A 111,945-nucleotide genomic window follows, 5' to 3' on the forward strand; every position below is an offset into this window, starting at 1 on the left:
AGAAGAAGTCCTGGAAGCCGTCGCCGTGCAGCTTCCGAAGCCTCAGCTCCAGGCTCATCTGCCACTGCAGGCGCTGGTGTGGGGTCATCCAGTCGGACATGTGCGCCCTGGTGTTGGGAAACATCCCATTGAAGGACGGTCGACCGGCCGCTGCAACGGCTCCAGCGACCACCCGCGCCTACGGGCCGATCGTCGTAGGGTATGGACCGGGGAAGGAAAGGGCGACCCGCCCTCTTTCCCCGGTCGCTCGCCACGGCTTCGGCTTTCGGTCCGCGGCCGTGGCCCCGACGCAACGCGCGGCTTCATCGTGATGCCGAGGCATCCTGTGCCGCAGCAGGGGGATCGTAGCGGTCCTTGAACCGGTCGTGGTTGGCCAAGGCAGCCGGACGGTAGGATCCCGAGCCCGCGCATTGGGCGACCCAGGGAAGGTCGAAGCGTTCGGCCACGGTCCGGTGGACCGGCGCGTCATGGGCGATCGTCCGGACTTTCGTCGCCCAGGTCCATGAGCCCGAGAACCGGCGCAGTAGCCTTGGCACCGACCGCTCCATGGTATCGTGCATGCTGGCGATCTCGCAATGCTGCACGCCGTCGGCGGCCGGGAAGAGATGCAACCTGGGGTTGCCGGTCGCGTCCCCCGAGCCCTTCAGGCCGTCAACCGCGAGGCCATCCGGGATTCGCGTGGCCTCCTCGATCATCCACCCTAAGGCAATGTCGGACAGGCGGGATTCGGCCTCCGAATAGCTGCCGCCGATGTCCGAATGGTTGCCGGCGAACCAGAGCTGGACGAGCCGGGTCGGTCCCTCGGGATGGACCTGCGCCCCATCCTGGATGCCGCCCCAGGCCACGCGATCGAAATCTTCGCGGGTCTCGTCGATGGCGTTCGCCGACCTGGCGTAGCGGACGAAGCGGCTGAGCAGCCGGTCGAAGTTCTCGCCCTTCCACTCGGCCATGTGGGTGTGGACGTCCCCGGGGTTCGGGAAGTCGCGGATTGTCTTCGTGCGTGACGTGCGGTCGCGGTGCCAGAGCCATATGCCACCGAGGGCCACGAGGAGGGTCAGGATCCAGCCGAACGAAGGCCGGAAATGCGCGCCGAAGCCGGCGTGGACCAACCCGGCGACGATGGCCGCCGGGATCAGGCCGAGCAGGGCGAATCCGAGGGTGGCACCGACGGTGAGGCCGGCTTGGATCGCGAAGCGGCGGAAGCCTCTGGCCCCCAGGGCCGCCACGGTGTCGAACACTCCGATGAAGTAAGGTGCAGCGTTCGAGCGTTCCGGCTCCCCGTCCTCGTGGTTCGATCCGTATCTTTCCCGGAAGCGATGGGCGAGTTCGTTGCGTTCGGCTTCAAATTTCGCGCGCTCGTGCCCGGCTCCGTGTTCCAGGACGGTCTCGACCGCTTCCTGAGCGATGTCTCGGGTCGCCTTACGGAAGCGAGGAAGCGGTCCCGCGGCGCCTTTCGTCGGGATCCCGCAGAGCATCAGCAGGTTCGCGACGCAGCGGACCGTGTAGGCGCCCCGGCTGAAGCCGATCAGGAAGATGCGATCGCCGGGCCGGTGGTGGTTGATGATGAATTCGTAGCAGTCGGCAATGTTCGTGGTGATGCCGCGCCCGGTGACCGAGGCCAGGAGCTTCTGGACGAACCGGACCGGCGCGGTCATGGCCGTAGCGCCGATGTCGGTTCCCAATCCCGCGTCGTAGAAGGCGACCTGAGCGGCAGGGTCGATGGCGTTCTCTGGGCCGCTGCGACAGACCCGATACATCTTGTAGACGTTGCTGATACGCTGCTCGGGCCGGACGCCGCCGTCCTGTCCCGTTCCGTCCGAGAAGACGACGATGTTCTTGGGCATCCGCCCTTCCGGGTCCTGAGAGGTCACCGACCGCTCCGTCCTATCGAGGATGGAGGTCGTCCGGACCTGGCACCCCTGCTTCGTCCAGGCCCCTTTGGAGATCGGAACGGCTATGTTCGACGTTCGTTCCCCGGTCTCCAGGCCGAACGGATCGCGCGAGGAACGCCCTCAGACCGAGGGCGTGGCTACCTCGCTCTTCGGGCGGATGACCTTCCGAACCCTCCTCAGCGTGCCCGCGAGCATTGCAGACGACCCGTGTGCGTCCGACGCTGAAGTCGGCGGCCTGGTGGATGTGCCCATGGATCCAGAGGTCGGGACCTTGCTCGACCAGCAGGTCCTTCAGCTCTTAGCCGTAGCACTAAGCGAGATGGGCGTGCCGGTTCGTCAGGCTGTCCGGATGCGGGGCGTGATGCGAGACGACGACCGTCGGCCCGTGGTGGGGCCGCGCGAGATCGGCATCGAGGAACGCCCGTGTGGCCCGATGCATCAGAAGGATGTCGGAGAGCTCGATGCGATCGCGCGAGCGAGGCCCCGTCCGGATATGCCGGTAATCGACCATGCCATCGCGCCCTTGCGCTGAGCGGAAGGCATGCGTCAGCCCGAAAGAGCCCAGCAGGAAGTCAGTCCAGAGGATGCCCCCAGGAACCGGGTGCCGCCGGTGACGATGGAGTCGTCCATGAGAAGGTGGATGCCGTGCCGGACCGCGACGTCCCTTCCCCGGGACAGCTGGTCGGCCAGGGTGTAGCACTCTTCGAAACGCGTTCACCGGCTTTTTCGCCCGGTCGAAGAGCGGCCGGAGATCTGGATGTCTTCTGTGCCGGGCGATGGGCCGCTGGCGGGCCTTTGGCCTTCCGGATGATCCGGTGACTCTGTCCGGACCGGGCCCCGCCGAAGGAGTCGAGTCACTCAGCGCGATCTTCACCAAGGTCGACCTCGGCAAGTATCTCGGTCTAACCTTCGAAGGCGCAGGGATCGTCGCGAACGCGCATGCTCATTCCGGCACGGCGGTCGGATGCGACCTCGGCGTACCGACGTGAGCATCGGTTGAGTGCGCGGGGCAGTGCTCGATCATCCGCGCCCTCATTGCCGAGACGCGCGAATGCCGAGAACGCGAATGATCCAGTATGCGAACACGGCCGATCCGAGCGCCAGCAGCAGCACGACGAGCGAGCCGTTCTCGTTGTCGGCCAAAGGCAGCCCTTTGGTGTTGATCCCGAAGAAGCCGGTGATGAGCGTCGGAGGTAGGAACAGCGCCGTGAGCACCGACAGCGTGTAGAGTTGGCGGTTAGACTGCTCGGCCACACGAGCCGAGAGCTCCTCCTGCAGGAGCCGACTCCGCTCGGCGTTCAGGGTCATGTCGCGGTCGAGAGCGTCGAGGCGCTGCGCGAGGCGTGCCGCCGCCGTGATGGCTTCGGGCGGCAGATCCTGGGCGGCCCCGTCGTCCTCCAGGCGGTGGAACACGGTCCGCAGACCGAGAAGCTGACGGTGGAGGCGCACCGCATCGCGCCGGACCGGGCCCAAGCGCTTGCAGTCGCCCCGGACGGGTTCGTCGAGCATATGGTCCTCAATGCCGTCGAGCTCGTCCGAAAGCCTCGCGCCGGACGTGGCGATGGCGGCTATGACGTAGCCGATCAACGTCTCCAACAAGAGCACCGGAGAAGTGATGCGCGCGCCGTCCGCCGCTGCCATTCGCGTCGCTTCCGGACTCTCCACAGGTCGGTGTCCCCCGCTGACGAGGGCGCGCGGACCCAACACGAAGTGCAAGCGACCGCTGACGTCGTCCTGTTCGTCGCCATCCGCGAGGCGGCCGAGGTCCGCCACGACCCCGCCGACATGGCTGCCTTCGATCGTGACGCGTTGGTGGTTGTCGGGTCCGAAGGCAGCGGCGGCCAATCCTTGCGGACCGAGACGACCCTCCCTCATGGGCGCGTCGAGGTTCGCCGCACCCAGGTCGAAGTGCAACCAGAGGAACCCTTCGCCGAAGGCACCGAGATCCGGGAAGTCGATGCCCGTCTCGACGATGTGCCCGCAGCCGCGCTCGTCGAATCGCATTGCCCAAAGCAGGGCGGCCGGCCGGTCTTGTCCTGGAACGATCGCGGCCGACGACGTGGACGACATCGTTCGTGTTCGGACCGCTGACGGCATGAGTGCACCTCCTGAAAGGCGGGGGCGGCGGCGGCTCCCTACGCCGCCTCGATCCGGCCGTGGATGACGAGGCCCGGCAGGTCTCCTCCGATGCCACAGGCGGCGAGGCCGGGGGCGCCGCACCCGTGCGCGCTGGGCAGCCCGTCGTGGCGGCGACAAACTTCGGCCGCCCCGGGCGGCTTCTCGCGACCGGCCGCGGGGCCCCCCGGGCGGTTCCGCTCGCCTTCGAAGCGGGCGATACGGTCTTGCCCATCGTGGATCGTCGATCGCACAACGCGTCGCAGGCCTACTTACGCCCGCCCGTCCGAGGCATGGGTTTCGATCCGACCGAGGACGATGCGCGGTTTGTTCGTGAGGTCTTCGCGCTTGTTAGGCGCGCACAGCGTCCGGCGGTACGTCGAGAGAGCGAGGAGGCGTGAACAAATCGCGGACACAGCGTCGGGTCGCGCACGGGAACCGACCCAGATGACGAGAGAACGGCACTTCAAGTACCGGTGAAGACGCTGCTTTTCCGTCAGGAATGTAGACCGCGCGCACTGCCGAGGGTTCGCCTGCTCCGGCGTCGGGTCAACCGGTACCGGTAGCCTAGTGCGAATCTCATCGGCACAGCGAAAAAATACGCGATTTGTTCGGTCACGTCGCTGGTGCGTTTGTATCCTTGCCCCAAAGAGTGAGGTCTTTCGCGCACGTGTGCTAACGACCCACCAACTGTCCTGGCCTGTACGATATGACGGGGCTGCTATCGTTTGAGCGGCGGGTAGCCGTTTACATAGATCCAATCGGTCGCTTGCGCCGGGACATGGCAACCCTGGCATTCCGATTTGTAATCCACGGTGGTTGTCTTCGCGGGATTTCCTGCGTCGAACCACGACCAGCCCCAACCGTCACCCCAAAGTTTGTCGCCTGAATGCGTGTCGCGACCGTCGCGTACCATCAAAAACCACCCCTTCAGCTTCTCGGCATGGCTTACCGTACCGGTCGTCATTGGCTCTGTCGCCGCTTCGTAAACTTCCTTCACGAGGATCGCACCGTCGGGAAAGTGTCCGTCCTTGCGATACGCGGCTACGGTGCCCGGCGACGCATAGACAGTATGGAGCTGTTCTGCTCCCTGCCCCTTCGGAGCTGCCACAGACCACGATCCTAGATATTGATATTTCGCTTGGTAATCGGCCGGAATATGGCTGAGTGGATTACCGTCGGCCGTTTTGTTTATGATCGCATCTTCCGCGCGCGTCGAAGCAATCCATCCTCCCAGGCCCGACGCAACTACAACGGAGATGGCGAGAAGTCCTAAGATTCGCATATTGTTTTCCTCAATACCCAAGCGACCGGATCACGATCGAAGGACGATTTAGAACGCGAAGTGATACAGGCCTCGACCTTACCTCGTGTTCAGCTTGCTATCTCATGCGGCGAGCGGGAACACGGACCTGAGGACTTCGGTCACGGCGATATTGGAAGAGCGCAAATGCACTGGGTGTTCGGTCGCCGACATGCCGGAGCCCCGGATTTGCTGTCAAATCCATGCTCTTCGATCTACCGAAGCGAACTTCAAAGATACGAAATCCCGATACTCGAGAGAAGGAAAGCAGGATGAATTGTAGGTAAGGACGTTTCTACCGGTTTGCACAATCGACCGACCCGAGGATCTGGCGTCGCGTTCGACTCGCGGAGCGACACCCGCATGCAGATCGTCGTTGAATCGATACGGGCCACTGCAGCGATTTCTTCTGAAGTCGCAGGCTCATCGACGCGACATCCGCCTATCCGCATTTCACCCTCCATAGGCAAATTTAAAACGCGGAATTCTGAAACCGGCGACGTAAGAGACGATGTATCGCTCCGGCGAGCGCGGAGTCCAATGCGTTCAGTCTATCGACATCATTCTTCGTAGTTATAGTTTTCACGCATGTGGCATGGTCCGAAAAATTCCGCTTCGTGATTGTGACGGCTCCAAGCTTATCGCGATGCGGAGTATCTAAGACACCGCAGCGCGAACCGCAGGAGCGGGCAAGAGCCGGTCCTGAGCGCCGTCAGGGCGAAGCTCGAACCTGTAGGACTGAGCGCAGAGTACGCAAACAAGCTAGAACAGGCCGGGAACGCGTACGAGGCTTTAGACGAGGACTTCAGGATGGTGGCTATCGCCAGCGCTCCATCCCCGTCCTGAAGGGCAAGGCCCTAAGCGCAGTCTGTTGATAGAGCCTCCTCGCCCCAGAAGGACGAGGATTCCTGCGGCTCACGCCGCAAGTTCCTGTTTCATTGGGGCCGCACTCCGGACTGAGCCCGGCGCGTCTAAACACCCCTCAACAGGCGATCGCCGGGCATCAGACCCGGCCCTGACCGCGTGCCCCGCGGCCAGGATGTTCTGTGACGCGTTCGCGTCGCGGTCGTGCGTGACGCCGCAGGCGTCGCACGTCCATGTCCGGACAGGGAGCGCCCGCTTCGGACCGACGGCGCCACAACACGAGCACGCGCGCGTGCTCGGGAAGAAGCGGTCGATCGCGACCAAGTCGCGTCCGTACCTCTGCCTCAACCGAGAGCGGGACATCTGGCTGCGGCCCGTCGAGCATCCCAACGGCAATATCGCCGATAGCTTCGGTGACGACCGCCGCTGCGTCGATCTGCTTCTCGCAGCCCTCAAGCGGGTAGGCGTCACGCCGAAGTTATTGCCGATGCGCGGCGGCACGGACGGGTCGGCACTCTCCGCACGCGGTTTGCCCACCCCGAATTTCTTCACCGGCGGCCGAGCTTCCACTCGCGCTACGAGTGCCTGCAGATCCTGGCCTTCGAGAAAGCCCACGCCGTGGCACGGGCGATCTGCAGGCTGGCCGCGCAGGACACGCGATCGTGACGAGGTTCGGTCGCGCTCCAAGCCGGCGTGGCAAGTTCGAGCCCGATGTTGTCATTTAGAGGGCTCGGAGGACACCTCCGAGGCACAAGGCGAGGGATCGACTGGATGGCTCGGCCCAAGCGTCAATGCGACGGGTCCATCGCTGCGCCAGGATTTCCCGGCCTGCGCTCCCGATTGTTGACGCCCTGACCCCGCAACTGCCCGAGACTCGCGACGGTCCTCCGGCGAATGTTCGGGCTGCGGTGTCTCCCAGGAACCCGCCTCGCTCCCATTCGGCTGTGGCGGAGAAATCAGGCTGGGTCATCGACCCCGAATGCCGAAGAACCGTAGCATGTCGCGTGGGGAACACGGCTCCCACGTCCGCCTCGAGAGGGCAGTCGGATTGGACGCGATCCCGTACATCGGATGCGGGACTTGTCCGAAGCCGCGATAGACAGGAGCCAGCCGGTCGAACTCGGACTTTTGGGTCCAAAAATTGGACTTTCGGAACTTGACCCTTGGCCTCCCACAGCAGACGATCGCTAAGCATCGCACAGTACAGCGGAGGGTGGCGGGAGGGCACCGAGTTGGAACTCCATCAGGTCCGCTACTTCCTCGCGTTGGCGCAGTCGCTCAACTTCACTCGTGCGGCGGAGCAGTGCAGCGTCACGCAACCTGCTTTGACGAAGGCGATCCAGAAGCTCGAACAGGAACTCGGTGGCGAGTTGCTCTACCGGGAGCGGCAGCTGACCCAGCTGACCGATCTGGGCAAGCTGCTGCTGCCGATGTTCGAGACGACACTCTCGGCGGCTGAGTCCATTCGGCTGCAGGCCGACGACTTCCGCCACAAGACGGTGGCCCCGCTCAAGATCGGGCTCGCGCCCTGCATTTCCGCGTCGCTGGTGGCGACGCCGCTCCTGCAGATCGCCGAGACCATGCCCGGTCTGCAGGTCGAGTTGGAGGTGGCGTCTCCCAAGCAGCTGATCGAGATGCTGCTGGAGGGGCACGTCAACGCCGCGATCTGCGCCGACGACGTCGAGAGCCTGCCGGACCGGATTGATTTCTGGCGCCTGTTCGAGGAGCGTTTTACGGTCCTCGTCGGGCGGCAGGGGCCTCTCTCTGGCGACGGCCCAATACCGGGCGAGGCGTTGACCGAGGCCGTCTGGCTGGAGCAGATCGGCTGCGAGACGGCGCGGCGGTTCTGGGCGGAGCGGCTGACCAGCCCCGATCGGCTCCGGGTGGGCCATCGCAGCCGGCATCTCGACCATCTGCAGCAGCTGGTCAAGGCCGGTCTCGGCGTGATGCTGGCGCCCGAGCACATGCCGTACATCTCGGACCTGACTAGGCGCGTGATCGGGGGGGACGAGTTTCGCCGGGAGATCCGCCTGCTGGTGATGTCGGGCCGCAGATACTTGCCCGCCCTCGGCGCGTTCGTCCGACTCGCGCGCACAAGAGACTGGCGCGCCGATTTCGATCCCGCGTTTCCAGACGAACGGGCCGCGACTCTGAGCCCCGGTCAGCCCATGCGTCACATGACCACCACCTCGAATAACTTCAGTCCTAAGCCGACGGTTTTGGATACTGATCCAGATGTGATAAAATGAACTCTATATCCGCTCGGATTGTATAATCCTCGTTGATGTATGCGGCTGTGATGACGCCGGACGGATCGATGACGTATGTGGCTGGGACAGGCAACATCCAAGTCTGTGTGCCGTGACGCTTCGGGAGGCTGATCCCGCGTTCGATTAGCCGAATTTGCGTCGACTGTGGTACGTAATACAGCACGCCGAAACTCAACGATAATCCATAGTCAAGATCGCAGAGAAGCGTCAAACTAAGTCTCTCTTGCTTCAGAAGTTGCCGTGGGTATTCGGCGATTTCGGGAGAGACCGCCACCACACTGGCTGCCCGCGCAACGAAATCTGGCAGGGCGTGATCCAATGCCTCAAGTTCCGACACGCAGAACTCACACCAAGACCCTCGATAGAAACTCAAGACAAGCGGGCCGTGCTTCAGAAGTTCATGCGCCGAGACGAATTTCCCGTATGCGTCTGGTAAGATAAAATTCGGAGCGCGATCGCCGACTTTCAACGCGTTGTCGATGATTCCCGCCTTCTTCGTCCACTGCAAAGACTCTTCATACAACTCAAGTTGTCGCCGTCCAAATAATCCGAGCTGGCCGGATCGAATTTCGCGAAGTGATTTCCTTTGCATTGACGTCTCGACCTGCGATCCCATGGCCAATCCTTCGTTAGCCGGCATTCTTCAGCTCACTTGGCGAAGATCATTCCCCTATCATAAGCAATTGAGAATCAAGTGATTTTGTCTATCGGAACCAACCATTCGTCAGGGCGATCCGGCGCGATACTCGACCTAAGAGTATTCGTGCGGGGTGGTTGGTTCACCGAGCGCATTCTCGATTCGACTCTTCGGCTTTGACGATGGGCATTGCGGAGGCATGTCGCTATAATTGTAGTCCATTCTCCACTTGTAGGAACGAGACAAAAAATGGTCCCGTCTTCAGTCGGTGAGAAATGACTTCTGGGAATGATTAGATGGCAGCGCCCACGGAGATACAGTCAAGCTTCAGAGCGTGTGGCGCGACAGTATGACTTCTTCTGTGATCCGACGACTCGTGGCGGTCGAGATCGGCAAACTCGCCTTTCTGCATCGTGCGCCGCCTCATCCCGCGCATGTCCCGTCATCGGAACGGGGCTATCGTGGCGTCTAATCCTTCATCCGTCCACCGTGGGCGACGCCGCGCCCAACACCTGCCGGTCGGCTCGCGGTATCACGCACTGCATGGCACTCGCTCAACTCGACTTTAGTGCAGCGCGATCGTGTCTCTACCTTCAGGGAGAGGATCTGGGGGTGCTGGTGGAGCCAGCTGGAAACCTCGAAATACGAACCTGACGGCGGCCTTGTGGAAGTCTGCGACAGTGACGTCCCCCATCGCTTTCGAGCCAGTGGCAGGTCGTGTCCCAGGCGGTGGTGTAGCTGAGGGGTGGTCATCGGCGGTTGCCGGGTAGGGTCGGGTTGCGACGACCAACCCCGAACCCGAGAGACCCCCGATGACCGACGAGATCATGGCCCTGCGCGGGCTGATGGAGAAGAGTGCCGACGCCGATCTGCTGCGCGAGATGATCGGTTTTGCAGCCGAGCGATTGATGGAGCTGGAGGTGGGCGGCCTGACCGGCGCGGCCCACGGCGAGAAGAGCGCCGGGCGACTGGTCCAGCGCAACGGCTACCGTGACCGAGACTGGCAGACGCGGGCCGGCACGGTCGAACTACGCATCCCGAAGCTGCGCAAGGGCTCGTACTTCCCCGGCTTCCTGGAGCCGCGCCGGATGGCCGAGAAAGCGCTGACGGCGGTGATCCAGGAGGCCTACATCCAGGGCATCTCGACCCGCTCCGTGGATGATCTGGTCCAAGCCATGGGCGGCACGGGCGTGTCGAAGAGCCAGGTCTCGCGCCTGTGCCAGGAGATCGACGAACGGGTCGGCGCGTTCCTCGACCGACCCATCGAAGGTGAGTGGCCGTATCTCTGGATCGACGCCACCTACGTGAAGGTCAGGAGCGAGGGCCGCATCATCTCGGTCGCCGTCATCGTGGCGGTGGGCGTGAACAACGACGGCCGGCGCGAGGTGTTGGGCATGGACGTCGGGCCCTCAGAAGCCGAGACGTTCTGGACCGCCTTCCTGCGCAAGCTCGCCCGGCGCGGTTTGCGAGGGGTCAAGCTGGTGATCTCGGATGCGCACGAGGGCATCAAGGCCTCGGTGGTCAAGGTGATGAACGCGACCTGGCAGCGTTGCCGGGTTCACTTCATGCGCAACGTGCTCGCCCATGCCGGCCGCAGCGGGCGGCGCGTCGTGTCGGCCTTCATCGCCACCGCCTTCGCCCAGGATGATGCCGAGGCGGCCCGTCAGCAATGGCGGCGGGTGGCCGACCAGCTCCGCCCCAAGGTGCCCAAGCTCGCCGCCCTGATGGACGCTGCCGAGCCCGACGTGCTGGCCTATATGGGCTTCCCAGCCGCCCACCGGGTCAAGCTGCACTCGACCAATCCGTTGGAGCGCCTGAACGGCGAGATCAAGCGCCGGACCGAGGTGGTCGGCATCTTCCCCAACGAGGCTGCCATCACCCGCCTCGTCGGCGCGATCCTGCTCGAACAGAATGACGAATGGGCCGTCCAGCGGTCGCGCTACATGACCCTGGAAAGCATCGCCCCGATCGGCGATGATCCCCTCGTCAGCCTGCCCACCCTGGCAGCCTGATCGTCCCGGCCCAAGCCGGTGATCGCAGTGGCCCTCATCGAGCTACACCACGCCCAGGGACACGACCCAGTGGTCGGCACCAAGTCGCCTTCTGCCAAGCCGAGTTTGTACTCGAGCTGGCACACGTTCGCGAACTGCCGGAACACTGCTTCCTGCTCTGGTAGGGGGATGAATTCGAATCTGTATCCGCCTGCAACGGTCACGATTTGTTCTGGCCACGGACCGGGAATCGCGTCAACTATTCAAGCTGCACAGCCGCGCAGCCTCCCCGGCCTGAAGACCAAGGCTTCAAGAGTTTCCAATGAAGGCTGAGAAGGCGACGCCTTCCGTCGGAAGAACGAAACGGGGAGCGGCGCCCAATTTCTCGTCTGAGGCCGAGCGATCGCAACGCCACCGAGCGGATGTTCGATCGCCCCCGGGACGTCTGATGTATCTTCACACGCCAAGACCATCCACCTACAAACGACTTTGCCCTCACCGTCTTGGCCTGATGGGGCGTCCGAAACTCCACCACGCGCTCGCGTGCCGCCTCCTGCCGGAGACGCGCGAGCACGAGCAGTTCCTCGATCGGCGCAGGCCCTGGTCGCGTGAATGGACGGCCGTAACTAGCAGAACGTCCGCACGGCGAGACTAGCCTTGAAGAACGACACTATCCCTGATTACGCGCTCCGCGCCATGTTCTTTCCATACCCGAGATGGCATATTGGCGCCCTTCCGGACTGGAGCTTGTCGCGTCACGATTTCAGCGAGGAGCTGTAGACGGAGGGTACCTTTGCAGTCCGCAGAACGAGAAGTGGCTCGGCGCCCCCTGCAGCGAAATATAGAGGGCCAAAGTCCGCGACAACTAAGGCAAAATCACGAGGTATATAAGCCTCTGGAATGATATTCATAAAATTCTACAACTTGCTTCCTCGTCCGGGATCGTCGTTGTTTATGTAGCTCCTCAGCCAAATACCCGGGGCCGGTGCGCTCCTCTGCGATGCCAGCGGAGGTTTCTTCATATTCGAAACGGAACGCTGTTTCGTTTCTATTAGGCGAGCACACACTTGACAGGAAGGATTGCAGCCGACGTGCCCAATAATTCGGCCTTTAACATCTCTCGGTCGGAGCTCGACAGCTTGATAGAAAATCTCACTGTCAATATTGTCCAACTGGCGGAGTGTCTTGTGAGTCCCGGCTGGAAATTAATCCTTCAAGGTCCCATCTCGCCAGGTATCCACTACAACCTTTCTGGCTTCGGACAGCTGATCACCAAAGACCAACGAAGGATCCAGCTTCGGCCGCATACTCTCGTTGTCTTGCCCGCTGGACATGCCTTACATCTGGAGGTACCCGGCGACTTCGGTTCCGATCAGGAAACCGGATCCGAGTATCTCACGAAGGAAGCTCAACTGCAGAGTTTTTCTCCGGCGGAACTGCGCAGGCATGTCGCCGGTGACGCGGAACCACGCCTGATGCTGATATGCGGTTATTTCAGAGCCACCTACGGCGTCACCATCGACCCCTTCGCCTCATTGTCCTCGCCTATCGTAGAACAATTCGATGCCACAGCTCAGTTGGATCGCCAGCTCCGATCGGCCCTGGACGAGTTGATAGCACAAGAAGTTGGCGCGGGCGCGATGACGACAGCGCTGATGAAGCAGGTTTTAGTGACAGTCATACGCAGATCTTTAAGATCGAAAGAGGTTTGGGCGGAGCGTTTTTGTCTATTAAGCGACCCGCACGTTGCTCGCGCATTTGCGGAGATGGCGGCGCGACCGGGCGGCGCCCATAGCGTTACCAGCTTGGCGCACTTGGCAGGGCTGAGTCGTTCGGCTTTCATGGCGAGATTCAAGCTTTTATTCGGGATGCCGCCCATGACGGCGCTCCGCGACTTACGTATGCGCCATGCGGCGATGCTGCTCGCCGGGAACAAAATCTCGGTGGATCAAGCGGCGCACGAGGTTGGCTATACCAGTCGAAGCAGCTTCCTACGCGCTTTCCGGAGGGTCATCGGCTACGATCCGTCGAGACACGGGATCGTGGATCCACCTGGTGGAGACGAGCCGGTATGCGGTTGCTGAAGCGGATCTGGACCCCAGTATCCATCGCCCGATTATGGCGTACGAGGCAAGCGCAAGGGGTTTGCGGATTGGCGGGGAGTGCTCGCGAGCGCCTTGGCCGCCGATGGCTCGATCGGCGGTGTCTCGACGGCGCCGACGGTGGAGCCGCCGACGGACCGACGTCACGGTTTCGCTGACACGTCCGAGGAACTTCGCTGCGATCCGACAATCGGCGCCGCACTGAATGTCCTTCAGTCGATAAGTTCGGACCGCAGAGACGGAATCGTCGACAGGAGGCGCCCTTTCGCTTTCGTCGCAACCGCGCCTTCGGCGTCCAGTGCGCCGGAAAGGCAGTTCACATGGATGTACGGCATCTCGATTTCTCCAGGATGTTCGGGGCGCGACGTCCTCGACACTGGGCGACGACGCGGGAGCCTAAAGGGCGTCTAACAGGACGGGCACAGATCGGTCGGGCGAGGGTTGATTGTCATAGCCCGTCCGCTTCTACCCGATGAACTTCGGACAGAGATCGCGCCGCTTCTGCCGCCACCGCGCCCACGTCCGAAAGGCGGGGGGCGTCCGATTGAGAACCGCGCTGCGCTGACTGGCATTCTGTTCGTGCTGCGCTCCGGCGTTCCGTGGGAGATGCTGCCAGCCGAGATGGGCTGCGGCTGCGGGATGAGTTACTGGCGGGGCCTGCGCTACTGACAGGCGGCTTGTCTGTGGGCCCGCCTGCACGCGGCGGGCGAAATCGATTGAAGCCGAGCGAGCTTGAACAGCGCATCTGTCCCGGCCATCAAAGGGGCTCTGCCACCGGCCCGAACCTGACGGACCAGGGCAAGGCGGGCCAGACGCGCTATCTCGTCACCAACGCGCGCTGTACGCCGCTGCTTCCACCTGAGCGGGGCCAACCGGCACGACAGCATCATAATGGCTCCCACCCTCGATGACATCCCACCCTTGCGCAACGGTCGGTGGGGGCGGCCGCGATACCGGTCGGACAAACTGCACGCCGGCAAAGCCTACGATGCTCGACCGCGCCGGCACGAATGCAGGACACGCGGGATCGTGTCGCGCATCGCCCGGCGTGGCATAGACAGCAGCGAACAGATGGGCCGTCACCGGTGGGTGGTTGAGCGCACGCACGCTTGGTTCAACCGCTTCCGCCGCCAGCCTGTCTGCTACGAACGACGTGCCGACATCAACGAGGCCTTCACCAGCCTCGCTGCCAGCCTCATCACCTTCAATGGAATCAAACGATTCTGTTAGGCGCTTCAAGGCAGTTTCGAGCTTAGGGCAGCGCTGACAGGATATCGTTTCGATGCCCCGCCGGCATGTCATCCGGCACCGTTTCGGACTCGACGGTGCGATCGGGACGGAGCGGGAAGCGTCGGTTCGGGTTTCTCAGACGATTGCCTCTATGCTGATGCCGAGCTTCTCAGGTCCCCGCAACGCGGCTCCAGGCCGGTAAGGCGGGGGATCATAGGCCAGTTGTGGTTTGATCAAACGGCGACAGAGCGTTACGAGCGCAATTTCGACTTCGATGCGAGCCAGTGGCGCGCCGATACAGTAATGAAGGCCGCCGCCGAAGCCGAAATGCTGATTGTCCTCTCGATCGGGATCGAACTTATGCGGCTCGGCGAAGCGAGCGGGGTCGCGATTTGCTGCAGCGAAGAGCAGAACGACAGGAGCACCTTGCGGGATAGTTTCGCCGCCAATTTCAATGTCGCCCAACGCTCTCCGGGTACGGAAATGCACGGGTGGCTCGAAGCGAAGAAGCTCCTCAATTAGGCGCGGCGCAAGCTCAGGATCTTGCTTTAAACGCGCCAGTTGCTCCGGATGGCGAAGCAACGTGAGCATTCCGTTGGTGATCAGGTTCACTGTCGTCTCGTGCCCTGCAACGAGCAATAATGCCGCTGTCGAGATCAAATCGAAATCACTCATTCGGCGGCTGCCCGCCCGATCTGACGTGGCTAAGCCGCTTAGCATATCGTCCTGGGGGCAACGTCGTTTCTCGCGGATCAGATCTCGCATATACGACGAAATGGCCTCGAAGTTTTCGATGTTCGCGCGGCGAGTGGCATCGTCTCGGCGCGCATCAGGCTCAAGGGCGGACGAGAGCTGCGTCGCCCACCTTTGGAAAGTCGGCTCGTCCGCTTCGGGAACGCCAAGGAGGTCACAGATGACGGCGACTGGGAGAGGATAGGACAGATCCTCGACAAGGCAGACGCTTGATCGCCCATGACAACAGTCGATCAACCTGTTGACCAGCTTTTCGACTCGGCGGTGCACGGCTCGTACCCGGGGTACGCTGAACTGATCCATGACGAAGCCGCGCAGGACGTCATGATCAGGCGGGTCCCTGAAGATGAGCGGGCGGTGCCCGTTCGTAATGTGATCCTTGATGGGATTGATAATCCAATCCCTGAACAAGCCTCCGGTTCGCGGTCGATGCACCGGAGGAAGATCTTCGGAGCTGAGGCGGGGATCGAAAATCAGTCTGCGGATCGTGGCGTGTGTACTTACGACGTATCTACCATCGCGTTGTCTCGCGACCGGCCGCAGGCGCGCTCGGTCGTAGAGCGGGTACGGATCGGCACGGTTTGCCGGATCCAGGATTTCCTCGAACAGCGTGTCCTCTGTCATTGCCTGCCTCGTTGGTTCAGCCGCCACGTCAGCACTCCGATGCTGCACGGTACGGGGTTTCGCGAGCGTCACGGTCGGACGTACTCGGCCGTTGAACGAGGCACCCGCGGACGATGTGCTTGCCAGCGACGGCGCGGACTCGTGCCGCGTCGGATGGTTCGACGACGAGATCGCCACCGGCGGTGAGCCGGTTCGCTCGAATTCCACGAGTGACTCGGTAGATGCGCCTCACCCGGCGAAATCCTCGTTCGTCGTGCCGGTGTTGTCTCGACATTCCACGTGGACACTTGTGCGCGGTGCGTCCTGTCGACCACCTGTGGGTTTCGCGCGAGGATGCGTGCGCCGTTTCGGCGACCGTCTGGTTGAGCTGCGCAATAGAGGCGGTCTGGTACCTCGTTGGGAGCGCGACATGTCTCATGAGGCCGGGTTTATCCACGAGGTCATACGATCCTCGCCGATGGCTTCCTGCGCGCACAGGTAACCGAGACGCGATGTGGCCTCGAAGTTCGACCATGCGCGAAGATCGACGCCGGCGAGACTGGGCTTCAGCACCACCGTGGCTCGACTCAATGCCATCGTGGTCTGGGCGTCGCTCGACACCGTGGCGGCGCGTAACAGCACCGGGGCTATGGATGGCATATCGTCCGGCGCGCGCAGCAGCCGCCGCATCAAGCGGCCGTGCCATGTCTGGGATCGCACGGCCTGGAAGGCCAAATCGCTGCCGACGTCCACCGCGAGCACTGGCCCTCGCTGCATGGCCGACATCACGTCGGCAGGGAGGTTGTTCATCATGCCGCCGTCAACGAGAACGCCTTCCGCGGAACAAAACGGCGGTAGGAGCCCCGGAATGGCGATGCTGGCGCGCAGCGCGTCGGCGAGAGATCCCTGGCGATGGATCAACGCGTCACCGGTCGTCAGATTCGACGAGACGCAGAAGAACGGTAGCCACAGATCCTCGATTTTGGCTCCGCCGAATTGGGCGGAGAGCCCGGCATCGACTCGTGCACCACGCGTCAGAGCGATGTAGGGCAGCGTGTAATCGCTGAGGGGATTTTGTCGGCCGAAGAAGTCCGCCGTGTGGGCGTCGATTTGCGCCGAGTTCCATCCCATGGCGACACTGGCGGCGATGATGGCGCCCATGCTCGTACCACCGACGAAGTCTACGGGCAGGGTAGCCTCCTCAAGTGCTCGCAAGACACCCAGGTGGGCAAGCCCCCGCGCTCCACCGCCGCCGAGCACGAGCCCACGACCGGTCCCGCTGATGAGCCGTGCGAGGCGGTGATAGTCGCTCGACGCGCCGTCGCGGATTTGAATGCGCAATGCCACGGGAAGGGTGGCGAGTGCAGGATGAAGCGGTCGCGGAAGGTGCGCCGCCGGATCCTGACGGATCGCCAGATCGATCCGAACCCAATCGGAGGCGATACGTGCGATATACTCCGCGGCGCCGGGCCGCGGCGGCACTTCAGGATCGGCGAAGAGCAACACGTGGTCGGCATGTCGCAGACAGAGCCGGCACCAGGGACAGTCTATCTCACGTGCGACATAGATCGTACGGTCGTGATCCGCTTCGAAGGCATGGAACCAAGTCTCGTCCGCACCTGACGGCCACTCCGTCAGACATCCGGTCGATCCAGGCAACACCGCGTCCAGGCTTCGGGCGAGTTCGTGACCGAAGGCGGCGACGGGCGGCCCTTCCGTGACGGCTATGAGGGCGTAGGTGCCCGGCATGGCATCGAGCGAACGATGGCTATTGGCCGTGCGAAGCCGCTCGGCGAGGAGGCGCGCGAAATAAATTAGCGTTCTGGGATGGAGGTCGATGACCTCCTCGAAAGCCGATCGCGACAGGCGGAGGAGATGTGTGTCGCGAAGAGCCGTCGCCTTCGCCGAGCGGGGCGCGGACGTCAAGAGTGCCATCTCGCCGAATGTCTCGGGAGGGCGCAAGCGTGCTATCCTGTGCACGCCCCCGCTCGATGGATCACGTGCGGAGATACCGACGGCGCCTGCGACCAAGGTGTAGAGCGAGTCGCCTTCCTCGCCCTCCTCGAAGAGCGTGGTCCCTCCGGCAACCGCGACAGAAGCCATGCGCTCCTGGATCGCGCGGATCGAGGCTGGATTGAGCCCTGCCAGAAAAGGGATTTCGTTCTTGATCACACCCGTGATGACCCGCCCAGCAATGGATTGGGCTCGGCGACCTGCACCCTATAATCGAGGCACCGCCAGGCCGTCACAGTTCAAAGCGGCCTCCGTATCGGAAGCCAATTCCGGAGGATGCCGCTCGCACGGCGTATCGGCACGCCCCCGATCGTCGAATGGCGCCGTCGTGAAACGCCGGAGGTCGGATCGACCCCGGACAAGCCGTTCACGAACGCCGCGCTCGACAATGGTTGGGCGAAACGATCGTGCCGGGCCAGCTATGGATCGTGGTTAGCACGCGGTACAATTCCCAGCGCTCATCAACACGATGCCGAATGATGATGGAGATCGTTCGGAAATTTTCTTTCGCCCTGAGCGCGACATCTCGGTACCGAGCCCCCTGAGGCTGACCCCGCTATGGAGATGTCGCCCATTCCAAGGCGCGCGCACGAAGCGGCCGGCGTCCCGCGCATGAACAACCTACACTCGAGCGGAGTTGGATGGATCGAGAAGAGATCCGGGCGTGTCGAGCGCGCCCGGGATGGAAAGGCGCACGCGGCGCCGGGGTGAACCGATCTCCTGGGCGGCGGCTGACGGCTCTTGAGATCAGGACCCCACCACAGTTCGCAATAAGCGAGATCTATCGTTTCTATAGCTTCTAACCGCCGGTCGTGGCGCACTATCGCGGTGCGGAAGACCGGTGACGCCGACGGATCGAAGTCCGATTGCGTGACTTCGAAATTTCGTCAGCGCGAGAGTTATCAGGGAGCCTTGATGACAGACAAGTCGCAGGATGGCTGCTGCCCCTATTCGGAGATCGTGCCCTTCCAGAATTTCGGTGAGGTCGTGAATCCCGAACGCTATCAATCTCTTCCGTCGGATTGGATCGTTGCCTTGGCCGACGTCGTCGGTTCGACGCAAGCCATTTCCGCCGGAAATTATAAGGCGGTCAACACAGCCGGGGCGGCCGTGATCGCTGCCGTCCGGAATGCCTTGCCGTCGGTTGCGCTCCCGTTCTCGTTCGGTGGAGACGGCGCCACTGTCGCGGTGTCCCGAACGAATGCCGAGATCGTCGGCGATGTCCTCGCTCGCACCGCAGCATGGGTCGAAGACTCGCTCGGCCTGACGATGCGGATCGCGCAAGTCCCCCTCGTGGCGATCCGTGAGGCGGGAGCCGATGTCCGCGTCGCGCGCTTTGCGGCTTCGAACAACGTGGCCTACGCCATGTTCGCCGGGGGAGGGCTGACGTGGGCGGAGGTGCAGGCCAAGGCCGGCATGTTCAACATGGCTCGTGCCGCGAAGGGGATGATGCCGAACCTCGACGGTCTCTACTGCGGGTTCGCGCCGGTGAAGGCGAAGCATGACGTCATTCTTTCGGTGATCGTCGTACCCGTGGAGGACAATCTATCGTTCGCGGGGGTCGTCAGCTATCTGCTCATGCTGCTCACCGGAACCGGTGACGGCGGGCGACCGCTGCCCGAAGCGGGACCGCTTCCCTCTTGGAGAGGAGGCGGCCTCGAAGACGCGCTAGCAGGCGTAGACGCCGATCGGGGTGCGATCGCGCGAGCCGCCGATGTCATTCGTGCAGTCACCACGCGATTGGTATTGACCGCCGGGATCCCGATTGGCGAGTTCCGCCCCAGGCGCTACCTGCAGCAAGTCGTGGAAAATACGGATTTCCGCAAATTCGATGACGGTTTGCGGATGACCGTAGACTGTACCTCCGCGACCGCCGACGCACTCGAGACCTGCCTTTCGATCGCTCGTGAGTCCGGAGCATGTCGTTTTGGAATTCATCGTCAAGGAAGCGCCAATCTGACCTGCTATGTTCCTTCACGCATTCGAAGCGACCATGTTCATTTCGTCGACGGCGCGACCGGCGGTTTCGCCGCCGCCGCGGCAAAACTCAAAGAACAGAGGCCCCATTGACCTTTGTCTCGAACCTGCTGGTTCGAGGCGGCATCGTCCGTCGAGGGTGTTCGGATCGCCCGAGCGGCCTTCGAGAGGCGAAATTTCGCCCCGAACACAGGGTTTCTTCGTCGTCGCGGAGGGGACGTATCGACCGAGGCTGTGATGCGAGCCTCGTCCCGTGCGTCGTCGACACGAGCATCGGTCGCCGATCGGGAGCCGCGAGCCGACGATTGATTTCGACAAGCATTGCGGCGAACCAGATTGAAGGCCGCCGCGGTGAAGGCGAAATCCCATCCGATTTTATCGCGTCCCCTGGAGCGGATCTTACCTTGGCCGCCGAGGGTCTTGATGGCTCCGGACTACGCTCGGGTCACAGGGCCTGCCGGGGCAGAGAGCGCGGCTGCGGGAAGCCTGGGGCGACTTTCTCGATCTGCGGCTGGTCATTGGCGTCTGCGATCGGCGGAAAGGTGCCTCCGGCCGCGATTGTCGCGGCGTAGGCCGGCAGCCATCGCGCCTCGTCGAACGACACCGCCGCGACGCTGCGCCCGGCCTGCCCGTAGACAGCGAGGAACCGCCGGGATTTGCGCGAGCCCTGCACCACCGCAATCGCGTCGGCTCCCTCGGTCAGGCCAATGCCCTTGATGTTGATCCCGAACTGGCTCGACCAGAAGGCCGGCAGATGGTCGTAGGGCTGCTGGTCTTCAGAGCTAGCCAGCATGTTGCGGGCGGCATGGGCCGCCTGCTCGACGGCATTGCCCCAGTGCTCCACCGAGATCAGGCGACCACCATAGAGCCGGATCGGCCAGCGCGCCACGTCGCCCGCAGCGTAGATGTCTGGGCAGGGCATCCCATCGATGTCGCGGGCTCGGCAGGCCTCGTCGCAGGTGAGGCCTGCCGGATCCGCCATCAGGCCAGCGCCGCGGAGCCACCCAGTTGCCCGGGTCGCACCGAGGGCCGCGATGACGAGATCGGCCTCAATCGTACTGCCGTCAGCGAGCCGGGCGCGGACCACGCGTCCAGCGTCATCGCCCTCGAAGGCTCGAACCTGCGTACCGGGGCGGAACTCGGCGCCGGCGTCGTGCATACAATCGGCGATCACGCCACCGACCAACGAGCCGAGGGAGCGGGCCAGCGGCGTCGGATTGGGATCGACCACGGTCACGGGAATGCCGAGATCGCGAAGGCAGGACGCCGTCTCGCAACCGATCAGACCGCCGCCGACGATGAGCACGCGGCGCGAGCCAGCCGTGAGGTCCGCCCGCAAGGCCGCCGCGTCGTCGCGGCCGCGCAAGGTGTGGATACCGGCGAGACTGCCGCCGGTCTCGGTCGGCCAACCTCGGGCCTCAGCCCCGGTGGCGACCAGAAGTTTTTCGTAGCCCAGCACCGAACCGTCCGCGAGCTGAATCGTGCGGTTCGCGCGATCAAGGGCCACTGCCGGGCTCCCGAGCCGCCAACGGGCGCACAACGGGGTGTGCGAGGTCGAGAGTACCGGAAGGCGTGTAGCGCCCGCCTCCAACTCTCCGGCAAGCACGTGTTTCGACAAGGGCGGCCGGTCGTACGGCCGGTGGGGCTCGGCGCCGACGAGGGTGAGCGGCCCGTCATAGCCGCCGCGGCGCAATGCCTCCGCCCCGCGCAGGCCCGCGAGCGATGCCCCAACCACGACGATGCCGGCGGATTCCGAGTTCATGGCGTGTCCCCGTCGTCCGCGCCGGCCTGGAGGCTGATGGCGCGGACCGGGCAGGCCTGCACGGCCCGCTCGATCTCGCCGCGTCGCGCGGCCGGCGGTGCGGGATCGTAGAACAAGATCTCGCGCCCGCGCAGAAAGAATGCGTCGGGGGCCGCGTAGCAGCACTGGGCGTAGCCCTGGCAGCGGTTGAGATCGACGACGACGCGTAGCGCCGCCCGCTCGGACGAGGTTGCGTCAATCACTCCGATGGCCCTTCCATTGCCGCAAACCACTTCAAGCCGACTGCGACTAGACTGTAACAGGCCTGCCGCCTCGCACCGTTCCGGAACACGCGAGCTCGTCGATAGCCGATAGGAACCCGGTCACCGCGTCCCGCGCCGCGAAGGACTGCGCCATGGCGTTCGCGCGCTCGCGAAAGTGAGGTTCGGCAAGCACTTTCGTGATCGCCTCGCGCAGGTCCTCGACTCGTGGCGCATTTGTCGCGAGATTGATACCGACACCTGACCAGCCGATCCTCGCGTTCACTTCGGCCTTATCTTCGGTCGTGCCGGCCGAGACGATCGGTACGGCCGCAGCCAGGGCCTGCGAGACACTGCCATAGCCGCCGTTGGTGACGAGCAGGCTTACCTTCGGCAGAAGTCGGTCGAAAGGCAGAAATTGCGCCACGCGCGCATTGGCCGGCAGCGACCCGCGCAGGGCTTCCACCGGGCGACCGCCGGTCGTCGCGACGACGAGGAGATCATCCCTGTCGGCGAGGGCGGCGAGGGCGGGCTCGACCAACTCGCCGAAATCGGTGTTGGCCAGCGTGCCCTGCGTGACGAGGACGATCGGCTTGCCACCCTCGAGCTCATGCCACCAGTCCGGCAGGGCCACCTCCGCGTGCGGAGGTGGCAGGAGACCGATGAAGCGCAGACCCGGGGGCAGCGAACCATAATCGTACTCGAAGCCCGGAACAGTGGGCTGGAGGAACAGGTCCGGCAGCACGACGATGGAATGCGGAAGCGAGGCCGGCAGGGGCGGCAAACCCATTCGCGCGAGGTGGCTGTCCGCATAGGCGCGCACGGGGTTGACGAACTCGGCATCCATGGCCGACTTCATCGCAGCATAGCGGGTTCGCTCGGCGGCGTCCTTGGCCGGCGGAAGGCCGAGACCTACCGGCGCGTGATCGGGCCGGTCGAGGAACAGGAAACTGACGTTCGCGGTGACAATCGGCGGCCGCGCACCGTCGGCGAGGAGTAGAGGTAGGACGCCGAGGAACATGCTCCCTGCCACGATCACGTCCGGTGCCTCGACCTCGATTAGCGACCGCAGAATCTCGGCTTGCGCCGGCATCGGGTCGATGAAGCGCCGTTCGAATTCGTGCCGGTAGCGCGTGGGACCGGCGGGAAGATCGGTCTCGCGGTACTCCGCGGAGTGGCAGTCCTCGTACGGCACAAATCGCAAGTCGGCCTTCTCGACGCGCGCTCGGAACTCCTCGGCTGTCGTTACCAGTACCGCATCGCCGCGCGCGGTGAGCAGGCGGCCAAAGGCTAGCAGCGGATTGACGTGCCCTGTTAGAGGCGTGGCCGCGATCAGGACCTTCATATCAATCTCCAGAGCGCTGGTTGCGACACGCCGTCTCCCGCTCATCCTCAGTCATGTCATCGCTTAGTTTTAAAGCAGTGCCAGCCCACAAGCACCGTTTTTGTAGACCTAAAAATCGGCGGCGCAACATCGTAAGATCTCTACGAATTTTGCGCTGCTGTTCAATCAATCACCGCACAGTCTGGAACTATAGCTCGCAACGTGCGACGCTAGACGTGGAGGCTTTCCGAAAGGCAGCCCTTCACGACCTGCAAGAGAGAGCCAGGGGCTGAGCGCAGCGCAATACTGCAACGTCGCGCATGTGTCGGGAATCAAATTCATAACCAGCGTGCATTGTGCGGGCAGTCCCGGCGCGCGTCGGGCAGCGACAGCCAACGGCGACGTCCGGCGTTTGACCGCACGATGCTGTTCGGCTGTCGCCAAGTATTTTTGTCGGATCGATTCGTCGACCGATACATCGGCTGCCGCTGAAAATCTCAGCATTGCCGTGCCTCGAAACGGGATGTCCAATCGCCGTCAAAGGTAAAACTCTCGCGACCGCCGAAATTTTATGTCGAAAGCAGAGCCGACGAGACAAGTAAGTCGAGGCGTCCGACCGCGCGGAAAGCCCGGGGATGCGCTCTCTCCGAGGCTTTTAGGGCTGCATAGATGACCTACTTCCTGAACTCTTTTGGGACCGTGAAGAGGTGGATCATGGGTCTGCGGTACAAGCGCTGTGGGAGCGAAGAGCAGGTCAAGAATGGGCTGATGCGCTCCAAGCAGCGGTATCGGTGCAAGGCCTGTGGGCTGAACTTCACCGATACGCCCGCTCGCGGCAAGCCGCTCGCCATGAAGGCCACTGCCGTTCTGTTGTACATCAGTGGCTTGTCGATGAACCGCACCGCCAAGTTGCTGGGTGTCTCGACACCCACGATCCAGGCCTGGCTGGAGCAGTTTGCCGCCGCCTACGCGCAGAAGCCCGAGCCAGAAGGCCGGGCGGTGGTGATCGAGCTTGATGAGATGTGGCACTTCTTCAAAAAAAATCCGCCCCGCTCTGGATCTGGAAGGCTTGGGATCGTGCTTCAGGGCAGTTGGTGGACTGGGAATGCGGCGGTCGTGACAAGGCTACTTGCGAGCGCCTGATCCAGCGACTGCAGCGCTGGCGCACCCGGCTCTACTGCACGGACGATTACGCCGTCTATGACGTGCTCCTGCTAGTCGGGCAGCGCTATGCCGGCAAGGACGAAACTCACGGCATCGAGCGGGACAACGCGCGTCAGCGGCACTGGCTCGCCCGCTTCCGACGTCGCTCCATCGTGGTCTCGAAAACCAAGCGCATGGTGGATGTCAGTCTCGCGCTGTTCGCCCGCTTCGCCGGGAACAGCAGGATCAGCGACCTCCTATCTATGCTGGCCTAACACCCTCCGTTTCGCGTCCGCTCGGAGCACGGAAGCATCCTCATTGTGGTCTTGGGTATGGCAGCACATTCTTCTGCGCATTTGTGGAGCGCACCTACAGACGTATCGGCCGCGCCAAGATTCCCGCAGCCGGGCGCGGCAGTCTTCCGCGGTCGTGTCGTCCGATACTCGCGTCATCAGCAGCATGTAACTCACAGCCCTGTCCCGCGAAGTCTCCGGCGACGAGGGCGAAGCGACCGGCGATGCGGACCGGCGAGCCTTTCGCGCGATCCGAACCGCACCTCGCGTCATATTCGACCGTATATATCGAACGACCGGGACGACGTCCGACGAAGCCAGGGGAATGACGATGGTGACAAGACGCTTGGTGGTCGCGGGTGGCCTCTGCGGCGGAGCTGCGGCGCTGGCGGCTGCCTTCGGATCCAGCGAGTCTGGTTCGGCCGGGAGCTTCGAGGTGGCCCACGACGACCCAGAGTGGCGCCAGCGTTTGAGCAAAGACCAATACCGCGTCTTGCGTCGCAGCGGCACGGAGCTTCCCTACACCAGCTCGCTGCTCGACGAGCATCGGCGGGGCGTGTTCACGTGCGCGGGCTGCGATCTGGCCGCGTTCTCCTCAGACACCAAGTTCGACAGCGGTACCGGATGGCCGAGCTTCTGGGCAGCCTTGGACGGGGCGGTGGTCGAGGATAGCGACCGCTCCTTCGGCGTGCTGCGTACCGCCGTCGCGTGCCGTCGCTGCGGCGGCCATCTCGGCCACGTCTTCGCTGACGGCCCGAAGCCGACAGGGCTGCGGTACTGCATGAACGGCGTGGCGCTTGGCTTCACGCCCATGGCCGCTTGAGGTCGCGCCAAGCTCCTGTTCCTCCTGGCCTATTTCGGCGGCGTTGTCACGATCGTCAGCCCCTGCATCCTCCCAGTTCTCCCGTTCGTGTTCGCGCGGGCGGACCGTCCGTTCGTTCGGAGCGGCCTGCTGCTACTCATCGGGATAACGCTCACCTTCGCGGTCGTGGCGAGTTTGGCCTCGGTTGCGGGCGGCTGGGCGGTGGCGGCCAACGACTATGGTCGCGTCGCCGCGCTTGCTTCGGTCGTCGGTCGGCCTCAATGGCCCGATTTGACCTCACCGGTCGGCAACATCCTTGGTCCAGAACTAACACAACCCCACCCCACACTCGCCGAGCGCTGGCGAGGATCGGCTGCGCCAGCTTGCCGACCGGTCCCTCGGTTCTGGATGCTTGATCGTCGTTCCGAGGAGCTCCGACGGTTGCACTCGGTTTTGCCGCGCAAGTTATTGAATGCATTCCGTTCGGGTGCGTGACCACACGTGCAGGTTCGAGGCATCAGAAGGGCCCGCACTCAGGACTGAAGTTGCCGAGGGTGAACGCTGATGCAGCGCAAGTGTCTCTCGGCCACCATCGTTTCTTCCCTTGCGGCGGCAGGCTTCGGTGCCCTTCCAGCCCAAGCCCAGAACGTCGCCGAGATGGCGGCCCGGATTGACGCGATGCAGCGCCAGATGCAGGCCATGCAGCAGGAACTCTCTGCCCTGCGCCAGCAGGCGGGCACGCAACGGGCGGCGCTCGCCGGCGAGGCGAGGGAGCGCCGGGTGCTGTCGCGCGAGCAGGCCCGCCTCGCCGCCAAGACCGAGCACCAGCAGCGCGTCGCGCAGGTCGGCGGTCCTGGTGGGGCCCGGCCGGGGCTAAGCGCGCGCACGCCGGTGATCCTCGCCAACGACCTCGTCTGCAACGCCGGCAGCTACGCGCTCGGGCCGGCGGTGTGCTTCACTCCCGGGGGCTTCGTCGAGCTGGCGGGCATCTTCCGCAATCCCAACGTCGTCTCGGATGTCGGCACGGACTTCAACGGCATCCCGTTCCGCAACGATCCCCGCTCGCGCGAGAACGAGTTCCGCTTCTCTGCCCGGCAGAGCCGCCTGAGCGGGCTGTTCACCGCGAAGGTCGAGCCGACCCTCCAGATCTCGGGCTATTACGAGATCGATTTCCTCGGGGCGGCCACCAACGCCAACTCGCGCGAGAGCAACAGCTACAACCCGCGCATCCGGCAGATCTTCGCCACGGTCGATTCCCTCGATACCGGCTGGCACGTGCTCGCCGGCCAGGCCTGGAGCCTGATCACCACCGACCTGTCCGGCATCACGCCGCTCAAGGAGCAGATCCCACTCACCATCGACGTGCAGTACGTCCCGGGCTTCAACTGGACTCGCAACCCGCAGCTGCGCGTGGTCAAGGATCTGGCGCCCGGCCTGTGGGCCGGCCTGTCGGCTGAGTCACCCCAGAGCGTGCTGCCGCCGAGCCCGTTCGCCGCCCCGAGCAACATCAACGTCAGCAACGCCGGCGACCCGATCGGGCAGCTGAACACCACGACCACCTACTCGAACAACAGCGTTCCCGACATCGTCGGCAAGCTCGCGATCGAGCCGGGCTTCGGGCATTTCGAACTCAAGGGGCTGGTGCGGTTCTTCGACGACCGGCTGAGCGCCACCAACCTGAACGCCGCGACCCGCCTCCCCGGCCGCTCCGACACCGCCCTGGGTTACGGCATCGGCGGCGCCGCGACCTTGCCGGTGATCGACAAGCGCCTCGACCTCCAGGTCAGCGGCCTCGTCGGCCAGGGCATCGGCCGCTACGGCTCGGCGCAGTTGCCGGACTTCGCCCTGAAGGCCGACGGGTCGGTCGCGCCGATCCCGGCCTTCCAGCTGCTCGCCGGCGCGGTGGCCCATGTCCAGCCCGGCACCGACGTGTTCGTCTATGCCGGCTGGGAGCATGCCTCCCGGGCCGGCGCCCTCAACGCCACGGGCTACGGCTCGCCGACCCTGGTGGTCACCAGCTGCGACGTCGAGGGCGCGGCGAGCGGGACCTGCCAGGCGGAGACCCGCGACATCCGCCAGATCACCGGAGGCTTCTGGCACGACCTCTACAAGGGCGGCTACGGGCGCCTCGTGGCGGGCGCGCAGGTCTCCTACACCGAGCGCGACGCGTTCCGGGGCGTCGCCGGGGTCGCTCCCTCCAACCACCTCGTCACCGGCCTGACCTCGCTGCGCTACTACCCGTTCTGACGGCCGGACAACGCGACGTCGCAGTTTTTAAAGATTTTGGGAGAGCTTAAATGAATGCTCGCGAGATGAGCCGAACAGTCCTTACGGCATTGTCGATAAGTTCGGCCCTATCGATGGCCGCTCCGTTGCCGGTCCATGCCGAGGTCGTCGCGACAAAGCGAGTAGTCGGATACCTCTACACGACCACCAATGGCGAGGGAGTCAACGAGGTTGTCCGTTTGGCCCGCTACGAGGACGGCACGGTCGGCGACGAGAAGACCTATCCCACTTACGTCCGGGGAGGCGCCAATCCTACCGCGCCCGCGCAAGGTGATTATGATGCACAAGGGCAGACTCAGATCGTTGGAAATTTCCTGCTGACCGCCAATGTTGGCGCTCACTCGATTTCCGTTTTCAAGATTGACCGGTCAAGTGGGGATCTGACGCTGGTTGGCAGCGTCAATTCCTATGGTCAGAAGCCGGTTTCGATCAGCGCGACACCTGTCGTGGGACAGCCGGATCAGTTTTGGGTTGCTGTCGGCAATCAGTGGGGGCAGCCGACTGTCATCTACTCCGGCGAGAAGCTCCAACGGTTACCCAGTGACAAATTTCTTCATGAGGATCTCACCAAACCGCATCCATCCGACTTGGATCGCACGATCGAACTCTACCGGCTCGACAATCTCGCCGGCACGCTGACCCATGTTCGTACACTCGACCATTACCCTCGGGAGAATGGAGGAGCCGCGCAGATATCTTTCAGTCCCGATGGCAAGAAACTCGCCGTTAGCACTTGGGGTATTCCACATTTCTTGACAGATGATCCAAAGCTTGAGGAAATTCATCCGAGCAGAGTTTATGTCTACGATTTCGCCGGAGGAGAAATCGGCCGGCGCCGTTATTTCGAAGAAAAGGGAATTGCCGGATCCGTGGGCTTCGAATGGGGGCCCCGCGCCGAGACGTTGTATGTCACGAATTTCGCGATCACGAACGCCAAGGGCGACAACGGACTGACGGTGCTCAAGGATGAGCCGGGACAAGTGGCAAAGATCGCCAACTACCCCACCGGACAGACCGATCCAAAGGACATCGACGAAGCCTGCTGGAGCGCCCTGAGTCCGAAGAGGGACATGCTGTACGTCGTCAGCTACGTGACCAACGTGATCACGCCGTTCAAACTCGACCCGTCAAGCGGTAAGGTTTTGGAGCGGATGCCTCTGATCACGCGCGGCACCGGATATGCGCCGTCGGGCGACTCCAAGGACGTGACGATATCGTCCGACGGCAGGCACATGTATTGGCTTGGAGCGTTCGAATCGTATTCGATCAACTTGTACGATGTCGCGGCCGATGGTTCGGCAACTTACAAAGGACAATACACCTTACAGGCGACCAAGTCGGCCGTCGGTCGGCCCGGAGTCTACGATCTGGGGGGAATCGCTCAGTACGATCTGAATTAGCGAATGCCTGGATTGGCTATTGCTCGACCGGGCGGTTCGACAGAACCCGCCCAGATCGGAGACGTCTCTCCAGCGCCGAGCTAGAGATGGCTTGCTCACTCACTTCCGTCGCGCGGGGTGCCGGACTGATCCCGCACGTGGGCCTTGAGGAACCACAGGTGCGCGTCGACCGCCCGGGAGATCTCGGTGAACAGGTCGGCCGTGTGGCGTCGTCCGCTTGGTCGGGCTCGTCAATCTTCTCGCGCACCGCGTTGGCGTAGCCGGCGTAGCTGTCGATCAGCGCGACAATGTGGTCGGCGACGGCATGGATGCTGGTGGGGTAGGAGGGTTTAGCTTCGTGCGCTCGGCCATCGCCTGGGTCGAGCCGAAGGCCGTGGCGCCGAGTTGCAATGCGCGCTCGGCGACCTTGTCGTTGAACTCGTTGAACTCGATGCGGAACCCGTCGAGCATCTCGTGGACGCCGATGAATTGCGAGCCTTTGGGGTTCCAGTGCGCCTGCTTGATCGCCAGAACGAGGTCGATCCCGCCCGCCAGCCGAACCTTCCGGGCGTTGATCGAGACGCTTCGAGCATTCGCGTTCGTGTCGTCACGAGCTCGATGATAACCCAGCGCACCCGACCAAATCGCTCGCGAATTTAGCTTCTTGAGATTTTTATTCATGTTTCGGATTGAACCGATTTATCTTGATTTTCTTGCCGGTGTCGCGAGGAAAGCAAGAAGTTTAAAAGATCATGCAGCTCCTCTTCTAGTGGTGGAAATCTGACGGTTAGTACCGTCCGCTCACGACCCTTGCCGGTCGTCCGGACAGCCTTGGGTCCTTCCCGATAGCGGCGATTTTTGATGAAGACGTAGGATCTTCATCGTCTAACATGAGCACCCTCGAACCCTTGACCGGTAACGACACGGAACTGCACGTGGAAGCACCAATGCCCCTGAACGGTCTCGAACTCTCCAAGCAGCTCATCCGGTTCCGATCGATCAATCCTCCGGGCGAGGAGAAGGAATGCTCCGAATTTATTGCTCGCCTGCTGACCGAACACGGGTTCGACGTCGCCAGCTACGAATTTTCCAAGGATCGACCCACGCTGGTCGCGCGCATCCCTGGAAGGGCCGGTGGCAAGCCGCTCTGCTTCACTGGGCACATCGACGTCGTGCCACTTGGGTCGAACGAGTGGCAATTCCCCCCCTTCGAAGGGGTCGTGCAGGATGGCCGGCTGTACGGCCGCGGTGCCAGCGACATGAAGGCCGGCGTAGCCGCGTTCATCGCGGCTGCGTGCAACCTGATCGAGGACGGGCTCAGCTTCCACCGTGGTGTCACGCTCGTGATCACCGCCGGAGAGGAGACGGGATGTGAAGGCGCATTCCATGTCGGCCGCGAGAAAGCCCTCGGGCCGGCCGAACTCCTGATCGTGGCCGAGCCGACGTCTAATGCCCCCATATTCGCCCACAAGGGCTCTCTCCGCGTCGTCGTAACCGCGCGCGGGAGGACGGCGCATTCTTCAATGCCGCACGAGGGCGAAAACGCCATCCGCAAGGTGGCGGAGTGGATCCGGAGGCTCGAAAGCCACGACTTCGGCGCCCGTCACCCACTGCTCGGCAGCGCCACAGCCTGCGTCACCACCATCCGCGGCGGAGAAAACATCAATTCCGTACCGGACTTAGCCAAGTTCGCCGTGGATATCCGAACCCTGCCTGAGCAGAACCACGAGTCTCTAATCACCGAGCTCGGCAGCCTATTCGGACCGGAGGCTGGGATCCAGGTCGTCACGAGCTTCCCGGGGTTCGCCACCGAGCCGGACGATCCGTCCGCCGCCCCGCTCCTGTCGCTGCTGCGAGAGCGGACCGGGGCGCCGGCGAAACCGGCCGGGGCACCCTACTACACCGATGCGTCGGCCCTAGTGCCGGCCTTCGACGGAGTCGCCACGGTGATCATCGGCCCCGGCGAGGCGGCGCAGTGTCATAAGACGGACGAGTACTGCTTCGTCAACCGGATCGAGGAGGCGCAGGCTATCTACACGGACTTGATGCTCCGCATCTGCTGCGACCGCGCGGGATGAGGCGCATTGGCCGACGCCGCTGCCGCTCTCCGGTGGGCCTGGAGACAGCGCCTGCGCGGTTGCCTTCCACCGCGCCCAAGGGCAAGCCCAGGTCCGCTTCGGAAATACCGCTGTAAGCCGCCGAATAACCAGGCTGGGCGCAACTCCATCGATCTGCCTGGCCTAGGTGAACGTCTGGTATTGTGGCTCCGAAATCCGAAAGCGGCCCGGCTGAAATCCACCTTTCTCGGACGTTCAGGGATGGGTACCAAACGTCAGATTTTGACCACTAGGCATTGTTCGAAACGAAAATATCGAAGCGCGACACTGGCGATGAATGCGAGCTGCTAACGTGAGAATTTCAAGCGCGCCTGAGGTACTGAGGCTCGGTACCGGATCGTCTTGCGATCAATTCAGGTATCGTAGGACGAGGAGCATGTGCGCGTCCGTCCTGCTCTTCCGAAACTCCGCGGCTATCGCCGAACGCGAACGCCAGCTGGAGTGAAGCATTTCTCGTGTCGGGCGGCCATGCTCCGCAGATTATCCGGTTGGCGTAAAACGCGCGATTAGGTCGTAGAGAGGCCCGGGGTGGATCATCCGAACCGAGGTGATCGGCTCGCCATTGCGCCAAGTCCGACGTTCCAGGATGAGACAGGCTTCCTCGATCCGGATCTGGAGGTCCGTCCGCGATCGCTCGTCGGCGTTGCTCGCGCAGATGCGATGCTCCGCTTCGGTCCAGGGCACATGGCCAACGAGCCAAGCGTTCGGTGGAGTGATCGAGAAATCCTGGTGTAGGGCATCCGGAACCGCCCGCAGGCTGATCAGTCGGTCCTCGACGGCGAAGGGGCGTTCCTGTGCGAGGTGCAAGCAGCGCAGGGCGAGGACGGGTGCCCGAGAGGGAACGCCGAGGCGCCGCGTGTCCGAGCCTGCGGCGGCGCGCTGACTCTGGTCGAGCAGCCGATATCCGTAACGCTCGCCCCGGCCCTCGACCTCCGCCTTCAGGTCGGGGATCTGCAGCACTGCCGACTGGATGCGAGGGCGCGACACGAAGGTGCCGGCCCTGCGCCGCCGCTCTACCAGGCCGGCGCTGGCGAGCGCGGAAATGACCTTGTTCACGGTCATGCGCGAGCAGGAATAGAGCGCCATGAGCTCGTGCTCGAACGGAACCCGGTGCCCCGGGGGCCAGTCGCCCGAGAGGATCCGGCTCTCGATGTCGCCGCGGATGCGCTGGTAGAGTGCGATCGGGCTTCCGTCCGTCCCCGGCTTTAGTGGCGCGGTCATCGGAAATCCTTGAAACCTTGGCCTTCAGGCCGGGGAGGCTGCGCATCTGCGCAGAGTGAATGGTTGGCGAGATGCCCGGTTCATGGCAAGAACAGATCGTGACCATCGCACGCGGATACAGGTTCAAGTTGGCCTCCTGCCAGAGCAGGACGCCCTGTTCCGGCAGTTCGCGGGCATGTGCCGGCTCGTGTACAATCTCGGCCTGGAGCAGAAGGCGACGTGGGGTCGGAAGCACCGCCTCTGCTACGTCGCTCAGGCCGCCGATCTCACGAAGCTGCGCGCCGAGTTCGACTGGGTGCGCGCCGTCTACGTGTCTTGCCAGCAGCAGGCGTTGCGCGACCTCGACCGGGCCTTCCGGAACTTCTCCGCGGGCCGCGCGAGCTTCCCACGCCCCCGCAGGCGCGGCGTGGACGATAGCTTCCGGTTTCCTGGCCGCGAGGTCGCGGTGAAGCGGCTCAACGGCAACTGGAGCGCCGTGCGCCTGCCGAAGATCGGTTGGGTGAAGTTCCGCGACAGCCGCCCTATCCGAGGCGTCGTGAAGAACGTCACGGTCTCGCTCGACGCGGTCGGCTGGCACGTCGCCTTCACCTGCGAGATCGTGCACGAAGCGCTCGCGCCGGGCTCGGAGGTCGTCGGCATCGACCGCGGTGTGGCCACGACCCTGGCCTTGTCCACGGGCGAGATGCTGACAATGCCCGCGAGCCTGGAGTGGATTGAGGCCCGCAAGCGCAAGGCACAGTGCGTCGTCGCCCGACGCAAGCGCGGCTCGAACCGTAGGCGCAGGGCGCTGGCGCGCGTGGCCCGGCTGCAGGCGCGGCAGGCGCGCATCCGGCGCGACTTCCACAACCGCGCGGCCCTCGACATCGCGCGCAGGTACGGCGTGGCGGTGTTCGAAGACCTGAATACGCGCGGCATGACCACCAGCGCCGAGGGCACCATCGCAGAGCCCGGACGCAACGTCCGGCAGAAGGCTGGGCTGAATCGGACGATTTTGGCCGCGGGTTGGCATCTCTTCGCGACGATCCTGACGTACAAGATGGAGCAACGCGGCGGTCAGGTGGTCACCGTGCCCGCGCGGTTCACGTCGCAGACCTGTGCGGCGTGCGGTGCGGTCGACGCGAGGAGCCGCGAGAGCCAAGCGCGCTTCGTCTGCGTTGGATGCGGCCATACCGATCACGCCGACATCAACGCGGCGATTAATATTCGTCGGAGGTGGAACACATCTTTGCTGGACGTGAAGGGTGTGCATCGGCAGCCCGTCGAAGCGTCAACTGGACGAGATCTCCCGATCTCCGAAAATCCCCATCCTTCAGGACGGGGAAGATGTTAAGCGGCGAGCAGTCCTTCCAGGGTGCGGCGGAAGCGTGCGGCGATCGCGGCGGAGCCGAGATGCCGACCGTTCTCGACGCGCTTGCGCCCCCCAACCCATACGCAGTCGATCGAGCCCTGTCTCGCACCGAAGATCCAGCTGTCGAGGATCGCGTCGCCCGCACGGCCGGCGAGCGCCACATGCCGAGCATTGAGGCTGATCAGGTCGGCTGCCGCGCCGACCCGCATGCCGCCTATCCCTACGCCGAGGGCCTGTCGATCGCCGCGCAGGGCCGCGTCGAACAGCGCGCGGCCGGTCGAGGCGTCCGACGCCATGACGTTGCGCGCGCGGCCGGCCAAGCGTTGGCTGTATTCGAACTGCCGCAACTCGCCCGCCGCGTCGATTAGGACGTTCGAGTCGGATCCGATGCCGTAGACGCCGCCCGAAGCCGCGAAGTTCGGGCCGTCGAACGTCCCATCACCCAGGTTGGCCTCGGTGATCGGACAGAGCCCGATCACCGCGCCGCGCTCCGCGACGCCGGCGAGTTCGGCGGGAACCGTGTGCGTCGCGTGGATCAGGCACCACGCGGCATCGACCGGCGCGTTGTCCAAGAGCCATTCCACGGGACGGCGGCCGCTCCAGGCGCGGCAGGCTTCGACCTCCGCGATCTGTTCGGCGACGTGGATGTGTACGGGGCCGCCCTGCGCGAGCGGAAGGATCGTCGCCAGTTCGGCTGGCGTGACCGCCCGCAGTGAATGGGGGGCGATGCCGACGATCCCGCCGTCGCAGTTGGCCACGATCCGCCGGCAGACCTCGATTAAGCGGCCGAACCCGTCGAGGTCGGTGACGAACCGGCGCTGACCGGCCTCGGGCGGGCGGCCGCCGAAGCCGGCATGGGCATAGAACACCGGTAGCAGGGTCAGGCCGATACCCGTCGCCTGTGCGGCGGCGACGATCCGCCCGGCGAGCTCGGCGATGTCGGCGTGGGGGGTCCCCGCCGCGTCGTGGTGCAAGTAATGGAACTCGCCGACGCGGGTGAAGCCAGATTCCAGCATCTCGACGTAGGCCTGCGCGGTTACCGCCTCGACATCGTCTGCATCCATCCGTCCGACGAAGCGGTACATCACCTCCCGCCAAGTCCAGAAGCTGTCGGAGTTCGGTCCCCGCACTTCCGCGAGACCGGCCATACCGCGTTGGAAGGCGTGACTGTGGAGGTTGCCCAGGCCGGGCAGCCCGATGCGATGATGCTCGTCGTCGGCCTCCCGCCCGGTACCGACCGCCAAGTCGGCGATGTGGCCGTCGCAGATCGTGATCCGCACATCGCTGGCCCAGCCCGTCGGCAGCAGCGCCACGTCGAAGAACAGGGTTGTCATTGGGAGCTTCCTGCGGACCGGCCCGGCGCGAGCCACTTTACAGCGTCCAGCGCTCCCAATATGTATAGACAAATCAAGCGTGCGCCAAGCCGTCGCGTCGGCTCGGATCACGACGTTCGATGGGAAATCCGACCCATGATACAGGTCGATCGCGTCTGGCACGGGTGCCGCGTCGCCACGCTCGCGCAGGGTCGCGAGGGCCTCGGAACCGTCGAGCGCGGGTTGATCGCCGAGGCGGGCGGCCGCATCGTCTATGCGGGACCCGCCGCCGAGGCGCCGCCGCTGGAAGCCGCCGAGCGCATCGCCTGCGACGGGCGCTGGATCACCCCGGGCCTGATCGACTGCCACACCCACCTCGTCTACGGCGGTGACCGTGCCCACGAGTTCGAGCAGCGTCTGGCCGGGGCGACCTACGAGGAGATCGCGCGAGGTGGGGGCGGCATCGTCTCGACCGTGACCGCCACACGTACCGCGAGCGAGGACGCCCTCGTGGCGGCAGCTCTGCCGCGGCTCGACGCGCTCCTCGACGAGGGCGTCACCACGATCGAGATCAAGTCCGGTTACGGCTTGGAACTGGCGGCCGAGCGGCGCCAGCTCCGGGCCGCACGGCGCCTCGAAGAGCGGCGCGCGGTCACGATCCGCACGACCTTCCTCGGTGCCCACGCGGTCCCGCCGGAATGGCGCGGCGACGCCGACGGCTACATCGACGCCGTCTGCGAGACCATGCTGCCTGCCATCGCGGAGGAAGGGCTCGCCGACGCGGTCGACGCCTTCTGCGAGGGGATCGCCTTCTCACCCGAGCAGACTGCGAAGGTTTTCGAGGCGGCGGCCAACCTCGGCCTGCCGTTGCGGCTGCACGCCGATCAGCTCTCGAACCGCCACGGGGCCGCGCTCGCCGCGCGGTTTCGAGCCCTCTCGGCCGATCACATCGAGTACGCCGACGAGGCCGGCGTCGCCGCCATGGCCGACGCTGGGACCGTGGCCGTGCTCCTCCCAGGCGCGTTCTACTTCATCCGCGAGCATCAGGCTCCGCCGGTCACGGCCCTCCGCGCGCACGGCGTACCCATCGCACTCGCGACCGACAGCAACCCAGGCACCTCGCCGCTGACTTCGCTGCTGCTGACCCTGAACATGGGCGCCACGCTGTTCCGGCTCACCGTGGACGAGTGCATCGCCGCCGTGACGCGGGAGGCCGCCCGGGCGGTCGGATTGTCGTCCGAAGTCGGCAGCCTTGAGGCCGGCAAGCGCTGCGACCTCGCGATCTGGGATATCGAGCGGCCCGCCGATCTCGTCTACCGCATGGGCTTCAACCCCCTCCACGCCCGGGTCCACGCAGGCTTGCCGACGCCTGGCATCGGCAGGGGTCGACCATGATGAGCGGGTGCGATCCGGCCTGGCTCTCGGTCGCGTACGGTGAGGCTCCGCTGATCGTGAGCCTCCCGCATACCGGGACCAAAATCCCTGAGGATTGCCTCGAGGGGCTCGTCTCACCTTGGCTCGCGCGCAAGGACGCGGATTGGTGGATCGATCGCCTCTACGACTTCGCGGTCGGCCTGGGCGCAACGGTCATCCACACGGCGATCTCGCGGACGGTCATCGACGTGAACCGCGATCCGTCGGGGCGGTCGCTCTACCCGGGACAAGCGACGACCGGCCTGTGTCCGACCGAGACCTTCGACGGCGAACCACTCTACCGGCCCGGTGCCGCCCCCTCCGCCGCCGGCATAGCCGAGCGTCGCCGGACCTACTTCGATCCCTACCACGCCGCCCTTTCCCGCGAGATCGCGCGCCTGCGCCGCGATCACCCGGCGGTGGTGCTCTACGATTGCCACGCGATCCGGTCGGTCATCCCTCGCCTCTTCACAGGCGTGCTGCCGGTGTTCAACATCGGCACCGATGACGGCCGGAGCTGCGATCCCGACCTTGCCGCGCCGATCGGCGCCCTGTGCGACGCCAGCGGCCTGAGCCGGGTGACGGACGGCCGGTTCAAGGGCGGATACATCACGCGGTCCTATGGATGGCCCGGCGACGGCGTGCACGCGGTCCAGATGGAGCTCGCCTGCCGAGGCTACATGCGCGAACTGCCAGGACCGGTCGGTCCGGCGACTTGGCCCAGCCCCTACGATCCCATCGATGCGTCCGCGGCCATAGCCACCCTCGTCCGGGTGCTGGAGGCCTGCCTCGCCTTCGCCCGCAACCGGGCCTGACGCCGGACCGCCCAGCCCCCTCGACCGGACCCCACGATGACTCGCATCGACAACGCCCGCGTGATCCGCAGCCCGCAGGGTCAGGACCTGTCCGCCAAGTCTTGGCTGACGGAGGCACCCCTGCGGATGCTGATGAACAACCTCGATCCGGACGTGGCAGAGCGCCCGGGCGAGCTGGTCGTCTACGGCGGGATCGGCCGGGCGGCGCGCGACTGGGAGAGCTTCGACCGCATCGTTTCCACGCTCCGGCGGTTGGACGGCGACGAGACGCTGCTGGTGCAGTCGGGCAAGCCGGTGGGCGTGTTCCGCACCCACGCCGACGCGCCGCGGGTTCTGATCGCCAACTCCAATCTCGTGCCGCACTGGGCGACCTGGGAGCATTTCAACGCCCTCGATCGCAAGGGGCTGGCGATGTACGGGCAGATGACCGCCGGCTCCTGGATCTACATCGGCAGCCAGGGCATCGTTCAGGGCACCTACGAGACCTTCGCCGAACTCGGGCGGCAGCACTACGGCGGCACCCTCGAGGGGCGCTGGATCCTCACCGCCGGCCTCGGCGGCATGGGGGGCGCACAGCCGCTCGCCGCGACGATGGCCGGCGCCTCGTGCCTCGCGGTCGAATGTCGGCCCTCAAGCATAGAAATGCGCCTGCGCACCCGTTACCTCGACCAGCAGGCGGCCGATCTCGACGAAGCGTTGGCGATGATCGAGCGGGCACGCCGCGAGGGGAAGCCCGTCTCGGTCGGCCTCCTCGGAAACGCTGCCGATATCTTCCCCGAACTCGTCCGCCGGGGCGTCCGTCCCGATGCCGTCACCGACCAGACCTCGGCGCACGATCCCGTCAACGGCTACCTGCCGCAGGGCTGGACCAACGCCGAGTGGGAGAGTCGCCGAGAGAACGATCCCAAGGCGGTGGAACGCGCCGCCCGAGCCTCAATGGCCAACCACGTGCGCGCCATGCTCGACTTCCACCGCATGGGAATTCCAGTAGTCGATTACGGCAACAACATCCGGCAGGTCGCACTTGAGGAGGGCGTCGCGGACGCCTTCGATTTTCCGGGCTTCGTCCCGGCCTACATCCGCCCGCTGTTCTGCCGCGGCATCGGCCCGTTCCGCTGGGCGGCGCTCTCGGGCGACCCGGAGGACATCTACCGCACCGATGCGAAGGTGAAGGAGTTGCTGCCGGACGACGCCAATCTCCACCACTGGCTGGACATGGCCCGCGAGCGGATCAGCTTCCAGGGGCTCCCGGCGCGGATCTGTTGGGTCGGGCTCGGCGACCGCCATCGCCTCGGACTCGCCTTCAACGCGATGGTGGCGAGCGGCGAGTTGAAGGCACCAGTGGTGATCGGGCGCGATCACCTCGACTCCGGTTCGGTCGCCTCGCCCAACCGTGAGACGGAGGCGATGCGCGATGGTTCCGACGCCGTCTCGGACTGGCCGCTTCTCAACGCGTTGCTCAACTGCGCGAGCGGCGCGACCTGGGTCTCGCTCCACCACGGCGGCGGGGTCGGCATGGGCTTCTCGCAACACTCCGGCATGGTCGTGGTCTGCGACGGGACCCCGGAGGCCGCCGCGCGGGTCGGCCGGGTGCTGTGGAACGACCCGGCCACCGGGGTGATGCGCCACGCCGATGCCGGTTACGAGAGCGCCGTGGACTGTGCCCGTATGCACGGGCTCGATCTTCCAAGCCTCGCGTGAGGCGTCCTGACCTGCAGATCCTACGTGCCGCCGGCCTTCGAACGGTATCCTGGAAGAACGGCGGTGGGATCACGACCGAGATCGCCGCTCGCCCCCGTGGCGCCGCACTGGACGCCTTCGACTGGCGCGTGAGTACGGCGCGGATCGCGCGCGAGGGGCCGTTCTCGGCCTTCCCCGGCATCGATCGGACGCTCGCCATCGTCTCAGGGAACGGTCTCGTGCTGGAGGTCGAGGGCCGCGATCCCATGACATTGTCGGCGGGCTCGGAGCCGATCGCCTTTCCGGGAGACGTCCCGACCTACGCCCGCCTCGCTGCCGGCCCGATCGCCGACCTCAACGTGATGACCCGGCGCGGTCGCTTCCGCCACGGCGTCCTTCCGGTCATTCGAGCAGCCCAGCACATGTTCGCCGACGATGTCGATACCGTGGTTTTGGTGGCGACCGACGGCCCGGTGGAATTCGACGGCCCGGGTGAGGGATCGAATACCCGGCTCGCGCCGGGAGACGCCGTCGTGATCGAGTCGGCCGCCGGTCGACAGATTGCGATCCGGCCGATCGGGGGCGCCTGCGCGTGGCTCGTCACACTGCACACCGCGGTTGTTCAGGCGAGTTCCGGATAGCCAACCGCGCGCGCCTCGTCGTCCCAACGCCGCAATTGTTCGTAATCGGCGACCCGCACTCGGGCGAACCCGTCGAGACGGAGCCGGTCGCGCAGTCCGGCGCCCTCCGGCGCTTCGCCGAAGGCGAGGAGCGACGCCCGCAAGGTTTCGACGACCTCGGCGGGGCAGGTGGGGCTGGCGACGAGGAAGGGGATCGGAGCGGGCCGCGTGCTCGCCACGATGCGGATCAGGCCGCCCAGGTCGGGTTCGTGTCGCAGCATCAGGTCGAGGGCGTAGCCGTCGAGAGGGCCCACATCGACCACGCCCGACAAGATCGCCTCGATCACACGCCGAGGCGTCACCAGCGGTCCGAGGGTCGCGCTGTAGAGGGTCGGCCGCTCCGGTGTGCGGTAGGCCAACAGGTGATGGCGCGGGGCGTTGTAGCCGGAATGCGAATCCGCGATCGTGTAGCCGAGCCGCCCGCCGAAGGTGTCCTCCAGGGTGCGGAACTCCGATCCGGACGAGACGACGAAGTGGGTGGCGTAGAGTGGCTCTCCCGGCACCGGCCCAGCGTCAGGAACGGGCGCCGCGACCGGGACCGGCCTGTTGCGCGCTTGCACGAACGGGAACCCACACATGTAAACGCAGGCGAGGTCCGGCCGGGCCCACAGGGTGGAGAGAGGCGCGGGATAGGCATGCTCGATCACCGAGAGATCGACGCCGCTCGCCCGGGCCAGCCACGCGAACAGCTCGGACCAAGCGGCCCGCGCCTGCGGGTTCACGCCGTACATGCGCGCGTTCGCGACGAAGGCCATCGGCCGTTCCTGCCGCCCGACCTCAGGCGAAGCGCAGGCGCTGGCCGATCCCGAGGCGGTCCGCCTTGGCCAGCATGGCGTGGCCCAGCGCGATGTCAGAGAGCGACAGGCCGCGGTGCCAGAAGAGATTGGTCTCGTTCTCGCTCTCGCGGCCGGGCTTCAGACCAGCCACGATCTGCCCGAGTTCGGCGTGGAGCGTCGCTTCCGACAGGCGGCCGGTCTCGACGTGGGCGCGCAGGCTACCGAACTTGCCGCCCTTGCACTGGCCCCAATCGTCGACGACGAGCTTGCTCATGATGTCGGTGAGCGACAGTTCGACCGCGCTCATCGTGCCGTAGGGTACAACCAGGGCGCCGGGCTTGATCCAGTCGGTTTTCAGCATCGGCTCGGGCGCGCTGAGCCGCGACGCCTCGACCACGATGTCGGCGCCCTCGACGCAGGATCGCCAATCCTCCGTCGCTCTGACCGGCTTGCCGAGGTCGCGGGAGAGGCGGTCGGCGAAAGCGTCGCGGCTTTCCAGGCGCCGGGAATGCACGCGGATCTCGTCGAAGCCGAACAGGCGGTCGAGCAGGCGCACGTTCCAGTAGGCGGTGCCCCGCGCGCCGATATGGCCGAGGACCTTCGATCCCTTGCGGGCGAGGTGCTTGGCGCCGATCGCCGTCACGGCGCCCGTGCGCATGTCGGTGATCCCGCTTGCGTCCAGGATCGCCTTCGGGATGCCGGTGCGGGGATCGAACAGCGCGAGGATGGCAAGTTCGGACGGCAGTCCGCTCTTGTAGTTGTCCACGAAGTCGCCGACGACCTTGACCCCCGCCGAGTCGATCGGCTCCCTGATCGCTCCCCGCAGCACGTTGAAGTGACCGTTGGCGACGCCGGGTTCGAGGTGCACGCGCGGCTCGATGACTGTCTCGCCGCGCCCCTGGCTCGCCAGCGCGCCCTCGACGGCCGTCAGGATCTCGTCGTCGGTGATCGCCAGCGCCTCGATGTCGAGGCGGTTCAGGTAGGCGATGTAGATGGGTTGCACGGCGGGTCCCCCTGCGGTGACATCGGCTCGGCGAAGGGATCTCACCCAGTCCGCGCTCGATATGTCTATACATTATGACCATCACTGTGGCTGTCAACCGGCTATGGTCGAGCGGGAAAGCGTTCCGCCTCGCTGCTCACACGATGGCCAGGCCCTGCCTATCATCTCGGCTTGCTTGCGTCGGCACTTAATATGTATAGACATAGAAGCGATGCCTCCGAGGCTTGAGCCGGGAGTCTGCAGGCATGGACGCCGCCCTCACCTTTGCCGATATCCGACAGGAATTCTTCGGGCCGGACTTGGGCTCGCCGACCCGCGTCCTCGATGGGATCAGCTTCGACGTCGGTCGGGGTGAGTTCATCGCGGTGATTGGGCCGAGCGGCTGCGGCAAGAGCACGCTGCTCCAGATGGCGGCGGGCTTGCTCAAGCCGACCGCGGGAACGGTTCGCCATCGCGGGCGGTCCGTCGCCGGCGTGAACCGCGAGGTCGGCTTCGTGCCCCAGCAGGCGCAACTCTTCCCGTGGAAGACGCTGTCCGAAAACGTCGAGTTGCCCCTTCTTCTACGCGGCGTCTCTCCCGCGGAGCGCCGCACCCGCGTGGCCGACGCGCTCCGGGCGGTGGGCCTCGAAGGATTCGAGCGCCATTATCCGAACCAGCTCTCTGGCGGGATGCAGAAGCGCGGTTCGATCGCCCGGACCCTGATCTACAAGCCGGACGTGATCCTGATGGACGAGCCGTTCGGGGCGCTGGACGCGCAGACGCGGATGGTGATGCAGGCCGACCTGCAGACGCTGTCCCGCGAGGCCGGCGCGACCGTCATCTTCATCACGCACGACATCACCGAGGCGGTCGTCCTCGCGGACCGGGTGGTGGTGCTCAGCCAGCGTCCCTCGCGAGTGCTCGCCGACGTCGCCATCGACTTAGCCCGCCCGCGCGACGTGTTCGAGCCGTTCCGTAATCCCGGTTTCGAGGCCGCCTACGAGGCGGTGTGGTCGCGCTTCCGCACCCAGATCGCCCTTGGAAGCCGGACGCATTGAGGCCGGGAGCCCGCGCCATGACAGATGCCGCCTATCCGACCGTGACCGAGACAACGCCGCCGGCGGACGCGCCGCCGGTCCTTGCGCGACGAACTCATCCCTCGAGAGCGTACGCAGGGCGGTTGATACCCCTGCTGCCGGGGCTGGCGTTGCTCGCCTTTTGGCAATGGTCCTCGGGACGCCTCGTCCGCGAGATCTACGTCAGCAAACCCACCGCCGTGGTGGCACGCCTCTACGAGCTGTTCGCCTCAGGCGAGATCTACCCGCATCTCTGGACGACCGCCCAGGAACTCGTCTTCGGCTACACGATCGGCGTTGCCGGGGGCGTGGTGGCGGGCTACGCGCTGGGGCGCTCGCCGCGGCTCGCGCGGATATTCGAGCCCTACGTGATGGCCTTCTACGGCATCCCGAAGATCGCGCTGGCGCCCCTGTTCATCATCTGGTTCGGGATCGGCATGGGCTCGAAGATCGCGCTCGCGGCGATCATGGTGTTCTTCCTGGTCTTCTACAACGTCTATACGGGCGTACGCGGCGTCGACCGGGAGCTCGTCAACCTGACCCTGGTGATGGGCGCCAACCAGCGTCAGCTCACGCGTCACGTCTACCTGCCGGCGGCGGCGCCCTTCGTGATGCTGGGGATGCGGCTGGCGATCCCCTACAGCGTCATCGGGGTCATCGTCGGCGAATTCACCTCGGCGACGCAGGGGCTCGGCCTGTTCATCCACGAGGCGTCGTCGACCTACGATCCGGCCGGGGTTTTCGCCGGGATCGCGATCCTGCTCGCCTTCGTCGTGGGTGCGGGCTTTCTCGCCGGCCGCCTCGAACGCCGCCTCCTTCGCTGGCGCACGCTCTCCGGAGCGGGTCCGAGCGAGATCTGAACTCCGCCATTCCGTCATGACCTCAGGATGGGAGTACGCTGAATGCGCAGCAACTGTGATGGGATGCGGGCCCTGGCCCTCGGCGCGATGCTCCTGCTGCCGCCGCATCCGGCCGGAGCCCAGGAAATCGTGCGCATCGGTCTCGGCGCCCCGACCCTGAGCTTCCTACCGATCTGGGCCGCGCGGACGCTCGACACCTTCAAACCGCAGGGACTCACCGCCACCGTCGCCGCGTTACCGGGCGGTGACGCCTCGGCGCTGGCCGCCCTCGATTCCGGCGACATCGACCTCGCGGCAGTCGGGACCGATGCGGTGCTCCGGGCCGTGGCCAAGGGCCAGCCGTTCGAGATGGTCGACACTCTGATGTCGAAGGTGACGCTCCAGCTCGTTGCGTCGCCCGCCTTCCTGAAACGGGCCGGCGTCACGGCGTCCGACCCCCTGGCGAAGCGGCTTGCCGCGTTAAAGGGCGCGACGATAGGCGTGACCTCCCTCGCAGGCGTGCAGGAGAACGCTGCCCGCTGGCTGGCGGCCAAGGGTGGGCTCGACCCCAAGACGGGAGTCAAAGTCGCACAGGTAGGCAGCCCGGTCGCCGTGCAGGCTGCCCTTGAGGTCGGGCGGATCGACGCCTTCGTCCTCTCGCCGCCCGAGGGCTACAACGCCGAGAAGGCGGGGACGGGCGTCGTCCTCGTTTCATTGGGCGAGGAATTCTCCCTGCTCGCCGATCAGCCGTATCTCGTCCTCGTGGCCAAGAAGCCGATCGAGGCCGGAACGGCCGACCTGATCACAAGGACTGTTCGGGCCATGCAGGCGGCGAGCCGCTCGGTCTCTGACGCCCCGGAGGAGACGGCCGCCGCGATCCGGAAGCGGTTCTTCCCGAAGGCGGACCAGACTTCGATCGCGGCGTCCGTCAAGGCAATGACGAGCGGCGTGACGGGCGGCGGCCGCCTCGACGCGGGCAACGTCGGCAACGCACTGGTCTTCGCCAAGGAGCTCGGGGCAGCGTACGGCAAGGAGATCGATGCGAAATCCTCGGAAGGCGAACTCTGGACCAACCGCTTCGTCGAGGCCGCGCTTGCGAAATGACGGGGCCGCTCGACCGAGGGCATCGATATCGGGCTTCGACTGGTAGCCGACCTTCCACTCGGACCGCTTCGCAGACGTCCGCCTCGGCGATTTAACGATGCGGTATGAACGCGTCCAATCAGAGATCGCGCGATAGGAGAACCGCGTCTCCTCGCCGAACCACCGGCTACGACCCGAGCCGTGACAACTCCGCCCGCTGAAGCAGGCGGCTCCTCGGGACAGCTATGCGGCAACCCGCTGGCTTGTGTCCCGAGGGCCGCGTCCCGGCCCGAAAGCCCGCTGATGCACGACGATCGCCGCAGCAACATCCCGGTCCAGAACCACGCCACATTTGCAGGCGTGGGTTCGGGTCGCGAGTGTCTTGGCTTTGACTGTCCCACACTCGGGACAGGTTCAGCCCGGTCATGGTGAGGTCTTCGAACGCAATGCCCCAGTAGCGCGAGACCAGGGATCGCGAGAGCTTGTGCAGGTGGTCGCGCCGCTGACGGGCGATCTTAGCGGACCCGGCGGCGAGCCGAGCTTTCGCCTTGAGGCGGCGCTTCGAGCCGCGCTTGCATCGGGCGAGCGCCCGCTGTCTCCATCGCTGCGCCTTTTGCGCCTTGCGAGCGAAGCGCGGCATCTCAACGGTCTCACCATCGCTGGTGGCGATCAGGCTGTTGAGGCCGAGGTCGATCCCGACCGTGCCAGTACCACAGGTCTCAGCGAACTCGGCCTCGACGCTCAGGACCATAAACCACTTGCCCTGCTGGCGGGTCAGGATTGCGGTGCCGAGCTTGGCCTCGTCCGGCAGGTCGCGGTGCCAGGCGACCTTGAGACCGCCCGGCACGCCGACCACGCCGACCACGCCGATGCGACGATCCTTCTTCACCGTGAGCCCGTCGCCGATGCGGAAGGTCGCCGCGTGGTAGCGCGCCGACGCGCGGAAACGCGGGAAGCCGTGGCCGCGCTTGAAGAACGCTGCATAAGTTTGGTCCAGCCGTCGAAGCACCTGTTGCAGGGCAGAGAACGACCAGCGCCCGAGGCCGTCCGGGTCACAGGCACGGCACGCCTTCAACTCACTGGCCTGAGGTCCGTAGCGCAGGTTGAGACCGCGACGGCGGTAGGCTTCGACGCGTTGTTGCAGGCAGGCATTGTACAGGCCGCAGAAGTCTCGCAGCATCGCGTCCAGGGCGGCGGTCTGAGCCCGGTTCGGTCGGAGCCGGTACTTGTAGCTGCGCACGGCCACCGCTCCGGTGCCCTTCTGCGCGGCGATGTAGGCTTCGACCACCTTTGCGCTGACGTGTCCAACGCTGCCCGGGTAGTACGAGCGGGACCACAGGGTCGGTAGCCGGGAGCGCAGGGCGGGGAACTCCTGCCGCATCAGCCGGGAAGACCGGCTCTTGAAGCGGTTGACGATCTCGGCGACCGCCAGCGTCGGGTCAGCCTCCACGAACAGGTGGACGTGATCGGCATGACCTCGACGGCGTGGACAGTCATCTCGGCTTCAATCGCGACCTCAGCGATGATCTCCCGCAAGCGCGTGTCGTAGGGCGCGACCAGCACCTTGCGCCGGTACTTCGTGCACCACACAAGGTGGTACTTCAGGCTGAAGGTAGCGCCCGCATCGCGACGGTAGCGGCTCATGCGACCTTATTTGAACGTCGCATATCTATCTGCAAGGGTCCGTCCGATAGCGGCCCCGCATTCCCCCGTCAGCTAAAGCAGACGGTCACCCCTGAGGAATTTATGGGGCGCAGCTGAGAGGAGCTACCCGAAAACTCGCGTCCGCAAGGCGATTTGCTCCGACGGCAAAAATATTCTGCGCGGTTATGATTATCATTCGACACGCTCATTTCCACCGGCCGACCGGATGTGGCCTCTACGGATCGAAGACGACCCGGATCGAAGACGACGCCAGGAAGCGTCTAGGCACCGGCGTTGCGCGCAGCGTCGCCGTGGCGACGAGACCGACGGACACGACCAACGTTCCGGCGGAGACGTTGCCGCCACGTCGGGAATTCCGGGACATCGACCGAGTCGTCCGACCGTACGATGATGGAGCAGTTCGATGACAAGATCCGGTGTGTTCTCGGCATTCGTCCTATTGGGTGGCGTCATGGGATTGTTGGGATGGTCACAGTCGCGCCCTGCCGCCCAGACTGCCTCGTGTTATAAGCCCGAGTATACGGCGTCGGGCGATTTGATGCTGCCAAAAAATTTCGAGCGCTGGATCTATCTAGGGTCTCCGCTGACGCCGAACGCTCTGAATGATGGCAAGGCGAATTTCCCGGAATTTCACAATGTCTACATGGAAACCTGCGCTTACGACGAATACAAGCGCACAAAGGCGTTTCCCGAAGGGACGATCCTCTTCAAGGAACTTCAGCTGACGCAGAGTAAGGAGAATCCCGACGGATCGAGGACCGAACCATCCGGACGGGGCTTCTTTCCGGGCAAGCTCAACGGTGCCGATGTGACGGTCAAGGATACGAAGCGCTATGCCGAATCCGGCGGTTGGGGGTATTACAATTTCAACCATCACGAACCGAAGGCGATGACCGCGAAGGTCAAATCCACTTCGGAGTGCGCTTACTGCCACATCGCCAGCGCCAAGAAGGACGAGGTCTGGACGCAATTCTACTCCCGGCTCGACGACTGACGGGCGTCCCTGGGTCTCACATTCCCGGTTCGAGCCGAAGCGGGCCGCCGTGTGGCTCGCTCAGGCAGTCCGACGAGTGACCACGCTCCGTGTAGTCGGCCTGCGGACCGACATGGCGATTTCGCGCCGCGGCATGTTGAGGGGGGCGTTGCAAATCTCGGCCAACGAGGCGACCATGCGCGAGTACTGCCTGCCGGCGCCCGGGTCGGTCGAGCGCTCCTCCTCCAGCTTCGCGGGCGAACGGGCCCGCCCGTCGCCGCTGGAACACGAGCAGTACGCCCGCCGGCAGCCCAACTCTGGATACCAGATCAAATATCCGGCGGCTGATCTATAGTCTATTCGACCACGCCTGTGCAGGCCCGAACTTTCTGGGTATGCGAATAGCGCGAATTGCGCGCGTTTTTTCCGATTTCCGTTGCAGCGGCTGGCCGGACAGGCTCGAATCACGACACCCGCGGGCCCGATCACCGTCTTGGCCAGCAAAGGACGAGCATCATGGCAGCCTACAACAAGACTCCAGAAGCCGTGGCGGCACTGACGCCCGAGCAACACCGCGTCACGCAGCAGAGCGGAACGGAGCGGCCCGGGACAGGTGCGCTCCTCCACAACAAGGAGCCTGGCATCTACGTCGACATCGTCTCCGGCGAGCCGCTGTTCGCCAGCTCCGCAAAGTACGATTCCAATTGTGGTTGGCCGAGCTTCACCAAGCCGATTGAGGCCGCCCACGTGAACGAGCTCAGCGACGCGTCGCACGGCATGGTCCGCACTGAGGTCCGGTCCGCGGGCGGGGATAGCCATCTCGGCCACGTCTTCAACGACGGCCCGCGCGACCGCGGCGGCCTGCGCTACTGCATCAACTCGGCGGCCCTTCGGTTCGTGCACCGAGACGACATGGAGGCGCAGGGCTACGGCAACTACCTTCCTCAGGTGGAGGCCGCCGCATGAGCACCGAGCGCGCGGTTCTCGCCGGAGGTTGCTTCTGGGGCATGCAGGATTTGATCCGTAAGCTGCCGGGCGTGGTCTCGACCCGGGTCGGCTACACGGGTGGGGACGTTCCGCACGCAACCTACCGCAACCACGGCACGCATGCGGAGGGGATCGAGATCACGTTCGATCCGGGGCGGACTAGCTTTCGGAACTTGCTGGAATTCTTCTTCCAGATTCACGATCCGACCACGCTCAACCGTCAGGGACACGACCGCGGCCTGAGCTATCGCTCCGCCATCTTCTACACGAGCCCCGACCAGAAGAGGGTCGCCGAGGACACCATCGCGGATGTCGACGCGTCGGGCCTCTGGCCCGGCAAGGTCGTGACGGAGGTGGGGCCGGTCGGCGACTTCTGGGAGGCCGAGCCCGCGCACCAGAACTACTTGGAGAGGATTCCGAACGGCTACACGTGTCACTTCGTCCGACCGGGGTGGAAAATCCCAAGTCGGGCCGAGTAGGGTGTAGATCGGCGTTGAAGCGGGATCCTAATTAGAATTAAAGTAGCGCATTGACGTTGCTGGCAAAACTGTAGGGTGAAGTGGGGTCCCGGTCGGCGCCGACCGGGACTCCGGCATCCTCTCGATCATGTGAGTAATATCAAAACGATAACGCAACTTCATCTGGGGTCCCGCTACGGCGCCAATCCACACCCGATGAACGACGCGCCGCTGCTTGCCCTGCGCCGTCATCCGTCCCCCGCTCTTCGTTCGTCAGCCGCTCCCCATTACACGGCGGGCGATGATGATCCGAACCCAGTAACTACTCAGCCCAGACTTGCGAAATCCTATCGATTGAGCTGGAGAGGATCCATCATGATGCGCGCAATTCTGCCGGCCGTCGTTCTTCTCGCCGGCACGGGCATGGCCATGGCCTCTCTTTCGAGCCTCGTCGGCGCCTGGGGGCACGACTTCGTCATCCCGCCTTTCGAGCCGATGCAGGTGATGGTCGCGATGGCGACCGACAAAATCACCGGCAAGCAGTTCAACGTCATCAAGATGCCGGACGGCCACGTGATGGCGGTCGTGCCCTTCGATCAGATGGCGAAGATGCCGGAGATCGACTCGAAGAGCTTAATGCGATGATCGGAAGGCGATAAGTGATCAAAAGTCTGCTCAATGTCTGGTTAAAAGCAGTCGGTGGAATAGCGAGTACGACCGATTCGGGCCGATAAAAGCTCGTCCGCTTTCCCGGCAGATCCGCTCCGAACCGGTCGTACCGCTAATGGCAAGACTACGTCACGCCGGATTACCGTCTCAAGCAAGTCAGGACGTTCGGCTTTGCGCCCACAGCCGACATGCAATGCCCCTGACAGAAATCCCGGAAGCGGTCATTGGCGACTGAACAGACGTTCGACGGCGACGAGGCGCACGCAAGCTTGCGCCGGGTTGCAGCCGGGGCCCAATCGCAATCACGTCGGGCGCGTCACTCAGAGGCGCGAGACAATTCGATTAAGCGCTTCGCGCTCCCTGGCCGGCGTGAAGAGCGTTGCCCGCTCCGCACCAAACGCGTGCAGGTGTTCCAGAAAACAAGGCTCTTCTTCGGCCCGACGGAGCAGCGCAGCCAGGGCCGCATCGTCCCCGACCGGAAAATAGCCCGGATGCTCCGGGCCCAATAGGCCGCGCGTCCCAGGAATTGCGGTGGCTAGGATCGGCAAGCCGGCGACGACCGCTTCCGACACCACGTTCGCGCCACCCTCCTGCTGCGAGCTGAGGACCATGACCCGGGCCCGCGTCAGCCAGCGCCGGACCAAGGAGCTGGGCTGGTCCCCGAGCCACTGGTAACGCGGGTTGTGCGCCATCTCTTCCCGAGCCCGATCGGCCCAGATCTGATCCCGCGCGCCGCCGAGATGCACGATCCGGATCCGGGATCGGGCTGGCAGGCGCCGGGCCGCACGGGCCGCGCAGAGCGGGTCCTTGACGGAACGCAGATGCGCGACGACGAGAACCTCGAACGCCTCGCCCGAGATCGGCCAGCGATGCGCCCGCGCCGTCGCAGACTGGTAGACCAACGGACCTTGCCGCGGTGACGCGCCGGGAGGGCGGCGGGCACATCATCGTGCAGGCCGATCAGGCAGTCCGCCAGATCGAGCGAGCGCAGGGTCGGCTCTGGGTCGGCCGCCAGATAGTGATAGAGATCCGTGCCGGTCAGGGCGACGATGAGCGGCCTATCCGGATACCGCGCCTTGAAGCGCGCGATCGACGCCGCGCTGCGCCAGGCGTGAAGCGCCAGCATCATGTCGACGTCGGCGTCGTCCGGGTAGGTTGTTGACACGTCGACCTGGTGCCCGAGTTCGCCGAGGATGCGCGCCCAGCGCATCGCCGTGGTCCGATTGCCGGCACGAGACGTTCTCGCCGCCGGTGTGATCAGGCTGATTCTCATGGTTGCGACAGGAATCCGGGACGTTTGATGAGCGCACAGGTCTCGACTGCCGATCTCGTGGCGATGCTGGGGGATGCCAGAGCGCGGACGCTCGAACTGGTGTCGGGCCTCGATCAGGACCGTCTGATGGGCCCGCAGAGCGAGATCGTGAACCCCCTCCTGTGGGAAATCGGCCATCGCGCCTGGTTTCACGAGCATTTCATCCTGCGCGGGCTCGACCGGGCCCCGCCCCGGATGGCGGCAGCCGACGGGCTCTACGATTCCGCGCGGGTGCCCCACGCGATGCGCTGGTCGATCCCGCTGCCGGCTTTGCCCGACACCCTCGCCTACATGGCCCGCGTGTAGGAGGCGCTCGTCCGTCGGCTCGACAGCCGCGAGCCGACACCGCAGGAGGCCGAGCTGTATCAGCTCGTCACCTTTCACGAGGACATGCACGACGAGGCCTTCACCTACACGCGTCAGACCCTGGGCTACCCGCGGCCGTCCTTCGCCACTTCGGCCTCAGCCCGGGACACGGGCACAGGTCCCTGGACCGGCGACGTCTCGGTCGGCGGAGGAACCTTGCAACTCGGCGCCGAGCCCGGCGGCGGCTTCGTCTTCGACAACGAGAAATGGGCGCATCCCGTATCCGTCGCGGCGTTCCGCATCGCCCGCGCGCCGGTGACGAACGGGGCGTTCGCCGCCTTCGTGGCGGATGGCGGCTATCGGAACCCCGCCTATTGGGACGCCGAGGGCGTACGGTGGCGCGACGGATGCGGTGCCGAGCACCCGGTCTACTGGTCGCGGCATGGGCGAGACCAGTGGACTTGCCGGCGGTTCGACCGGGACGAGCCGCTGGCGCCCGATCAGCCGGTCGTCCACGTCAACTGGTACGAGGCCAACGCCTATTGCCGCTGGGCGGGCCGCCGACTGCCCACCGAAATTGAATGGGAGGCCGCAGCGGCCGGTGCGCCGACGCCCGACGGCAGGTTGAGCGACACCAAGCGCCCCTATCCCTGGGGGGACCTTGCGCCGACCCCGGAGCACGCCAACCTCGATGGCGGCCATCTCGGCTGTGTCGACGTCGCGGGCTACCCCGAGGGCGACAGCGCCTGGGGCTGCCGGCAGATGCTCGGCAACGTCTGGGAATGGACGGCGAGCCCGTTCCTGCCTTTCCCGGGCTTCGCACCCGACGCCTACAAGGAATACTCGGAGCCCGCCTTCGGGACGCGCAAGGTCCTGCGGGGCGGTGCCTGGGCGACCCGCGCGCGGATGATCGATACCGCCTACCGCAACTTCTTCGGCCCGGAGCGCCGCGACGTGTTTGCCGGCTTCCGGACGGTGGCTCTCTAGATCGGGAACCGAGCGGTCGCGACGGCGGCGGCGAGACGGAGCGCCGTCGTCGCGCCGTTGGCCTCGCCCTTCTCGAAATCGCCGGCCTGACCCATCTGGTTGGTCACGTGGGCAAAGCACAGGACGGCCTTGCCGCGCGCCTGCGCGAACGCGTAGAGGGCCGCCGCCTCCATCTCGACCGCGAGGATCCCCCGCGCCCGGGCCGCCGCGATCGCCTGCTCGGTCTCGCGATAGGGGGCGTCGGTCGTCCAGGTGGCGCCCCGTTCGACGGGCTCGCCGATCCTCGTCAGCGCGGGCGCTACGGCTGCGACCAGGGCGCGCGGCGCTTCGACGAACTCGCCCGGTGGCAGGTAATGGTAGCTCGTGCCCTCGTCGCGGAGGGCCGCCTCGATGAGGATGACGTAGGGCGGCGCCCGCAGCGCCGTGATCTGTCCCGACGAGGTGATGCTAATCAGGAGTTCGCAGCCAGAGGCGAACATCTGCTCGGCCACCAGCACGGCGAAGGGCGCGCCGACCGCGCAACCCACGATGCCGATCGCGCGCCCGGATTCCTCGAACCGGTGCAGGGTGCTGTGGTAGCAGGCCCAATCGGGATCGGGCCGGGCCCGCCCGGTTGCGCAGAGGTGGCGGACGATGTCACCGTCCGGGTCCAGGACGCACAGTGCCGGCAATCGTCCGACGCCGAGACCGCGTTGCCGGCGCGCCTCGCGGAGCAGGTTCTCGGGCGTGAACGTCGAGGCCTCTGCGTGCGCCTTGTCCTGCAGGATCGGGGCGGTTGCCGGCTCGCGGGGCGGCATCAACGCGCTCAGGCCTCGACGCGGATCGCGGCCGGGCCGGCCTCGAACCGCCCGACGACGGCCGCCTGCGCGAAGCCCGCGGCGCGGCACTGCGCGAGGATCGCCTCCGCCCGCGCGGGGGTGCAGGTCACGAGCAGGCCCCCGGAGGTCTGGGGATCGGTGAGGATGTGCCTGCGCCAGTCCGGCAAGTCCTCGGGCAGATGCACTTGGCCCCCGAAGCTCGCCCAGTTCCGATGCGAGGCTCCGGTGACGAAGCCGTCCCGCGCCAGGGCCTCGGCCCGGGGCAGGAGCGGGATGCCGTGCCCGGCAATCACGAAGGTCAGGCCGGCGCCGCGCGCGAGTTCCAGGCCGTGGCCCAGCAGGCCGAAGCCGGTGATGTCGGTGATGGCGTGGACCTCCGGATCGCGCGCCAGATCCGCCGCGACCCTGTTGAGGCGCGTCGTGGTGGCGACGAAGTCGGCGTAGCCGGCGGCGTCGAGGGCTTCCCGCTTGATCGCCGCCGAGTAGATCCCGACGCCGAGGGGCTTGGTCAGGATGGCGACGTCGCCGGCGCGGGCATCGGCGTTGCGCCGTAGATGCGCACGGTCGCACGAGCCGATCACCGCCAGGCCGTAGATCGGCTCGGGCGTGTCGATCGAGTGGCCGCCCGCGATCGGAATGCCCGCCTCCGCGCAGGTGGCTGCGCCGCCCTTCAGGATCTCGGCGACGGTCTCGGGGGCGATCTTGCCGACCGGCATGCCCAGGATGGCCAGCGCCAGCATCGGCTTACCGCCCATCGCGTAGACGTCGGAGATGGCGTTGGTCGCGGCGATCCGGCCGAAATCGTGCGGGTCGTCCACCATCGGCGTGAAGAAATCCGTGGTGGCGATCAGGCAGGTGCCGTCATCCAGGGCCCAAACCGCCGCGTCGTCGGCGGTCTCGTTGCCGACCAGCAAGCGCTCGAAGGGACCCGCGACCGGCTGGTCGGCCAGGAGCGCGCGCAGCACCGCGGGATCGAGCTTGCAACCGCACCCGCCGCCGTGGGCGAGGCTGGTGAGACGAACCGGGGGCGTATCCATCGATCAATCCTCTGTGGTCGTAATCCGGGACGGAACGTGTCGGGCACGCGGTCACCAGACAAGCGCAGGCATCCGATACAGCCGGTCGGACGCGTCCGTCGGCGGGGGCTGCGCGGTTCCGATCTGGAGCGCCGCGAAGCCGTTGCCCAGTGCACCCGCCACGTCGAGGGCGACGGTGTCGCCGATCCCCAGGACTTGCGCGGGAGCGACAGGCCGTCCGCGCACGCTCTCGGCCTTGTCCAGGGCCCGGCGATAGATCAGGGCGCCGGGCTTCCCGGTCTCGACGACGTGGCCCCCGCGGGCGCGGTAGCGCTCGGCGACGAGACCGGCGAAGCGCAGGCGCGTCGCGTCTACCGTCAGGCTCGTGTCCGGGTTGGTGCAGAGCAGGGGTTGGCCGCGCCGGAGCGCGGCTTCCAGGGTCGCGTCGAGGTCGTCGTCGCAATCCGGATAGCCCGTGCAGACGATCTGCTCGGCCGCGTCCACCGGGACCGGCGTGACCGGCATCCCCTCGAACAGGACCCGGTCGCGCGCCGGCCCGATGTGATGGACGCGCCGGACCCCCGCCGCATCGAGGAGGCTCCGGGCGACGTCGGCTCCGGTTACGAGGTCGTCGTACGGGTCGGGGATCCCGCGGGCCCGGAGGGATTCTGCCAGACGCGTGCCAGGCTCGGCTGCGTTCGAGACCAGGATCACCGTGCCCCCGCCGGACCGGAAGGCCGCCAGCGCTTCGGCGGCGGCGGGAAAGACCCGCGTCGCGTCGTGGAGCACGCCGAAGACGTCGCACAGGATGACCGCATAGGCCGTCGCGAGCCGGCTCAGGCCGGCGAGCGCCGGGGGCGCGTCAGCCACGGGCAGACCGCGCCTGGACGATCGTCGTGCAGGCGCTCTCGAGCTTCGGCAGTTCGCGGGCCGGGGCCATGACGACTGACAGGGGCCGGACCTCGCCGCGCGCGATCGGGCAGTAGGGATCGACCTGATCGAGCCGGTCCATCAGCCGCCGCCGCCCGGCGCAGCCGCCGTGGCAGGATTCCTCGTAGGCGCAGCCCCGGCAGGGTTCCGGCAGGGCCCGGACCGCCGCGAAGGGGTCGGTGGCGACGATCGCGCTGCCGGTCTGACGCAGGGTTTCGAGGCTTTGGCCTGTGCCGCCCCAGTACACGCAGGGTTGCACCGTCGCGCGGGGCGTGACGCGCACAGTGCCGACCCCGCATCCGCCCCGGCGCGCCGGGAGGCCCGCCATGGCCCGGACGAGCGGCTCGCCGATGGCGATCACGTCGGTCTCGGCGAAGAGGCGCGCGAACCCGACCCAGTATTCCTCGTAGGTGAGCGCGAAGGTGTCCGTACGCACCGCCTGGTAGACGTTGATGCGCAGCGGCGCATCGAAAGCGCGGGCCAGGGTGGCGATCTCGTGCAGCCGATCGAAATTGGTCCGCATCATCACGGCGATGAAGGTGACGCCGACACCCAGCGCCCGGCAGCGGGCGGCCTGCGCCATCACGAGGTCCCAGTTGCCGGCCCCGCGCTGCGCGTCCTGTTCCTCCCGGTTGGGATAGTCGATTGAGAATTCCACGTCGGCGAAGGCCTGCACCGCCGCGTCATCCATCACGGCGATTGAGTGCCCGTTCGACGTGATCGTGAGCTTGATCGGCTCGGCCCGGAGCAGATCGAGAAGCTGCGGGAACTGGGGGTGCATCCCGTTCTCGCCGGTCCCCAGATTGACGGAGCGCACCGGCAGGCTGTCGAGCACCGTCCGCAGCTGTTCCGGTCCGAGCCGGTCCAGGCGATCGGGATCGCGGTAGCAGAAGGAACAGGCGAGATTGCACTCGTTGGTGAGCCCGACGCCCAGGGCGAATGACGGCGTCGGGGCGACGGTGTCCGGCTCCGGAGGGTGCGGCGTCCCGGCGTCCATGGCTACGAATCCTCTGGCCTGATCTCGTCAGGCACCATCGGGCGACCGGCGTCCGATTTTGGACGTCACGGCGTTCTTCGCACGGCAAGCCGCATCGGTAACATCACATCTTCAGTAAGATTGACGACCGCGGCCAGCCTGCACTCTCTACACCGGGACAGCCGCCCAGGCCGAAGTCGAACAGGCCGAAGTCGTGACAGCGCCCGCTGCGCCGATTGCCGCAGCGACGCGGCCTTGCGATTGGTAACCGCACGGTGCGGAAACACGAATGAGGGCCATCAGCAGGCTTCGCCGAGCGCTCCGCTAGACATGGGCTAGCTGTCAGTTGATTGGACATCGATGCCGGCATGGCGTCGTTCGCAGTTGGAATCCGAACGGGAGCACTCGATGCTGAGACGGACATTGGGCCGGGCGTTGCTGGGCGCGTTGGCTTGCCTCGCGCTGCCCCAGGCCGCCGACGCCGAGGGCGCCAAGCCGACCTTCGTCTTCACGGGCATCCCCGACCAGGACGAGAGCCGTCTCGTCGAGCGCTTCGGCAAGGTCGCCGCCTACCTCGAGGGCAAGCTTGGCGTGCCGGTGAAGTACCTCCCGGTGAAAAACTACCCGGCGGCGGTCACGGCCTTCACCAACGGGCAGGTCCAGCTTGCGTGGTTCGGCGGCTTCACCGGCGTGCAGGCGCGCAAGGCCGCGCCCGGGGCGCAGGCGATCGCGCAGGGCGCCGAGGACGCGGCGTTCAAGACCTACCTCATCGCCAACACCAAGACGGGCCTGACGCGCACGGCCGACTTCCCGAAGGCGATCGCCGGCAAGACCTTCACGTTCGGCTCCCGGGCCTCGACCTCGGGCCGGCTGATGCCGGAATACTTCATCCGCGAGGCGTTCCCGGGCAAGACGCCCGAGGAGGTGTTTTCCCGCGTCGGTTTCTCCGGCGATCACAGCCGCACGATCCAGCTCGTCCAGTCCGGAGCCTTCGAGGTCGGGGCTGTGGACTATTCGGTCTGGGATCTCGACAACAAGGCCGGCAAGATCGATCCGAAGGAGGTCGGCATTATCTGGGAGAGCCCGCCCTTCCCGGATTACCAGTGGACCGTGCGCGGCGATGTCGACGCGATCTACGGTGCCGGGTTCACGGATCGGTTGAAGGCAGCGCTCATCGGTATCACCGATCCGGCGATCCTCGCGCCCTTCGCGCGCTCCAAGTTCATCCCGGTGACCAATGCCGCCTATGAGCCGGTGGAGCGCGTGGCGAAATCCACGGCCCTGCTGGATTGAATGGCGCGCCGCCGTGAGCCCGACCCGAGGCGAAGCCGAGGTCGTCCTGTCCGGCGCGACGGCGGCCTATGACGGCAAGCCCGTCCTGTTCGGCGTGGACCTCACCATCTGGGCCGGCGAGCGCGTCGCGCTAATGGGACGTTCGGGGGCCGGGAAATCCACCCTGCTCGGGCTGATCCACGCCCAGGCGCGCGCCCGCGTGGCGTTGATCCCGCAGGCGGCCGCCCTGGTGCGGACGCTCTCGGTGTTCCACAACGTCTACATGGGCCGCCTCGACCGGCGCTCGACCCTGCACAACCTGCGCACCCTGGCGTTCCCGGCCCGCGCCGATCTCGCGGAGGTAAGTGGGATCCTCGGGGAGGTCGGGCTCGCCGACGCGGTCCGGGCGAAGGCCGGGGCGCTGTCGGGCGGCCAGCAGCAGCGCGTCTCGGTAGCGCGGGCGCTCTACAACGGGCGTCCGATCCTGATCGGCGACGAGCCGGTCTCGGCCTTGGACCGCAGGCAGGGCGGCCTGATCCTGGAGCGGATGGCCGCCCGCCACCAGACCCTCGTTCTGGCGCTCCACGACATCGCGCTGGCGCTGGCGCACACGGACCGGATCGTCGTCCTCGATGCGGGGCGGATCGTCCTCGACGCGCCCGCCTGCGACCTGGACGAGGCGGCCCTCGTCCCGTTCTACGGGCAGGCCGCATGAAGGCCGCGCGTTTGATGCCCGGCGCGGGCTACGCGACGGCGACCCGCTGGTTCGTCGGCGGCGCGGCGGCAGCGCTCCTCCTGGCCGACCTCGCCGTGACCAGCCTCCACCCCTGGGCCGACCTGCAGCGCCTGGTCGCCGGGCTGATCCACCCTGACTTCCCGTCGGTGGAGATCTGGAGCGTCGTCTACACCGTCGCCTTCGCGATCCTCGGCGTCACCCTCGGAGCCGGGGCTGGCTTCGTCCTCGCCATTCCGTTCGCTAAGGTCCGAAGCGTGCGGCTCGCCTGCGCCGGCCTGCGCTCGGTCCACGAGCTGTTCTGGGCGCTGCTGCTGACGCAGGTGTTCGGCCTGTCGGCGACCACCGGCATCCTCGCCATCGCACTGCCCTACGCCGGCATCTGCGCCAAAGTCTATTCGGAGATCATCGAGGAGGCGGATCTGTCCGCCCTGCGGGTCCTACCGGCGGGGACCGGCGCCCTCTCGGCGTTCGCCTACGCCCGCCTGCCGGAGGTCGCCGCGGCCTTCCGGCACTACACGCTCTACCGGTTCGAATGCGCCATGCGCTCGACCCTGGTGCTCGGCTTCATCGGCCTGCCCACCATGGGCTTCTACCTCGAATCCGCCTTCCGCCAAGGCCGCTACGCCGAGGCCGGGGCCCTGCTCCTGATCTTCTACGTCCTGATCGGCTCGCGCCGCCTCTGGATGCGCCTCTCGACCCTGCCGGTCCTGCTCGTCGCGAGCATCCTCGCCCTGCCCAAGACCATCGGGGCGACCGGCTGGCTGACCAGCCTCGGCCGTTTCCTCGGCCACGACATCGTCCCGAGCCCGCTCCGGTCCGGCGCGCTCTTCGACCCGGCCACTTGGGCCCGGTTCGGGCTCTGGCTCCGGCCGATCGTCACGGAGCAGATCCTGCCCGGCGCCTTTCAGACTCTGGTGCTGGCGCAGATCGCGCTGGTGGCGACCGGCCTCGGCGCGCTGATCCTGTTCCCCCTCGCCTCACGCCGCTTCGCCGGGCCGATCGGGCAGCCCCTCGGGCGCGTCCTGCTGGTGGTGGTGCGCTCGACCCCGGAATACATGCTGGCCTACGTGCTGCTGCAGCTGCTCGGGCCCTCGATGCTGCCGGCAATTCTGGCGCTGACGATCCACAATACCGGCATCGTCGGCTACCTCATGGGCCGCCACGCCGACGACCTTGCCTACCGCCCCGATGCGCCGACCGGCCTGAACCTCTACGCCTACGAGACGCTGCCCCGGCTCTACGGGCAGTTCCTGGCCTACCTGCTCTATCGCTGGGAGCTGATCCTGCGCGAGAGTGCGATCTTCGGCATTCTGGGCGTGGCGACGCTCGGCTTCTACGTCGACGCCGCGATCTCCGAGCTGCGCCTGGACGTGGCCGTGCTGCTGATCGTCGCCACGGCACTCCTGACCGCGCTGGTCGATGCCCTGTCGCGCGCCCTGCGCCGCTCGCTGCGCCTCAGCGACCTGCCGACACGCCTGTCCAAGCCCCTGCCCGGGTCCGTGGCCGACCCGCCACTGCGGGCCGCCTGTACCTGATGGCGCGTAGCCCTTGAGAGGATCGATGCGATGCGGACGGACCCCTTCACCGACACGTGGCTGTTCCTGATCGGGCAGCAGAGCGACGAAGTAGCCCTCGGTTGGGGGCGCTGGCTGGTCGCCGCCGGTCTCGCGCTGCTGATCCTGGCCAGCATCGTCATTGCGATCCGCGAGTGGATCGAGGACCCGGCCCAGCGGACCGGCCGCGATGTCACCCTGTGGGTGCTGCGCGTCCTGATCGGCGGCATGTGGTTCCAGGGCATGCTCTGGAAGCTGCCGCTCTTCTCCACCGAGAACGGGCTGTACTATTGGACCGGCGAGGAGGTGACGAACGCCGCCTTCGCGATCCACCGGGAGTTCGTGAAGGGCGTGCTGCTGCCGACGCCGAACTTCTACCTCCTGGACGTGCTGGTGTTCTTTACGGAACTGACCTTCGCGGTGTCGCTGCTGCTCGGGCTCGGCGTCCGGATCGTCGGAGCGATCGGTGTCGCGTTCGTCGCCCAGCTGTGGCTCGGCCTGTACCTGCACCCGCAGGAATGGCCGTGGACCTACGTCTTCCTCGGCGGCTTGATGGCCCTGTTCAGCGTCTTCGCGGCAGGCCGGAGCCTGGGCCTCGACGCCGCGCTGCGCCGCCGCTACCCCCCCGGCCTCACATTCGGATGGGCCGCCAGCCTCGTCCGCGTCGCGACCTGAGGGGCGGCGCGTCAGCCGGATGGGCGCCCCTCGCGGGACAGGGCCCGGGCGAGGCGCAGGAAGGTCGTACCGAGGACCCAGGCGGCGCGCATCCCCACCCGCCAGTCCCCCGAAACTTTCGAGGCGCCGCCCTGTCGCGGACGCTGCCCGACGGCGACCTCCTCGCAGCGCAGGCCCGCCGCGGCGGCGCGCATCAGCATCTCGAGGTTCCAGCCATAGGTCTCGTCCCGCATACCGAGGCGCTCCAGCACGTCGCGGCGGATCGCTCGGAACGGAGACATGTCGGTGAAGCGCGCGCCGTAGGTGAGCCGCAGCAGCCAGCCCGCGAGATGGCCGGCAACGATCTGCTGGGGGCTCATGGCGCCCGGCTCGCAATCACCAAGGATCCGGGAGCCGTGCACGAATTCCGCCCGGCCCGCGCGGATCGGATCGAGGAGGGCTGGGACGCGATCGAGCCGGTCGCTGCCGTCTCCGTCGACGAACAGGATGATACAGGTCTGCGGCGGCAGCGCGGCGATCCCAGCTTGGATCGCCCGGCCGTAGCCGCGGCGGCGCTCGAGGATCACGCGCCCGCCCGCTGCGGCCGCCAGCTCCCGGGTGGCGTCCCGCGAGCCGCCATCGACGACGAGGACCGCGTCGGCCCCGTTCGCCAGAAGCCCCGCAACGACGCCGCCGATCGCGGTTTCCTCGTCGAGACAGGGCACGACGGCCGTGACGAAGGCTGCTGCGGTCACAGGCTCCAGCGAAGCCCGCAATTGCCGCAGGCCTGCGGCGGCGTGTCAGAGAGCAGGGCGGCCCGGAAATCCGCGTAAGCCGGGCCGTTCCAGATCGCCCGCAGGGTGTCCTGCGTGGCGTCGCCGAGGGTGTAGTTCTCGTAGCCGCGCTGCGAGAACGGCGCGATGCAGCACGGCAGCGCCCGGCCGTTGGCGGTGACGTACATGACGTTCCAGGGCCGGCGGCACAGGGACCAGGGTGAGCCGTCGGTGTCGCGACGCAGGCTCATCCCCGGCTCGCTCGCCGCCCCCGAGGCCGAGAAGGTGAGCCCGAGGGCGAGCGCGACCGCCTCGGCCTCGGTGAGGTAGTGGGCCTCGTCCGCCTCCATGCGCTCGTAGAGGGCTTGATCCGGACGCGCCATACCGAGGGCGTCGTCAGCGAAGTAGACCAGCCGCTGGAGGTAGACCTCCTTCACGCCGGCCTCGGCCGCCACCCGCACGAAGGCGGGCAGCTCCGGCAGGGTCTCCTTGAGACCCGTGAGCCAGGCCGAGACCCGCGGCTTCGCGTGGCCCTCGCGCTCCTGCAGCGCCCGGAAGGCCCGGACGTTCTTCAGGATCCGCTCGAAGTAGTCCTTGCCGCGCACCGTGATGTAGGAGGCCCGCGTCGAGGCATCGAGCGAGACGCGCAGCTCGTCCAGGCCGGCCTCGATCAAGGCCCGCCCGTTCTTCTCCGACAGCACCGTGCCATTGGTGTTGAACAGGACGTAGGTTCCGCGATCCTTGAGGTAGCGGACCATGCGGGGCAGGTCCTTGACCAGCATCGGCTCGCCGACGCCGTGGAGCACGGCGCGGCTGAGATCCGGCACCTGATCGACGATGGAGGTGAACAGCGCCCAGCTCATGTCGGCCGGCGGCTCGAGCTCGACATATGTGCGCGGACAGGTGGTGCAGAGCAGGTTGCAGCGGTTCGTCACCTCCAGATAGAGGCAGACCGGCATGCGTTCGACGACGGTCTCGACCGTCCGCGGCGCCGCCTCGTGGTAGCGGCGCGGGTCGACGGCCGGCGCGGCGGGTTGCGTGGCCGTGTTCATCGGATGAGCCCGGAACGGCGGCGGATTCCGACCTGCACCAGCGCCGCGGCCGCCACCAGGGCGGCGAGGATCGCCGAGCGGGCGTCATAGGACAGCTGCGGATCGCCAGGAACGACGTCGTAGAGCATGAAGCCTCCCACCGTGAGGACCCAACCCGGAAGCGTGGCAGCGACACTTAAAAATGGCACGGCCATCAGGAAGTACCATGGGAATTCGGGCGAGAGCAGGAAGAGTAACGTCACGATCGAAAGATTGATGTCGCGCAGGCTCCGCTTCGGCATCCGGATTCTCCGGAACCCGGTGCGCAGCGCCAGCGCCGCCAGGGTCATCAGGCACAGGGTCAGGTAGATCTGGGTGTCGTGGGGCCACATCCCGACCGACTGCCGCCAGAGCCGCAGCAGCGTGAAACCCGAGCCCGAGGACAGGCCCTGCTCGTCGGCGTAGCCCGTGGCGAGGAAGCCGAGCACGCCGCTCCCGACGGACAGGTAGGGCAGATAGGCGAGCGCGATCACGACCGGCACGAGGGCGACCATCCGCCAGTCCCAGGGTCGCCACAGGCCGGGCAGCGCGATCAGGGCGAACGGCTTGGCCAGCGCCGCCAGCACCACCGATGTCGCGCCCGCGTAACGGCGGCCGACGGCCAGCGCCAGCCACAGACCGAGCATCATCAGGGCGATCATCAAGCCGTCGACATGGCCCTGGCCCGCGATCTCCCAGACCGGAAGTGGGTGCCAAGCGTAGGCTGCGACGCGGGCCTCCGACTGTCCCGTGAGGCGCAGCAGACCGATCAGGGCGAAGATCGTCACACCCTCGCACGCCACGAGGGCGACCTTGATGGCGAGCGGGCTCGCCGAGATGCGGGTGACGAGGAGGAAGAAGGCCTGGGCCGCCGGGGGGTAGATGGTCGCCGCGTAGTCGGCACGGTTGATGAACGGATAGACCTGCGCGTCGCGCAGGAATGTCAGCGCCGGGTCGGCCGGGACATAGCGGTAGGGGTTGATCCCGGCCCCCTGCACCATCCCGTCCCAGACGTAGCGGAAGATGTCGGTCGAAAGGATCGGCGGCGCGGACAGCGCGAGGAGCCGCATCGCGAGGCCGGCGCCGACAATGATGGCGAGCACCCGGGGTCCCGTGAGGTCGTCCATGCGCGCGGCCAGGGCGGCGATCACGCCGCCGGCGCAGGCGAGCGCCAGGAACACATCGTCGCCGAAGCCCCGAAGGAGCGGCATGCCGAGCCCGATCAGCACGGTTCCGGCGATGCCGAGGGCCGTCAGGCGACGGACAGGGCTCACGCGTCACGCCACTGGGTCAGCAGCGCGCGCGTCGCGGGCGCCTGACCCCCGACGAGGCCGTCCGCGGCGAACGCCGGCGGGATTCCCGCGATCTCGTCCTGCAGGAGGCGGAATGTCGCCGCGTCGTCGATGTCGTACCAACGGGGAAGCACCTTAACCTCCAGGCCGATGGCGGCGGCCTGCTCCAGCGTACGGGCCAGCACTGCGTCCGTGCTCCACGGGATGCCGGCGAAGAGTTCGGGATGATCGGCCTTCAGCCCGATATGCGTGTAGCCGCCGTCGATGGCGGGCCCGAGCACCACGCGGTCCCCGGACCGTCGCAGGGTGGTGACGGTGTCCGTGAGCAGCGATGCGGGCAGGGTCGGCGAGTCGGAGTTGATCAGCACGACACAGTCGTGCGCCTGCTCGGTCAGCAGACGACGCACGGCCGTTCCGAGGATGACCCCGAAATCGGATCCTTCCTGAAGCAGCAGGCGGAAGGCGGGCGGCAGGATGGCAGCGAGCTCGGCCTTCGATCCCGCGGGCGCATAGATGCCGTATCCCTGCCTGTCCAGCGCCTCCGGGACCGCGAGCACGACACCGGCGACATCCGCCAGGAAACAGGCAGAGAGACGGGCTGCCTTCTCCGGACCGAGGCGTGCGGCAAGGCGCGTTTTGGTCAGGCCGGGGCGCGGGGCCTTGCACATGATCCCGAGCGCTGCCGTCATGCATCCCCCATGTCGGCGCAGCGCCGCGCGCCCGAAGCTGTGATGGGACGATGCGTCCGCAGCAAAGGGAGAGCAAATTGTTGCTGGAAAGCCAAATCACAAAGTGCGATCGGGTATGGCTCTCGCGGCTGATGAGGATCTGCGGGATGCCTGCACCGGGCCATTCGGAGCCCGTACAGACCGGACGCATAGTGTGGCGCGAGCCTCCGGGAGAAGGGCTGTCCGCTGTTGCCATGGCCGCACGCGGAAGCGGACCAGCCGCTTTCGGCCAGCTTCAGCCAATCGCAGGGTGTCCGCTTTTCCGGTTCTGCGCTCGAAAACGGAACGGCAAAAATCCTGAAGAGTTTCGGTCGCCGCGAGGCGTACGAAAGTCGTGGATGAACGAACCCGCGGGATGGCGGGCGGTCCTATGGGGATTTGGGTTAGGCGTCGCCCCCAGGGGCGGGGCAACGGTGGGCAAACCTCGCCGGTTGCGAGGCTGAGGGCTGCCGGACTGGCGGGCCCCCGGGTCTTGGCGAAGCCGACCGGGGTTCGACGATCGCGGTTGCGCGGCCCATCCTGGCATTCGGCACACGGTGAGGCATGCCCCGGGGCGCGGCTCCGCGGGTGGTTGGCGGCGTCAGGCCATGCCGGGTCATGGCGAACCGGCCCGGTGCGACGTGGAGCGGAACGGCGGCCCCCGGGGCTGATGCCAGCCCGCGAAGGCCCCGACGATCATCATGGGACCGCCGCAGCAGGGGCAAGGCGAGCGGGCCTTGCCGGGGCTGTCCTGCGGATCGGGCGCGTCGGCGGTGGGGCGAGGCGGGGCCGGGACGCCGAGGATCGCGCGGATGTGGGCCAGGCCCGCCTTCCGGTTTGCGCCCGTGAGGAGGCCGTAGTGCCGGATGCGGTGGAAGCCGCGCGGCAGGACATGGAGCAGGAAGCGCCGGATGAACTCCATGGCCGACAGGGTCATGACCCGCGGCCGTCCGGCCTCGTCGCGCCGGTAGTCCTTGACGCGGAAGCTGACACTCGCCCCGTCGAAGGCGAGGATGCGTCGGCTGGAGATTGCGACGCGGTGGGTGTAGCGCGCCAGGTAGGCGAGCACGGCCTTCGGCCCGGCAAACGGCGGCTTGGCGTAGACCACCCAGCGCTTCCTGCGCACCGGGGCGAGCGCGCGGGCGAAGGCTCTGGGATCCGAGAGCGGAGCCAGGGTGCCGAAGAAGACGAGCGTCCCGGCCTCGTGGAGGGCGGCGAGCCCTTCGAGGAACAGGCGGCGGAACAGCATGCCCAGCACCCGCACCGGCAGGAGGAAGGCAGGGCGCGACGCGACCCATCGGGTCCCGTCCGGCGAGAGGCCTCCGCCGGGGACGATCATGTGGAGATGGGGATGGTGGGTCATGGCCGAGCCCCAGGTGTGGAGCACGGCGGTGAGACCGATGCGGGCCCCGAGGTGCTTCGGGTCGGCGGCGATCCGCATCATGGTGGTGCTCGCCGCTCGGAACAGCAGGTCGTAGACGGCGGCCTTGTTGTGGAAGGCGATGGCGGCGATCTCGGCCGGCAGGGTGAAGACGACGTGGAAGTAGCCGACCGGCAGGAGGTCGGCCTCGCGCGCGGCGAACCAGTCGCGGGCCGCCGCGCCCTGGCAGCGGGGGCAATGCCGGTTGCGGCAGGAGTTGTAGGCGATGCGCAGGTGGCCGCACGCATCGCAGCCCTCGACATGGCCGCCGAGGCTGGCCGTGCGGCAGTGCTCGATTGCCGCCATCACCTTCAGCGTGTCCAGGCTCAGATGGCCGGCCTGATCGGCGCGGTAGGCTGGACCGGCGGCGCGGAAGACGTCGGCCAGTTCGATGGTGGCGGCCGTCGTCGTGCCCGTCGTGGCGGGCATCGCCTCAGCCCGGCGCGGGCCCCTGCCTGTGGAACAGGGCGAGCCTGTCGAGGGGGCTGGTCACGGCCCGCACCGTCCGGGTGGCGACCTTGGCGTAGAGGGCGGTGGTGTCGAGCCGGCTGTGCCCGAGCAGAACCTGGATGACGCGGATGTCGACGCCGTCCTCCAGGAGATGGGTGGCGAAGGAGTGGCGCAGGGTATGGGGACCGACGCGCTTGGGGATCCCGGCCGAGCGCGCCGCCTCGACGACGACGCGGTGCAGCTGGCGCGTGCTGATCGGCCGTGTCCAGTCCTGCCCGGGGAACAGCCAGCCCTGGCGCTGCAGGACGCCCTGCCGGTGCCCCTCGCGCCACCAGCGCCGCAGCAGGTCCAGGAGATCGGCCGACAGCATGGCGTTGCGGTCGCGGCCGCCTTTGCCACGCTCGATCCGCAGGAGCATGCGGGTCGAGTCGACATCGCCGATCCGAAGCGCGGCGACTTCGGCCACGCGCAGTCCCGCGCCGTAGGCGAGGGACAGGGCGGCGAGATGCTTCAGGCAGACCGTGGCATCGAGCAGACGCCCGACCTCGCCGGCGCTCAGCACGTCGGGCAGGGTGCGCGGCTGGTTGAGGCGGACCAGCCCCCGGGCGAGATCGGGGCGGTTGAGCGTCTGGACGAAGAAGAAGCGCAGGGCGGAGACGATGGCGTTCATGGTCGGCACGCCGAGGCCGACCTCCTGCTGGGCGATCTGGAAGCGGCGCAGGTCGTCGCCGGTCGCGGTATCGGGTGATCGCCGCAGGAAGGCGGCCAGCCGCCCGACGTCGCGGATGTAGTTGCGCTGCGTCGCCCGGGAGAACCGGCGCAGGGTCATGTCGTCGATCAGGCGCTGGCGCAGCGAGCCGCCGGCAGCGGCGGGAACGGCGAGGATGGTCATGGGATGGCTCCACTCGAAGTAAGAGAGCCGGGATCGTCCGCCCGGGCTGGGCGGCGCTCAATTGGCGCAGGGCGCTCGGGTCAATCCGCCAGCCTCGAAGCTGCCACCCATCCCGCGCGAGCGGGTTCGTTCATCCACCCGTTGCGGACGCCGCAGGCAGGTACCAAGCGTCGGATCTCGATCACTAGACACCCGCAACGCGAGCACGACTGGCTCGTGTACGCAGGGTCGACGCGGGGAGCCACCACCATTCACGTGGTGTTCGGGGCGGATTTCTCGAGCGCTGAGGCTTACGAACAGGACAGAACCGCAGTCCGTCGCGGCGTCGAACCCGCCGGGTAACGGTCACGTCCATGCCGCCGAGGAATGAAACTCATCACTCCAGCCTTCCTGCCATTGATGGGCCGCGAGAGGCATAACGGATTCGTGGCGCGAGTGGCGGCGATTGGCCTCTTCAAACAGTCCGATCCCGCGGTTCTGGCAACACGGGCTCGCCGGCCCCCAGAAGCCTTGCGGCGGAATGGCGGCGTGCCGCTGCGAGACGACTATGAGGTGACATGATGGACACGGCTGAACCATTGTTTTCGATAGCCGAACGCGGCACCGCTTCGTTGTCATTGCTCGGATTGTTGAGATGGGCGCTAGTAATAATATTTCTATGGTTTGGGGGAATGAAATTTACGGCTTATGAGGCAGCAGGAATCGCGCCATTTATCGCAAATAGCTACCTGATGAGTTGGCTTCACACGCTCTTCGGAATCGCTGGAGCGAGTATGGTCATCGGGGTGCTGGAGCTGTCGACGGCCGCCGCGCTCATAGCGGGGGCCTTCAATCCAGTGCTTTCCGCACTCGGGGCGGCGATGTCGACCCTGACATTCCTGTCGACCCTCAGCTTCTTTGTGAGCACACCCGGTGTGGCCGAAGAGACAGCTGGTGGTTTTCCCGCAATTTCCGCGGCGCCGGGACAGTTCCTACTGAAAGACGTCGTCCTTTTGGCAGCGTCATTGTGCCTTCTATTCGCATCCGTGCGCAATCCGTGGCTGACACGGGCGAGGCGTTGAGTCTTCGAGAGCGCGAGCCGACGGGATGTGGAGCCGCCTCAAGGCTCACTGCACGAGTAGCGATCCAAGGCAAACGAGACCGTGTCTGAAGATATCCTGCCGAAATTGTTGGGCACGCTGTTCGTACAGGTCCACGCCGTCGCGTTGTGCCAGATCCAGCGGGGATGGCGCCTCTCCGAGAAGGGTGCCGCGGACGCCATCTACGTCCACTACGTGCTAGCCGGCGAGGGCACAGTCGCCGTCGAGGACCAAACGCCTGTCCCGTTCGGGCCGAATACCATGATCATCCCGCCGCGCGGCACCGCGCACACGCTCGGATTCCCGGGCGCGACGCGCACGGCCGCCGCAGCCGACGCGCTGGGCGCTCTGCCGAACGGGCTCATCACGCTCACCGCGGGCGACGGGAGCCGCGACATCCTGATCGCCTGCGGCTCGATCACGGCGGACTTTGCCGGCTCGATCGGCCTGTTCGACCGGTTGCGCGAGGCGATGGTGGAGGATCTCTCGAGCAACGACCGTTTGCGGCACGCCTTCGCGTTCATGGCCGAGGAGCTCGCCCAGCCAGGGCTCGGTACGCAGGAGGTGACCGCGGCCCTGATGCGACAGTGCCTCATCATCACGCTGCGGGTTCACCTGAGGGAGCAAGGGACGCGTTCGCCACTGTTCGACGCGCTGCGCGACCCGCGCCTCGTGCGGGCCGTCGTGGCCATCCTCGATGCGCCGAACGCTGCCCACACGATCGATAGCCTCGCCGCATTGTGCGGGATGGGCCGTAGCGCCTTCACACAAACCTTCTCGTCGACCTTCGGCGAGGGGGCGATCGAATTCCTGCAGCGGGTCCGCCTGCGGCTCGGCGCGCAGCTCCTGACGGCCTCGCCCATGCCGGTGAAGATCATCGCCGCGGGCGTGGGGTACGCCAGCCGCAGTCACTTCTCGCGTGCCTTCAAGGCCGCCTACGGCGTCGACCCGAGCGCCTACCGCGCCCGCAGCGCGGTGAATGTCGCGGAGGCGGAGCCGCTGCCGGGACCGGCGGACCGCCCAGAACCGCCGGGCGAAGCGGGGTGAGCGGGCAGGTCGCCATCCTGACCCGGCGAAGAGCGCGGCGGGCATCACTGGTGAGCGACCGAACTTTTCGGGACAGGCTCGGAGATCCGAACTTTGCGGAGTCAACCCGTCGCTCGAAAGCGGCAGCGTGCTCAATCGGCCGAATTTGGTGCTTTGGACTGGCGACGCGGCGCCGACGCGCTGTCTTAGCCCTCGTACGATATTGCCGTGATCGCCGCACGAGTGGGCATCTCTAGGGAAAGGTCTCGCCCAATCCCACCGCTGGGAAGCGAGAGGAGGGGCGCTCCGTCTCCACCCGCGCGAAGCGTTCGAGACCGCATATTCCGGGACGGGCGCGACGCCCTTCGACAGACACGAGGAACAGGATGACCGGCATCGCCTACCGCACCGTCGCCGTCGACGGACTCGACGTGTTCTACCGCGAGGCCGGGCGACCGGATGCACCCACACTCCTGCTCCTGCACGGCTTCCCCACGTCGAGCTCCATGTTCCGTGATCTGATCCCGCGGCTCGCTGACCACTTCCGCCTCGTCGCGCCAGACTTGCCGGGCTTCGGCCGCACCGCGCTGCCAACGCGCGACGCGTTCGCCTACACCTTCGAGAACCTCGCGAGGGTAGTCAGGCGCTTCACCGAAATGGTCGGGCTTGAGCGCTTCGCGCTCTATATCTTCGACTATGGCGCGCCCGTCGGCCTGCGGCTGGCGCTGGCTAAGCCCGACGCGGTCACCGCCATCGTTACGCAGAACGGCAACGCTTATGCGGAGGGCTTAAGCGCTGGTTGGGACCCGATCCAGCGCTACTGGCGCGACCCCTCGGACGTCAACCGGCAAGCCCTACGTGTACTCCTGACGACCGCCTCGGTGCGCTGGCAATACATGCACGGCGTGCCCGACCCCGAGCGGGTCTCGCCTGACGGCTCGACGCTCGACAGTCACTATCTGGAGCGACCGGGTGCGGACGAGGCACAACTCGACCTCTTTCTGGACTACGCGAGCAACGTCGCGCTCTATCCCGCCTTCCAAGCCTATTTCCGCGAGCGCCAACCGCCGCTACTGGCGATCTGGGGGCGCAACGATCCGTTCTTCCTGCCGACCGGCGCCGAGGCGTACCGACGCGACATCCCGGCGGCTCAGGTGCGCTTCCTCGAAACGGGCCACTTCGCCTTGGAAACGCATGCCGAAGAGATTGCCACGGCAATCGGCGAGTTCCTCCCCCGGGCCATGCGCTGAACCCCACGGATCGCCGACATCGTCAGCGGAGCACCGAGCGTGTCGCGCTGGAACCCGACCCCATTCGCCCGAAACCACGAAGCATCAAGACTGTCGACAGTGATCAATAATGCCTAGGATGCGCCGCCTCCATCCATTGCCCATCCGCCTGATGCACTGAACTAATGACCGCCCGCGCGTCCGAGGCCGATCGTTTTTGCGATCTGCGAGCGCTGCTCGGCGTAGTTATGGGCGACCATCGGGTAGTCCGCAGGCAGGCCGTAGCGTTCGCGGTAGCTCTGCGGGTGCAGCCCATGAGCCGTGAGATGGCGCTTGAGCGTCTTGTAGGTCTTGCCGTCGACGAAGCTAACGAGCCCATCCGGCCGCACGGACCGGCGGATCCGCGCTGCGTCTGGCTTCTCGGACGTCGAGCCCGGATATCGCGAGTGTGCCGCCAGTCTCCAAGCCAAAGCGTCCAAACCGGAAAAAGAATTGTAAGTACTTCGGATTAAAGACGGAAGGTCGCCGACAGGTACGGCGTTTTTGGAAACGTAGGCCGATACGATCCTGGCAGCCAGCCCCATCATATCAGCATCTACTTTGTGAGTGTTCTCAATCATGTTCGTCTATCTATTGAAATTGTGCCGATCTTCGCGGCGGCGAGTATCGCTGGGACCTCGGGAATGCAATCGAGTAGGGCTCGGAAAAATACAATTGGCGACAAATTTAGGACGCGCGGGATACCTGCTCTCGATGGTGTCTTCACGAGCAATCCTGGATAGTTCAAGATACCCACCGGCTGCCGTCGGCCCGAATTGCATCACCGGGCAAGGCGCAATCTGCGATCGCCACGACTCAAATCGTTCGGTATCTGGTCGCGCTTCAAACAACTTGGTCGGCCGCTGGTCGAGAACGGCGCTACGTCGGTCTCTCCCGGAGCCCACCGGCATCGCGATCGCACCCCCATCTCGGTTGGACAGATACGAGGCTCGCCGCAATCCCGTCGACCTGAAATCCTTGGTTAGCTGATCGCGCGCCAATCCCTCTTCCTTCAGGGAGAGGATGTCGGCGCGCGATCAGCTAAAGGCCATCAGCCAGCAACGGCGGTTCCTTTTCCTGCTGCGCCGACCGTCGCGCGACGGCCCGGCTGAAGCATCACGGGCGCAACGGCCGACACCGTCATCAGTTTCGAAGTCTGTGGGTCTGGAACAAACCGAACTCCAGGCGCCCACTAAATCCTATTGGATCATCTGCCCACGAATTTCGCCGCCTGGATGTTCCTTGGTATGAATGTTGGCATATACATGGCCAGCTTTGAACGCAGAAATATCAGCATCTGAAAGTCTCGCCATACCGTTGATCGGGTTATTTAACGGAGCTAAGATCGGGATCATTATTCCGGCGCTCTCGCTGGCCGAGGCTGGGCCATGAAAATGCCCTGCCGTTGCAGGACCGGAAAGGCCTTTGTATTGAATTGTGTAGGCTAGCATCTTCGTATCCGTATCCACTGTCGCGCTCACCGTTCCGGTACCGGTGGTTGTATTCGTCGGCACCTCCGACGCGCCGTTCAGAACCGCATGATAGGTGATCGTCTCAGCCTGAACGGAGAACGATGCCAAGCTCGCGGCGATTGCCGCAGCGAGACCGATTGAGCGGCTCATGTCATCTCCTTCTTCGTTTTCGATGGTTCGTCTTGGGATCGATTGTGTCGGCGACATTTTCCGTCACGCGATATGCAATCGGTGCAACCGACGGGATCGGACATGGATCGTAGACGCTTACGATCCATGTTGCCGCGGGCCGTGCATGGAACCGTTCCGTCCGACGCAGACGTCTCGCGGAGGTTATCGTCCGCCTGCATCACTAACAGTATTCATACCTGGAAGTTCATGAAATAACTGTGTGTTATGGATTTCATTCTCCGTAGTTGCGCAGCCTTTACCCTTTTGCTGCGCCTCGTACGAGGCGCGCCCGCGAGAAGGCGCTGGTCACTTGCCGGGACGTGCGGAGATCCGGATCGGTCGTGCGACCGCTTCGCTTGATGATCAGCCGTGTGGGACAGAACAGAGTGCTCTTCGCCGATGATGCCTCTTCGCGGCGATTGACAGAACCTCTCCGACCTGAAGGGCGGAGATTCCTGCGGCTCACGCCGCAAGTTCCTGTTTCATTGGGGCCGTACTCCGGGCTGAGCCCGGCGCGTCTGACAACCCTTCCGCAGGCGATCGCCGGGCATCAAACCCGGCCCTGACCGCGTGCCCCGCGGCCAGGATGTTCTGTGACGCGTTCGCGTCGCGGTCGTGCGTGACGCCGCAGGCATCGCACGTCCATGTCCGCACGTGGAGCGCCCGCTTCGGACCGACGACGCCACAACACGAGCACGCGCGTGCTCGGGAAGAAGCGGTCGATCGCGACCAAGTCGCGTCCGTACCAGATCGCCTTGTACCGGAGCATCGCGAGGAGCGAGCCCCAGGCCGCGTCGTAGAGCGAGCGCGCGAGCCGCGTGCGGGCCAGCCCGCGCACGGACAGCGTCTCGACGTGGATCGCTTGGTTCTCGCGGATCTATTTGGTCGAGAGTTTGTGGTGGTGGTCCAGGCGCGCGTCTGCGACGTGCGTGTGCAGGCGCGCCACCGCGCGCCTCGTCCTCTCCCGGTTGTTCGAGCCCCTCTTCTTTCGTGCCAGGGCGCGTTGCGCTCGCCGGAGACGATGCTGACACTGGCGCAGCCAGCGCGGATTGGCGACCGACGCGCCGTCTGAGGAGACGGCAAGCGTCATCAGCCCGAGATCGATGCCGATGGCCGGCCGGATGGGCTCCGGCGCGAGCGGCGGCTCGACCTCGACGCGAAACGCGACGTGCCATCGGCCCGCCGCGTCCAGCGAGATGGTGATCGACGACGGTACGCTTGGCAACGCGCGCGACCAGCGGATCGCCAGAGGCTCGCGCATCAGCGCGAGCGTCAGTTGGCCGTCACGCCAGCGGAACGCCGTCTTCATGAACGTCGCCGACTGTGGATCGCGGCGCGACTTGAACCGCGGCCTGCGCCCGAGCCGCTGGAAGAACCGGGTGTAGCCCGCTTCCAGGTGACGGAGTGCCTGCTGCACCGGCACCGACGACACCTCGGCCAGCCGAGGCCACTCGGCCTTCCAAGCTGGCAGGCGTTTCGAGAGATCGGCATAGCATAGGCGCTTGCCGCGCTCGCGCCATGCGGTCTCGCGCTCGTCGAGCGCGCGGTTGTAGACGACCCGCACGCACCCGAAGGTGCGCCGGAGCAGGTCTGCCTGCTCCGGCGTTGGGTCGAACCGGCACCGGTAGCCCGCCGCAAACGACGTGGCGGAAAGCTAGTCGTTCATACTATGTTCTGCAACGCGATGCGTCGCAAAAGGCGCTTGTATCCTCGCCCTGAAGGGCGAGGTCTTACGCGCTGATATGATATGCTCCTCCACACCACCCACGGCCGGGTCGATCGCACAGCGGCTGGAGGATAGGACGGCCAACCAAGCAGCCACCGTAGACGCACTTGATTCGGAGAGCCGCGAGATCCGGCCCGCTTGAGGCTCGTGATCGGCGGCGACGGCAATCAGGCAGCCACGCCGACGAGGGCGACGCCGGTGAAGCGTCGCGCATCTTCCGTCGAAAGGGGAGGGCTGAACAGGAAACCTTGCACGTCCGTGCAGCCCTCCTCCCGCATGCGTTCAAGTTGCGCCTGTGTCTCGACACCTTCCGCCGTGATCGCCGTGCCGAGATGCGCGTCGAGCCTAACGACGGACCGGACGATCGCGGCCGTGTCAGGGTTTGCGATATCCCGAATGCATGCGATGCCACCGGTCGGAGAATCAGACAGCATTGGTGGCGAGGGCCTAGTCCCCAGGCCGTCGCTCCCGCTCCCGCTGACGGGGGCGTGGGCGTGGGCGAGCCTCTTCTCGCTCGCTGTCAGGCGCTACTGACCACGGAGCAACGCGGCTTCCGCCTCCTTGCGTTCGCTGACATCCAGAACGAGGTCGACGAAACCGACCGGTTCGCCCTTATCCGGATCGAAGACGACGCGCCCGAAGGATTGAAGCCATCGTTGGGGGCCCGCCTCGGTCGACGTGCTGGCGATCTGATACTCGGCGCTGAAGGTGTCACGATGCTGGATAGCTCGCCGCGCCTCGGCCCAGACATGGGCGACGTCCTCCGGGTGGAGGCACGTGTGGCTCGGCTCAGGCTGCGGGCGGGAAGTTCGAGGGGAACAGCGCGCGCTTGGTCTCCTCGTCGTTGACCGTCTTGAACGCGTGGTCCTTGCCGACGGCGCGCGCTCGCGCTGCAGCGGGACGCCCGTCGACCACTGCAAATAGCCGCTGGAGGTTCGGGTAGGCTGCGAGCGGCTCGGCCTCACCTTTCAGCACGCGCTGGGCGCGGTCGAGCCAGCCCCAGGCCGAGATGTCGGCGATCGTGTAGCTGTCGCCGACGATCCAGTCGCGCCCGGCCATGTGGTCGTCCAGGACGCGATAATGCCGCTCGGCCTCCTGCCGGTAGCGGTTGCGGGCGTAGTCAAGACCCTCAGGCGCCGCGAACTGGAAGTGGACGGCTTGGCCCGAGAAGGGGCCGAGCCCGGACGCTACGAACATGAGCCACGAGAGCAGCTCCGGGCGGTCGTCCGGCGCGCCGAGGAGCTTGCCGGTCTTCTCGGCGAGGTAGAGCAGAATCGCGGTCGAGTCGAAGACGCGGGCCTTTCGGCCGCCGGGCACGTCTGTGTCCACGATCGCCGGCACTTTGCCGTTCGGATTGACGGCGCGGAAGGTGGGGGCGTGCTGCTCGCCCCGGCTCGTGTCGATCGGGATCGTCTCGTAGGGCAGGGCGAGCTCTTCGAGGAGCAGCGCGACCTTCGCCGGATTGGGCGTCGGATGGTAATAAAAGCGGATCATCTGCGTTCCTCTGTGCTTTGAATGGATATCAGGTCGAGCCTCTTCGCGTTCGATGACGCTGCGAGGAGGACGCCTCCGACGACGACCAGAAGTGCCGTGCCCTCGAGCGGCGTGGGGATCTCACCCAGGACGGGGACCGCGAGGATCGCGGCCACGACCGGGAGCAGCGCGATGACGGCGGTCGTGGCAGTCGCCCCGAGGAGGCCGACGGCGCGATTGAAGGCGACGAGCGCGACGCCGCTCATCATCACGCCTTGGTACACCGCCTGAACGACGAGTTCGGTCACGGAGGCGTGGCCGAAGCGGCCGAGCCCGAGCATCAGGTAGGCCGGAAGGTAAACGACTGACGACCACACGCAGATCAGGGCGGCGGCCTGGATCGCGGTCAGCCCGCTACGGCGGAACACGAGAGTGTAGGCTGCCCATAAGGCCGCAGCCGCCGCCAGTGCGAGGAGCCCGCCGGGGTCGGGCCGAGCATGCACGAGCGCGCCGGCCCCGAGGAGCCCCGCGAGCCCGATCAGGATCGTGCCGTAGCCGAGCCATCGCACCTTGCCCTGAGATTCGCGCAAAAGAATACGCGCGAAGATACCGGTGAAGATCGGCATCAAGGTCGGAGCGACCGCGGCGGCTTGCGCCGCCGAAGTGAGTTGCAGGCCGAGCGCGACGAGGAGCACGAAAGGCGCTCCCCAGAGGAGCATGAACACGAAGCCGGTCCGCCATGCCGCCGCTGGAAGTTGTGATCCCGGGCGCAGGACCGCGGGAGCGAGCACGATGGCACCGATCCCGAAGCGGAGGGCCGTGATATCCCAAAATCGCAGCTCGCGCGTCACACTGAACCGCGTCACCACGAACCAGCCCGAAAAGATGAGAACGGTCAGCACCGCCCAAGCGCAGCCCGCCAGACGTCCGGCCGCAACCCCTCCCTCTCTCGCACGCGGCTCGTCGAGGGCGGAGGGCCTAGGCACGGCCAGGGGATCGGCATGCACGACGTGCCGACGATTTGACGGGATCGCGTTCACGACGGATCAGGTCCCGCGGCCTTGAGCCGGTAGAGTTACGCTGGCGTAGCACCAGGTTCCGCCGACCCGGCACGGTAGACGCGGTCCGCCGTCTCGCACGAGAGCGTCCATGGTTCGGCGACGACGGCCAGGAACGGCTCGGCGCGGTACCTCGATCGCGACCTCGTGCAACGTGCACCAACCCGTACTTTCCCTGCGGGCGGGTCGGCATCGGTAGACCACAGGTTCTTGCCACCGTCCCATGGCCATCCTCTCGCGTCGGTGCGGTTATCTTCCACGAACGGAGATCGGCACACCGAGTTTGCGCGAAGCGCTCCGGAGTTTTAATACGTCCGTTCTAAAATGCGCAAGGGTCGCGTTCGTGACAGAAGCGGCGGATTGCAGGCACGGGAGACGCGCGATGGCGAGGCCGAGGCAGTTCGAGGAGGCTGCGGTGCTCGATGCCGCCATGCTCTGCTTCTGGCGCCAGGGGTACGACGCCACCTCGGTCAACGACCTGAGTGAGGCGACCGGGCTGACCACGGCGAGCCTCTACAACGCGTTCGGCGACAAGCGTGCCTTGTATCAGAGGGCATTCGACCACTACGTCGAGGGCACGATCGCCGACAGGATCCGGCGGCTCGAAACACATCCTGGGCGGGACGCGATCGCCACGTTCTTCCGCGAGATCCTCGATCGCTCGTTGGGCGACCCCGAGCACAAAGGATGTCTTCTGGTCAACGCGGCACTGGAGACGGCCCAACACGAGCCGGAGTTTCGGACGACCGTTGCCGACCATCTGGTCCGTCTCGAAGCGTTTTTCCGCGATCGCGTCGAGGCGGGGCAAGAGGACGGGTCCATCACGCGGTCGCTGCCGCCCGCGACACTGGCCCAGCACCTTCTGGGCTCGCTTATGGGCTTGCGCGTGCTCGCGCGCGCGCGACCCGAGAGACCGTTGCTCGAAGGCATCGTGTGCTCCGCGCTCGCCTTGCTCGATCGCCGCGACGGCGAGAGGCCTTGAGGGTTCGCGCGAAGACTCGATCGATGAATGCGGCGCCTCGCCGGTGACGGCAGGATTTCGCGCGGAACGCGGACGGGAGAGGCGTTTCGCGAGCTCGGAACGGAACGGCGATCGCGCCGAGCTCGCGAATTTGCCTGCACGAGCGAGGGGTTCGACGAGGGCCGGAATGTGCATGGTCGCGCGAGCGCTTCTAGGCGAGACCTGCCGGAACTCCCTGGCACTTCGCACGCCTTGGCGCGCCGGATGGCTCGGCGGCCCAATCGACAGGGCCGCCGGCCGCGCCGGGACCGTGGGACCCGATTGTGCCCGACAATTCGAAGATCTTCGCGGCCGACGATACGGCGATATCGCCCGGCTGAGCCGGGCGGCCCGTACGGCTCGCGGAACAGGTGCACGAGCCGCTTCGAGGCCACCCGGCGCACGGCGTTCACCCACCACGCGCGCGGTCGTCTCGTCCAGGATCTGCATATTGCGCGGCTCCCGCTTGATCCACGAACGGCGCCTCAAGATCACGATCGCGGGGAGATCCGAGGCGGTTCGGCAAGCCTGGGCTGGACCGGAAACCAAAGTCGTCCCCGGATAGAACGTCGGCCATCCGCCGTCAGAGCCCTCGCTCGACCTTACCGGAGATGCCCCTGAGACCGGCTTCGTAGATGCCGGAAATTGCCTTCCTGGTTCTGTCGTTCGGGGCACCCTTCGACTGAAAGTTGCAGGTCCACGTAACCCTCGAACCGTTGCCGGATTTCGCCACGTGAATCGTCGATCTATAGTTCGCGACCGGGAGCACGCCTTCAAGCATCGTATAGGTGTAACTCATCGCGCCATCGTCGCGGGCTTCCTGTCGTTCGACGACCGTGCCGCCGTCTTTGAGGGCGAGCGTGCGCAGCGTGTTGCCATCCTTCTCGGACAGGGCGCACTTTTCGACAGCCGGGTGCCAGTCGGCAATTCCGCAAAACTCACCGATCGCCTTCCAGACCGTCTCGGGAGCAGCGGCGATCTCGACCGACTTGGTATATTCCAACGCCGAGGCAGACGTGAACGGCGCCATCACGAGCGTCGCGGCGGCGATGACGCGCTTGAACATTCGAAATTCCCTTCGAAGCAATCTTATTTCTGAGAACCTCAAGTCGCAAGCATCGCTCGCTTGGCGCGGCGAGAATTGCGACGCCAAGAACTCAGGTATCTTCGACAGAACGAAGCGTCAGATTGATTCCGTACCATTCGCATCGTCGCTACGGGCTCGATACGACACGATAGATTACGATCTCGGCACTGGAACTTTCGATCGACGGTTCGGCGCGACTGCCTGCTCGGTGCGGAGTTCGACGAGAGAGGCTCTCGGTTACGTCCGCTCGGCCCAGGAACTTACGATTCGGTCGGAGCGGACAGCCGCACCTATTCGGCCCCGCCGCAGGAAGTTCTGTCGTCCGAGTTCTACTTTCCGAGAATTCTCGGGCACGCTCGTCCCATTCGATCGATAGCCTGTCCTCGCGAAACGGCTTCGAAAGCCGCACGTGGTCCCGGTCAAAAGTGATTTCCGGCCGCCGGAGACGATCGTCTCGCTGATCTCCAAAGAGCGCCTCTGGCCGTCGGCAGAAGCCCACGCGCTCGCGGTCGGAGTCGGCTTCGACTGCACCACATGACCGACGTGACTTTAAGAGATCGGGTTGCAGACGTCGCCGCTTGAGCACCCCGCTCGGTTCGAAGGCCCCCCGCAGGAGCTTGGGGAGCAGATCCCGTATGCCCGATGGGGTGCTCGGCGAGAACGAAGCGCTCGACGCCCACACGACACTCTCCACTTGAGCGAGATATGCACCGAAGCCGCACGCTTCGATGTCCTGTTGATAAATTGAGCGAAGGCCAAGCCCCCCAGTGCAGCGGCACGGTCCACATCGGATCCGCGACCGGATTTCGACACTTTCAAAGTTGGATCATCGCAGAACTGCAGTACCGCTGGAAATTTACCGCGGGAATGGAGTTGATAACACTTAGCTATTACCAAGCGGATATGACGAGAGTCGACGGGACGGTCACGGCAGCGTAACTCATCCGGCTGACGTTCTACGGTGAGCGGCAGACTCGACACTTCCGCAGGAGGGAGTCGATGAATGCGGGCACGCAACTTCTCTGCAATGCGGTCCGAAGAGCGTGTGGCCGGCATGATATCGAAATCGGCGTGAGCGGGTCCGAAAGACGCGCAGGGCTATGCTGAACACTTTCAAAGATCCGACCCGCGGAGCGCTGCATGCCACCGCCCACCACAAACCGGATCATAAGCGGTTGGAACGGATGGACTTTGCAGCGATCTTCGACCGCATACCCATAGAACTGGGCAGCTCGCGATGACCAAGCGCTACGTACCAAGCTCGAGCGTTCATTCACCGCACTACGGAAGTGGCGACGAAAGCGAAGCGGGTCCGATGCTCTCACAAGCTCGTCGCGGCGATCGGTAGGGCCATGTTCGAGTTTTCCCTCAACTCGACCGAGCCCGACAGTATCGCGCACATCATCCAAGTGGCGCTCGCGCCCGCCTTCCTGCTCTCGGCGCTGGCGACCCTGCTAAACGTATTCTCGACTCGATTGGGCCGGATCTCCGATAAGGTCAACGCCCTCTCCGCGGAGATCGACAGAGCTAGCGCGGCAGAAGCGACGCGCCTCATACGACGGTGCTCCTACCTGCGGCGGCGCTCCCTGTTGCTCGACGTAGCCGTAGTGCTCGCCTCGCTTGGCGGCTGCTTGATCGGGTTCGCGGTATTGACCCTCTTCGTCGGAGCGCTCCGCGATGTGGCAACCGCTTCGATTCTGTTCGCGCTTTTTGGAGTGGCGCTGATCTGCACCGTCGCCGCGATCGGCGCATTCATGGCCGAGATCCTCATGGCCGGCCGCGGTTTACGCGACAAAGTCGACCGCCAGCAGGACGAAGCGTTCACGCCTCGGTGATAAGAGCCGCTTCCTCGCCGACTATGGACGGGCCGGGGGTACCATCGCCGCGGTGTCGTTCGATCAAGCTCGGTGGCTGCTGGCCTACGCCGAGGCGATCGCGGCCGGCGCCCCCTTCCCGCCGATCCTCGACGCTGCCGATCACGGGCGTTTCCAGATGGGTGCGCCCGGCTTCCCGTCGCGGCGGCAAGGTAGTCTCTTGGCTGCCTAGGAAGTCCCCACACGGCGCTGCTGTCGCCTTCAGGAAACTGGCGTAGAGCGATGGCCGACGACACGCTGTTCGCCGAGTTCCTGGACCACGCTAACCGGCCCGATCCTATCCAATTCCTGCGCGGCTGCGCGAGACGCCGGTCTCGCGCCAGCGCGACGGCAGTTGCGTCGTCAGCACCCACGCAGCGATCCGCACCCTGCTGTTCGATCCGCGCCTCAGCTCCGACGACCTGCCGCCCGCCCGCCGGTAACCCGTTCAAGGATCTGATCCTCAACCCAATCAGTAACCGCGTCAGCACCGCTCACCGCCCGCTGATCTTCCGCGATCCGCCCGACCATGATCGGCTGCGCGGGCTCGTCATGCGCGAGTCCTCGATCTCGCGGGTGCTCGGCTTGCGCGAGCGTGTCGCCGGGGAGGTGGACGGCCTGATTGACGCCTGCCGCGGCCGCTCGGAGATCTGCCTTGTCGGCGACCTGTCCTACCCGCGGCCGGTGTCGGTGATCTGCACCCTGCTCGGCGTGCCCGGAGCGGACGAGCCGTGGTTCCTGGGCTGGGCGACGCAGCTCTCCACGGCGCTGGAGCCCGACGCGCGCTACGACGGAAATCCGCCGCAAGTCCGTCGCTGCCCTCGACGAAATCTCGGCTTACCTGCGTGGACTGATCCGCGAGAAGCGGCGCCGCCCGGCCGACGACATGCTCAGCGGGCTCGCCGCGCACGGGCCGGACGACCGGAGACAGATGAGCGAGTTCGACCCGATCGCGACGGCGGCCCTGCTGCTGGTTGCGGACACGAGACGACGGTGAACCTGATCACCAACAACATGCTGACCCTGTTGCGCCACCCGGAGGAGCTGGAGCGCCTACGCGCGGATCCGGAGCCCGCGCCGCGGGTGATCGAGGAGATGCTGCGCTTCGAGGCGCCGGTCCACTTCCGCACGCGCAACGCACTCGGGGCGATCGAGGTGGGCGGTCGGACGATCCCGAAGGGTGCACCGGTGGTCCTCCTGCTCGCCGCCGCCTGCCGAGATCCGTCGCGCTTCGCCAAACCGGACCGCTTCGACCCGGACCGAAAGGACACCCAGCATCTCGGCTTCGGTGGTGGTCTTCACTACTGCATCGGCGCGCCATTGGCGCGGATCGAGGCGGAGATCGCGCTGGTGGCACTGAGCCGGCGCCTCGTGGCGCCGCGCCTGCTGAAGGACCCTCCTCCGTATCGGCCCGGCGCCGCGCTGCGCGGCCCCGAACAGCTCGCTATCGGAATCCCGCCGACATGGCCGGATCCGCCCGTGCCCGCGCCGCCGGATCGAGCTGAGCGGAATTCTCGCCCCGAGCCGCGGACGTCCGCCTCCGGGAGGGGCTGACGGCCCCCGTTGGCGCCGCGACCCGCCACCGGACGCCGAGCCCGGCACTGCGCTCCCCACCCGCCGGCAGGGCGAGTGGTTCACGATCTGCAGCGTACGACGCGCGGACCAGCGCGTCGCCGCATGGCCACACCGAGGAGCCGACCGCTCAAAGGGCCGGGCGTCACCATCAGCAGCAGGCCGCGGCCGGCCGTCCACGTTGACGCCCTCCTCCGGGGCGGAGGGTCGCGCCTCGATCGGCCGCGACGGCAGCAGGCCAAGGCGGTTTCGGGGGGCAACCGCTCACCGGCCGGACGCGCGCGCGTCCGCGTCGCGGAAATCCTCGATCGCTTGCGCGTCGAAGAGCAGTCGCATCGGTCCCTCCCCGCGGGCGAATCGAGCGCACGGCCTGAGCTTGCCACCGAGCAAGCTCGATATCGTCCTGGCGCGGTCGTCGTGTCGGGACCCGCCTCGCAGCGCCCGCGACACCTCGTCGAAGGTCATCTGGTCGGCGGTTCGGCGATGCAGCGCCGGCACGTCGAAGCGCAGCCGGGCGGCCAAGCGTTCGAGGGCGCCGCGCTCGAAGCGGATGCGGGCCGCCTCGCCTTCGGCCCACGGCACGGGAGGCAGGATTCCTATCCGTTCGAGCGCCCTGAGCGTCCTGGTATCGAGGTCCAGGATGCGTTTAGCCTCGGGAAGCGTCACCGAGCCGTCGATCAAGGCCTTGAGGCGGGCGACTTCATCCGCGCCGCACTCGTGCCCCGCGGCAACCTCGACGCCGGCGTGTCGCAGAAGACGATCGAGGATGGTGCGGTCGAGCCCCAGCCGGCACTCCAAGGCGATGCGTCGATCCCCGCGCTCCGGCGACACGACCTCTCCCAGGAGATATAACCCTGCCGGCACGATCCACGCGGATCGAACGTGGGACAGGAGCGCGTCCCGGATTGGTCGGACGGCCTCGGTCGGATGCGCTTCGAGCCAGTCCAGCAACGGATTCAACAGCCGGCGCAGCCGGACGCGATCCAGGTGCGGCGACGGCGTCTCGATCGCCGCGAGCTCGGCCCCCAAGGCGGCGCCCCCGTCTTGGAGCAGGCCGAACCCGAGCACCGCGTAGGCATGGTCCCACGTCGGGCTTCGCCGGGCCGTCGCCCGTGGGCTCAGCGTCTCGCCGATAGCGAGGACGCAGGAGAGTGCGTCGGTGGACGAAAGCGCGTCGAGAGCCATGGAGGGCCGAATCGGACCGAAGCCCAGCCGTCCGACGAGGTAGGCCTCCCACGCGGCGTCGGTCGCCGCGTCCCCCGACGTGTCGACCAAATCGCTTCCGCACGACGCGCAGAACCGCGGGGTGCGTTCGCGCCATGCGATCGGCGCGCCACAGTTCGGGCAGCCATCGATCAGGGCGCAGCCATGGCGCTCGCAGCGGCCGACGGCTCGGAGGTCCCACCAGGTGCGACGATACCGCCAGAGCGCCGGCTCGGCTCCGTCGGCCTCCGCGTCCCCCACCAGGCATCGTATGCAGACGCGCTTCGAGGGAGCCCAGCCCCGGAACGGCAGGCTGAATCCGCCCAGCCGCATGCCGTGGGCATCCCGCACGAACGTCGCCGCGGCCATGGCCCGGGGATCCATCCCTAGCAGACCGGCGAGCTCGTCGAGGCGCGACCCATGCCGCACGGCCTTGCGATCGATCCCCAACGCGCGGGCCAGCCGGACGCCATCGTCGTCGCCCAGCCGGGCGGCCAGCCGCTCGAACGCTTCGTAAGCGGGCTCCCCGGCCCGCGGCGGGACGCGGATCGCATGTGGCATGGCAGGCGCGCGAGCGTTGCGGATGACGCGGCCAACTCCATGGGCCATGCGGCCTCGGCGTCAAGCCTTCCTGCGTGCTCCGCGACCCCAGTAGCCCGATGCTTGCCTCACCGTTCGTGGGACCGAAGGCGCGCCGAGCACCCGAGCGCCTGCCATCGCCTGCCGACGCACGTCCGGCGACCTCCCGTTCGCGCGTTTGACCCGGCCGATCTTTGGCAGGCGCACGACAGACCGGTTCGCGTTGAGCCGCTTCACCGCCGCTTCGCGACCGAGGCCGCCCCGCCCAAATTCCGTGATCGCTTGGCGCCTGATCACTTCATGTAGGTTCGGATCGCCTTGATGAGCACGGCCGCCCCATCCGCACGGCCGGGATCCGGCTCCATGTCGGGATCAGCCAGCTTTTGGCGGACATGCCGTTCCAGCACCTCGGCCGTCATGCCGTCGATCGCTCCGCCCATGGCTGAGAGGAGCATGAGGATCTCCAGGGTGTCGCCGTCGGCGTCGACGGACCGCTCGACGGCCGCCGCCTGTCCCATGAGCCGACGGATGCGCGCGACGAGCTTCGCCTTGCCGGTGTCGGTATTCCCCACCCTCCGATCCTTCCATCCGATCTGCGCGCTGGAGACGGTCGGCGGCCACCGTTCGGGGGAATGCCCGCCCACCGCTGGAGGTCATGTATTCACGGTTCAACTAACATGACGTGAGCGCTACGGAGGCACGATGCGCCGGGAATGCCGGGGCCGTGTTCAGCCTTTCAGCCTCAATCTCCACGCGGTCTGGTGCCCGAAGTTCCGACGCAAGGTGCTCACCGTAACCTACGATCTGCGCGTGAACGAGATCATCGCCGAGATCGCCGCGCATCGCGATGTCTCGGTCCACGCGCTCGAAGTCATGCCCAATCACGTCCGCCTGTTCCTGGGATTTGTCCCTCGTGCAGGACGTTCGAGGCCAGGACGCTCGCGATCCGTGTGCAGGCCTGCGATTGCGGCCAAACCCTGGATCGCGATGAGGCGGCAACGATGATCGGGCATTCGGCGTCGGGCGTGGACACGGTCTTCAGGACATAAGCAGGTGTGTTGCCGCGTCGCCGTTCCAAGGAGTTGCCTGCGGAAGCGGGCGGTGTTGTTACTCGGAGACGGCAAATAGTTTGACGAAATGCTTGGTTCTGCCGTATAACGCAGCGGATCGACGACCTGCGGGGCGACTTGCCAAATCGACATCAGTACCGTTTGGAGATTTTCAATCGTGGTCGATGTCGATACCAGCCTGAGATGTAATAATTCGACCCTCGAACAGGGTCACGTGGAACGGGCGTACTACGTGAGGCGCCTCGACGACGAAGGCAGGACTGTTCAAACGCACTGCATCGTGGCGCTGGACCAGGACGAAGCGCTGGAACTCGCGTATACGATCAGCGGGGCTGGCAGGGCGCAGTTGTGGCAGGGCGCCCAACTCCTGCACGAGATCGAGCGGTTCGCGTTCAGGCGCCGGCCGGGCGGCACTTAAGCGTCCTCCAACGCGCGCTGGCGGCGTCACTTCTCCTCATCGCACCGCGACCCGCGCACGACGGCGCCAAGCCGATTCAGGTCAGGGCGCCCGACGCAGCGCACCACTGACCCGATCGCCAGCCGTAACCGCGGGCCCACGCAGATCCACCGTCACGCCGGGCATCGTTGACTCCGCAGCCTCAGTTCCAACCGTCGCCGCGCAGCTCACCATAGCCGATCTGCGGCCGATGTCCCGCGCGAGGCGGTCCGCGCGACCGATGCAAGGCTCGGGAGAAGGGCCTCGTTCCAGCCAGGCCGGACGCCGTGATCTCTTCGACGATCGCCCGCGCCTGCGTCCACGGCGCGGTCAGGAGCGGCTCGTAGCGTTCGCCGGACCGGCACGCGGCTTCGAGCTCGCGACACAGCCAGGGCCAAGCACGCTCCGTCCTCGTCGGCTGCGGCCACCCTGACCACGCCGTTACCGACGCGGCCATTGTCATACGAACGCGGCGGCATGCAGCGTCGCTGGATGCGGTGGGTTTGCATCGGCGGCCTGCCGAAGCGTCACCCGGGAGAGGCCGCACAATCTCCGAAAAACCCCGTCCTCGCGGACGGGGACGATCCCAGGGTCGGTCGCCTACGTCGATTTCGTCGCCTCGGACATCGAGGGAGCGCTCCCGAGGGACACGCCGCGACCCAGCCCGGATACAACGGAATCCCGTGCGGAAGCGGTTTGATCGAGCGCGACCACGGGCGGACGTCGCGCTGGCTTGGATTCCCGGACCGTGAATACTTCGAATTGTCCCCGCAATCAACAGGCTGGGCGGCGCCGAACGGCTAGACATCAGTAATCGCTTGATGTAGCACTCCGCCTCCCGACGCAGTGTCGATGCACGCGTCTGGCTCCCCCACACATTAACGACGCTTGCCGACGCGCGTTCGCGCCGTGCAGCCTCTGTCAACCGAGCTGGCCGCGCACCGTCGCGGCCCGGCCGGCGACGTCCCCGACGGACGTGGTCCCCAGCGTGACCGGAGCCCCCAACCATGCTGATCGCCTTCACCGGCGCCTCAGGGCGCACGGACGCGTCGCACGCGTCCCTCCTCGCCGCGCATGCCGCCGCCGTCGCGGATGGCGGGGCGAGCCTGCTGGTGCCTGACGACGCCGCCGTGGCTGCGGACGACGCGCGGCTGCGCGTCGTCCGCTTCCCGGCGGCGGCGAGCGCCGTCCGGGTCGCGCGCGTGGCAGAGGGGTGCCGGCGGGACGGCGGACCCGTCTTCGTCGACCTCCCGTCCGCGCTCCTGTGCGCGGAGGCGGTGCGTGCGTCCCTGGACGCCGCCGTCCTAGTGGTCGGCCCGCACGCCGCCGACGAGCGCGAGGCCGCGGCGTGGGAGGCAGCCCACCGGAGCTCGGCGCCGACGTGGTATCTCGGCTGCCGACGCGCCGGGGGCGGCCCGGCGGCGGCGCGGTTCGCGGCCGAGATGTCGCTCCTCGATCCCGACGGCAGGACGCTCCCGTACGCACTGCCGCCGCTGGGCCGGGGGGAGGCCGCCAGATTGGCCCGCGGCGCGCCCCGGGGGCATGCCCTACGCGCCGCGCTGTCCTTGCTGGCCGCCGTGCGGGGCGCCGCGGGGGCGCCCGGGCTTGGCCTTCCCGCTGGGGCCAGGGAGGACGCGGCGCGTCGCATCGCCGACGCCATCGACGTCCGGTCACTACCGGAGCGGTTGCGCGACCTCGCCGACGACGTCGAGGCGGCGGAGGCCGGGCTCAAGCCGACCGCCGCCGACCTCGCCGACGCGCCCGTGCTCGACGGCTGGTCGTGCGACGCCGTCGCCGCCCCGGTTCTCAAGGGACGGGTCAGCGGTCACCCCGGCATTCCCGAGGGGCATCGCGTGCGCACCAGCGAGGTGTATCTCACGGACCGCGCAACGTTCGCGCGGACGCTGTCGCGCTGGTACGTCCTGCGGGCGCCGGCCGACGCCCCGGCGGCCGCCATGCACTAGGCCGACCCGGCCGACGCCACTCCCACCCGAACCTCGAGCATAAAACCAGCCGAGCCGTACGCGGCGTCGGCCGAGGGAGTCGTGCGCATGCGCCTCTGGATCCTGTCGGACCTGCATCGTGACGTCGGAGTCCCGTGGACGCCGCCTGCCATCCCGGCGGCCGACGCCGCCGTCGTGGCCGGCGACGTCGGCGAGGGGATCGAAGCCTCTCTCGACTGGCTCGCGCACACGATCCGTCCACACATGCGCGTGGTCTTCGTTGCGGGAAACCACGAGTACTACCGCGCGTGCCGGCCCGACGCGCTGGCGTCCGGGCGGCTCGCGGCGGCGCGCTGCGGCGTCGACTTCCTGGAGGACGAGGCCACCTGGCTGGGCGACGTCGCGTTCGCCGGATGCACGCTCTGGACCGACTACCGCCTCGACGGCGACGCGCGCGTGGCCGCCTCCATGGACGACGCCCGGCGGATGCTCGCCGACCACCGCCTGATCGACCGGGCGCGCCGGCCGGCGCGGGCGCCGTTCCTGCCCGAGGACGCCGCAGCCGTCCATCGCGCCAGCCGCGTCCGCCTCGAGGCGCTCGCCCGCGACCGGGCCTGGACGCTGGCCCGGACCCGGATCGTCGTCACGCACCACGCCCCGGCCGCGGCGTCCCTGGATCCGGCGTTCGCCGGCCGGCCGCTGAACCCGGCCTTCGCCTCGCGGCTGGAGGGATCGATCGCGCGGCTCGGCGCGGCCATCTGGATCCACGGGCACGTGCACGCGAGCCGCGACCACATGGTGGGCGGCACGCGGGTCCTCTGCAATCCCAAGGGGTACGGCCGCGAGAACCGGGTCTTCGACCCGGGCCTGGTCGTGGACCTGGCCCCCTGAGCGTCCGATCCGTCCGTCCCGTCAGCCCTGTCGCAACAGCCTGGAGCGTGCACCGTGAAGGAGATCCCCCGGGAGATCGCCCGCGCCGTCGTCTTGCGGCACGTGCCGCGCGCCTTGCGCGCCGGCCTCGACGCCGATGCGGCCGATGGTCCCCTCCCTGCGCAGCTCGCCGCGGACGCCGAGGTGGCGTCGCCCGGGTTGGGCGCCCGCGTCACCGCCTGGCTTCGCGAGAACGTCGGCCCCTGTCCCGGGCTCGACGTCTCGCACGAGGACGGTCCGGCCGGGCCGGAAGCCCCCGACGGCTGCGGCCTCGCCGCGCTCGATCGGGCGGCCGCGCTCGGTGACGATCCGGTCCTGCGGGAGATTTCCGACGCGCTGGTGCTGCTCGGCGCCTTCGACCGGGTCGCGCCGCTCGCCGGGCGCGCCGCAGCCGCGGCGTGGTCCTACCTCGACCGGCTCCCCGAGGCCGGGACGCGGCTGCACCAGCTCGCGCTCGCTACGGCCGGCGCGCAGGGCGGCGGTCACGTCGCCCGCCCGCCGTGGCCGGTCCTCGACGCGAAGTTCGACCTGGCGGCGCCGGCCGACGGCGCCGCCGACCGGGCCGGCGAGGCGTGGCGCATGACCGTCGACGACGCGTTCGCCGACATCTGCCACGACGCGCGGATCCTCGCGGTCGGCCTCTCGGCCGTGGCGGCGGGCCGTTCCCGCCAGCTCTGGGCCACGGGCACGCTCGCGCAGGTCGCGACCCTCGTCGGGCAGGCCGTCGCGCGGCCGCTGACGGAATCCGCCGAGCGGGAGGGGCGCCGGGACGGCGAGGAGCGCGCGCAGGCCGAGATGGCCGACCTACGGGATATGCTGCGGGCGTACCAGGACGCGGCGGACGCCCGCCGGGAACCCGGGACCGTGGAAGTGCCCCCCAACCATCTCGTCGTCTGCCCGAGCCTGCCCGCCACGGGCCCCGGCAAGGGCAAGGACCTAGCCCGCGGCTACGGGCACGCGATCGGGACCGCGCTGCCCCTGGTCCCGACCCCGGACCTCGCCGCAGTGCGGCGAACACTTCTCGATGAGTTCCCCCATGCCGTCGCGGCGGTGGACGCCACCCTCGGCGCGTTCGCGGCGCGTCCGCACGTCCACGCGCCGCCGCTGCTCGTCGCGGGGCCGCCCGGATCCGGCAAGTCCCGGTTCGTGCGACGGCTGGGCGAATCGCTCGGCGTCGGCGTCTACCGCGTGGACGGCGCCAACGACGGCGGTGCCTCCTTCGGCGGCACCGAGCGGCGCTGGTACTCGTCCGAGCCCTGCCGGCCCTTCATGGCCGTCGCCCGGTACGCCCAGGCCAACCCGATCGTGCTGGTCGACGAGGTCGACAAGGCCGCGACGCGGTCCGAGTATGGACGCCTCTGGGACTCAATGCTCCAGACGCTTGATCCGGAAAATGCGGCCCGGTTCCCGGACCCGAGTCTGCAGGTCGAACTCGACCTCTCGTGGGTCACCGTCGTCTGCACCGCCAACGCGCCGTCCGTCCTGCCGGGCCCCCTGCTCGACAGGATGCGGGTGGTCCGCTTCCCGGAGGCGGGACCCGGCCACCTCGACGCGCTGCTCCCGGGGGTCCTCGCCGGCATCGCCGCCGAGGCCGGCCTCGACCCCCGCTTCCACGCGCCCCTCGACGGCGTCGAGCGCGCGGCCTTGCGGAGGCGCTGGTGCGGGGGGTCGTTGCGGCGCTTGCGCCGCGCCGTCGAGGCGATCCTACGCGTGCGCGACCGCGCCCTGTCGGGGCGCCCGCAATGAGCGGCCATTCGAGGATCGACGCCCCGACGTCGCCCGCCCGAACCGAGCCAGCATCGCGCTGGCTGGCCCCAAGCCTGCTGGCGGGACTCTTGGCGCACGGGCTCCCCGCGGCGCGGGAGCGCGGCCGGCCACGCCGCGCCTTCTGGGTGCTGTCGGACCTGCGCGTTGACCTCCGCCCCGACCACGCGCTCCCGGATCCGCTGCCCGACTTCGACGCGCTGCTGGTCGCGGGCAACCTCGGCCCGGGCCTGGGCGCGTCCCTGGCGTGGCTCGCCCGGGCGCTCGACGGCCGGCATGGGGGGCGGCCGGTCTGCGTCGTGCCCGGCAACGTCGAGTATCGCTCCGGCGTGCCGATGGCCGAGGCGCTCGCCAGGGGGCGGGACCTCGCCGCCGAGCTCGGCCTCGTCCTGCTGTCGGACGACGCCTTCCGGTTCGGGCCGTCCCATGGCGACGGGACCGTCGTCGTCGGCGCCACCCTCTGGACGGACTGGCAGCTGCGCGCGTCCCAGGAGAAACCCCGGGCGCGCGTGGTGGCCCGGACGGCCTGGGAGGAGGCGGGACGGATCGAGCTTCGCCGCGGGCGGAGCCTGACGCCGCTGGATTCCCTCGCGATGCATGCGCGCAGCCGCGCCTTCATCGAGGACGCGCTGACGAGCGTCGCGTTCGGCGCCCTCGGCTTCCCGCCGGGCCGGAACGCCTGCGTCGACGTCGCCCGCCCGGGGGACGAGGCGGTGGTCCTGACCTGCCACGCGCCGACCCCGCGCTCGCTCCCGGTCGATTGGGAGGGGTGGCACGCCGACGGGTGGGTCGCGGCCGCCCTCGCCTCGGAGGCCGCCGCGGCCATGGAGGCCTGGGGCGCGCCGGCGCTGTGGGTGCACGGCAACGTCCCGGCGGCGGTCGATCACCGGCTCGGCCGGACCCGGGTCGTCGCCAACCCGCGCGCCGCCGGGCGCGGCCACGCCTCAGCCGCCCCCGCCTTCGACCCGAACCGCGTCGTGACCGCATGAGGCGGCCCGGCGGCCCGGAGCACGCCCCAACGGAATCGGAGCCCACATGGACACCTCGAGGACATCACGCCCGCGCGGGCCGCGCCGGGGTCCGGCGCGGCCGCCGCGGCGCTGCCCCTTGACCCTGTGGCGGACCCGGGAGCCGTCCGAGATCGCCGCCGCCGAGGTGGCCGCGTTGGCGGGCGCCGTCGCCGCGACCGCGATCCTGCACGAGCGCCGCTGGCCGGCCGCGCGGGCGGGCGACCCTGCCGCGGCCGTGGCCGTCGCCATCGACCGGATCCACCGCCACGGTCCCGAGGGGCCGGTCGCGGACGTGGTGATGGGCAACCTGCTGGTCCTGGCCCACCGGGACGGCGACCCGACCGCGGGTGTCGTCCTGTCGCATGCGCTGCGTGCCCTGGCGCGGTCGCGCCCCGGGCGCGCCGAGCTGCCCCGCTTCGCGCAGGCCTGGACGCGGCGATCCGGCTGGACCGCGCGCCTCGCCCGCGCGAGGCGCGCATGAAGGCCGGGGCGGGCGCTGCCCGCGACACCCCCGGCGGGACGCGCGGCGAGGCCACGGCCCGGGCGTTCCTCGCGGCCCTGGTCGAGGACGACCGGCCGGCGGCGAGCTTCGACGAGGCGGTCGACGCCCTCCTCGACGGGCCCAGGCGCCCCCGCGCCGACCTCGCCGGGGCGGCCGTCGCCCTCGGCCGCGCGGTGGACGCCGTCGGGGGCGTCGATGCGCTGCCCCGGTCCGGCCCCGCGGTCCTGCTGGTGTCCGTGCCGTGCGCGGAATGGGTCGAGGCGGTCGCCTCCGCGTCCGCGCGGTGCCTCGTCGCACCGGGCCGGCGGCCCGCGCGCGGCCCGGGCGGGAGGGCGGGCGTCCTGGTTGTCGAGGCGGACGGCTCGGTGGCGACGCACCGGCCGGACAAGCGCAACGAGGAGGTGCGGCTGGCGCTCCACGACGGCGCCGTCGTGATCGGTGTCTCGCAGGATCCCGCGCGGTTGCTGCCGCGCGACCTCGTGCGCGGGGCCGAGCTCCGCATCGCGGTGGGGGCGCTGGACCCGGCCGGGATCGGCCTCGTCGTCGAGGCGGTGACCGGCGCCGCGCCTCGGGCGCGGCTTCCCGACGCCCACGCGGCCCTGTGCGACCCGGACGACTTGGCGCTGGCCGTGCATGCCGCGCGCGGCGGCGATGGGTCCGCGAGGAGGCTCGCGGAGATCGTGCGCGCCAAGGCCGGGACCAACCGCGAAGGGCCGAGGCTGGAGGAGCTTCACGGCTACGGCGCCGCGCGCGAATGGGGCCTCGCCCTCGTCGCGGACCTGCGGGCGTGGTTGGCCGGGGGCGCGGGGGCGCCGCGCTGGGCCGACCTCGAATCCGCGATCCTTCTGTCGGGTCCTCCCGGCGTGGGTAAGACGGCCTTCGCTGCGGCGCTGGCCCGGAGCGCCGGGCTGCCCCTCGTCGCCGGCTCGCTCGGCCAGTGGCAGGCGGCCCGGGACGGCCACCTCGGCCACACGCTAGGCGCGATGCGCGCGTTCTTCGAGCGCGCGCGCCGTGCGCCCTGCGTCGCCCTGATCGACGAGTGCGACTCCTTCGGCGACCGCGCGAGCTTCCCCGAGGCCCATCGGGACTACTCCACGCAGGTGGTCAACGCCTTCCTGGAGCACCTGTCCGGGTCCGTGTCGCGCGAGGGCGTCGTCATCGTCGCGGCGACCAACCACCCGCACCGGGTCGATCCGGCGATCGTGAGGTCGGGCCGCCTGGAGCGGCACGTCCGGATCGAGCCGCCGGACGCCGCGGACCTGGCCGGCATCCTGCGCGGGTACCTCGGGGGGGCGCTGCCGGGCTATGACCCGCGGCCGCTCGCCGGTCGGCTCCAGGGCGCGACCGGCGCCGATGTCGAGGCCCTGGTGCGACGCGCGCGCGGGGTCGCGCGCCGGGCCGGGCGCGCGCTCGGCGAGGCGGACCTTCTGGCGATGGCCGAGGCGGCCCGGCCGCCGCTGCCCGCTCAGGTCCGCCGACGGGTCGCTGTCCACGAAGCGGGCCACGTCCTGGTCGCGGCGGCGACCGGGGCCACGGGAACGCTGGCGGCCCGGATCGACGCCGACGGCGGCATGGCGCGGATCGGGCTCGGCGACGACGCGGCCCTCGCCACCGAGGCGCAGCTCGACGACCGCCTCGTCGTCCTGCTGGCCGGCCGCGCCGCCGAGGAGGTCGCGTTCGGTGACGTGACGTCCGGGGCCTCGGAGGACCTCGCCGCGGCGACGCGCCTCGCCGTCGCGATGGAGACCCGGATGGGCTTCTCCCCCCGCACGCCCCTCTTGGCGCTCCCGGGCTTCGCGGCGACCGACCTCGCGCGCGCCCCCCGATTGGCGGCGGCCGTGCACCTGCGCCTGTCGGCGGCCTACGGACGCGCGCTGGCCACCGTTCGCGCTCGACGCGCCGCCCTGGACCGGCTCGCCGACGCGTTGGATCGGCAGGGCGATCTCGTCGACGCCGAGATCCGGGGCCTCCTTCGAGGCGGGCGCCCCCGGACGGATCGTCCGGAGCGCCGCGGCGCGATCCGGCGGAGGCCGACATCGCGCCCCGACAGACCGCGAACGCGCGGATGAGTGGCCCCGCCTTGTGGAAAAGTCTCTATTCCATGTCGCCAAAGCTGAGCCGGAGGGCAGCTATACCGTATTCGTTCGTCGGCCGACTTAAGTCTAAAAAACATTGTTCTAAGATGTTCAGATGACGATGGTCGGAACCGGGAATGACGATCGATCGACATTCCCGGTTGTGGGCGGTCTCACGCCGGCTCGACCGGCGGCCGACCGCGGAGGTTTCTCAAAACGAATCAACATGACCGATGATCGGCCCCGGCGCGACGACTCTCGCCCCAGGGCCGGCCGACGGAAACTCTTGTCCCGGGTCCGCTTGGTTAAGGCGGACGTAAAGGCGTCGAGAAAATCACGGCCGTCGCGCTACGAATCCGTGACTCATCTTCGGCGGGTGGCCCGGTCGGCCGCGAGACAAATATACCCCTGGGGGTATACTGCACATCGTCCCGACGTGAGGACGCAACGCTTGAAGAGGGTATGGATATGAACAGGATCGCTTTCTTCTCCGACGACGACGCGGGCGCGCTGTGCGCTCGCCTGGTCTGCCTCGGCCTGTCCGCGCTTTCCGGCCCGATCACGCTCGCGCTCGCCGCCTCGGCCGGCCCCGACGGCGTCTCGGCCGAGGCGCCGGAGGGGACGTCGGTCATCGCTCTCGCCCCGAATGCCAACGCCTTCGACATCGAACGGGCGGTGTGCCTGGCGGCTCCGCGCGGGGGCGACTTCGTCGCTGCGCTTCCGTTGGGGAGCGCGGCCGACCGCGGCTTGCGGAACCAGTTCGACGTCGTCGTCACCGTCGGGAGCCAGCAGGCTTCCGCCTCCCGCGCCCTCAGGGCGGCGCGGTACGTCGCGACGGACGGCGTCGGAATCGGCCTCGCGGTGCGTCCGGCCTGGTTCCTGGCAGGACCGCGGCAGTCGGAACTGCGGACGAAGGCACGGCTGTCCCCGTCGAGCGGGCCCTGCCTGCCGTTCGCGACCCGGGCGCTGCCGATGGCGCTGCCCTGGCTCTCGTCCGAGGAGCACCGTCGCCTCGCCGCCTGGGAAGCCGATGCCTCACTGATGGGCACGGGCATGATCCTCGCCGCCCTGGCGCTCTGCGTCGCCGCCGACCCGGAGGCCAAGCGGTTGGAGGCGGCCGACGTCGCCGCGTTGATGACGGCGCGGACGCTGTCGACGGAGCGGGCGCTGTCGGACAGGCTCGTCAGCCTCGCGACCGCCTACGCGCACCTCGACCTCGCCGCCGACGGGTCCGGCCAGCCTTCCCGGCCCCCGGGCTCCAACGGCCGCCGCGCGGTCCCCGTTCGGTCTGCCGGATCGCCCGCGCGGCGCCCCTCCGACGGCGAGCGCGCCTTCGGGATCCCGCGGCGGGCCTGACAGCATCCGGCGCCCGATGCCGCGTTCGAACAGGACGGGCGGCGCGACCGACGAGCGCCGTCCCATACCGATGGCCGCCGTTTTAGCGGTGAGGCGGCCGATCCTCCCGATACCCCTGCCGGGCGCCGCCGGACGGCGGCGAACCCTTGAAGCAAGGAGCCTCGAATGAGTTCCCGGACATCGACGTTACGCCTGCCGCAAGAGGTGCCGGGTCGCCGCTCAACCGGCATCGGGCAGAGGCGCGGGGGCCGCCCCCGCGTCCCGAACGGGACGGCCGCAAGGCGGTCGAGCCCCGCGCAGGCCGGCAGCGGGATTCGTGCCGTGCCGCGGCTGCCGCTGTCGGGCCGCCGGCCGGACGATCTCTTCCGCGTCCCGTACGAGATTGAGCTCGATCCCGGGTTCGACGAAGGAGGCGACATCGCCGACGACGTCGTTGGCCTGCCGTTCGGGGTCAGGCGCTTCTCGGCGGGTCGGGGCGGAGGTGGCTTCGATCCGGCCGCCGACTGAGGCGACGCCGCCACGGGCCGAGGATGCCTCCGGGCGCCCGAATCGACCAGGGAGACGACATGCAGAGCCGAGCGGCCATCTTGCCCGACCCCGCGGCCAGCCCGCGGCCCACGCCAGCGCGCGACCGGCCACGGAGGGGCGATGCCGCAATCTCCGGGCCGCCTCGCCCGGCCGATGGAGGAGGGGCCCACGACGCCCTCCTGGCCCTCGACATCGAGACGGTCCCCGACGCGACGCTGCTGCCGGCTGAATGGCCTCCGGACCGCTTCCCGAAGAACGCGTGGCATCGGATCGTGGCGATCTCCTTCGTGACCGCGGACATCCTGCGCGGGCCGGACGGACGGGAGGCTTACGCGGTGACGGCCTGCCGCAGCGGCGGCGACGGCGACTGGGACGAGGCGCGCCTGCTCCAGGCCTTCTGGAGGTTCTTCGCCGCGGGACGCTACCGGGTCGTAACGTGGAACGGCCGCGCGTTCGACATGCCGACGATCCTGGCGCGATCGATGATGCACGGCGTCGAGGCCTCCGCCTGGTTCCGCCGCGGGACGCGGTGGGAGGGCTACCGGCATCGCTTCGCCCTGGACTGGCACACCGACCTGATGGACGCCACGTCCGAACACGGCGCTGCGCAGCGGCTGACCCTCGACGAGGCCGCCGCGGCGATCGGCCTACCCGGCAAGATGGGCGAGCACGGGTCCCACGTGGCGGCCATGGTCGCCGCGGGCGAGACGGACAAGATCAGGGCGTATTGCGAGACGGACTGCCTCAACCTCTTCGTCCTCTACCTGCGCTGGGCTCACCTGACGGGCCGGACCGACGCGGTCCTGCACGATCGTTCGGTCGTCGACCTGATGGTCCACCTCGACGGCATGCGGTCCTCGAGCCCTCACCTGGGACGCTTCGTGGACGCCTGGCGGCTTTCTTCCTGCGGCCGGGCGACGATCGTACCGTCCCGGGCCGACCCCGCGACCGCGGCTTAGACGCACCGCGCCGGGAACCGCGTTGGCCGGCGCTGCGGCGGGGACGGGCCCCCCGTCGACCGCGACACCGGCGTGGTCCCCCACGGGACCCGGCCACCCACCAATCTGCGCCTTCGGGGTTTCCGATGGCGTCCGCCTCGATCGGGAGGTCCACCATGACGAACGACGATGCGCCCTGCCGCGCGCGTCGCGTGCTGACGCGCGAGGGGCATCGGCTGGCAGGAGATGCTCCGGAGCTCGTCAAGCCTCGATGTGCCGGGCCGGCGACTCGGCCCCGGGGCACAGGTCACCGTGCGGATCAACCGCATGGACCCGACACATGTCCACGTCCGCGATGTGGAGCGGGGGGCGTGGATCGAGGCCAAGCTCGTGTCGCCGGCCGCTCCCGACGCCAGCTGAGCGTCCATGGCGGGCGGCCCCGTCCCGATCCCACCACAGCGCCCGACGACCCGGCGGCCCGATCCTTCCCCACAACAGAGGATGCCGCGATGGCGTCCAGGGACATGCTGAGGAAAGACCGGCCGCCGGAGATCGGTCGCTTCCGCTCTGACACTTCTGCCGTCTCGAAGACGAAGGGTGTCCTCCGACCGCCGTTCGACGGTTGGCGCACGGTGGCCAAGGGCGGCACCCGTGAGTGCTTGGGCACCAGTGACGCTGTTGGGTGTCCTGGGGTCGGCTTGCGGCCAGCAATCCACCCGCGAAGGTTGTCGCAGCGCGTACTCTATCCCAGCGACCGAGTTGGCAGCGACGAAGCGTCGAGGGGCTTCAAAGGCGCAGGTACGGTCGGCCTTCCTACGCGGCCTCGTCCTTAAGGAAATTTATCTGTGCAGTACGCCTGGATCGACGGTCGGCGGCGCCCACCGCTCGCGAAAAAGGAACATGCAACTTGCCCCGACTGTGGCGGCCAGCTCTTCGCGGTCCTACCCGTCGAGAACGCACCTCATTGGCGTCACAGGTCCGGAGATTGCGATCCCTGGAGCGAACCGGAAGGATCTTGGCACCTCGCCTGGAAGGAACGCTTCGACTTGTCGTGCAGGGAAATACCCCTGAGGGACCAGCTAACGCAGGAGCTGCATCGCGCCGACATCCTGGTGGGTCGCGGCACACCGGGAGCGACGGTCCTCGAGCTGCAGCACTCCTCGATAAGTGAGGATGAAAGAGCTGCTCGGGAGGCCTTCTACATGCGAGAGCACCGGATGTTCTGGCTTGTCCATATCCATGGCGAGACCTCGTTTCTCGATCATCGCTTTGGCATTTCCCTCGATTTTAAATCTCGTGTCGCGAATTTTGACGGAAAAAATTTTGCTATTATGCATTGGCTTGGACCGAGCAAACAATTCATCGAAAAATGGAAGCGCGCGAACGCTCACGTTTTTTTTCACGTCGGATCTTCGATATACTACCTCGCCAGCAAAGATTTGATGGATCGGATGGGGCTTGCGCTCAAAAAGGGGGAATTCGCCCTCTGCCATCTCACGTGCGATGATTTTATTCGTGCGGTGCGCGGCGTGGACTAGCCGTTTGTCTCAGCGCGCCGCCTGCATCCGAAAAAGGAAGAACGCCGATTGATCAGTGCGGATCACCCCAAACTGGCGGTCGACCGGAGCCGGGCGAGCCCGGACTGTCGGAGCGATTGTCCGGGGAGCGCCTCGACGTTGACCTGGGCGAGGAACTTGCGCTCACCGCGCTGAGGGTCGCGCCGAAGGCATTGCTCGCAGCGTTCGACGCGCAAGCCGGGCGGGCCGTACAGCAGTGTAGGCTCCTCGTCGCGCTGCGCCGCGCGCACTTCTTCGATGCCTGCAGCGTCTCGCCGAGCCTGTTCGACAAGTTCGAGGAGTTGAAGACGCCGCTGTTCTGGGACATCGACAAGGTCGAGAACGATGAGAGGCAATATGGCATCTTCTATGCGACGGCGCCCGGCCATTTGGCTTACGGACATCTGAAGGGCCACTCGCTCTTCTGCGAGGCCCTTTTGCTATGTCTCGAAGGCGCCGCCGCCACCCCGGGCAAGGTCATCCGGCCGAACGGTCCCGAGCCCTGGGTGATAACCATAAGGTCGCTGGAGAGCGCCTTGATAGGCCGATTGCAGGCCACGGCCGGGTCGGCCGGGGTGAGACAGATATTGGGGACGCAGTCGTTCGGCGATTTCGCTTTCCGGCGGTAAGATGCCGCCCCAGACGTGGATGTCGAACTGACCATAGATCCGACCCGTGCAGCCCTTGGCGCGGAGCTGCAATTCACGACGGTGGACGGCGCCCTCAAGCACAAGGTCGGGCCTGGGATTACGTCGAATCCACACGTCTTCTCCATAGCGGCGGGTGGCTATATCTGCGAGGTCGCGCACGGGGGGCGCTTCACGCACGCTGGGCCGTCGCGGTTCTTCTTCCTGGCCGAACAGCGGGCGGCGTTGGCCATCGAGTTTTGGCTCACCGCGTGACCGCGGTCGAGCGCGACGCGGCGCGGCCCCGCGGCCGGTCGCCGGTCCCGTCGGTCTCGATGCCGGCTCGGCTCGCGCTGCCGCTCCCGTCGTACCGAGCGCGCCGTGGCGGGTCGACACGCCGCCCGCCCGATTGCAGCTCCGCCCGGGCTTGCGGGAGAATCGGCATCGCAGACGCCAGGAAGATCCCTGTCAAGATCGCCGCCCCCAGGTCGGGCCGCGCGGCGTCGGTGCGCCCCGCGCCCGCCGCAGCCATGACGATCGCGTTGCCGATGATGTCGTCGTGCCGGGGGGCTGGACCGAGCGCACATCTGCGTCGCCGCCCTTGCGGATCCGAGGCAGCGGTACGGAAGCCCGCGGTTCCCCAACGGCGCCAGCACGCTGATTGCGCCCTTGGCCACGGCCTCGAACAGGCCGACGACCAACGTCTCGTAGACCATCGAGCCGCATACCCACGACACGGTCAGCGACAGCGAGACGTCCTCGGTCGGCTGCCGCGGCACGGGTGCGCGGCTCGCACCGATCGCCGTCGGCGACAGACCGTAGGTCACGGTACCGGCAGACACGGGGTTGTGCCGCGGCGGGTCGTCGGCGGCGACCGTCGCCGGCGGCTTCGCGCCTGCGAGGGAGGCTCCATGGGACCGGCAGGCCGCCCGCGGGCGGGGGCCCGTTGTAGACGATCGCTCGTCAGGGGGGAGCGCATCGCATGGTTGGGATCGTCGAGGTCCTGGAGGAGCGCGCTTCTACGCCCGTGGACTGGCTCCGTGGCGCCGGCGGATCGGCGTGCCGTGGAGAGGGGCACGTGTGCGAGGCCGCCTCCATTGGGGGCTCGCGGCCGCGGTCGGCCCCGCACGCTCGGGGACATCCCCCGGGGATGGACGGCGCCGCGGCGTGCCCGGGCCTCGCGCCGTCCACTTGTCCACAGCTGATCCGCAAGACGTTGAGCCCCCGCCAGCCGGGCGCTGAACGGGTTTCGCCCGACGAGCCAAGATTCTTCCACCCGTCCCGAAACGACCAACGACAGCCCCCTCCGGGAGCCTGAAACGGCCAGCCGGGCCATCGACCCACGACTCAGCGCCGCGCGATCGACGCCTCGACAAGGATGCCGGGCCCGGACGCTTCCGCGAAGCTGCGGGAAGTCACAGCATGGGGTCGAGGCGAGCCCGACCCGGCCGCCATTTCGGAGGTGCCCCAAATGCCAGATCGACATGATCGTACCGACGTTCGCTTCCCGCTCGCGGAATCCGACCTGTCGGGACTGTTCTTCCTGGGCGGCATTCGAGCGCCCGGGAGCGTTGGCGGAAATCCCATGTCCCGTCCGCAGGGCGATCCTGTCCAGTGCAGGCAGTCGTTCGACGCCGCGTTCGCGCGCGACGATGCGGGTCGCGCCTTCGATCGAGCCGTCGACCTGAACGCATCGTTGCTTGAGGTGTTCGGCCAGGACGAGCTGCTCGGCCTCCGCGAACTCGCCGACAGGCACGCACGGCTCATGGCGAGCCGGTCGCGCCGCATCGAGCGGTTCCCCCGGCCGGATCCCGACCCACTGGCCTACGAGGCGGCGGGATCCTTCGCGGGTCAGTGCCAGCGCCTGCGGCTCCTCGCGGTCGAGGTCTGCGCGGGCGAAGGGCCACGCTTCCGGCTCGCCGAGCGGGAGATGTCGTTCGCCGCCCGAGGCCGCGGCACGGTGCGGATCCGCGGCCTGACGCCCCAGGAACAGGCCCGTCAGCTCCGCGGCGAGCGGGCCCAGGCCCGACGGGTCGAGACGCTCGACCGCAAAGCGCGCGACGCCGCCACGCCGGCCATCGGACGACTCGTCAACGCGCTGGTCGAGCACGACCGCGACTGCGTCGTGCCGCCGTCGTGGCACGCCGACGGGTACCTGCCCGCCGAGCTCGTCGGCCGGCGCGTCGTCGAGGCCGCCGCCTTCATCCTCGAATACCATCACGCGGCGGGGTTCGATCGTGCCCGGCTCGCGCGCTGGCAGGCGTGCCTGACGGGTTGGGTCGGGCGCGCGGCCGCGCGAGCAAGGCTACGATCGGCGGCTGCCGCAGCGATCGCGCCGGATGACGAGGCCGCGCTCCTCGGCCTCGTGCGGACCGATGAAGCGTGACGACGCGGCGAGGGACCGACATGAGCGCGAACGACAATTACGCGCCCGAGTTCGAGGATCGGGCCTGTGCGGTCGACCTGGCCCGTCGGATGGCGAACGCGGGGGACGCCAGGCTGGTCGTGGCGCCCCGCGACACGCCGACGTTGGAGCGGCGCCTGGAATATGTGCTGCGCGCCTTCCATACCGATGATCTGGCGGTGGTTCGCCGCACGGCCGACGGCACGCCGACCGGGGCCTGCCTGACGGAAAACGGCCTCGACCTCGCCGCAAGGCTGGGCCGGGGCGACGCGGCGCTCTACCCGGCCATGGGCAGGGTGAAGGCTCTTCGGCCGCCGCCCCGGTACGGGCGCCGCACCGTCCGGAGCCGGTCCGCAGGTCCCGGGCCGTCCCTGGCCGCCCCGGCGAAGGTGCTCGCGACGGCGCCGTCGCACTATCGGGCAGGGGACGTCGAAGGCTCCGAGACGTTCGTGATCATCGATCCGATCGACTGCTGGCATGCTCACCCGGCCGTGATCCGGTACGGACGTCGGGTGGGGACCGTGCTGGCTGCCTGGGAGGTTTTCTCCCTCGAAGGCCGGTCCCACGGCCTGCTCTTCGAGACCTCGGACGGGTTCGAGGGCATCGACGCGTGCGGCGGCCATTGCGCCGAGGACACGCTCCCGGGCGCCGCTTGGCAGATCAGCGTCAACTGCTGACGGCTCCGCCCGCTGGAGCGGCCGGCTTCCGGGGGCCGCCACGCGGCGACCCGCCCGCTCATGCCTCGAAGCTCGGCGGACGGCCGCGAGGTCGGGCATCGGCGGAAGCGGTACCGCTAAACATCGCGCCGACGCGATCTGGGATCCGCCGAACCGGACCGTCTGGCGGGGTATGCGGTCAGCCGCAGGCCGGGCCTGCTCCGGCGGTCTTCCCCGCCTCGCGCTCGACCTGGGCCCGCAACCGTGTGGGCAAGCGCAGGTACCGCGCCCTCCGGTCGCGCTCGCCCGCGACGTAGGCGTCGATCGTCCGGATCCGGACGATGGTCGACGGCACTCGGTTCTCCGCAGCGTCACGGGGGCCCAGGGCCGAGGCCAACGTCCCGAGGGGCCGCGGCGCCGCGCGCAGGGTTTCGTACGACGCTCCGTGCGCGCACGAGCTCGCCCAAAGACGGCGGCAGGGCCGCGACGCCCTTCTGGATCTCGGACCGCCAGCCGATCACCTCCGGCAGCGTCGTCGGGTCCGCGATCCTGGCGGCCATCCCTTCCAGGTCCGCGATCTTCGCCGCGCGCATCCGGGCCCCGACTCACGCCATGCATTCGACAATCCCGCGAGCGTACGAGGCCGCCAGCGCCATCATGCGATCGCTGGTAGCGTCGCCGGAGGCGTGCGCCGGCTTGCCCGCGACCTCGACGTCCCGCTCCCCGTGGTCGCGGCGGAGGACGGTGTATTCCGTGTGGTCCGGCTGAGGCGCCGGGGAGCGGCGTCGGTCGCCAGCCACCCCCTCGGACGCCTCGGCCGACCCGGCAGCCCACGAAATGTCCCGCGGCGCGGGAGCGGATCGGCGCTCGGGTTCGACCAGGATGGTGTTCCCAGAACTCGCCGAGACCCGAAACTTCCCGTGGGGCGTATCGCGCCGGACGACGCCTGTATGGTCGTCGAGGTCAGCTTTCGCCATCGTATCCCCCTCAGTCGTCGGCCGCCCGAACAGCGACGCCGCAGAATCAGCAGCACGCAACGGCCCCGTCGACGCCCGCCGAGAATCTTCGGTGGCCTCACCTGCTCGCGGCCCGGGACCCCCTGGCCGGTCGGCCCGTCACCATGGCGTCCGAAGCTTTGGGTCGCACCAGGATGCACGGCGGGCGCCAAGGAGTCTCGGCGATCCGCAGCCGTGGCATGCCGGATGAGGCCCGGCGGGTCGGCCGCCGAGCGAGCGGCCGGAACGGTACGCGGTCGACACCATCGACCGGTGATGCGGTCGCGCCCTATCGACGGATGTCCCATTTCCGCCGCCGTCGTGACCATGATGACGGTAGGCCGCGCCAACTCGGCCACGCCGCCTCGGAGGTCCAGCCGTGTCTGCATCCAATGAGGGCGGGCCTCCGGGCCGAGATGCCGATCCATCCGGCTGCCTCGCCCGGATCGCCAGTCATCTCGATGTTCCGGTCTCGACCTTCTTCCGCCCGGAAAGCCGCATCCGTCTCGGCGATCGCTTCTCACCGTGGCCCGACGAAGTGTCCGAATTGGTCCGGCTGTTCGCTTGCCTGGGTCCGGAAGGTCGAACCGCCGTGCTCGCCTTGGCGCATCGGCTCGGTGCTGCGTAGCGACCCCGGACGCCGGCCGCCCGCGCCGAGGCTGGGACACCGATCCGTTCGGCGCTTCCTAGCCGTTCTTCGGCCACCGCTTGGCCTCCGGCCGCCTCGGCTCGGCTCGGCCGTGAACCAGCCGGCCTGCGTGCCCTGCGCCGACCGGCTGCCGCACCCCGCCGAGGCGCGGCAGCGGTCCGAAGAATTGTTCGCGACTCTGCGGACCGAATGCGAAAGGCGGTCAGCGTTCGATCGACGGGCGCGACCGGCCGTGGCTCGAGGAAGACCCCAACAGGTTTCCCGAGCTCGGGCAGCGGTCGTGACAGGGCCGAGACGAGGGACGATGCTCGGAGAACTGGGCATCGGCCTCGATCCGGCCCGGCGCGGTGACCTGGCCGTCCGCTCCGCTGGCCGTTCGACCGGGATGCGGGTATGCCGCGGGGACGGAGGCCGGCTCGGCGATGGAGAACGGGCAGTTCGGGCGCCGAGGTCGGTCGGTATGGCGGCGTGACTGCGTCAAGCCCGACGCGGACGGCGCCGTGGCACGCGATGGCTGGTTAACGGGTTCTTGATATGTTCCATGGCAAGCGCGGATGTCGGGATCGATTCGGAGTCGGCTGAGATGGCACGCATAACGCTCGACGGCTTCATCGAGGCATTCGCCGCCTACCTGATAAAGCGTGGGCGCAACATGGTCCGGTTGAACGATCCCGACGTCCGGGATGGCCTGTACCGCGTCTACCTGTTCCTCGATGGGTTCGCGGGCGTGGACGGGTCCGAGGACAAGGATCTGAGGCGATCGATCGTGAACATCAGGAACGTCTTCAGGCCCAGCCCGATCGGCTCGTTCGACCGCTTCGAGACGCTGCTGCGCGCCAAGCAGGTGTACCTGACGGACCATCCCAACCCATACTATCAGGACATCGTGATCAAGTTGCCGGCCGAGATGGCCGACCGCATCGTCGCCGGCCTGGACGACGCCACGTCGGACCTCGCGCGGGACAGCGTCGACCGATACCTGGCTGCCGGATGACGTGACGGGCATGGGCGTCAGGCGGATTAAGGCGAGGCTCGACGCGGCGGCCGGTTTCTGGCCGGCCATGCACGGTGCCCTCGACACCCTCGGCTTCGACGAAGGTTACGTCGCGCGGCTGACCGCGCCGGCGCACGGCGGGCGCCGCAAATACATCAAGGACTCGGTCTGGGGCATGATGGATTTCGAGCCGCACGAGCTCGCCATCATCGACTCCCCGCTGCTCCAGCGGCTGCGGCGGATATCCCAGCTCGGCCTGACTTTCCTCACCTATCCCTCGGCCGAGCACAGCCGGTTCTCGCACACGTTGGGCGTCACGCACGTCCTGAAGCGGCTGGTCGCATCGATCAGCGAGGCCGCGCGCAGGGAGCCGATCCTGCGAGCCGGCAACGACGAGTACCAGCTCTACGACCCGTCGGCGGACGGCGAGGTCGCGCGCAGCCTCGCCCATGCCGCCCTCCTCCACGACGTCGGTCACCTCGCATTCTCGCACGCGGGCGAGACGGCTTTCTCCGCCGGGGCGGGCCTCCTGGTCGGCGGGATGGAGCTGGAGGACTTCATCGGGTGCTTCAGGGAGGAGGGATTCGAGTCGGGCCTCTCAGAATGCCTCTCGATCGCCGTCTGCCTGTCGCCCCGCTTCCGGGCGTTCTACGGGCGCGTGCTCGGTCCCGGTGACCTCGACGGCCGGCTGCGCGAGATCTGCTGCTTCATCGGCGGCGTGCCGCACGACCCCCGGTACCCGGGCCTGGCCAACCTCATCTCCGGGGCCGCCGTCGACGCCGACAAGATCGACTACCTGAACCGCGACGCCCGCCATTGCGGCATCCCGGTGGGCGTCGACGTGTCCCGCGTGTTCCTGAACTCGGCCTTGGTCCGGATCTCGCCGGACCAGGCGCTCGCCCTGAGCCGGTCGCGCGTCGGCCAGACCGGCGGCGGTCGGTTCTCCGCCGGCGTCCACTTCATCGTCAACTCGTCTGGGATCGACACCTACGACGAGCTCGCGAACGCCAAGGCGGTCCTGTACCAGCGCGTCTACCTGCACCAGCTCACGCGCAACGCCGAGCAGGTCCTGGCCGAGGCCGTCCACGGGACGATCCGCGACCCGTCCGCGGCCGCAAATCCGGACCCCCGGGACATCTTCACGTGGTTCGGGTACGGCGACGACGAGTTGCTGGCGCGCCTGTCGCGCGAGCGGGGCTCGCGCCAGATCGCCACCCGACTGGTCACCCGCGACCTTCCGAAGCGGGCGTTCGTCATCTACCGGGACGCCTGCGAGCCGTTCGTGGGCCTGCGCGACGTGTTTGACGCGGGCGAGTGGGACGTGCACGACGCCCGGGGCGCGCTGGCCGACCTCGAACTAGTCTACCGGCGCGCCACGTGCTGGCGCCTGTTCGATCAGCTCGTGCCGGTCGACCCGGTCGAGAGGCCCCGCCGGCTGGCGGAGCTGCGGGACCTGATCCGCCGCGAGGCCGTCGCGGCTCGGCGCAGCATCGACCCGGGCTTCGACCCGACGGCGCCCGGCGCGGCCGAGCCCTATGTCGGCCTGTCGCCGCGCTTCGAGTTGAAGCCCATCAACGAGGTGCTCGTCCGCGAGAAGAACTCGATCGGCCACAGCGGCCAGTGGACAAAATCCGAGGAGCTGTCCAACGCGGACAATCTCGGGCGCGGCGTCGATCACGTCCACGCGGACCGCGAATGGCTCCCCTACGTCGCGGTCGCCTGCACGAAGGTGCTCTACGACCTCCACGCGGGGACGATGGCGTCGTCGATACCCGACAGGGCGGCCCCGGGCGACGGCTCGGCCCGGGAAGGCTTTCCCGTCCGCCCCCGCCTGCTCCTGCGTCTGGAGGAGGTCTGCTCGCGCACGGGCCTCGACCACGGCAGGCTACTCGACGACATGGCGACGGCCGCGCGGGCCGGCTATTTCGGGGCCGCCGAGCGGATCGTGCCGCTCGATGGGGGGTTGCTGCCGCGGTGCGGCACCGTCGCGACGCGCTACGCCACGTTCCGGGGCGAGGGGGGCTGGCAGGTCAGCCCGGAATCCGTGGCCGCCTTCGTCCGCCAGTTCCCGGTCGGGCTGCGTCAGGAGATGCTGTCCCTGCTGGCGCGGGGGACGATCATCACCCGCGGCGCGGTTGGGCAAGCCTTCGACCGGATGACCGCCGCGTCGCGGACCCGGGGGGAGGGCGGGTTCGTCTTCGCCCGCTTCTCCCCGAACAGCGGCAACGTGACCGGCATCGCGCTGGAGCAGGAGCGCCGGGACGCCTATCTCGGCGCCGGCCACGGCTTCGTCCGTAACCTGGCCGAGCTTGAGGTCCGACTGGCCGGCGGCCCGGCCGGCTGTGTCGCCTTCGTCGACGACCAGTTCGCAAGCGGCGGCCAGGCCAGCGCCCAGCTCCTGCACTGGGCGGGCGTCCCGCGCGAGGAATGGCCCGCCGCGATCCAGGGCGAGCGCAACATCGACATGAGCGCCCCCGGCGACCGGACGCTGGAGTTGCTGCGGTCCGGCAGGGTCAGGCTGATGTTCGTGCACGGCACCGAGACCGGGCGCATCCGGGTCGTCGAGACCGCGCGGTCCGCGGGCTTCGCCGACCTCGACGTCGTCTTCGACGGACAGATCCCGGCGAGCCCGATCCTGTCGGAACCGCTGCGCGGGTTCCTCGCCGAGGTGGGGCGTGGCCTGTTGCGGGCGATCAGGCACGGCGACGGTCCGGTCGACGCCGCGGCGGACGCGGCGCTCACGGCCGACGCGGTCGGCTACGGCAACATCGGCAGCGTCATGGTCACGCTGACGAGCGCCCCCTCGCACGCGATCACCGCGCTGTGGTGTCCCGGCGTCTACGCCGGGCAACCCTGGCTGCCCCTGTTCCTCAGGCGCGGCTACCGGAAGCACCTGGTCTTCGGGTAGGCGGCGCCATCCGCCGGACCCGGCCGGCGTGGCAAGAGCCGTCGTTTCGATCCAGGCGGACGCAAGCCTTGAGCACGATCCCGGCACGCGTCGTCGCTCCCGGCACGGAAACAGTCCCGCCGGACGCTCCGGTCCCGGGCCTACGACCAATCCTCCGCGGCCCGGTCCCCGAAGCCACGGACGGGCGCGCGCGGCAAGGGGGCAGGGCGGGCTCTCGCCATGGGCCGCGCCGCCCAGCGAAGACGCTGCCGTTCGCGAGGCGCGCGGCTGCGAGGGCGACCCGATCGCCGGGATCGCCGATCGACCCGGAAAATCGGGATGCCGGCGCGCGTCGGCGTGGCCGCCGTCGTCGACGAGCCCCGCCTCGGCCGACGTCGGACCCCGAGGTGCCGTCCCCGCTCCCGGTTCCCGCCGAGCCGACGTCATCACCCTCGTCCGGTCGCGGGCGAACGCGCCCCTCTTGGATCCGGGCGCCGTCACCTGAGCTTGGCCGGAAGGGAGGGCGCACGCCGCGGGCCATGACGGCTCGGACCTTGCCGTCGGCGGGGAGCGGGTTCGTCGACCCACGCGATCCGAAGGCCCATTAACCGCCCCCGAATCGCGGAATAGGTTGCCCCGTCGTGCGCACAAACTGGCTCGTGGGCGCCAGGCGGGGGCCGGCGCTCATGAATAGGATGCCCCGCACCGCGAGCTGGATTCTCGATTCCGGCACGTCGAGGCCGCCGCGGCGCCCATGGCCTGAGGACCGGAGCCCGTCCCGTCCAACGGGGACGGTGCCCGCCGAGCTTGCCCGCGGGGGGGGGACCCGATCGTGTCGCGGGAGTCAGTGGATGAGGCGACCGGGAACGGCCGTCCCCGTCGCCGCGCTCATGACGCTCGATTGCGGCGCTAGGCTTCCCCGAGACGCGGGCGTCTCACGTGCATGGCCCAGACTTGGGCGCGGTCGCGCGCAGGATGTTCGCGCGTGGGGCCTTGGACCGCTACGGCAGGCGGATGCCGCGCTCGACCTCCATGTGCCGCCGCCAACGTGCGCGCAGGTCATTTGCTCGGCATCCGTGCGGGTCGTCCAGGAAGCCGGCCGCGACGATCCGGTCCGTGCGGAAATGCCAGAAGCCGCCCCGGAGCTCGCACCATGCCGCCAGCAGGCGGACCCGCTCCGCGTAGCCGATGAGGATCGACCAGATCGTGCGCTCGCTCTGCCGCGCGTCCTCGTCCCGATAGCTGATCCTGATCTTCCGGCTGTGACGTATCCAGAGGCGAGTCCGGGCGAGGTCCAGCCTGTCCGTGGCGACGTCTCGCAGCGGCGGCGCGCCGACGCTGGCCTCCAGCACGAGGGCGCGCAGCCGCTCCGGCACGGCCGCGCTGATCTTGGCGATCGGGTCGCGCGCGGCCCCGGCCAGGACGGGGGCGCCCCGCTCGGCCACCCACTGCGCACCGAGGGCCGCGGCCTCCACCTCGTCCGGTGTCAGCATCGGCGGCGGCATGTCGTAGGTGCTGTCGAGCACGTACCCGATCCTGGCCTCGCCACGGATCGGCACGCGCTGGCCGCCCGCCGTCTGGACGCCGTCAGGGGTGGCACTTCGGCGATGGGGCGACCGTCCCTTCGTCGCCGAACGGTGCGCGCGCCGTCCAGTTTGCGGTCACGGCCGCCACGGTGGCGGACCGGGAGACCGGGACTATGCGCTGGTCTCGCGTCGGGCGACCCGGGCGCCAGCAGCCGACCACGAGCGTCGTGGTCCGCCCCAGGCGAGTGTCCGCCTGCCGTCTCCGGCCCCGGGTGTGCGCTGCCTCGTCAACGTGCCCGGCGGTCTCCACCGCCTACGATCGCTCCTGTATCGTCCACGCCCATGCTGCGGCTCGGCGCCGATCCCTGGGCCGCCGCGAGGACCGTGGAGCGATAGCCCTGGACCATGCTTGCGGCTGCCGGGTCGACCGAGCGGCCGGCGTGCGTCCGTCTTGCAGGCGTTTGTAATCGACGCTCGCCGCCGCGTCGTGTCGGCCACGCTGCATCGACATGCCCGGACAACCCCCTGCTCGCGTCGGCCACTTCGGTCTTGGCACGCAAAGGGGTGGGCGTGTCGCCCCGACGCCGAGCGACCCCGCCCCTCACGCATGGCCGCGAGCGCGGCGTCCACGAAAATCGACCAAGGCATTCGAGCCCGACTGTTGGGCGGGCAGGCGCTCGATGCGACCGCGCCGTCGGCCGCGTGGCAGCGCCTGGTGCTCGGCGGGCGCGGCTGCGGCGCATCACCTGCCAACGGATCGAGCGATACGACGATCGGAATCCTGCGAAACGCTCTTCCTGCCGGATTGAGCCACGTGAGCTTCAGATGTTACCGATCCGGTGTCGCGCCAAGTCATCAACGCATGGATCGGTTTCGCTTCACCTCCCACGAGGCCTGTCGCTTGGTCAGGCTTCCCCACATTTCGGGAGAGTCTCGCTCCTCGCGCGTCCACGTCTGCCACATATAGATGAGGCGCGCGGCCCTGAGTTCGACACGGCTTCGCATCGGGCGGGCGCCCCGTGCGTCTCACCCGGTCGGGTCGGCGTGACGCGTCGCGTCCGCCGGGGTGCAGGACCATGGAACCTGCCTCCGCCGAGGCGAACGAAGTCGCCACGGATTTAAGCGTGACAGTTCACAAGGAGCGACGTCGTGAAGTTGCCGATACGTATATCCACCTCACCGCCGAACGAAGGTCACGAAGACGACGAAGGGTCGTTCTACTGCGACCTCGTCGAGATCCGGGATTGGGGCGCATTCCAGATCCTCGAGGCGCTCCCCGGAGAGATCGCAACGCTCCTGCGGCAGGCCACCACGATCGCCTACCTGGTCCGCATGCATGGCGACATGGAAATCGGTTTGCTGTTCTGCCACGCCGACACGGAAGACGAGCTGATGTACTGCGCGGTGGATCATCTCGGGAGGATCGAGCGCGAGCCCGCGGCCAACGAGGCGCTGTGGCGTTGCGCGAACGCGGCCATGGAACTCCCCGACGGACACCGGCTCCAGCGGAGCCGGCCGTAGATCGCGTGACGGGCGTCGCCGGGCGCACGCTCGCGAACGCTCCGTCCCTGGCCTCGACGACGCGGCGGGAAGTGCGATCCGCCTTCGAACGCCCGGTCGGACGAGATCGTGGGCGATCCGGCGTATCGGGGATCACGGCCGGGGCGGCACGGCGGAGAGGCGAACCGCCGCGGCGACGGGCGGTCCCCACGACGCCGCGGTCGCCATCGGACCTGGGGACATTCGCCTCCAGCCACGCTTCGCCGCTCGTCGAGGCCGGATCGGCCAGTCGGCGAAGGATGGCACGCCCCGAGCCGCGCTTCGACATCGACGGATCGTCAACCAATGGATCGAGTTCTCGACCCTGGACAGGCGTCCGTTAAGCCGGGCCGCCGCATCGTGCCGAAGGAAGGGTGTCCGGGAGGCGAACATGCAGGTGGAGTTGGTCCGGGGCGCGGCAGGCACGGATCCCGGGCCCGGGACCTCGCCGAGTTTCAACCTGTTCGCGCGAAGGCTAGGCGACATCGACTCACCGGAAACGATGGCTTGGTGGTCGGATCCCGATTGGAGGGGGCACATCGCCCTCGCGGTGATCACCGAGCGAGGAAGCGCGCGCATCGTCTCCGCCAGCGTGGTCCTGGGCGAGGGCAGGCACGCGGTGCCGAGTGCGGGCTTTGGCAATGCCGGGGATAGACGCGCCTTCTTGAGACGCGAAGTCGAACGTCAGCGCTCGGCGTCGAGATCCGCGATAGGCCGTGTCCTGGCGGGATTGGCATTCCGCCCCGACGGGGCGACGTTCCACGTGACGAGTGCCTTCGCGTTGCGTACGGTGAAGGCGTATCTCGACGTCGGGAACGGATGGGCGGGCGGCATCGTGCGTCTGGAGCAGGAGGCAGACATTCGGGAGGGGGGCGGCGCAGCCTCGCGCAGCGTGCCGAGGGCGGTGGACGGCCGTCCATGCGGTGCGAGGGCGGTCGACGCGCTAGCCGACGATCTCGCAACTTGGCTTGAACGCCAGTACTTCCATGATGCCTGGAATCCCGACGATACGAGTCGGGCGGCACTGTCACACGCCCTGGCGGTCATGGTTGCCGCGCACAACGGTGAGCTCAGCGAGTCCGTGCCGACCAGCCGTGCCCGAGGTCTCCCGGCGCCGAGGTCGTCGGCCGGAGGGGTGGCCGGCGTTTAACCGCGGCTGTCTGATCACCGCACAATCGGCCGTGCGGTCACGCCGCGTGAACCCTTGGCATAGGCTCGACGTCCCCCTGGATAGTTCAATTCACGATCGTTGGTGTCGTGCAGCCCATAAGGGCGTCAAGCACCTCGTAAAGGTGTCGCGTTACACACCATAAGCGCACAACGCCCCTGGGGAAACACACGAACGGCCGGGATTTTCCCGGCCGTTCTTCGTCACGTCTATACGCGTCGCTCAGGCCGAATGCGTGGCCTCCTCCGCCTCCCGGTTGCTTGAGACACCCCGTTAGCGGACGGTCGCCGCGACAGGGGTGAGGATGATGAGCACGGATACGAGGGCAGATGCAGGCGCAGTCGGTCCTGGTCGCGGCGGGCGCATGTCCCGGCAGCGCAAACGGGATGCAGTGCTGCGGCTGCTACGCGGCGAGGACCTGGAGAGCGTCTCGCGCAGTCTGGGCGTGACCGCCGCGACCCTGTCGGGCTGGCGCGACGCGTTCCTGACGGCGGGCGAAGCGAGCTTGGCGACCCGGCCCCTTGATGCGGACGCGCTGGAGAGCGGGCGGCTGAAGGCCAAGCTCGGTGAGATGCTGATCGAGCGCGAGTTGCTGGAGGCCAAGATCGCCGCCCTGGAGGCGCGCGGCCCCGGCCCTTTGGCCCGCAGGCGGTCGCGGCCATGAGCCGGGCCGTCTCGCCTGCCAGCGGCAAAGTTTACGGACTGGCCCGGGTGTGCCGGATCTGGCGCGTGTCGCGCGCTACCGTCCACCGGCACCTCTCACCCGCCCGGCTCGTGCCGTCGCGGCGTCCCGGCCCAGTCGGGCCGATGCCGGATGCGGCGCTGCTCACGCAGATCCGCGCCATCATCACGGACTGCCCCTTCCACGGCGAGGGTCACCGCAAGGTCTGGGCGCGGCTGCGCCTCAAGGGCGTGCGCACCTCCAAACGCCGCGTGCTGCGCCTGATGCGCGCCCATGATCTGCTCGCCCCCTCTCGCGTCGGCACACCGCGCGGCCCGCGCAATCACGACGGCACCATCATCCCGGAGAGGGTGGACACGATGTGGGGCACGGACTTGACCACCACCTGGACGGCTGAGGGACAGGTCGCGGTGTTCGTGGCCGTCGACCACTGCTCGGCCGAGTGCGTGGGCATCCATGCGGCGCGTCGGGCCACACGGTTCGAGGCGCTGGAGCCGATCCGCCAGGGTGTGCGGCAGCGCTTCGGCGGCTTTACGGCCGAGATCGCCTCCGGCCTGAGTGTCCGGCACGACCACGGCAGCCAGTACATGTCGGACGATTTCCAGGCGGAGCTGGCGTTCCTGGGTATCGCGAGTTCGCCCGCCTTCGTGCGCGCACCGGAAGGAAACGGCTGCGCCGAGCGCTTCATCCGCACGCTCAAGGAGAACCTGCTGTGGGTGGAGCACTTCGACACGGTCGAGGACCTGCGTCGCGCGCTGCTGGCGTTTCGCGACCTCTACAATGAGACGTGGCTGATCGAGCGGCACGGGTTCCGACCCCCAGCCGCCGTTCGTGCCGCGCAGCTTCCACCCGCGGCCTTGGCCGCGTAGGCTTCAGATCGGTGTCTCACAATCCGCGGGCGGTACAG

The 111,945-nt window shown here is 67.4% G+C and carries 95 protein-coding genes and 7 pseudogenes (1 of these 102 running past the window's edge); 61 read left to right on the top strand and 41 right to left on the bottom strand.

All coding sequences use genetic code 11. The features are described from left to right. A protein-coding gene (locus tag BM396_RS17345; protein WP_043381425.1) for an ABC-three component system protein crosses the window boundary here: on the bottom strand, positions 1-100 show its beginning. 842 nt of this gene lie to the left of the window's left edge; only the first 100 of its 942 coding nucleotides appear in the window; its start codon is at positions 98-100; the stop codon falls past the left edge of the window. Between the two features lie 202 nt (positions 101-302). After that, positions 303-1,844: a DUF2235 domain-containing protein gene (locus BM396_RS17350; RefSeq protein WP_043381421.1), complete on the bottom strand. Its 1,542-nt coding sequence runs from the start codon at positions 1,842-1,844 to the stop codon at positions 303-305. Positions 1,845-1,956: 112 nt separating this feature from the next. Here BM396_RS17350 and BM396_RS17355 point away from each other — a divergent pair, with 112 nt between their 5' ends. After that, positions 1,957-2,424, top strand: a complete 468-nt coding sequence (locus BM396_RS17355; RefSeq protein WP_139239512.1) for a hypothetical protein — start codon at positions 1,957-1,959, stop codon at positions 2,422-2,424. Positions 2,425-2,668: 244 nt separating this feature from the next. Then, positions 2,669-2,881 (top strand): hypothetical protein, encoded by a 213-nt coding sequence (locus BM396_RS17360; RefSeq protein WP_043381415.1) that lies wholly within the window; start codon positions 2,669-2,671, stop codon positions 2,879-2,881. Positions 2,882-2,924: 43 nt separating this feature from the next. On the opposite strand, the gene BM396_RS17365 is transcribed toward BM396_RS17360, so the two are convergent. Next, positions 2,925-3,962 carry a transporter gene (locus tag BM396_RS17365; RefSeq protein ID WP_043381413.1) on the bottom strand — a complete coding sequence of 346 codons (1,038 nt, stop codon included), beginning with the start codon at positions 3,960-3,962 and terminating at the stop codon, positions 2,925-2,927. A gap of 766 nt (positions 3,963-4,728) precedes the next feature. Beyond that, on the bottom strand, positions 4,729-5,313 hold the full coding sequence (locus BM396_RS17375; RefSeq protein WP_244538897.1) for a cytochrome P460 family protein: 585 nt from the start codon (positions 5,311-5,313) through the stop codon (positions 4,729-4,731). A 2,093-nt stretch (positions 5,314-7,406) separates the two neighbouring features. Here BM396_RS17375 and BM396_RS17390 point away from each other — a divergent pair. Continuing rightward, entirely contained in the window at positions 7,407-8,423 is a 1,017-nt protein-coding gene (locus tag BM396_RS17390) for a LysR family transcriptional regulator (RefSeq protein WP_081948640.1), read from the top strand. Here the strand turns inward: BM396_RS17390 and BM396_RS17395 are convergent. Continuing rightward, positions 8,380-9,060: a peroxiredoxin-like family protein gene (locus BM396_RS17395; RefSeq protein ID WP_158713274.1), complete on the bottom strand. Its 681-nt coding sequence runs from the start codon at positions 9,058-9,060 to the stop codon at positions 8,380-8,382. The genes BM396_RS17390 and BM396_RS17395 overlap by 44 nt on opposite strands. 833 nt (positions 9,061-9,893) lie before the next feature. Here BM396_RS17395 and BM396_RS17400 point away from each other — a divergent pair. Together BM396_RS17400 and BM396_RS17405 are read left to right on the top strand one after the other, a co-directional pair. Next, positions 9,894-11,093: an IS256 family transposase gene (locus BM396_RS17400; RefSeq protein WP_043381408.1), complete on the top strand. Its 1,200-nt coding sequence runs from the start codon at positions 9,894-9,896 to the stop codon at positions 11,091-11,093. Positions 11,094-12,163: 1,070 nt separating this feature from the next. Next, a complete protein-coding gene (locus BM396_RS17405) occupies positions 12,164-13,156 on the top strand; it encodes a helix-turn-helix domain-containing protein (protein ID WP_081948625.1) in 993 nt (330 codons plus the stop codon). 230 nt (positions 13,157-13,386) lie between these two features. On the opposite strand, the gene BM396_RS33685 is transcribed toward BM396_RS17405, so the two are convergent. Beyond that, the gene (locus tag BM396_RS33685; RefSeq protein ID WP_280142402.1) at positions 13,387-13,509 is read right to left on the bottom strand and encodes a hypothetical protein; all 123 of its coding nucleotides are present in this window, start codon (positions 13,507-13,509) and stop codon (positions 13,387-13,389) included. Between the two features lie 115 nt (positions 13,510-13,624). Here BM396_RS33685 and BM396_RS17410 point away from each other — a divergent pair. Continuing rightward, positions 13,625-14,404: pseudogene (locus BM396_RS17410) on the top strand (IS5 family transposase). 135 nt (positions 14,405-14,539) lie between these two features. Here the strand turns inward: BM396_RS17410 and BM396_RS17415 are convergent. Together BM396_RS17415 and BM396_RS17420 are read right to left on the bottom strand one after the other, a co-directional pair. After that, positions 14,540-15,781, bottom strand: a complete 1,242-nt coding sequence (locus tag BM396_RS17415) for a cytochrome P450 (protein ID WP_081948624.1) — start codon at positions 15,779-15,781, stop codon at positions 14,540-14,542. Positions 15,782-16,195: 414 nt separating this feature from the next. Beyond that, the gene (locus BM396_RS17420) at positions 16,196-17,932 is read right to left on the bottom strand and encodes a patatin-like phospholipase family protein (RefSeq protein ID WP_244538898.1); all 1,737 of its coding nucleotides are present in this window, start codon (positions 17,930-17,932) and stop codon (positions 16,196-16,198) included. Between the two features lie 756 nt (positions 17,933-18,688). Between BM396_RS17420 and BM396_RS17425 the strand changes: the two genes are divergently transcribed. Continuing rightward, complete coding sequence (locus BM396_RS17425; RefSeq protein ID WP_043381400.1) at positions 18,689-19,843, top strand: DUF3095 family protein; 1,155 nt, start codon at positions 18,689-18,691, stop codon at positions 19,841-19,843. 352 nt (positions 19,844-20,195) lie between these two features. Here the strand turns inward: BM396_RS17425 and BM396_RS17430 are convergent, their stop codons facing one another. From BM396_RS17430 to BM396_RS17440, 3 genes are read right to left on the bottom strand one after another with little or no spacing between them, the layout of a single operon-like run. Continuing rightward, on the bottom strand, positions 20,196-21,512 hold the full coding sequence (locus tag BM396_RS17430) for an NAD(P)/FAD-dependent oxidoreductase (RefSeq protein ID WP_043381397.1): 1,317 nt from the start codon (positions 21,510-21,512) through the stop codon (positions 20,196-20,198). Next, on the bottom strand, positions 21,509-21,754 hold the full coding sequence (locus BM396_RS17435; protein ID WP_244538899.1) for a ferredoxin: 246 nt from the start codon (positions 21,752-21,754) through the stop codon (positions 21,509-21,511). Before BM396_RS17435 ends, BM396_RS17430 begins: the two co-directional genes overlap by 4 nt. Positions 21,755-21,800: 46 nt before the next feature. Next, positions 21,801-23,096 carry a glycosyltransferase gene (locus BM396_RS17440; protein ID WP_043381395.1) on the bottom strand — a complete coding sequence of 432 codons (1,296 nt, stop codon included), beginning with the start codon at positions 23,094-23,096 and terminating at the stop codon, positions 21,801-21,803. A 693-nt stretch (positions 23,097-23,789) separates the two neighbouring features. Between BM396_RS17440 and BM396_RS17445 the strand changes: the two genes are divergently transcribed. From BM396_RS17445 to BM396_RS17465, 5 genes and pseudogenes are all read left to right on the top strand, one after another. Continuing rightward, positions 23,790-24,493, top strand: a protein-coding gene (locus BM396_RS17445; protein WP_199807245.1) for an IS1 family transposase whose coding sequence is annotated in 2 segments (ribosomal slippage) — positions 23,790-24,108 and positions 24,108-24,493 — 705 coding nt in all. Because the reading frame shifts where the segments join, the coding sequence is not laid out codon by codon here. 349 nt (positions 24,494-24,842) lie between these two features. Continuing rightward, a complete protein-coding gene (msrB, locus tag BM396_RS17450; protein ID WP_043381538.1) occupies positions 24,843-25,334 on the top strand; it encodes a peptide-methionine (R)-S-oxide reductase MsrB in 492 nt (163 codons plus the stop codon). Positions 25,335-25,349: 15 nt separating this feature from the next. Next, positions 25,350-25,571, top strand: a pseudogene (locus BM396_RS33375) (cytochrome c biogenesis protein DipZ); the annotation flags it as partial. 306 nt (positions 25,572-25,877) lie between these two features. Then, positions 25,878-27,560, top strand: a complete 1,683-nt coding sequence (locus BM396_RS17460) for a hypothetical protein (protein WP_043381392.1) — start codon at positions 25,878-25,880, stop codon at positions 27,558-27,560. Between the two features lie 50 nt (positions 27,561-27,610). Beyond that, entirely contained in the window at positions 27,611-28,999 is a 1,389-nt protein-coding gene (locus BM396_RS17465; protein WP_081948620.1) for a lactonase family protein, read from the top strand. A 95-nt stretch (positions 29,000-29,094) separates the two neighbouring features. Here BM396_RS17465 and dps read toward each other — a convergent pair. After that, positions 29,095-29,659 (bottom strand): annotated as a pseudogene (gene dps / locus BM396_RS17470) (DNA starvation/stationary phase protection protein Dps). A 209-nt stretch (positions 29,660-29,868) separates the two neighbouring features. Between dps and BM396_RS17475 the strand changes: the two are divergent. Then, on the top strand, positions 29,869-31,056 hold the full coding sequence (locus tag BM396_RS17475; RefSeq protein WP_051976013.1) for a M20 family metallopeptidase: 1,188 nt from the start codon (positions 29,869-29,871) through the stop codon (positions 31,054-31,056). 519 nt (positions 31,057-31,575) lie between these two features. Here the strand turns inward: BM396_RS17475 and hutC are convergent. Next, the gene (hutC, locus tag BM396_RS17480; RefSeq protein WP_051976012.1) at positions 31,576-32,316 is read right to left on the bottom strand and encodes a histidine utilization repressor; all 741 of its coding nucleotides are present in this window, start codon (positions 32,314-32,316) and stop codon (positions 31,576-31,578) included. A gap of 82 nt (positions 32,317-32,398) precedes the next feature. On the opposite strand from hutC, the gene BM396_RS17485 reads away from it, so the two are divergent. Further along, positions 32,399-33,646, top strand: coding sequence for an RNA-guided endonuclease InsQ/TnpB family protein (locus BM396_RS17485; RefSeq protein ID WP_081948619.1), 1,248 nt, complete (start codon positions 32,399-32,401; stop codon positions 33,644-33,646). Here the strand turns inward: BM396_RS17485 and BM396_RS17490 are convergent. Further along, the gene (locus BM396_RS17490; RefSeq protein WP_043381387.1) at positions 33,643-34,998 is read right to left on the bottom strand and encodes a formimidoylglutamate deiminase; all 1,356 of its coding nucleotides are present in this window, start codon (positions 34,996-34,998) and stop codon (positions 33,643-33,645) included. The two genes, BM396_RS17485 and BM396_RS17490, sit on opposite strands and share 4 nt — an antisense overlap. A 135-nt stretch (positions 34,999-35,133) precedes the next feature. Between BM396_RS17490 and hutI the strand changes: the two genes are divergently transcribed. The 4 genes from hutI to BM396_RS17510 are packed head-to-tail and all read left to right on the top strand — an operon-like array spanning position 35,134 to position 39,526. Then, complete coding sequence (gene hutI, locus BM396_RS17495; protein ID WP_199807244.1) at positions 35,134-36,372, top strand: imidazolonepropionase; 1,239 nt, start codon at positions 35,134-35,136, stop codon at positions 36,370-36,372. Next, on the top strand, positions 36,372-37,205 hold the full coding sequence (gene hutG / locus BM396_RS17500) for an N-formylglutamate deformylase (protein WP_043381385.1): 834 nt from the start codon (positions 36,372-36,374) through the stop codon (positions 37,203-37,205). Before hutI ends, hutG begins: the two co-directional genes overlap by 1 nt. Positions 37,206-37,241: 36 nt before the next feature. Further along, entirely contained in the window at positions 37,242-38,906 is a 1,665-nt protein-coding gene (gene hutU / locus BM396_RS17505; protein WP_043381383.1) for a urocanate hydratase, read from the top strand. After that, positions 38,903-39,526, top strand: a complete 624-nt coding sequence (locus BM396_RS17510; RefSeq protein WP_051976010.1) for a HutD/Ves family protein — start codon at positions 38,903-38,905, stop codon at positions 39,524-39,526. The genes hutU and BM396_RS17510 overlap by 4 nt, the downstream gene beginning before the upstream one ends. Here the strand turns inward: BM396_RS17510 and BM396_RS17515 are convergent. Continuing rightward, positions 39,508-40,320 carry a phosphate/phosphite/phosphonate ABC transporter substrate-binding protein gene (locus tag BM396_RS17515; protein ID WP_043381381.1) on the bottom strand — a complete coding sequence of 271 codons (813 nt, stop codon included), beginning with the start codon at positions 40,318-40,320 and terminating at the stop codon, positions 39,508-39,510. The two genes, BM396_RS17510 and BM396_RS17515, sit on opposite strands and share 19 nt — an antisense overlap. A 22-nt stretch (positions 40,321-40,342) precedes the next feature. Beyond that, positions 40,343-41,344, bottom strand: a complete 1,002-nt coding sequence (locus BM396_RS17520) for an ornithine cyclodeaminase family protein (RefSeq protein WP_043381378.1) — start codon at positions 41,342-41,344, stop codon at positions 40,343-40,345. A gap of 245 nt (positions 41,345-41,589) precedes the next feature. Here BM396_RS17520 and BM396_RS17525 point away from each other — a divergent pair, with 245 nt between their 5' ends. From BM396_RS17525 to BM396_RS17535, 3 genes are all read left to right on the top strand, one after another. Continuing rightward, positions 41,590-42,381, top strand: a complete 792-nt coding sequence (locus BM396_RS17525) for an ABC transporter ATP-binding protein (protein ID WP_051976009.1) — start codon at positions 41,590-41,592, stop codon at positions 42,379-42,381. A 122-nt stretch (positions 42,382-42,503) separates the two neighbouring features. Next, complete coding sequence (locus BM396_RS17530; protein WP_043381373.1) at positions 42,504-43,259, top strand: ABC transporter permease; 756 nt, start codon at positions 42,504-42,506, stop codon at positions 43,257-43,259. A gap of 42 nt (positions 43,260-43,301) precedes the next feature. Next, the gene (locus BM396_RS17535; RefSeq protein WP_081948617.1) at positions 43,302-44,342 is read left to right on the top strand and encodes an ABC transporter substrate-binding protein; all 1,041 of its coding nucleotides are present in this window, start codon (positions 43,302-43,304) and stop codon (positions 44,340-44,342) included. Between the two features lie 166 nt (positions 44,343-44,508). Here the strand turns inward: BM396_RS17535 and BM396_RS17540 are convergent, their stop codons facing one another. Beyond that, a complete protein-coding gene (locus BM396_RS17540; RefSeq protein ID WP_348273023.1) occupies positions 44,509-45,501 on the bottom strand; it encodes an RNA-guided endonuclease InsQ/TnpB family protein in 993 nt (330 codons plus the stop codon). Between the two features lie 75 nt (positions 45,502-45,576). Beyond that, positions 45,577-45,965: pseudogene (gene tnpA / locus BM396_RS17545) on the bottom strand (IS200/IS605 family transposase); the annotation flags it as partial. A gap of 424 nt (positions 45,966-46,389) precedes the next feature. Here tnpA and BM396_RS17550 point away from each other — a divergent pair. From BM396_RS17550 to BM396_RS33385, 5 genes are all read left to right on the top strand, one after another. Then, positions 46,390-46,980: a cytochrome P460 family protein gene (locus BM396_RS17550; RefSeq protein WP_043381369.1), complete on the top strand. Its 591-nt coding sequence runs from the start codon at positions 46,390-46,392 to the stop codon at positions 46,978-46,980. 112 nt (positions 46,981-47,092) lie between these two features. Then, a complete protein-coding gene (locus tag BM396_RS17555) occupies positions 47,093-47,314 on the top strand; it encodes a hypothetical protein (protein WP_043381367.1) in 222 nt (73 codons plus the stop codon). A gap of 161 nt (positions 47,315-47,475) precedes the next feature. Continuing rightward, positions 47,476-47,925 (top strand): peptide-methionine (R)-S-oxide reductase MsrB, encoded by a 450-nt coding sequence (msrB, locus tag BM396_RS17560; protein WP_043381365.1) that lies wholly within the window; start codon positions 47,476-47,478, stop codon positions 47,923-47,925. Then, positions 47,922-48,425: a peptide-methionine (S)-S-oxide reductase MsrA gene (gene msrA / locus BM396_RS17565; RefSeq protein WP_043381362.1), complete on the top strand. Its 504-nt coding sequence runs from the start codon at positions 47,922-47,924 to the stop codon at positions 48,423-48,425. The genes msrB (BM396_RS17560) and msrA overlap by 4 nt, the downstream gene beginning before the upstream one ends. A gap of 195 nt (positions 48,426-48,620) precedes the next feature. Next, the gene (locus BM396_RS33385) at positions 48,621-49,049 is read left to right on the top strand and encodes a hypothetical protein (RefSeq protein ID WP_244538900.1); all 429 of its coding nucleotides are present in this window, start codon (positions 48,621-48,623) and stop codon (positions 49,047-49,049) included. 344 nt (positions 49,050-49,393) lie between these two features. On the opposite strand, the gene BM396_RS33125 is transcribed toward BM396_RS33385, so the two are convergent. Beyond that, positions 49,394-49,975, bottom strand: coding sequence for a glycosyltransferase (locus BM396_RS33125; protein WP_199807243.1), 582 nt, complete (start codon positions 49,973-49,975; stop codon positions 49,394-49,396). A 14-nt stretch (positions 49,976-49,989) separates the two neighbouring features. On the opposite strand from BM396_RS33125, the gene BM396_RS33130 reads away from it, so the two are divergent. The 3 genes from BM396_RS33130 (at position 49,990) to BM396_RS17580 (ending at position 51,678) form a co-directional block, all read left to right on the top strand. Then, positions 49,990-50,235 (top strand): hypothetical protein, encoded by a 246-nt coding sequence (locus tag BM396_RS33130; protein WP_199807242.1) that lies wholly within the window; start codon positions 49,990-49,992, stop codon positions 50,233-50,235. Positions 50,236-50,373: 138 nt separating this feature from the next. After that, positions 50,374-50,691, top strand: a complete 318-nt coding sequence (locus BM396_RS33135) for a DinB family protein (RefSeq protein WP_199807241.1) — start codon at positions 50,374-50,376, stop codon at positions 50,689-50,691. An 84-nt stretch (positions 50,692-50,775) separates the two neighbouring features. Continuing rightward, on the top strand, positions 50,776-51,678 hold the full coding sequence (locus BM396_RS17580; RefSeq protein WP_199807240.1) for an SUMF1/EgtB/PvdO family nonheme iron enzyme: 903 nt from the start codon (positions 50,776-50,778) through the stop codon (positions 51,676-51,678). Here BM396_RS17580 and BM396_RS17585 read toward each other — a convergent pair. The 4 genes from BM396_RS17585 to BM396_RS17600 are packed head-to-tail and all read right to left on the bottom strand — an operon-like array spanning position 51,675 to position 55,439. Beyond that, positions 51,675-52,475 (bottom strand): nucleoside phosphorylase, encoded by an 801-nt coding sequence (locus BM396_RS17585; RefSeq protein ID WP_091994880.1) that lies wholly within the window; start codon positions 52,473-52,475, stop codon positions 51,675-51,677. The two genes, BM396_RS17580 and BM396_RS17585, sit on opposite strands and share 4 nt — an antisense overlap. Positions 52,476-52,483: 8 nt before the next feature. Further along, positions 52,484-53,533: a selenide, water dikinase SelD gene (gene selD, locus BM396_RS17590; protein WP_043381358.1), complete on the bottom strand. Its 1,050-nt coding sequence runs from the start codon at positions 53,531-53,533 to the stop codon at positions 52,484-52,486. 51 nt (positions 53,534-53,584) lie between these two features. Then, complete coding sequence (locus BM396_RS17595) at positions 53,585-54,382, bottom strand: TIGR01459 family HAD-type hydrolase (protein ID WP_051976007.1); 798 nt, start codon at positions 54,380-54,382, stop codon at positions 53,585-53,587. Continuing rightward, positions 54,375-55,439: a radical SAM/SPASM domain-containing protein gene (locus tag BM396_RS17600; RefSeq protein WP_051976006.1), complete on the bottom strand. Its 1,065-nt coding sequence runs from the start codon at positions 55,437-55,439 to the stop codon at positions 54,375-54,377. Before BM396_RS17600 ends, BM396_RS17595 begins: the two co-directional genes overlap by 8 nt. Positions 55,440-55,826: 387 nt before the next feature. Here BM396_RS17600 and BM396_RS17605 point away from each other — a divergent pair, with 387 nt between their 5' ends. The 4 genes from BM396_RS17605 to BM396_RS17620 are packed head-to-tail and all read left to right on the top strand — an operon-like array spanning position 55,827 to position 59,654. Further along, complete coding sequence (locus BM396_RS17605) at positions 55,827-56,711, top strand: putative selenate ABC transporter substrate-binding protein (RefSeq protein WP_043381355.1); 885 nt, start codon at positions 55,827-55,829, stop codon at positions 56,709-56,711. A 13-nt stretch (positions 56,712-56,724) separates the two neighbouring features. After that, positions 56,725-57,405, top strand: a complete 681-nt coding sequence (locus BM396_RS17610) for an ATP-binding cassette domain-containing protein (protein ID WP_043381353.1) — start codon at positions 56,725-56,727, stop codon at positions 57,403-57,405. Continuing rightward, entirely contained in the window at positions 57,402-58,961 is a 1,560-nt protein-coding gene (locus BM396_RS17615) for a PhnE/PtxC family ABC transporter permease (protein ID WP_081948615.1), read from the top strand. Before BM396_RS17610 ends, BM396_RS17615 begins: the two co-directional genes overlap by 4 nt. Before the next feature lie 30 nt (positions 58,962-58,991). Next, entirely contained in the window at positions 58,992-59,654 is a 663-nt protein-coding gene (locus tag BM396_RS17620; protein WP_043381352.1) for a hypothetical protein, read from the top strand. Between the two features lie 11 nt (positions 59,655-59,665). On the opposite strand, the gene BM396_RS17625 is transcribed toward BM396_RS17620, so the two are convergent. The 6 genes from BM396_RS17625 to BM396_RS17650 form a co-directional block, all read right to left on the bottom strand. Then, a complete protein-coding gene (locus BM396_RS17625) occupies positions 59,666-60,388 on the bottom strand; it encodes a glycosyltransferase family 2 protein (protein ID WP_081948614.1) in 723 nt (240 codons plus the stop codon). Next, positions 60,385-61,458 carry a radical SAM protein gene (locus tag BM396_RS17630; protein WP_043381350.1) on the bottom strand — a complete coding sequence of 358 codons (1,074 nt, stop codon included), beginning with the start codon at positions 61,456-61,458 and terminating at the stop codon, positions 60,385-60,387. The genes BM396_RS17625 and BM396_RS17630 overlap by 4 nt, the downstream gene beginning before the upstream one ends. After that, positions 61,455-62,750, bottom strand: coding sequence for an MptA/MptB family glycosyltransferase (locus tag BM396_RS17635; RefSeq protein ID WP_051976005.1), 1,296 nt, complete (start codon positions 62,748-62,750; stop codon positions 61,455-61,457). Before BM396_RS17635 ends, BM396_RS17630 begins: the two co-directional genes overlap by 4 nt. Continuing rightward, positions 62,747-63,457, bottom strand: coding sequence for a TIGR04282 family arsenosugar biosynthesis glycosyltransferase (locus BM396_RS17640; protein WP_043381348.1), 711 nt, complete (start codon positions 63,455-63,457; stop codon positions 62,747-62,749). The genes BM396_RS17635 and BM396_RS17640 overlap by 4 nt, the downstream gene beginning before the upstream one ends. 634 nt (positions 63,458-64,091) lie before the next feature. Next, positions 64,092-65,324 carry an IS91 family transposase gene (locus BM396_RS17645; protein WP_043381346.1) on the bottom strand — a complete coding sequence of 411 codons (1,233 nt, stop codon included), beginning with the start codon at positions 65,322-65,324 and terminating at the stop codon, positions 64,092-64,094. Between the two features lie 4 nt (positions 65,325-65,328). Further along, entirely contained in the window at positions 65,329-66,237 is a 909-nt protein-coding gene (locus BM396_RS17650; RefSeq protein ID WP_043381343.1) for a tyrosine-type recombinase/integrase, read from the bottom strand. Between the two features lie 557 nt (positions 66,238-66,794). On the opposite strand from BM396_RS17650, the gene BM396_RS17655 reads away from it, so the two are divergent. The 3 genes from BM396_RS17655 to BM396_RS17665 all read left to right on the top strand — a co-directional run bounded on the left by BM396_RS17655 (position 66,795) and on the right by BM396_RS17665 (position 69,592). Beyond that, positions 66,795-67,298, top strand: coding sequence for a YkgB family protein (locus BM396_RS17655; RefSeq protein WP_091994883.1), 504 nt, complete (start codon positions 66,795-66,797; stop codon positions 67,296-67,298). An 81-nt stretch (positions 67,299-67,379) separates the two neighbouring features. Beyond that, complete coding sequence (locus BM396_RS17660) at positions 67,380-68,363, top strand: helix-turn-helix domain-containing protein (RefSeq protein WP_043381340.1); 984 nt, start codon at positions 67,380-67,382, stop codon at positions 68,361-68,363. 365 nt (positions 68,364-68,728) lie between these two features. Beyond that, a complete protein-coding gene (locus tag BM396_RS17665; RefSeq protein ID WP_043381338.1) occupies positions 68,729-69,592 on the top strand; it encodes an alpha/beta fold hydrolase in 864 nt (287 codons plus the stop codon). Between the two features lie 161 nt (positions 69,593-69,753). Here the strand turns inward: BM396_RS17665 and BM396_RS17670 are convergent, their stop codons facing one another. From BM396_RS17670 to BM396_RS17695, 6 genes and pseudogenes are all read right to left on the bottom strand, one after another. Beyond that, complete coding sequence (locus BM396_RS17670) at positions 69,754-70,191, bottom strand: Ros/MucR family transcriptional regulator (RefSeq protein WP_043381335.1); 438 nt, start codon at positions 70,189-70,191, stop codon at positions 69,754-69,756. A gap of 618 nt (positions 70,192-70,809) precedes the next feature. Then, positions 70,810-71,232: a CHRD domain-containing protein gene (locus BM396_RS17675; protein WP_081948613.1), complete on the bottom strand. Its 423-nt coding sequence runs from the start codon at positions 71,230-71,232 to the stop codon at positions 70,810-70,812. An 898-nt stretch (positions 71,233-72,130) separates the two neighbouring features. Further along, positions 72,131-72,871: pseudogene (locus tag BM396_RS33390) on the bottom strand (transposase); the annotation flags it as partial. A gap of 275 nt (positions 72,872-73,146) precedes the next feature. Next, complete coding sequence (locus tag BM396_RS17685; protein WP_043381333.1) at positions 73,147-73,413, bottom strand: EAL domain-containing protein; 267 nt, start codon at positions 73,411-73,413, stop codon at positions 73,147-73,149. A gap of 355 nt (positions 73,414-73,768) precedes the next feature. After that, a complete protein-coding gene (locus tag BM396_RS17690) occupies positions 73,769-74,473 on the bottom strand; it encodes a glutathione S-transferase family protein (protein WP_043381331.1) in 705 nt (234 codons plus the stop codon). Then, positions 74,470-75,492 carry a DMT family transporter gene (locus BM396_RS17695; RefSeq protein WP_348273021.1) on the bottom strand — a complete coding sequence of 341 codons (1,023 nt, stop codon included), beginning with the start codon at positions 75,490-75,492 and terminating at the stop codon, positions 74,470-74,472. The genes BM396_RS17690 and BM396_RS17695 overlap by 4 nt, the downstream gene beginning before the upstream one ends. A gap of 433 nt (positions 75,493-75,925) precedes the next feature. Here BM396_RS17695 and BM396_RS17700 point away from each other — a divergent pair, with 433 nt between their 5' ends. Continuing rightward, positions 75,926-76,492, top strand: a complete 567-nt coding sequence (locus BM396_RS17700; protein WP_348273022.1) for a TetR/AcrR family transcriptional regulator — start codon at positions 75,926-75,928, stop codon at positions 76,490-76,492. A gap of 601 nt (positions 76,493-77,093) precedes the next feature. Here the strand turns inward: BM396_RS17700 and BM396_RS17705 are convergent. Further along, on the bottom strand, positions 77,094-77,576 hold the full coding sequence (locus BM396_RS17705; protein ID WP_043381326.1) for an SRPBCC family protein: 483 nt from the start codon (positions 77,574-77,576) through the stop codon (positions 77,094-77,096). Positions 77,577-78,949: 1,373 nt separating this feature from the next. On the opposite strand from BM396_RS17705, the gene BM396_RS17710 reads away from it, so the two are divergent. The 3 genes and pseudogenes from BM396_RS17710 (at position 78,950) to BM396_RS17720 (ending at position 81,004) form a co-directional block, all read left to right on the top strand. After that, on the top strand, positions 78,950-79,432 hold the full coding sequence (locus BM396_RS17710; RefSeq protein ID WP_043381324.1) for a DUF2721 domain-containing protein: 483 nt from the start codon (positions 78,950-78,952) through the stop codon (positions 79,430-79,432). A 7-nt stretch (positions 79,433-79,439) separates the two neighbouring features. After that, a pseudogene (locus BM396_RS17715) lies at positions 79,440-79,643 on the top strand (FAD-dependent oxidoreductase); the annotation flags it as partial. A 50-nt stretch (positions 79,644-79,693) separates the two neighbouring features. Further along, a pseudogene (locus BM396_RS17720) lies at positions 79,694-81,004 on the top strand (cytochrome P450). A gap of 282 nt (positions 81,005-81,286) precedes the next feature. Here the strand turns inward: BM396_RS17720 and BM396_RS17725 are convergent. Together BM396_RS17725 and BM396_RS17730 are read right to left on the bottom strand one after the other, a co-directional pair. Then, positions 81,287-82,786, bottom strand: a complete 1,500-nt coding sequence (locus BM396_RS17725) for a TniQ family protein (protein ID WP_051976003.1) — start codon at positions 82,784-82,786, stop codon at positions 81,287-81,289. Between the two features lie 311 nt (positions 82,787-83,097). After that, positions 83,098-83,376, bottom strand: a complete 279-nt coding sequence (locus BM396_RS17730; RefSeq protein ID WP_043381316.1) for a metal/formaldehyde-sensitive transcriptional repressor — start codon at positions 83,374-83,376, stop codon at positions 83,098-83,100. Between the two features lie 130 nt (positions 83,377-83,506). Between BM396_RS17730 and BM396_RS17735 the strand changes: the two genes are divergently transcribed. The 16 genes from BM396_RS17735 (at position 83,507) to BM396_RS17815 (ending at position 100,619) form a co-directional block, all read left to right on the top strand. Then, positions 83,507-83,809 carry a transposase gene (locus BM396_RS17735; protein ID WP_081948610.1) on the top strand — a complete coding sequence of 101 codons (303 nt, stop codon included), beginning with the start codon at positions 83,507-83,509 and terminating at the stop codon, positions 83,807-83,809. Positions 83,810-84,031: 222 nt separating this feature from the next. Beyond that, positions 84,032-84,292 carry a hypothetical protein gene (locus BM396_RS17740; protein ID WP_139239514.1) on the top strand — a complete coding sequence of 87 codons (261 nt, stop codon included), beginning with the start codon at positions 84,032-84,034 and terminating at the stop codon, positions 84,290-84,292. A gap of 1,025 nt (positions 84,293-85,317) precedes the next feature. Further along, on the top strand, positions 85,318-86,274 hold the full coding sequence (locus BM396_RS17745) for a DUF6634 family protein (protein WP_051976002.1): 957 nt from the start codon (positions 85,318-85,320) through the stop codon (positions 86,272-86,274). 87 nt (positions 86,275-86,361) lie between these two features. Then, entirely contained in the window at positions 86,362-87,144 is a 783-nt protein-coding gene (locus BM396_RS17750; protein WP_043381312.1) for a metallophosphoesterase, read from the top strand. A 54-nt stretch (positions 87,145-87,198) separates the two neighbouring features. Further along, positions 87,199-88,929: an AAA family ATPase gene (locus BM396_RS33395; protein WP_244538902.1), complete on the top strand. Its 1,731-nt coding sequence runs from the start codon at positions 87,199-87,201 to the stop codon at positions 88,927-88,929. After that, complete coding sequence (locus BM396_RS17760) at positions 88,926-89,936, top strand: metallophosphoesterase family protein (protein WP_139239515.1); 1,011 nt, start codon at positions 88,926-88,928, stop codon at positions 89,934-89,936. The genes BM396_RS33395 and BM396_RS17760 overlap by 4 nt, the downstream gene beginning before the upstream one ends. Positions 89,937-90,054: 118 nt before the next feature. Then, positions 90,055-90,438 (top strand): hypothetical protein, encoded by a 384-nt coding sequence (locus tag BM396_RS17765; RefSeq protein WP_091994889.1) that lies wholly within the window; start codon positions 90,055-90,057, stop codon positions 90,436-90,438. Further along, on the top strand, positions 90,435-92,528 hold the full coding sequence (locus BM396_RS17770) for an AAA family ATPase (protein ID WP_051976000.1): 2,094 nt from the start codon (positions 90,435-90,437) through the stop codon (positions 92,526-92,528). The genes BM396_RS17765 and BM396_RS17770 overlap by 4 nt, the downstream gene beginning before the upstream one ends. 474 nt (positions 92,529-93,002) lie before the next feature. Then, positions 93,003-93,890, top strand: a complete 888-nt coding sequence (locus BM396_RS17775; RefSeq protein ID WP_139239516.1) for a hypothetical protein — start codon at positions 93,003-93,005, stop codon at positions 93,888-93,890. A gap of 321 nt (positions 93,891-94,211) precedes the next feature. After that, the gene (locus tag BM396_RS17780; RefSeq protein ID WP_043381308.1) at positions 94,212-94,397 is read left to right on the top strand and encodes a hypothetical protein; all 186 of its coding nucleotides are present in this window, start codon (positions 94,212-94,214) and stop codon (positions 94,395-94,397) included. A 59-nt stretch (positions 94,398-94,456) separates the two neighbouring features. Continuing rightward, complete coding sequence (locus BM396_RS17785; RefSeq protein ID WP_051975999.1) at positions 94,457-95,377, top strand: ribonuclease H-like domain-containing protein; 921 nt, start codon at positions 94,457-94,459, stop codon at positions 95,375-95,377. A gap of 824 nt (positions 95,378-96,201) precedes the next feature. Next, complete coding sequence (locus BM396_RS17790) at positions 96,202-96,894, top strand: competence protein CoiA (RefSeq protein ID WP_081948608.1); 693 nt, start codon at positions 96,202-96,204, stop codon at positions 96,892-96,894. 116 nt (positions 96,895-97,010) lie between these two features. Continuing rightward, positions 97,011-97,541, top strand: a complete 531-nt coding sequence (locus BM396_RS17795) for a hypothetical protein (protein ID WP_043381304.1) — start codon at positions 97,011-97,013, stop codon at positions 97,539-97,541. A 15-nt stretch (positions 97,542-97,556) separates the two neighbouring features. Then, positions 97,557-97,814, top strand: a complete 258-nt coding sequence (locus BM396_RS17800; protein ID WP_043381302.1) for a hypothetical protein — start codon at positions 97,557-97,559, stop codon at positions 97,812-97,814. A 1,309-nt stretch (positions 97,815-99,123) separates the two neighbouring features. After that, entirely contained in the window at positions 99,124-99,924 is an 801-nt protein-coding gene (locus BM396_RS17810) for a hypothetical protein (RefSeq protein WP_043381297.1), read from the top strand. A gap of 20 nt (positions 99,925-99,944) precedes the next feature. Continuing rightward, on the top strand, positions 99,945-100,619 hold the full coding sequence (locus BM396_RS17815; RefSeq protein WP_043381295.1) for a hypothetical protein: 675 nt from the start codon (positions 99,945-99,947) through the stop codon (positions 100,617-100,619). Positions 100,620-100,797: 178 nt separating this feature from the next. Here the strand turns inward: BM396_RS17815 and BM396_RS32840 are convergent, their stop codons facing one another. Further along, positions 100,798-100,953: a hypothetical protein gene (locus BM396_RS32840; RefSeq protein WP_158713273.1), complete on the bottom strand. Its 156-nt coding sequence runs from the start codon at positions 100,951-100,953 to the stop codon at positions 100,798-100,800. 250 nt (positions 100,954-101,203) lie between these two features. Then, the gene (locus tag BM396_RS17825) at positions 101,204-101,575 is read right to left on the bottom strand and encodes a hypothetical protein (protein WP_043381291.1); all 372 of its coding nucleotides are present in this window, start codon (positions 101,573-101,575) and stop codon (positions 101,204-101,206) included. Between the two features lie 1,250 nt (positions 101,576-102,825). On the opposite strand from BM396_RS17825, the gene BM396_RS17830 reads away from it, so the two are divergent. After that, positions 102,826-103,236 carry a hypothetical protein gene (locus BM396_RS17830; protein WP_139239517.1) on the top strand — a complete coding sequence of 137 codons (411 nt, stop codon included), beginning with the start codon at positions 102,826-102,828 and terminating at the stop codon, positions 103,234-103,236. A 10-nt stretch (positions 103,237-103,246) separates the two neighbouring features. Next, positions 103,247-106,144, top strand: a complete 2,898-nt coding sequence (locus BM396_RS17835) for a phosphoribosyltransferase-like protein (RefSeq protein WP_043381287.1) — start codon at positions 103,247-103,249, stop codon at positions 106,142-106,144. A 980-nt stretch (positions 106,145-107,124) separates the two neighbouring features. On the opposite strand, the gene BM396_RS17840 is transcribed toward BM396_RS17835, so the two are convergent. Next, positions 107,125-107,649, bottom strand: a complete 525-nt coding sequence (locus BM396_RS17840) for a helix-turn-helix transcriptional regulator (protein WP_051975998.1) — start codon at positions 107,647-107,649, stop codon at positions 107,125-107,127. Positions 107,650-108,798: 1,149 nt separating this feature from the next. Here BM396_RS17840 and BM396_RS17845 point away from each other — a divergent pair. The 3 genes from BM396_RS17845 to BM396_RS17855 all read left to right on the top strand — a co-directional run bounded on the left by BM396_RS17845 (position 108,799) and on the right by BM396_RS17855 (position 111,907). Continuing rightward, complete coding sequence (locus tag BM396_RS17845) at positions 108,799-109,170, top strand: hypothetical protein (protein ID WP_043381284.1); 372 nt, start codon at positions 108,799-108,801, stop codon at positions 109,168-109,170. A gap of 409 nt (positions 109,171-109,579) precedes the next feature. Beyond that, positions 109,580-110,338 (top strand): hypothetical protein, encoded by a 759-nt coding sequence (locus tag BM396_RS17850; protein ID WP_043381283.1) that lies wholly within the window; start codon positions 109,580-109,582, stop codon positions 110,336-110,338. 325 nt (positions 110,339-110,663) lie between these two features. Beyond that, a protein-coding gene (locus BM396_RS17855; protein WP_091994892.1) for an IS3 family transposase occupies positions 110,664-111,907 on the top strand; the annotation gives its coding sequence in 2 pieces (ribosomal slippage) (positions 110,664-110,988 and positions 110,988-111,907; 1,245 coding nt in all). The last annotated feature ends 38 nt before the right edge of the window (positions 111,908-111,945 follow it).

Origin of the sequence: Methylobacterium sp. UNCCL125 (genome assembly GCF_900116795.1) — a bacterium.
Taxonomy (GTDB): Bacteria; Pseudomonadota; Alphaproteobacteria; order Rhizobiales; family Beijerinckiaceae; genus Methylobacterium; species Methylobacterium fujisawaense.

What these genes read in the sequence shown, in the direction of transcription:
- BM396_RS17350 (WP_043381421.1), bottom strand. Translation starts at nt 1,844, where the DNA reads ATGCCCAAGAACATCGTCGTCTTCTCGGACGGAACGGGACAGGACGGC.
- BM396_RS17355 (WP_139239512.1), top strand. Translation starts at nt 1,957, where the DNA reads ATGTTCGACGTTCGTTCCCCGGTCTCCAGGCCGAACGGATCGCGCGAG.
- BM396_RS17360 (WP_043381415.1), top strand. Translation starts at nt 2,669, where the DNA reads ATGGGCCGCTGGCGGGCCTTTGGCCTTCCGGATGATCCGGTGACTCTG.
- BM396_RS17365 (WP_043381413.1), bottom strand. Translation starts at nt 3,962, where the DNA reads ATGTCGTCCACGTCGTCGGCCGCGATCGTTCCAGGACAAGACCGGCCG.
- BM396_RS17395 (WP_158713274.1), bottom strand. Translation starts at nt 9,060, where the DNA reads ATGGGATCGCAGGTCGAGACGTCAATGCAAAGGAAATCACTTCGCGAA.
- BM396_RS17400 (WP_043381408.1), top strand. Translation starts at nt 9,894, where the DNA reads ATGACCGACGAGATCATGGCCCTGCGCGGGCTGATGGAGAAGAGTGCC.
- BM396_RS33685 (WP_280142402.1), bottom strand. Translation starts at nt 13,509, where the DNA reads ATGCCGTACATCCATGTGAACTGCCTTTCCGGCGCACTGGACGCCGAA.
- BM396_RS17415 (WP_081948624.1), bottom strand. Translation starts at nt 15,781, where the DNA reads ATGACAGAGGACACGCTGTTCGAGGAAATCCTGGATCCGGCAAACCGT.
- BM396_RS17425 (WP_043381400.1), top strand. Translation starts at nt 18,689, where the DNA reads ATGACAGACAAGTCGCAGGATGGCTGCTGCCCCTATTCGGAGATCGTG.
- BM396_RS17430 (WP_043381397.1), bottom strand. Translation starts at nt 21,512, where the DNA reads ATGAACTCGGAATCCGCCGGCATCGTCGTGGTTGGGGCATCGCTCGCG.
- BM396_RS17440 (WP_043381395.1), bottom strand. Translation starts at nt 23,096, where the DNA reads ATGAAGGTCCTGATCGCGGCCACGCCTCTAACAGGGCACGTCAATCCG.
- msrB (WP_043381538.1), top strand. Translation starts at nt 24,843, where the DNA reads ATGGTGACAAGACGCTTGGTGGTCGCGGGTGGCCTCTGCGGCGGAGCT.
- BM396_RS17460 (WP_043381392.1), top strand. Translation starts at nt 25,878, where the DNA reads ATGCAGCGCAAGTGTCTCTCGGCCACCATCGTTTCTTCCCTTGCGGCG.
- BM396_RS17465 (WP_081948620.1), top strand. Translation starts at nt 27,611, where the DNA reads ATGAATGCTCGCGAGATGAGCCGAACAGTCCTTACGGCATTGTCGATA.
- BM396_RS17475 (WP_051976013.1), top strand. Translation starts at nt 29,869, where the DNA reads ATGAGCACCCTCGAACCCTTGACCGGTAACGACACGGAACTGCACGTG.
- hutC (WP_051976012.1), bottom strand. Translation starts at nt 32,316, where the DNA reads ATGACCGCGCCACTAAAGCCGGGGACGGACGGAAGCCCGATCGCACTC.
- BM396_RS17485 (WP_081948619.1), top strand. Translation starts at nt 32,399, where the DNA reads ATGGCAAGAACAGATCGTGACCATCGCACGCGGATACAGGTTCAAGTT.
- BM396_RS17490 (WP_043381387.1), bottom strand. Translation starts at nt 34,998, where the DNA reads ATGACAACCCTGTTCTTCGACGTGGCGCTGCTGCCGACGGGCTGGGCC.
- hutI (WP_199807244.1), top strand. Translation starts at nt 35,134, where the DNA reads ATGATACAGGTCGATCGCGTCTGGCACGGGTGCCGCGTCGCCACGCTC.
- hutG (WP_043381385.1), top strand. Translation starts at nt 36,372, where the DNA reads ATGAGCGGGTGCGATCCGGCCTGGCTCTCGGTCGCGTACGGTGAGGCT.
- hutU (WP_043381383.1), top strand. Translation starts at nt 37,242, where the DNA reads ATGACTCGCATCGACAACGCCCGCGTGATCCGCAGCCCGCAGGGTCAG.
- BM396_RS17515 (WP_043381381.1), bottom strand. Translation starts at nt 40,320, where the DNA reads ATGGCCTTCGTCGCGAACGCGCGCATGTACGGCGTGAACCCGCAGGCG.
- BM396_RS17525 (WP_051976009.1), top strand. Translation starts at nt 41,590, where the DNA reads ATGGACGCCGCCCTCACCTTTGCCGATATCCGACAGGAATTCTTCGGG.
- BM396_RS17535 (WP_081948617.1), top strand. Translation starts at nt 43,302, where the DNA reads ATGCGCAGCAACTGTGATGGGATGCGGGCCCTGGCCCTCGGCGCGATG.
- BM396_RS17540 (WP_348273023.1), bottom strand. Translation starts at nt 45,501, where the DNA reads ATGCTGCGAGACTTCTGCGGCCTGTACAATGCCTGCCTGCAACAACGC.
- BM396_RS17550 (WP_043381369.1), top strand. Translation starts at nt 46,390, where the DNA reads ATGACAAGATCCGGTGTGTTCTCGGCATTCGTCCTATTGGGTGGCGTC.
- BM396_RS17555 (WP_043381367.1), top strand. Translation starts at nt 47,093, where the DNA reads ATGGCGATTTCGCGCCGCGGCATGTTGAGGGGGGCGTTGCAAATCTCG.
- msrB (WP_043381365.1), top strand. Translation starts at nt 47,476, where the DNA reads ATGGCAGCCTACAACAAGACTCCAGAAGCCGTGGCGGCACTGACGCCC.
- msrA (WP_043381362.1), top strand. Translation starts at nt 47,922, where the DNA reads ATGAGCACCGAGCGCGCGGTTCTCGCCGGAGGTTGCTTCTGGGGCATG.
- BM396_RS33385 (WP_244538900.1), top strand. Translation starts at nt 48,621, where the DNA reads ATGAACGACGCGCCGCTGCTTGCCCTGCGCCGTCATCCGTCCCCCGCT.
- BM396_RS33135 (WP_199807241.1), top strand. Translation starts at nt 50,374, where the DNA reads ATGAGCGCACAGGTCTCGACTGCCGATCTCGTGGCGATGCTGGGGGAT.
- BM396_RS17580 (WP_199807240.1), top strand. Translation starts at nt 50,776, where the DNA reads ATGCACGACGAGGCCTTCACCTACACGCGTCAGACCCTGGGCTACCCG.
- BM396_RS17585 (WP_091994880.1), bottom strand. Translation starts at nt 52,475, where the DNA reads ATGCCGCCCCGCGAGCCGGCAACCGCCCCGATCCTGCAGGACAAGGCG.
- selD (WP_043381358.1), bottom strand. Translation starts at nt 53,533, where the DNA reads ATGGATACGCCCCCGGTTCGTCTCACCAGCCTCGCCCACGGCGGCGGG.
- BM396_RS17600 (WP_051976006.1), bottom strand. Translation starts at nt 55,439, where the DNA reads ATGGACGCCGGGACGCCGCACCCTCCGGAGCCGGACACCGTCGCCCCG.
- BM396_RS17605 (WP_043381355.1), top strand. Translation starts at nt 55,827, where the DNA reads ATGCTGAGACGGACATTGGGCCGGGCGTTGCTGGGCGCGTTGGCTTGC.
- BM396_RS17615 (WP_081948615.1), top strand. Translation starts at nt 57,402, where the DNA reads ATGAAGGCCGCGCGTTTGATGCCCGGCGCGGGCTACGCGACGGCGACC.
- BM396_RS17620 (WP_043381352.1), top strand. Translation starts at nt 58,992, where the DNA reads ATGCGGACGGACCCCTTCACCGACACGTGGCTGTTCCTGATCGGGCAG.
- BM396_RS17630 (WP_043381350.1), bottom strand. Translation starts at nt 61,458, where the DNA reads ATGAACACGGCCACGCAACCCGCCGCGCCGGCCGTCGACCCGCGCCGC.
- BM396_RS17640 (WP_043381348.1), bottom strand. Translation starts at nt 63,457, where the DNA reads ATGACGGCAGCGCTCGGGATCATGTGCAAGGCCCCGCGCCCCGGCCTG.
- BM396_RS17645 (WP_043381346.1), bottom strand. Translation starts at nt 65,324, where the DNA reads ATGCCCGCCACGACGGGCACGACGACGGCCGCCACCATCGAACTGGCC.
- BM396_RS17650 (WP_043381343.1), bottom strand. Translation starts at nt 66,237, where the DNA reads ATGACCATCCTCGCCGTTCCCGCCGCTGCCGGCGGCTCGCTGCGCCAG.
- BM396_RS17655 (WP_091994883.1), top strand. Translation starts at nt 66,795, where the DNA reads ATGATGGACACGGCTGAACCATTGTTTTCGATAGCCGAACGCGGCACC.
- BM396_RS17665 (WP_043381338.1), top strand. Translation starts at nt 68,729, where the DNA reads ATGACCGGCATCGCCTACCGCACCGTCGCCGTCGACGGACTCGACGTG.
- BM396_RS17670 (WP_043381335.1), bottom strand. Translation starts at nt 70,191, where the DNA reads ATGATTGAGAACACTCACAAAGTAGATGCTGATATGATGGGGCTGGCT.
- BM396_RS17675 (WP_081948613.1), bottom strand. Translation starts at nt 71,232, where the DNA reads ATGAGCCGCTCAATCGGTCTCGCTGCGGCAATCGCCGCGAGCTTGGCA.
- BM396_RS17685 (WP_043381333.1), bottom strand. Translation starts at nt 73,413, where the DNA reads ATGCTGTCTGATTCTCCGACCGGTGGCATCGCATGCATTCGGGATATC.
- BM396_RS17690 (WP_043381331.1), bottom strand. Translation starts at nt 74,473, where the DNA reads ATGATCCGCTTTTATTACCATCCGACGCCCAATCCGGCGAAGGTCGCG.
- BM396_RS17705 (WP_043381326.1), bottom strand. Translation starts at nt 77,576, where the DNA reads ATGTTCAAGCGCGTCATCGCCGCCGCGACGCTCGTGATGGCGCCGTTC.
- BM396_RS17710 (WP_043381324.1), top strand. Translation starts at nt 78,950, where the DNA reads ATGTTCGAGTTTTCCCTCAACTCGACCGAGCCCGACAGTATCGCGCAC.
- BM396_RS17725 (WP_051976003.1), bottom strand. Translation starts at nt 82,786, where the DNA reads ATGCCACATGCGATCCGCGTCCCGCCGCGGGCCGGGGAGCCCGCTTAC.
- BM396_RS17735 (WP_081948610.1), top strand. Translation starts at nt 83,507, where the DNA reads ATGCGCCGGGAATGCCGGGGCCGTGTTCAGCCTTTCAGCCTCAATCTC.
- BM396_RS17745 (WP_051976002.1), top strand. Translation starts at nt 85,318, where the DNA reads ATGCTGATCGCCTTCACCGGCGCCTCAGGGCGCACGGACGCGTCGCAC.
- BM396_RS17750 (WP_043381312.1), top strand. Translation starts at nt 86,362, where the DNA reads ATGCGCCTCTGGATCCTGTCGGACCTGCATCGTGACGTCGGAGTCCCG.
- BM396_RS17760 (WP_139239515.1), top strand. Translation starts at nt 88,926, where the DNA reads ATGAGCGGCCATTCGAGGATCGACGCCCCGACGTCGCCCGCCCGAACC.
- BM396_RS17770 (WP_051976000.1), top strand. Translation starts at nt 90,435, where the DNA reads ATGAAGGCCGGGGCGGGCGCTGCCCGCGACACCCCCGGCGGGACGCGC.
- BM396_RS17775 (WP_139239516.1), top strand. Translation starts at nt 93,003, where the DNA reads ATGAACAGGATCGCTTTCTTCTCCGACGACGACGCGGGCGCGCTGTGC.
- BM396_RS17785 (WP_051975999.1), top strand. Translation starts at nt 94,457, where the DNA reads ATGCAGAGCCGAGCGGCCATCTTGCCCGACCCCGCGGCCAGCCCGCGG.
- BM396_RS17810 (WP_043381297.1), top strand. Translation starts at nt 99,124, where the DNA reads ATGTCCCGTCCGCAGGGCGATCCTGTCCAGTGCAGGCAGTCGTTCGAC.
- BM396_RS17815 (WP_043381295.1), top strand. Translation starts at nt 99,945, where the DNA reads ATGAGCGCGAACGACAATTACGCGCCCGAGTTCGAGGATCGGGCCTGT.
- BM396_RS17825 (WP_043381291.1), bottom strand. Translation starts at nt 101,575, where the DNA reads ATGGCGAAAGCTGACCTCGACGACCATACAGGCGTCGTCCGGCGCGAT.
- BM396_RS17830 (WP_139239517.1), top strand. Translation starts at nt 102,826, where the DNA reads ATGGCACGCATAACGCTCGACGGCTTCATCGAGGCATTCGCCGCCTAC.
- BM396_RS17835 (WP_043381287.1), top strand. Translation starts at nt 103,247, where the DNA reads ATGGGCGTCAGGCGGATTAAGGCGAGGCTCGACGCGGCGGCCGGTTTC.
- BM396_RS17850 (WP_043381283.1), top strand. Translation starts at nt 109,580, where the DNA reads ATGCAGGTGGAGTTGGTCCGGGGCGCGGCAGGCACGGATCCCGGGCCC.